The sequence below is a fragment of the Micropruina sonneratiae genome, assembly GCF_025972045.1.
Taxonomy (GTDB): Bacteria; Actinomycetota; Actinomycetes; order Propionibacteriales; family Propionibacteriaceae; genus Micropruina; species Micropruina sonneratiae.
Genome location: NZ_JAPDHX010000001.1, coordinates 367,833 through 480,562 on the forward strand (window position 1 = coordinate 367,833; position 112,730 = coordinate 480,562).

At 70.5% G+C, this 112,730-nt stretch carries 108 protein-coding genes, 1 other RNA gene and 2 pseudogenes (2 of these 111 cut by a window edge); 57 read left to right on the plus strand and 54 right to left on the minus strand.

Annotated elements, in window-relative coordinates; genetic code table 11:
• Positions 1-124 carry the beginning of a hypothetical protein gene (locus OIE40_RS16885; protein WP_319805187.1) on the minus strand. It extends 719 nt beyond the left edge of the window, so 124 of the gene's 843 nt are visible here — the first part of the coding sequence; its start codon is at positions 122-124; its stop codon lies off the left edge, out of view.
• Positions 124-1,053 carry a 2,3,4,5-tetrahydropyridine-2,6-dicarboxylate N-succinyltransferase gene (gene dapD / locus OIE40_RS01780; RefSeq protein ID WP_264699359.1) on the minus strand — a complete coding sequence of 310 codons (930 nt, stop codon included), beginning with the start codon at positions 1,051-1,053 and terminating at the stop codon, positions 124-126. The genes OIE40_RS16885 and dapD overlap by 1 nt, the downstream gene beginning before the upstream one ends.
• Positions 1,054-1,111: 58 nt before the next feature.
• Here dapD and dapE point away from each other — a divergent pair, with 58 nt between their 5' ends.
• The 5 genes from dapE (at position 1,112) to OIE40_RS01805 (ending at position 4,723) form a co-directional block, all read left to right on the plus strand.
• Complete coding sequence (gene dapE, locus OIE40_RS01785) at positions 1,112-2,167, plus strand: succinyl-diaminopimelate desuccinylase (RefSeq protein WP_264699361.1); 1,056 nt, start codon at positions 1,112-1,114, stop codon at positions 2,165-2,167.
• Positions 2,168-2,422: 255 nt separating this feature from the next.
• Positions 2,423-3,286, plus strand: a complete 864-nt coding sequence (locus OIE40_RS01790) for an LCP family protein (protein WP_264699362.1) — start codon at positions 2,423-2,425, stop codon at positions 3,284-3,286.
• A gap of 33 nt (positions 3,287-3,319) precedes the next feature.
• Positions 3,320-4,060, plus strand: a complete 741-nt coding sequence (locus tag OIE40_RS01795; protein WP_264699363.1) for an LOG family protein — start codon at positions 3,320-3,322, stop codon at positions 4,058-4,060.
• 12 nt (positions 4,061-4,072) lie between these two features.
• On the plus strand, positions 4,073-4,546 hold the full coding sequence (locus OIE40_RS01800; RefSeq protein ID WP_264699364.1) for a DivIVA domain-containing protein: 474 nt from the start codon (positions 4,073-4,075) through the stop codon (positions 4,544-4,546).
• 3 nt (positions 4,547-4,549) lie between these two features.
• A complete protein-coding gene (locus OIE40_RS01805; RefSeq protein ID WP_264699365.1) occupies positions 4,550-4,723 on the plus strand; it encodes a DUF3117 domain-containing protein in 174 nt (57 codons plus the stop codon).
• A gap of 73 nt (positions 4,724-4,796) precedes the next feature.
• Here OIE40_RS01805 and glgA read toward each other — a convergent pair whose 3' ends face one another.
• Positions 4,797-5,978, minus strand: a complete 1,182-nt coding sequence (gene glgA, locus OIE40_RS01810; protein ID WP_264700656.1) for a glycogen synthase — start codon at positions 5,976-5,978, stop codon at positions 4,797-4,799.
• Positions 5,979-6,136: 158 nt separating this feature from the next.
• Here glgA and glgC point away from each other — a divergent pair, with 158 nt between their 5' ends.
• Complete coding sequence (glgC, locus tag OIE40_RS01815) at positions 6,137-7,354, plus strand: glucose-1-phosphate adenylyltransferase (RefSeq protein WP_264699366.1); 1,218 nt, start codon at positions 6,137-6,139, stop codon at positions 7,352-7,354.
• A gap of 294 nt (positions 7,355-7,648) precedes the next feature.
• On the opposite strand, the gene OIE40_RS01820 is transcribed toward glgC, so the two are convergent.
• Positions 7,649-8,308 (minus strand): O-methyltransferase, encoded by a 660-nt coding sequence (locus OIE40_RS01820; protein WP_264699368.1) that lies wholly within the window; start codon positions 8,306-8,308, stop codon positions 7,649-7,651.
• A 78-nt stretch (positions 8,309-8,386) separates the two neighbouring features.
• Between OIE40_RS01820 and dapA the strand changes: the two genes are divergently transcribed.
• From dapA to OIE40_RS01845, 5 genes are all read left to right on the plus strand, one after another.
• Entirely contained in the window at positions 8,387-9,268 is an 882-nt protein-coding gene (gene dapA / locus OIE40_RS01825; RefSeq protein WP_264699370.1) for a 4-hydroxy-tetrahydrodipicolinate synthase, read from the plus strand.
• A 38-nt stretch (positions 9,269-9,306) separates the two neighbouring features.
• Entirely contained in the window at positions 9,307-9,717 is a 411-nt protein-coding gene (locus OIE40_RS01830; protein WP_264699371.1) for a sec-independent translocase, read from the plus strand.
• A gap of 53 nt (positions 9,718-9,770) precedes the next feature.
• The gene (locus tag OIE40_RS01835) at positions 9,771-11,042 is read left to right on the plus strand and encodes a magnesium transporter MgtE N-terminal domain-containing protein (RefSeq protein WP_413774447.1); all 1,272 of its coding nucleotides are present in this window, start codon (positions 9,771-9,773) and stop codon (positions 11,040-11,042) included.
• Positions 11,043-11,085: 43 nt separating this feature from the next.
• Positions 11,086-11,532, plus strand: a complete 447-nt coding sequence (locus OIE40_RS01840; protein ID WP_264700659.1) for a DUF1003 domain-containing protein — start codon at positions 11,086-11,088, stop codon at positions 11,530-11,532.
• Positions 11,533-11,676: 144 nt separating this feature from the next.
• Positions 11,677-12,831 carry an Mrp/NBP35 family ATP-binding protein gene (locus OIE40_RS01845; RefSeq protein WP_264699372.1) on the plus strand — a complete coding sequence of 385 codons (1,155 nt, stop codon included), beginning with the start codon at positions 11,677-11,679 and terminating at the stop codon, positions 12,829-12,831.
• 65 nt (positions 12,832-12,896) lie between these two features.
• On the opposite strand, the gene OIE40_RS01850 is transcribed toward OIE40_RS01845, so the two are convergent.
• The 3 genes from OIE40_RS01850 to OIE40_RS01860 are packed head-to-tail and all read right to left on the minus strand — an operon-like array spanning position 12,897 to position 15,265.
• Complete coding sequence (locus tag OIE40_RS01850) at positions 12,897-13,409, minus strand: universal stress protein (protein ID WP_264699375.1); 513 nt, start codon at positions 13,407-13,409, stop codon at positions 12,897-12,899.
• A gap of 15 nt (positions 13,410-13,424) precedes the next feature.
• A complete protein-coding gene (locus tag OIE40_RS01855) occupies positions 13,425-14,795 on the minus strand; it encodes an MFS transporter (RefSeq protein ID WP_264699377.1) in 1,371 nt (456 codons plus the stop codon).
• Positions 14,792-15,265 (minus strand): SRPBCC family protein, encoded by a 474-nt coding sequence (locus OIE40_RS01860; protein ID WP_264699378.1) that lies wholly within the window; start codon positions 15,263-15,265, stop codon positions 14,792-14,794. Before OIE40_RS01860 ends, OIE40_RS01855 begins: the two co-directional genes overlap by 4 nt.
• Positions 15,266-15,602: 337 nt before the next feature.
• Between OIE40_RS01860 and OIE40_RS01865 the strand changes: the two genes are divergently transcribed.
• Positions 15,603-16,625: a LacI family DNA-binding transcriptional regulator gene (locus tag OIE40_RS01865; RefSeq protein ID WP_264699380.1), complete on the plus strand. Its 1,023-nt coding sequence runs from the start codon at positions 15,603-15,605 to the stop codon at positions 16,623-16,625.
• Between the two features lie 148 nt (positions 16,626-16,773).
• A pseudogene (locus OIE40_RS01870) lies at positions 16,774-17,274 on the plus strand (YflT domain-containing protein); the annotation flags it as partial.
• A 532-nt stretch (positions 17,275-17,806) separates the two neighbouring features.
• Here OIE40_RS01870 and OIE40_RS01875 read toward each other — a convergent pair.
• A complete protein-coding gene (locus OIE40_RS01875; RefSeq protein ID WP_264699382.1) occupies positions 17,807-18,895 on the minus strand; it encodes an RDD family protein in 1,089 nt (362 codons plus the stop codon).
• 98 nt (positions 18,896-18,993) lie between these two features.
• Here OIE40_RS01875 and OIE40_RS01880 point away from each other — a divergent pair, with 98 nt between their 5' ends.
• A complete protein-coding gene (locus tag OIE40_RS01880; protein ID WP_264699384.1) occupies positions 18,994-19,398 on the plus strand; it encodes a DUF2752 domain-containing protein in 405 nt (134 codons plus the stop codon).
• 99 nt (positions 19,399-19,497) lie between these two features.
• Here the strand turns inward: OIE40_RS01880 and OIE40_RS01885 are convergent, their stop codons facing one another.
• Positions 19,498-20,814, minus strand: coding sequence for a TrpB-like pyridoxal phosphate-dependent enzyme (locus OIE40_RS01885; protein WP_264699387.1), 1,317 nt, complete (start codon positions 20,812-20,814; stop codon positions 19,498-19,500).
• A 75-nt stretch (positions 20,815-20,889) separates the two neighbouring features.
• Between OIE40_RS01885 and OIE40_RS01890 the strand changes: the two genes are divergently transcribed.
• Complete coding sequence (locus OIE40_RS01890; RefSeq protein ID WP_264699389.1) at positions 20,890-21,579, plus strand: hypothetical protein; 690 nt, start codon at positions 20,890-20,892, stop codon at positions 21,577-21,579.
• A gap of 99 nt (positions 21,580-21,678) precedes the next feature.
• Here OIE40_RS01890 and OIE40_RS01895 read toward each other — a convergent pair whose 3' ends face one another.
• The 4 genes from OIE40_RS01895 to OIE40_RS01910 all read right to left on the minus strand — a co-directional run bounded on the left by OIE40_RS01895 (position 21,679) and on the right by OIE40_RS01910 (position 27,559).
• A complete protein-coding gene (locus OIE40_RS01895) occupies positions 21,679-24,213 on the minus strand; it encodes a hypothetical protein (RefSeq protein WP_264699391.1) in 2,535 nt (844 codons plus the stop codon).
• Between the two features lie 124 nt (positions 24,214-24,337).
• Positions 24,338-25,390, minus strand: a complete 1,053-nt coding sequence (locus tag OIE40_RS01900) for a magnesium and cobalt transport protein CorA (protein WP_264699393.1) — start codon at positions 25,388-25,390, stop codon at positions 24,338-24,340.
• A gap of 66 nt (positions 25,391-25,456) precedes the next feature.
• Positions 25,457-26,992 carry an aminopeptidase P family protein gene (locus tag OIE40_RS01905; RefSeq protein WP_264699395.1) on the minus strand — a complete coding sequence of 512 codons (1,536 nt, stop codon included), beginning with the start codon at positions 26,990-26,992 and terminating at the stop codon, positions 25,457-25,459.
• A 3-nt stretch (positions 26,993-26,995) separates the two neighbouring features.
• On the minus strand, positions 26,996-27,559 hold the full coding sequence (locus tag OIE40_RS01910) for a histidine phosphatase family protein (protein WP_264699397.1): 564 nt from the start codon (positions 27,557-27,559) through the stop codon (positions 26,996-26,998).
• A gap of 94 nt (positions 27,560-27,653) precedes the next feature.
• On the opposite strand from OIE40_RS01910, the gene OIE40_RS01915 reads away from it, so the two are divergent.
• Positions 27,654-28,397 carry a zinc ribbon domain-containing protein gene (locus tag OIE40_RS01915; protein ID WP_264699399.1) on the plus strand — a complete coding sequence of 248 codons (744 nt, stop codon included), beginning with the start codon at positions 27,654-27,656 and terminating at the stop codon, positions 28,395-28,397.
• A 199-nt stretch (positions 28,398-28,596) separates the two neighbouring features.
• Positions 28,597-30,330, plus strand: a complete 1,734-nt coding sequence (locus tag OIE40_RS01920; protein ID WP_264699401.1) for a phospholipase D-like domain-containing protein — start codon at positions 28,597-28,599, stop codon at positions 30,328-30,330.
• A 235-nt stretch (positions 30,331-30,565) separates the two neighbouring features.
• Here the strand turns inward: OIE40_RS01920 and OIE40_RS01925 are convergent, their stop codons facing one another.
• The gene (locus OIE40_RS01925) at positions 30,566-30,877 is read right to left on the minus strand and encodes a hypothetical protein (protein ID WP_264699403.1); all 312 of its coding nucleotides are present in this window, start codon (positions 30,875-30,877) and stop codon (positions 30,566-30,568) included.
• 89 nt (positions 30,878-30,966) lie between these two features.
• On the opposite strand from OIE40_RS01925, the gene OIE40_RS01930 reads away from it, so the two are divergent.
• Together OIE40_RS01930 and OIE40_RS01935 are read left to right on the plus strand one after the other, a co-directional pair.
• The gene (locus OIE40_RS01930; protein ID WP_264699405.1) at positions 30,967-32,757 is read left to right on the plus strand and encodes an alpha/beta hydrolase; all 1,791 of its coding nucleotides are present in this window, start codon (positions 30,967-30,969) and stop codon (positions 32,755-32,757) included.
• A gap of 51 nt (positions 32,758-32,808) precedes the next feature.
• Positions 32,809-34,239: an RNB domain-containing ribonuclease gene (locus OIE40_RS01935; protein ID WP_264699407.1), complete on the plus strand. Its 1,431-nt coding sequence runs from the start codon at positions 32,809-32,811 to the stop codon at positions 34,237-34,239.
• A 69-nt stretch (positions 34,240-34,308) separates the two neighbouring features.
• Here OIE40_RS01935 and OIE40_RS01940 read toward each other — a convergent pair whose 3' ends face one another.
• Both OIE40_RS01940 and OIE40_RS01945 read right to left on the minus strand, forming a co-directional pair.
• On the minus strand, positions 34,309-34,914 hold the full coding sequence (locus OIE40_RS01940; RefSeq protein ID WP_264699409.1) for a calcium-binding protein: 606 nt from the start codon (positions 34,912-34,914) through the stop codon (positions 34,309-34,311).
• A gap of 101 nt (positions 34,915-35,015) precedes the next feature.
• Complete coding sequence (locus tag OIE40_RS01945) at positions 35,016-35,696, minus strand: winged helix-turn-helix transcriptional regulator (protein WP_264699410.1); 681 nt, start codon at positions 35,694-35,696, stop codon at positions 35,016-35,018.
• A gap of 65 nt (positions 35,697-35,761) precedes the next feature.
• Between OIE40_RS01945 and OIE40_RS01950 the strand changes: the two genes are divergently transcribed.
• Together OIE40_RS01950 and rnpB are read left to right on the plus strand one after the other, a co-directional pair.
• Positions 35,762-36,538, plus strand: coding sequence for a VOC family protein (locus OIE40_RS01950; protein WP_264699412.1), 777 nt, complete (start codon positions 35,762-35,764; stop codon positions 36,536-36,538).
• Between the two features lie 45 nt (positions 36,539-36,583).
• An RNA gene (gene rnpB, locus OIE40_RS01955) (RNase P RNA component class A) lies at positions 36,584-36,975 on the plus strand.
• Between the two features lie 94 nt (positions 36,976-37,069).
• On the opposite strand, the gene OIE40_RS01960 is transcribed toward rnpB, so the two are convergent.
• Entirely contained in the window at positions 37,070-37,999 is a 930-nt protein-coding gene (locus tag OIE40_RS01960; protein WP_264699413.1) for a TetR/AcrR family transcriptional regulator, read from the minus strand.
• 213 nt (positions 38,000-38,212) lie between these two features.
• Here OIE40_RS01960 and OIE40_RS01965 point away from each other — a divergent pair, with 213 nt between their 5' ends.
• Both OIE40_RS01965 and OIE40_RS01970 read left to right on the plus strand, forming a co-directional pair.
• Positions 38,213-38,416 carry a type II toxin -antitoxin system TacA 1-like antitoxin gene (locus OIE40_RS01965; protein ID WP_264699414.1) on the plus strand — a complete coding sequence of 68 codons (204 nt, stop codon included), beginning with the start codon at positions 38,213-38,215 and terminating at the stop codon, positions 38,414-38,416.
• Entirely contained in the window at positions 38,413-38,775 is a 363-nt protein-coding gene (locus tag OIE40_RS01970) for a type II toxin-antitoxin system death-on-curing family toxin (protein ID WP_264699415.1), read from the plus strand. Before OIE40_RS01965 ends, OIE40_RS01970 begins: the two co-directional genes overlap by 4 nt.
• A 14-nt stretch (positions 38,776-38,789) precedes the next feature.
• Here the strand turns inward: OIE40_RS01970 and OIE40_RS01975 are convergent, their stop codons facing one another.
• Positions 38,790-39,182, minus strand: coding sequence for a type II toxin-antitoxin system VapC family toxin (locus tag OIE40_RS01975; RefSeq protein ID WP_264699416.1), 393 nt, complete (start codon positions 39,180-39,182; stop codon positions 38,790-38,792).
• Positions 39,179-39,406, minus strand: coding sequence for a FitA-like ribbon-helix-helix domain-containing protein (locus OIE40_RS16890; RefSeq protein WP_319805188.1), 228 nt, complete (start codon positions 39,404-39,406; stop codon positions 39,179-39,181). Before OIE40_RS16890 ends, OIE40_RS01975 begins: the two co-directional genes overlap by 4 nt.
• Positions 39,407-39,572: 166 nt before the next feature.
• Between OIE40_RS16890 and OIE40_RS16895 the strand changes: the two genes are divergently transcribed.
• The 3 genes from OIE40_RS16895 (at position 39,573) to OIE40_RS01995 (ending at position 42,131) form a co-directional block, all read left to right on the plus strand.
• Positions 39,573-39,806, plus strand: coding sequence for a ribbon-helix-helix domain-containing protein (locus OIE40_RS16895; protein WP_319805189.1), 234 nt, complete (start codon positions 39,573-39,575; stop codon positions 39,804-39,806).
• Between the two features lies 1 nt (position 39,807).
• Positions 39,808-40,125, plus strand: coding sequence for a type II toxin-antitoxin system PemK/MazF family toxin (locus tag OIE40_RS01990; RefSeq protein ID WP_264699418.1), 318 nt, complete (start codon positions 39,808-39,810; stop codon positions 40,123-40,125).
• A gap of 206 nt (positions 40,126-40,331) precedes the next feature.
• On the plus strand, positions 40,332-42,131 hold the full coding sequence (locus OIE40_RS01995) for a C1 family peptidase (RefSeq protein ID WP_264699420.1): 1,800 nt from the start codon (positions 40,332-40,334) through the stop codon (positions 42,129-42,131).
• Between the two features lie 89 nt (positions 42,132-42,220).
• Here OIE40_RS01995 and OIE40_RS02000 read toward each other — a convergent pair whose 3' ends face one another.
• Positions 42,221-43,090, minus strand: a complete 870-nt coding sequence (locus tag OIE40_RS02000) for a DUF2510 domain-containing protein (RefSeq protein WP_264699423.1) — start codon at positions 43,088-43,090, stop codon at positions 42,221-42,223.
• Between the two features lie 51 nt (positions 43,091-43,141).
• Entirely contained in the window at positions 43,142-43,990 is an 849-nt protein-coding gene (gene map / locus OIE40_RS02005) for a type I methionyl aminopeptidase (RefSeq protein WP_264699425.1), read from the minus strand.
• Between the two features lie 45 nt (positions 43,991-44,035).
• Between map and OIE40_RS02010 the strand changes: the two genes are divergently transcribed.
• Together OIE40_RS02010 and OIE40_RS02015 are read left to right on the plus strand one after the other, a co-directional pair.
• The gene (locus tag OIE40_RS02010) at positions 44,036-44,245 is read left to right on the plus strand and encodes a hypothetical protein (RefSeq protein ID WP_264699427.1); all 210 of its coding nucleotides are present in this window, start codon (positions 44,036-44,038) and stop codon (positions 44,243-44,245) included.
• A 71-nt stretch (positions 44,246-44,316) separates the two neighbouring features.
• Entirely contained in the window at positions 44,317-45,654 is a 1,338-nt protein-coding gene (locus OIE40_RS02015; RefSeq protein ID WP_264699429.1) for a glutamine synthetase family protein, read from the plus strand.
• A 1-nt stretch (position 45,655) separates the two neighbouring features.
• On the opposite strand, the gene OIE40_RS02020 is transcribed toward OIE40_RS02015, so the two are convergent.
• Entirely contained in the window at positions 45,656-46,033 is a 378-nt protein-coding gene (locus OIE40_RS02020) for a sterol carrier family protein (protein WP_264699431.1), read from the minus strand.
• 39 nt (positions 46,034-46,072) lie between these two features.
• On the opposite strand from OIE40_RS02020, the gene OIE40_RS02025 reads away from it, so the two are divergent.
• The gene (locus tag OIE40_RS02025) at positions 46,073-49,033 is read left to right on the plus strand and encodes a bifunctional [glutamine synthetase] adenylyltransferase/[glutamine synthetase]-adenylyl-L-tyrosine phosphorylase (RefSeq protein ID WP_264699433.1); all 2,961 of its coding nucleotides are present in this window, start codon (positions 46,073-46,075) and stop codon (positions 49,031-49,033) included.
• 331 nt (positions 49,034-49,364) lie between these two features.
• Here the strand turns inward: OIE40_RS02025 and OIE40_RS02030 are convergent, their stop codons facing one another.
• A complete protein-coding gene (locus OIE40_RS02030) occupies positions 49,365-50,228 on the minus strand; it encodes a type IV toxin-antitoxin system AbiEi family antitoxin domain-containing protein (protein ID WP_264699435.1) in 864 nt (287 codons plus the stop codon).
• 446 nt (positions 50,229-50,674) lie between these two features.
• The gene (locus OIE40_RS02035; protein WP_264699437.1) at positions 50,675-51,469 is read right to left on the minus strand and encodes an MBL fold metallo-hydrolase; all 795 of its coding nucleotides are present in this window, start codon (positions 51,467-51,469) and stop codon (positions 50,675-50,677) included.
• 53 nt (positions 51,470-51,522) lie between these two features.
• Here OIE40_RS02035 and OIE40_RS02040 point away from each other — a divergent pair, with 53 nt between their 5' ends.
• The 3 genes from OIE40_RS02040 to dprE2 all read left to right on the plus strand — a co-directional run bounded on the left by OIE40_RS02040 (position 51,523) and on the right by dprE2 (position 55,552).
• Entirely contained in the window at positions 51,523-53,211 is a 1,689-nt protein-coding gene (locus tag OIE40_RS02040) for an arabinofuranosyltransferase AftB family protein (protein ID WP_264699439.1), read from the plus strand.
• Between the two features lie 120 nt (positions 53,212-53,331).
• Positions 53,332-54,762: a decaprenylphosphoryl-beta-D-ribose oxidase gene (gene dprE1, locus OIE40_RS02045; protein ID WP_264699441.1), complete on the plus strand. Its 1,431-nt coding sequence runs from the start codon at positions 53,332-53,334 to the stop codon at positions 54,760-54,762.
• A gap of 28 nt (positions 54,763-54,790) precedes the next feature.
• Positions 54,791-55,552, plus strand: coding sequence for a decaprenylphospho-beta-D-erythro-pentofuranosid-2-ulose 2-reductase (dprE2, locus tag OIE40_RS02050; protein ID WP_264699442.1), 762 nt, complete (start codon positions 54,791-54,793; stop codon positions 55,550-55,552).
• Positions 55,553-55,616: 64 nt separating this feature from the next.
• Here dprE2 and OIE40_RS02055 read toward each other — a convergent pair whose 3' ends face one another.
• The 6 genes from OIE40_RS02055 to OIE40_RS02080 form a co-directional block, all read right to left on the minus strand.
• Complete coding sequence (locus OIE40_RS02055; protein WP_264699444.1) at positions 55,617-55,976, minus strand: hypothetical protein; 360 nt, start codon at positions 55,974-55,976, stop codon at positions 55,617-55,619.
• A 34-nt stretch (positions 55,977-56,010) separates the two neighbouring features.
• Entirely contained in the window at positions 56,011-56,802 is a 792-nt protein-coding gene (locus tag OIE40_RS02060; RefSeq protein ID WP_264699446.1) for a PIG-L family deacetylase, read from the minus strand.
• Between the two features lie 49 nt (positions 56,803-56,851).
• Positions 56,852-58,147 carry a glycoside hydrolase family 32 protein gene (locus tag OIE40_RS02065; RefSeq protein ID WP_264699448.1) on the minus strand — a complete coding sequence of 432 codons (1,296 nt, stop codon included), beginning with the start codon at positions 58,145-58,147 and terminating at the stop codon, positions 56,852-56,854.
• Positions 58,144-58,338: an alpha/beta hydrolase family protein gene (locus OIE40_RS02070; RefSeq protein WP_264699449.1), complete on the minus strand. Its 195-nt coding sequence runs from the start codon at positions 58,336-58,338 to the stop codon at positions 58,144-58,146. The genes OIE40_RS02065 and OIE40_RS02070 overlap by 4 nt, the downstream gene beginning before the upstream one ends.
• Before the next feature lie 139 nt (positions 58,339-58,477).
• Positions 58,478-59,320: an N-acetylmuramoyl-L-alanine amidase gene (locus OIE40_RS02075; protein WP_264699450.1), complete on the minus strand. Its 843-nt coding sequence runs from the start codon at positions 59,318-59,320 to the stop codon at positions 58,478-58,480.
• Between the two features lie 11 nt (positions 59,321-59,331).
• Entirely contained in the window at positions 59,332-60,558 is a 1,227-nt protein-coding gene (locus OIE40_RS02080; RefSeq protein ID WP_264699452.1) for a CynX/NimT family MFS transporter, read from the minus strand.
• 81 nt (positions 60,559-60,639) lie between these two features.
• Between OIE40_RS02080 and OIE40_RS02085 the strand changes: the two genes are divergently transcribed.
• From OIE40_RS02085 to OIE40_RS02095, 3 genes are all read left to right on the plus strand, one after another.
• Positions 60,640-61,521: a VOC family protein gene (locus OIE40_RS02085; protein ID WP_264699453.1), complete on the plus strand. Its 882-nt coding sequence runs from the start codon at positions 60,640-60,642 to the stop codon at positions 61,519-61,521.
• Between the two features lie 97 nt (positions 61,522-61,618).
• Positions 61,619-61,960 (plus strand): ArsR/SmtB family transcription factor, encoded by a 342-nt coding sequence (locus tag OIE40_RS02090; protein WP_264699455.1) that lies wholly within the window; start codon positions 61,619-61,621, stop codon positions 61,958-61,960.
• Complete coding sequence (locus OIE40_RS02095) at positions 61,950-62,459, plus strand: SRPBCC family protein (protein WP_264699456.1); 510 nt, start codon at positions 61,950-61,952, stop codon at positions 62,457-62,459. Before OIE40_RS02090 ends, OIE40_RS02095 begins: the two co-directional genes overlap by 11 nt.
• 1 nt (position 62,460) lies before the next feature.
• On the opposite strand, the gene OIE40_RS16900 is transcribed toward OIE40_RS02095, so the two are convergent.
• The 5 genes and pseudogenes from OIE40_RS16900 to glnA all read right to left on the minus strand — a co-directional run bounded on the left by OIE40_RS16900 (position 62,461) and on the right by glnA (position 65,662).
• Positions 62,461-63,231, minus strand: a complete 771-nt coding sequence (locus tag OIE40_RS16900) for an aminoglycoside 3'-phosphotransferase (RefSeq protein ID WP_319805190.1) — start codon at positions 63,229-63,231, stop codon at positions 62,461-62,463.
• A complete protein-coding gene (locus OIE40_RS02105; RefSeq protein ID WP_264699458.1) occupies positions 63,228-63,617 on the minus strand; it encodes an MmcQ/YjbR family DNA-binding protein in 390 nt (129 codons plus the stop codon). Before OIE40_RS02105 ends, OIE40_RS16900 begins: the two co-directional genes overlap by 4 nt.
• Before the next feature lie 91 nt (positions 63,618-63,708).
• Positions 63,709-63,855, minus strand: a complete 147-nt coding sequence (locus OIE40_RS02110) for a DUF4383 domain-containing protein (protein ID WP_264700662.1) — start codon at positions 63,853-63,855, stop codon at positions 63,709-63,711.
• A 28-nt stretch (positions 63,856-63,883) separates the two neighbouring features.
• Positions 63,884-64,158: pseudogene (locus OIE40_RS16975) on the minus strand (DUF4383 domain-containing protein).
• Between the two features lie 73 nt (positions 64,159-64,231).
• Entirely contained in the window at positions 64,232-65,662 is a 1,431-nt protein-coding gene (gene glnA / locus OIE40_RS02125) for a type I glutamate--ammonia ligase (protein ID WP_264699460.1), read from the minus strand.
• 172 nt (positions 65,663-65,834) lie between these two features.
• On the opposite strand from glnA, the gene OIE40_RS02130 reads away from it, so the two are divergent.
• From OIE40_RS02130 to OIE40_RS02155, 6 genes are all read left to right on the plus strand, one after another.
• Positions 65,835-66,272, plus strand: coding sequence for an RDD family protein (locus OIE40_RS02130; protein ID WP_264699462.1), 438 nt, complete (start codon positions 65,835-65,837; stop codon positions 66,270-66,272).
• A gap of 227 nt (positions 66,273-66,499) precedes the next feature.
• Positions 66,500-68,305, plus strand: coding sequence for an ABC transporter family substrate-binding protein (locus OIE40_RS02135; protein WP_264699464.1), 1,806 nt, complete (start codon positions 66,500-66,502; stop codon positions 68,303-68,305).
• Positions 68,306-68,472: 167 nt separating this feature from the next.
• The gene (locus OIE40_RS02140) at positions 68,473-69,999 is read left to right on the plus strand and encodes an ABC transporter permease (RefSeq protein WP_264699466.1); all 1,527 of its coding nucleotides are present in this window, start codon (positions 68,473-68,475) and stop codon (positions 69,997-69,999) included.
• Entirely contained in the window at positions 69,996-71,195 is a 1,200-nt protein-coding gene (locus tag OIE40_RS02145) for an ABC transporter permease (RefSeq protein WP_264699468.1), read from the plus strand. The genes OIE40_RS02140 and OIE40_RS02145 overlap by 4 nt, the downstream gene beginning before the upstream one ends.
• Entirely contained in the window at positions 71,192-73,030 is a 1,839-nt protein-coding gene (locus OIE40_RS02150) for an ABC transporter ATP-binding protein (RefSeq protein WP_264699470.1), read from the plus strand. Before OIE40_RS02145 ends, OIE40_RS02150 begins: the two co-directional genes overlap by 4 nt.
• A 113-nt stretch (positions 73,031-73,143) precedes the next feature.
• Positions 73,144-75,378 carry a 6-phosphofructokinase gene (locus OIE40_RS02155; RefSeq protein WP_264699472.1) on the plus strand — a complete coding sequence of 745 codons (2,235 nt, stop codon included), beginning with the start codon at positions 73,144-73,146 and terminating at the stop codon, positions 75,376-75,378.
• A gap of 206 nt (positions 75,379-75,584) precedes the next feature.
• On the opposite strand, the gene treZ is transcribed toward OIE40_RS02155, so the two are convergent.
• Positions 75,585-77,366, minus strand: a complete 1,782-nt coding sequence (gene treZ, locus OIE40_RS02160) for a malto-oligosyltrehalose trehalohydrolase (protein ID WP_264699475.1) — start codon at positions 77,364-77,366, stop codon at positions 75,585-75,587.
• Positions 77,366-79,741 carry a malto-oligosyltrehalose synthase gene (gene treY, locus OIE40_RS02165; protein WP_264699477.1) on the minus strand — a complete coding sequence of 792 codons (2,376 nt, stop codon included), beginning with the start codon at positions 79,739-79,741 and terminating at the stop codon, positions 77,366-77,368. Before treY ends, treZ begins: the two co-directional genes overlap by 1 nt.
• 100 nt (positions 79,742-79,841) lie before the next feature.
• On the opposite strand from treY, the gene OIE40_RS02170 reads away from it, so the two are divergent.
• From OIE40_RS02170 to OIE40_RS02180, 3 genes are all read left to right on the plus strand, one after another.
• Entirely contained in the window at positions 79,842-81,620 is a 1,779-nt protein-coding gene (locus tag OIE40_RS02170) for an ABC-F family ATP-binding cassette domain-containing protein (RefSeq protein ID WP_264699479.1), read from the plus strand.
• 106 nt (positions 81,621-81,726) lie between these two features.
• Positions 81,727-82,962 carry an Nramp family divalent metal transporter gene (locus OIE40_RS02175; RefSeq protein WP_264699480.1) on the plus strand — a complete coding sequence of 412 codons (1,236 nt, stop codon included), beginning with the start codon at positions 81,727-81,729 and terminating at the stop codon, positions 82,960-82,962.
• Positions 82,959-83,591: a metal-dependent transcriptional regulator gene (locus tag OIE40_RS02180; protein WP_264699482.1), complete on the plus strand. Its 633-nt coding sequence runs from the start codon at positions 82,959-82,961 to the stop codon at positions 83,589-83,591. Before OIE40_RS02175 ends, OIE40_RS02180 begins: the two co-directional genes overlap by 4 nt.
• On the opposite strand, the gene OIE40_RS02185 is transcribed toward OIE40_RS02180, so the two are convergent.
• From OIE40_RS02185 to sucB, 5 genes are all read right to left on the minus strand, one after another.
• On the minus strand, positions 83,566-84,327 hold the full coding sequence (locus tag OIE40_RS02185) for a DUF4191 domain-containing protein (RefSeq protein WP_264699484.1): 762 nt from the start codon (positions 84,325-84,327) through the stop codon (positions 83,566-83,568). The two genes, OIE40_RS02180 and OIE40_RS02185, sit on opposite strands and share 26 nt — an antisense overlap.
• Positions 84,317-85,378: a lipoyl synthase gene (gene lipA, locus OIE40_RS02190; protein ID WP_264699486.1), complete on the minus strand. Its 1,062-nt coding sequence runs from the start codon at positions 85,376-85,378 to the stop codon at positions 84,317-84,319. Before lipA ends, OIE40_RS02185 begins: the two co-directional genes overlap by 11 nt.
• Positions 85,379-85,423: 45 nt before the next feature.
• Positions 85,424-86,137, minus strand: coding sequence for a lipoyl(octanoyl) transferase LipB (lipB, locus tag OIE40_RS02195; RefSeq protein ID WP_264699488.1), 714 nt, complete (start codon positions 86,135-86,137; stop codon positions 85,424-85,426).
• Positions 86,138-86,156: 19 nt separating this feature from the next.
• On the minus strand, positions 86,157-86,351 hold the full coding sequence (locus OIE40_RS02200) for a hypothetical protein (protein ID WP_264699490.1): 195 nt from the start codon (positions 86,349-86,351) through the stop codon (positions 86,157-86,159).
• 490 nt (positions 86,352-86,841) lie between these two features.
• Positions 86,842-88,707: a 2-oxoglutarate dehydrogenase, E2 component, dihydrolipoamide succinyltransferase gene (gene sucB, locus OIE40_RS02205; protein ID WP_264699492.1), complete on the minus strand. Its 1,866-nt coding sequence runs from the start codon at positions 88,705-88,707 to the stop codon at positions 86,842-86,844.
• A gap of 125 nt (positions 88,708-88,832) precedes the next feature.
• Here sucB and OIE40_RS02210 point away from each other — a divergent pair, with 125 nt between their 5' ends.
• Entirely contained in the window at positions 88,833-89,156 is a 324-nt protein-coding gene (locus OIE40_RS02210) for a hypothetical protein (RefSeq protein ID WP_264699494.1), read from the plus strand.
• Between the two features lie 22 nt (positions 89,157-89,178).
• On the opposite strand, the gene OIE40_RS02215 is transcribed toward OIE40_RS02210, so the two are convergent.
• Together OIE40_RS02215 and OIE40_RS02220 are read right to left on the minus strand one after the other, a co-directional pair.
• Positions 89,179-90,765 carry an FAD-dependent oxidoreductase gene (locus OIE40_RS02215; protein ID WP_264699496.1) on the minus strand — a complete coding sequence of 529 codons (1,587 nt, stop codon included), beginning with the start codon at positions 90,763-90,765 and terminating at the stop codon, positions 89,179-89,181.
• 2 nt (positions 90,766-90,767) lie between these two features.
• Entirely contained in the window at positions 90,768-92,270 is a 1,503-nt protein-coding gene (locus OIE40_RS02220) for a leucyl aminopeptidase (RefSeq protein ID WP_264699498.1), read from the minus strand.
• A 121-nt stretch (positions 92,271-92,391) separates the two neighbouring features.
• On the opposite strand from OIE40_RS02220, the gene OIE40_RS02225 reads away from it, so the two are divergent.
• Genes OIE40_RS02225 through OIE40_RS02235 form a run of 3 tightly spaced genes read left to right on the plus strand, consistent with a single transcriptional unit; the run spans position 92,392 to position 94,950 of the window.
• Positions 92,392-93,537, plus strand: coding sequence for an iron-containing alcohol dehydrogenase (locus tag OIE40_RS02225; RefSeq protein ID WP_264699500.1), 1,146 nt, complete (start codon positions 92,392-92,394; stop codon positions 93,535-93,537).
• A gap of 28 nt (positions 93,538-93,565) precedes the next feature.
• Entirely contained in the window at positions 93,566-94,660 is a 1,095-nt protein-coding gene (gene gcvT / locus OIE40_RS02230; protein ID WP_264699502.1) for a glycine cleavage system aminomethyltransferase GcvT, read from the plus strand.
• Positions 94,657-94,950, plus strand: coding sequence for a hypothetical protein (locus OIE40_RS02235; RefSeq protein WP_264699503.1), 294 nt, complete (start codon positions 94,657-94,659; stop codon positions 94,948-94,950). The genes gcvT and OIE40_RS02235 overlap by 4 nt, the downstream gene beginning before the upstream one ends.
• Before the next feature lie 88 nt (positions 94,951-95,038).
• Here the strand turns inward: OIE40_RS02235 and OIE40_RS02240 are convergent, their stop codons facing one another.
• Positions 95,039-95,248 (minus strand): hypothetical protein, encoded by a 210-nt coding sequence (locus tag OIE40_RS02240; RefSeq protein ID WP_264699505.1) that lies wholly within the window; start codon positions 95,246-95,248, stop codon positions 95,039-95,041.
• Positions 95,248-95,832, minus strand: coding sequence for a DUF3043 domain-containing protein (locus OIE40_RS02245; RefSeq protein WP_264699506.1), 585 nt, complete (start codon positions 95,830-95,832; stop codon positions 95,248-95,250). Before OIE40_RS02245 ends, OIE40_RS02240 begins: the two co-directional genes overlap by 1 nt.
• Before the next feature lie 322 nt (positions 95,833-96,154).
• On the opposite strand from OIE40_RS02245, the gene OIE40_RS02250 reads away from it, so the two are divergent.
• The 7 genes from OIE40_RS02250 (at position 96,155) to OIE40_RS02280 (ending at position 102,594) form a co-directional block, all read left to right on the plus strand.
• Positions 96,155-96,982: a PspA/IM30 family protein gene (locus tag OIE40_RS02250; protein WP_319805191.1), complete on the plus strand. Its 828-nt coding sequence runs from the start codon at positions 96,155-96,157 to the stop codon at positions 96,980-96,982.
• A 27-nt stretch (positions 96,983-97,009) separates the two neighbouring features.
• A complete protein-coding gene (locus OIE40_RS02255) occupies positions 97,010-98,056 on the plus strand; it encodes a glycerate kinase (protein ID WP_264699508.1) in 1,047 nt (348 codons plus the stop codon).
• A gap of 100 nt (positions 98,057-98,156) precedes the next feature.
• A complete protein-coding gene (locus OIE40_RS02260) occupies positions 98,157-98,507 on the plus strand; it encodes a HesB/IscA family protein (protein WP_264699510.1) in 351 nt (116 codons plus the stop codon).
• A gap of 180 nt (positions 98,508-98,687) precedes the next feature.
• On the plus strand, positions 98,688-99,548 hold the full coding sequence (ctaC, locus tag OIE40_RS02265; RefSeq protein WP_483403789.1) for an aa3-type cytochrome oxidase subunit II: 861 nt from the start codon (positions 98,688-98,690) through the stop codon (positions 99,546-99,548).
• Between the two features lie 71 nt (positions 99,549-99,619).
• Positions 99,620-101,284: an aa3-type cytochrome oxidase subunit I gene (gene ctaD, locus OIE40_RS02270; RefSeq protein WP_413774458.1), complete on the plus strand. Its 1,665-nt coding sequence runs from the start codon at positions 99,620-99,622 to the stop codon at positions 101,282-101,284.
• 4 nt (positions 101,285-101,288) lie between these two features.
• Positions 101,289-101,684 (plus strand): cytochrome c oxidase subunit 4, encoded by a 396-nt coding sequence (locus OIE40_RS02275; RefSeq protein ID WP_264699514.1) that lies wholly within the window; start codon positions 101,289-101,291, stop codon positions 101,682-101,684.
• 301 nt (positions 101,685-101,985) lie between these two features.
• Positions 101,986-102,594 carry a pyrroline-5-carboxylate reductase dimerization domain-containing protein gene (locus OIE40_RS02280; protein WP_264699516.1) on the plus strand — a complete coding sequence of 203 codons (609 nt, stop codon included), beginning with the start codon at positions 101,986-101,988 and terminating at the stop codon, positions 102,592-102,594.
• Positions 102,595-102,619: 25 nt separating this feature from the next.
• Here OIE40_RS02280 and OIE40_RS02285 read toward each other — a convergent pair whose 3' ends face one another.
• The 5 genes from OIE40_RS02285 to ctaE are packed head-to-tail and all read right to left on the minus strand — an operon-like array spanning position 102,620 to position 108,478.
• Positions 102,620-104,089, minus strand: coding sequence for a GuaB1 family IMP dehydrogenase-related protein (locus OIE40_RS02285; protein WP_264699518.1), 1,470 nt, complete (start codon positions 104,087-104,089; stop codon positions 102,620-102,622).
• A gap of 54 nt (positions 104,090-104,143) precedes the next feature.
• Positions 104,144-105,883 carry a cytochrome bc1 complex cytochrome b subunit gene (gene qcrB, locus OIE40_RS02290; protein ID WP_264699520.1) on the minus strand — a complete coding sequence of 580 codons (1,740 nt, stop codon included), beginning with the start codon at positions 105,881-105,883 and terminating at the stop codon, positions 104,144-104,146.
• On the minus strand, positions 105,883-106,980 hold the full coding sequence (gene qcrA / locus OIE40_RS02295) for a cytochrome bc1 complex Rieske iron-sulfur subunit (RefSeq protein ID WP_413774459.1): 1,098 nt from the start codon (positions 106,978-106,980) through the stop codon (positions 105,883-105,885). The genes qcrB and qcrA overlap by 1 nt, the downstream gene beginning before the upstream one ends.
• Positions 106,947-107,747 (minus strand): cytochrome bc1 complex diheme cytochrome c subunit, encoded by an 801-nt coding sequence (gene qcrC, locus OIE40_RS02300; RefSeq protein WP_264699524.1) that lies wholly within the window; start codon positions 107,745-107,747, stop codon positions 106,947-106,949. The genes qcrA and qcrC overlap by 34 nt, the downstream gene beginning before the upstream one ends.
• Before the next feature lie 26 nt (positions 107,748-107,773).
• Positions 107,774-108,478 carry an aa3-type cytochrome oxidase subunit III gene (gene ctaE, locus OIE40_RS02305; RefSeq protein WP_483403790.1) on the minus strand — a complete coding sequence of 235 codons (705 nt, stop codon included), beginning with the start codon at positions 108,476-108,478 and terminating at the stop codon, positions 107,774-107,776.
• Between the two features lie 236 nt (positions 108,479-108,714).
• On the opposite strand from ctaE, the gene OIE40_RS02310 reads away from it, so the two are divergent.
• The gene (locus OIE40_RS02310) at positions 108,715-109,119 is read left to right on the plus strand and encodes a DNA-binding transcriptional response regulator (RefSeq protein WP_264699526.1); all 405 of its coding nucleotides are present in this window, start codon (positions 108,715-108,717) and stop codon (positions 109,117-109,119) included.
• Positions 109,120-109,123: 4 nt separating this feature from the next.
• Positions 109,124-110,173, plus strand: a complete 1,050-nt coding sequence (gene trpD / locus OIE40_RS02315) for an anthranilate phosphoribosyltransferase (protein ID WP_264699528.1) — start codon at positions 109,124-109,126, stop codon at positions 110,171-110,173.
• A 23-nt stretch (positions 110,174-110,196) separates the two neighbouring features.
• Here trpD and OIE40_RS02320 read toward each other — a convergent pair whose 3' ends face one another.
• From OIE40_RS02320 to OIE40_RS02330, 3 genes are all read right to left on the minus strand, one after another.
• Complete coding sequence (locus OIE40_RS02320) at positions 110,197-110,865, minus strand: prepilin peptidase (protein ID WP_264699529.1); 669 nt, start codon at positions 110,863-110,865, stop codon at positions 110,197-110,199.
• A 10-nt stretch (positions 110,866-110,875) separates the two neighbouring features.
• Positions 110,876-111,352 (minus strand): hypothetical protein, encoded by a 477-nt coding sequence (locus tag OIE40_RS02325; protein WP_264699530.1) that lies wholly within the window; start codon positions 111,350-111,352, stop codon positions 110,876-110,878.
• Between the two features lie 129 nt (positions 111,353-111,481).
• Positions 111,482-112,730, minus strand: partial view of a sunset domain-containing protein gene (locus OIE40_RS02330; RefSeq protein WP_264699532.1) — the 3' portion only. 125 nt of this gene lie beyond the right edge of the window; only the last 1,249 of its 1,374 coding nucleotides appear in the window; its start codon lies beyond the right edge, outside the window — the gene reads right to left on this strand; the stop codon is at positions 111,482-111,484.

Consider the following 112,730-nt stretch of genomic DNA (forward strand, 5'->3'; position numbering starts at 1 on the left):
GGTCGTCCAACGGCAGCGGCTGCCGGGTGACACCGGACCAGACCACAGCCGCGGCCCAGACCAGGCCACCCAGCACCGCCACCACAGCCAGGACGAGGGCGATCCGCCCCCAGTTGGGACGCATCAGTTCGCGTGCAGCGCGGCGTTCAGTTCGAAAGAGCCACCCGTCGTGGGCCGCACCTGGACGGCGCCGGTCACCGAGTTGCGCAGGTACAGCAGGCCCGAGCGCCCGGACAGTTCGACCGCCTTGACCACCGAGCCGTCGGGCAGGGTCACCTTGGTGCCGGCCGTCACGTAGAGGCCCGCCTCGATCGTGCAGTCGTCGCCCAGCGAGATGCCGAGGCCCGATTCGGCGCCGAGCAGGCAGCGTTCGCCGATGGTCACCTGTTCCTTGCCGCCACCGGACAGGGTGCCCATGATCGAGGCTCCGCCGCCGATGTCGCTGCCGTCGCCGACCACCACCCCGGCCGAGATCCGGCCCTCCACCATCGAGGTGCCGAGGGTGCCGGCGTTGTAGTTGACGAAGCCTTCGTGCATCACCGTCGTGCCGGACGCCAGGTGCGCGCCCAGCCGGACGCGGTCGGCGTCCGCCACCCGCACCCCCGAGGGCACCACGTAGTCGACCATCCTCGGGAACTTGTCGACCCCGAAGACGGTGACGTGCCCGCGGCTCACCTTGAGCGCGATCCGGACCTGTTCGAAGCCCTCCACGGCGCACGGGCCGGCCGACGTCCACACCACGTTCGGCAGGACGCCGAAGATGCCGTCGAGGTTCACCTCGCGGGGGCGCACCAGGCGATGGCTCAGCAGGTGTAGCCGCAGGTAGGCGTCCGAGGTCTTCGCGGGCGGCTCGTCCAGCTCGATCTCGACCTGCACCGCCTCGGTCCGGACGCCCCGCAGGTCGTCCTCGAACTGGGCTGCGACGAGGGGCTTGGGCGGGGTGTCGGCGGACGCCGGGCCGAGTTGCGGGTCGGGGAACCAGGTGTCCAGCACCTGTCCGGAGGCATGAATGCTGGCCAGGCCCCAGCCCCAGGCTGAGCGGGTGTCGGTCATGCCGCCAGCCTACCGGCCGGCTCCGGACCCTCCCGGGGGCAGGCGCTAGGTTGAATCCATGAAGCTGGACCCCCGCGGCGACCTGGTCACGCTGCTCACCGACATCGTCGACATCGAGTCGGTCAGTGGCAACGAGCGCGAACTGGCGGACGCCGTCGAGGCGGCCCTGGCCCCGCTGCCGCATCTGGCGGTGCTGCGCGACGGCGACACGGTCGTCGCCCGGACCGACCTGGGTCGCGCCGAGCGGGTGGTGATCGCCGGTCACCTCGACACCGTTCCCGTTGCGGGCAACCTGCCCGCCCGGATCAGCGACGGGCTGGTGTACGGGCGGGGGAGTTGCGACATGAAGGGCGGGGTCGCGGTGATGCTGGCGGTCGCGACCCAGCTGACCGCTCCCAACCGCGACCTCACCTGGATCTTCTACGACCACGAGGAGGTCGAGTCGGCGGCGAACTCGCTGACCCGGATCGCCGCACAACGGCCCGACCTGTTGGCGGGCGACTTCGCGGTGCTGATGGAGCCGTCGAACGCCCGGGTCGAGGGCGGCTGCCAGGGCACCCTGCGGTTCACCGTCACCACCACCGGCACCGCCGCCCACTCGGCCCGGTCCTGGAAGGGACACAACGCCATCCACGACATCGGCCCGGTGCTGGACCGGCTGCGCGATCACGTCGCCGAGCAGCCGGTGGTCGACGGGCTGCGTTTCCACGAGGGTCTCAACGCGGTCGCCATCAGCGGCGGCATCGCCGGCAACGTGATCCCCGACCGGGCCACCGTCACGATCAACTACCGCTTCGCCCCGCACCGCAGCGTCGAGCAGGCCAAGGCCTACGTCCGCGAGGTGCTGGCCGGCTTCGACCTCGAGGTGACCGACGCCGCCGCAGGCGCCCGGCCGGGACTCGACCGCCCGGCGGCCGCCGCCTTCGTCGAGGCGGTCGGCGGTGAGCCCTCCGCCAAGTTCGGCTGGACCGACGTCGCGCGCTTCTCCGCGCTCGGCGTCCCGGCGGTCAACTTCGGGCCGGGCAATCCCGAGAAGGCGCATGCCGACGACGAGTTCTGCCCGGTGGCGGACCTGTTCCGCTGCCGCGACGCGTTGCTGCGCTGGCTCGGCTGACCCCCGGCAGCGTGCGGTCGGCCCAGCGCGACAGCACACCCGAGCGGGCCGGTGGGCGTCGTGGGAGACCCGGCCGTGTACGCTTGCGTCGCCGCCGGTCCTTCGGGAGGGGACCGGGGCGACCTTGAGCCGACCCGGGGGGATCGGATTAGCGAGTTCCTGACCTATTCCGGCGCGCGGCCGCATCGGCCCCGCCTCCGGAGGTACCGGCGTGCGGGCGCGGGGTTGCTCGCCGTACTGCTGGCTGTTGCCATTGTGGCGGTCGCGGCTGTCGGATCGCTGTGGCTGGCCGTGGCCGGCATCCGCCGCGACCCGTCGCTGCTGCCGGGGCGCACCGACCCGGTGGCCCGGGCCGGGGTGGACGGCGCCCTGAACCTGATGCTGATCGGCACCGACGCGTCGTCGTCCGGTGCCGCCGAGGTGCTGCTGATGGTGCACGTGGACGCCGACCGCGACCAGGTGCACGTGCTGTCGGTGCCGCGCGAACTGCTGGTGCCGTTGAGCGGCGGCGGGCAGGAGCCGATCGGTGCAGCGTTCGCACGGGTCGGATCGGCCGGTGTGGTGACCGCGCTGGAGGACCTGCTGCAGGTCCGGGTCGACCATGTGGCGGTCACCAGGCTGGAGGCGATGGCGCGGCTGATCGACCTGCTCGACGGAATCACCGTGAACAACCCGCTCGCCTCGAGCGCCGACGGGCACGTGTTCACCCGCGGCCCGATCATCCTGCACGGCCAGGAGGCGCTCGCGTTCGTCCGGCAGGGCGACGGCCGGCCCGGCGACCTCGACCGGGCCGAGTCGCAGCGTCTGGTGCTGCAGGGCATCGTGGAACGCCTGCTGACCAGCAAGGCACTGCTCAACCCGGGCACCGTCAAGGCGGTGCTGAACCAACTGGCCGGCGACCTCGTCGTCGACTCGGGGCTCGACACCGCCGCGATGGTCCGGTTGTTCATCGACCTGCGGGTGAGCGTCAGCCACCGCGCGTTGCGCACCATCGAACTGCCCACCGCCGGCCGCGGCACCACGGCGTCCGGGGCGCCCTATCTGCGGCCGGACGCCGAGCGCATCCGGCGGCTCGGCGATGCGCTGACCACCGACCGGCTGGACGGCTGGGTGCGCTGAACCGGCGCCCGGCGTCCCACTAGTCTGAACGACGTGAGCAAGCGCACGCGCACCCAGGGCCCGGTCATCCGCCGCCAGGGACAGGTTCAGGCCACCACCACCGACCAGCGGCTGCTCGCCGGCCGCGGCGACGCGGGCTGGGTGCACACCGACCCGTGGCGGATCATGCGCATCCAGGCCGAGTTCGTTGAGGGCTTCGGCACGCTGGCCGAACTGGGCCCCGCCATCGGCGTCTTCGGCTCGGCCCGGACGCCGAAGAACAGCCCGGTCTGGCAGGCCGGGGTCGAGATCGGCCGCGGGCTGGCCGAGGCGGGCTTCGCTGCGATCACCGGCGGCGGGCCCGGCATCATGGAGGCGGTCAACAAGGGGGCCGCGCAGGCCGGCGGGGTGTCGGTCGGGCTCGGCATCGAACTGCCCTTCGAGCAGTCGCTCAACAAGCACGTGACGCTCGGCATCAACTTCCGCTACTTCTTCGCCCGCAAGGTGATGTTCCTGAAGTACTCCAAAGGCTTCGTGGTGATGCCGGGCGGGTTCGGCACCTTCGACGAGCTGTTCGAGGCCCTGACCCTGGTGCAGACCCGCAAGGTGACCTCGTTCCCGATCGTGCTCTACGGCACCAGCTTCTGGGGGCCGCTGCTCGACTGGGTGCGCGACCAGGTGCTGGGCGGTGGCTACGTCTCCGAGGTCGATCTCGACCTCGTCACCGTCACCGACAATGTCGAGGACGTGATCCGCGCGGTGACCGCGCCACGGCCCGCCGGCAGCGGGACGTGAGAGGATCGCCGCATGCAGTGGGTGTTGTGGATGATCGCCGTCGGCGTGCTGGGGTTGGCCGCCGTGGCGGCGTCCGGACGACTGGGTGAGCTGCCGGGGACGGTGACCGACACCCCGCGTCCGCACATACCGACCGGACCGATCGCGGGCGACGACCTGCGGGGGCTGCGGTTCGCGGTGGTGCCGCGCGGATACTCGATGGATCAGGTGGACGAGCTGCTGGACCGGCTGGCCAGGCAACTCGACCGCCACCGCACGCCGGGGGCCCCTCGCATCCAGGTCGTCGAACACCCCGCCGACGGCCCGGCGGACGGTCCCATCGAGGAGGAGGGGAGCGGGTGGGCCGCCGAGGCGTCCGGACCGACGGAGGGCTCGCCCGTCGATCCCCCCGACCCGGCCGCACAGGGCGACGACAGGAGCTCCGGGCACGGGACACAGCCGTCTGGAATAATGGACGACGGAAGTCCCCAACCAGAACGAGGGTGAGCAATGGCAGCAATGAAGCCGCGGACCGGCGACGGGCCGATCGAGGTGGCCAAGGAAGGGCGCGTGATCGCCATGCGGATCCCTGCCGAGGGCGGCGGCCGCCTGGTCATCGAAATGAATGCGGCCGAGGCGGCAGAGCTTCATCAGGCCCTGAACGGCATCGTCAATCCCGCCTGAACGCGGTCGCCGACAACACACACACGACGAGGCCCCCGGTGTGAACCGGGGGCCTTTGTGCTTCCGGGGCCGGTCAGCCGTGCGCGGCGATCGCCCGCTCGTACACGTCGACGGTCTCCTGGGCGATCTTCTCCCAGCTGAACTCGTCGATGCAGCGCTGCCGGCCGGCCAGGCCCATCTGGCGTGCCCGGTCGCGGTCGCGGGTGAGGCTGTTGACCCGCTCGGCGAACGTCGCCTCGAAGTTCTCGATGAACGCCGGATCGCCGGCCTGTTCGGGGTCGTAGGGCACCAGCAGCCCGGTCTCGCCGTCGACCACCACCTCGGGAATGCCGCCGACGGCCGATGCGACCACGGGGGTCTCGCAGGCCATCGCCTCCAGGTTGACGATGCCCAACGGTTCGTAGATCGACGGGCAGGCGAACAGCGTCGAATGGGTCAGCACCTGTCGCACCGAGGCGCGGGGCAGCATCTCCTGCACCCACTTCACGCCGCTGCGGGACTTGTCCAGTTCGGCGAAGGCGGCATTGAACTCGGCCGCGATCTCCGGGGTGTCCGGCGCGCCGGCCAGCAGCAGCACCTGGGTGTCGGGGTCGAACTGCTGGGCGGCCCGGACGAGGTGGATCAGCCCCTTCTGCCGGGTGATCCGGCCGACGAAGGTGACGATCGGCCGGTCACGGTCGACGCCGAGGGAGTCGATCACATCGGTGTTGGTGTCGGGTTTGAACTCTTCGGGGTCGATCCCGTTCTTCACCACGTGGATCTTGTCGTCGTCGACGAACGGGTAGGCGTTCTTGATGTTCGCGATCATCGCCGCCGACACCGCGATGATGGCGTCCGCCTCGGCGTAGGCGGTCTTCTCGATCCACGAACTGACCCGGTAGCCGCCGCCCAGCTGCTCGACCTTCCAGGGCCGGTCGGGCTCCAGCGAGTGGGCGGTGACCACGGTAGGGACGTCCTGGAACCTGCCGGCCACGATGCCGGCGAACTGGGCGTACCAGGTGTGGGAGTGGATGACGTCGACCTCTGGGATCGCCGCCGCCATCGACATATCGGCGCCCAGGGTGCGCAGCGCGGCGTTGGCTCCCGGCGGGTAGTCCTCGGGGTGCGCCGTCGCTCCCTCGCGCGGCTCGCCCATGCACTGCACGTCGACCAGGTCGCAGAACTTGCGCAGCTGCGGAACCAGCTGACCGACGTGGACGCCGGCGCCGCCGTAGATGTGCGGAGGGTACTCACGGGTGAGGATGGATACACGCAATGCCATGCACGGATCGTGGCACACCGCGGCGGGCCTGGGGAGGGGTTGGCGCGGGACTTGGGCCGAATCGGCGGCATCCGCCCAAGCCAGTGCCGAACCGGCGGACAATTTCATCGTTAGGACTGTCCCCCGCGTCCGGGTGGCCCTATGTTCGGAGCATGACTGTTCCGAACGTCCTGGCCATCGTTCTCGCCGGGGGCGAAGGCAAGCGGTTGATGCCACTGACGGCCGACCGCGCCAAGCCGGCCGTACCCTTCGGTGGCACCTACCGACTGATCGACTTCGTGCTGTCCAACCTGGTGAACTCCGACCTGCGCAAGATCTGCGTGCTCACCCAGTACAAGTCGCATTCGCTCGACCGGCACATCTCGGTGACCTGGCGGATGTCGACGCTGCTCGGTGCGTACATCACCTCGGTCCCGGCGCAGCAGCGCACCGGAAAGCAGTGGTACCAGGGCAGCGCCGACGCCATCTTCCAGTCGATGAACCTGATCAACGACGAGGATCCCGACTACGTGGTGGTCTTCGGCGCGGACAACATCTACCGCATGGACGTGGGGCAGATGCTCGACCAGCACATCGAGTCGGGCTTCGGTTGCACCGTGGCCGGCATCCGGGTGCCGCGGGCGGAGGCGACCGCCTTCGGGGTGATCGACGCCGACGAGAACGCCAAGATCAAGACGTTCCTGGAGAAGCCGGCCGACCCGCCGGGGCTGCCGGACAGCCCCGAGGAGTCGTTCGCCTCGATGGGCAACTACATCTTCACCCGCAAGGCGTTCGTCGAGGCGTTGAACGACGACGCGTCGCGCGACACCAAACACGACATGGGTGGCAACATCGTCCCCGATTTCGTCAATGCCGGCGACGCCGGCGTGTACGACTTCACGCTGAACGCCGTGCCCGGCGTGACCGAACGCGACAAGAACTACTGGCGCGACGTGGGCACCCTGCAGGCCTACCACAACGCCCACATGGACCTGATCTCGGTCGATCCCGACTTCAACCTGTACAACCGCAAGTGGCCGATCTTCACCGACCAGGCGCAACTGCCCGGGGCGAAGTTCACCCTGCGCGGCAACGCCGAGGATTCCATCGTCAGCGCCGGCTGCATCATCTCCGGCGGTGACGTGGACCGGTCGGTGCTGTCGCCGAACGTGGTGGTCGACAAGTGGGCGAAGGTCGAGGAGTCGATCATCTTCCCCGGCTCCCGGATCGGCCGCAACGCGGTGGTGCGCCGGGCCATCCTGGACAAGAACGTGCACATCCCCGACGGTGTCGAGGTCGGCGTCGACCCCGAGCACGACCGGGCCCGCGGGTTCTACGTCGAGGACGGCCTGACCGTGGTGCCGAAGAACTTCCCGGTACCCAGCCCGTAGGTTCTGCCCATCCGCGGACGCCGGCGTGCCGGCGTCCGCTTGGTGGGGTGCCCCGATTCGGGTCTGGGGGCGTGGCCGGGCGTCCGCTCGGTGGGGTGCACCGACTCGGGTCAGGAGTTACCGCCCCGGCGTCCGCACCGCGGGGGCCGCGGTTCTCAGCAACGCCCACTGTTCTCGCATAGCCCGGCTGTTCTCGTGTTGTGACGCGAAAGTAGGCGCGCGACCCGAAAGTAGTCAGCGTTGATGAGAACGCACTCCCGCCGGTGACGGCTTGCCCGATCCCCGGGCAGGCCCTCAGGCCTTGACGGCCACCAGCAGCCCGTCACCGATCGGCAGCAGGGTGGCGGTGAAGTCCTCGATCTCCTGCACCGCCTCGAGGGCCTCCCGGATGATCAGGGTCTCATCGTCCTCGTTGGCCTCGTCGGCCACGTGGCCCTTCCACAGGGCGTGGTTGAGCACCAGCACACCTCCGCTGCGGAGCAATCGCTGTGCCTGGGCCACGTACTCGACGAACTCAAGCGGGTCGCCGTCCACCACGACCATGTCGTAGGCGCCATCGCTGAGCTTGGGCAGCACGCTGAGCGCGGCGCCGGCGATCAGCCGGGCCCGCCGGTTCGGGACGCCCTCGGCCGCGAACACCTGCCGGGCGGCGACCTGATGCTCGTTCTCCAGATCGATGCTGGTCAGGATGCCCTCGGGCACCATGCCGCGCAGCAACGCCAGCCCGGACACCCCGGCGCCGGTGCCGATCTCGACCACGGCGCGGGCCTTGAGCAGGGTGGCCAGCAGGGTCAGCGCCGACGTGACGCCCTGGCTGGCGCCGCTCAGGCCGAGCTGGCGGCTGGCCGCCCGGGCCAGCCGCATGGTGTCGTCGTCGGCAACGAACGACTCGGAGAACCCCCAGGACGGGGACGGGGTGGCAGCCTTGGCCGCCGAGCGCGATGCAGGACTCACAGGCCTCACCCTACCGAAGCCGTGCGGCCCGGCGCCGCCTCGCCCACCACGCAGGGGGGCCCCGTTACACTGCCCACCATGTCCCAGCCTGTCTTCGGCCGTGTGCTCACCGCGATGGTCACCCCGTTCACCGCTGACGGGGCGGTCGACCTGGCGCAGGCACGAAAGCTCGCGGCGTACCTGGTCGACGAGCAGGCCAATGATTCGCTCGTCATCAACGGCACCACCGGCGAGTCGCCGACCACCTCGGACGCAGAGAAGGCCGAGCTGCTGGCCGTGGTGAAGGACACCATCGGCGACCGGGCCAAGGTCGTCGCCGGGGTGGGCACCAACGACACCGCGCACACCCTCGAGCTCGCGTCCCAGGCAGCGGCCGCCGGAGCCGACGGCCTGCTGGTCGTGACCCCCTACTACTCCAAGCCGCCGCAGGACGCCCTGGCCGCGCACTTCACCGCCGTCGCCGACGCGACCGACCTGCCGGTGTTGCTGTACGACATCCCGCACCGGGCAGGGGTGCCGATCGAGACGCCGACCCTGATCGCGCTGGCCGAGCACCCCAACATCGTCGGGGTCAAGGACGCCAAGGGCAACGCGGTCGCCTCCGCCCAGGTGATCGCCGCCACCTCACTGGCCTTCTACTCCGGCGACGACGCGTTCACGCTGCCGCTGCTCAGCGTGGGCGGGGTCGGTGTGGTCGGCACATCCACGCACTTCACCGGTGCGCGGATGAAGGCCCTGATCGAGCAGTTCCTGGCCGGCGACGTGGCCGGTGCGGCCGGCGCGAACGCGGCGCTGCTGCCGGTGTTCACCGGAGTGTTCGCCACCCAGGGCTGCATGCTGGTCAAGGCCGGGCTGGCCGCCCGCGGTTTCGCGCCAGCGGTGCTGCGGCGTCCGTTGCTGCCGGCCTCACCCGAGCAGTCGGACGCCTTCGTGGCACTGCTGGACGCCGCGGGCCTGTGACACAGCCGGTTCCCAGCCGGCCGCACTAGGCTCTCGCCATGGATTTCAACGCGAGCGAGGTCATCCTCCTGCTCGTGTTGGCCATCGTGCTGTTCGGGCCGGAGAAGTTGCCCGAGCTGGCCCGCAAGGCGGCCAGAGTCCTGCACTATGTGCGCCGGATCGCCAACGATGCCCAGGGCAGGCTGCGCGAGGAGCTCGGCCCCGAGTACGCCGACCTGAACCTGGCCGACCTGAACCCGAAGGCGTTCGTCGCCAAGCACCTGGGCCCCGACGCCACCGCCGAGCTCGACGACGTGGCCGCCGAGTTGAAGGGCGCCCGCACCAGCCTGGACGCCGCCGTGGCCGGCTCGGGCGACGAGGAGACAGAGCGCCCGGCGTCCGCCGATGCGATGGCGGCCGCGACGCCATCGGCCCGTCCGGCGACCCCGTTCGATCCGGAGGCCACCTGACCGGTGCGCGTCCGCTCCTGACCGGGGCGGGCCGGACGCGATACCCTCCACCCGTGCCCTCCACCTCGTCGATCTTCGTCTCCCGCATCAAGGGGCTGCCGATGCTGGACGCCACCGGCGACCAGGTCGGCAAGGTGCGCGACGTCGTGTTGCAGAACCGCCCCGGCAAGCGTGCGCCACGGGTGAAAGGCCTCGTCGTGGAGCTGTTCGCGCTGCGGCGGATCTTCTTCCCGATGGAGCGGGTGCATTCCGTCGACCCCAACCAGGTGATCATCTCCGGGGTGGTGAACACCCGGCGCTTCGAGCCCCGTGAGGGCGAGAGCCTGGCCATCGAGGACCTGTTCGACCGGACGGTGTTCCGACGCGCCAGCCCCGAGCCGTACACGATCTACGACCTGGCCATCCGGCAGGCGCGGCCGCGCGACTGGGAGCTGTCCGACGTGGCCCTGCGCGACCAGGCGCGGCGGCGGCCCTTCAGCAAGCCGCACATCACCATCGTCGCCTGGGACGAGGTACCCAGCTTCACGCTGATTCCCGGCCGAGGCTCCGAGCAGGTGCTCGCCGAGTTGTCCGAGATGAAGCCGGCCGACGTGGCCCGCGAGTTGCACGACATGGATCCGCGGCGCCGAGCCGAGGTGGTCAAGGCGATGGACGACGAGTTACTCGCCGAGGCCCTGGAGGAACTGCCCGAGGACGAACAGGTCGAGGTGATCCAGTCGCTGGAGGCCGAGCGGGCCGCCGACGTGCTGGAGGAGATGGATCCCGACGACGCCGCCGACCTGATCGCCGAGCTGGCGCCCGAGGTCGCCGAGGACATCCTGGAGCGGATGGAGCCCGAGGAGGCCGAAGACGTCCGCTCGCTGCTCACCTACGACGCCTCGACCGCGGGCGGCCTGATGACGCCCGAGCCGGTGATCCTGGCGCCGGACGCCACGGTGGCCGACGCCCTGGCGATGATGCGCAACGAGGAACTGCCGCCGGCGCTGGCCTGCCTCGCCTTCGTCTGCCGGACGCCGCTGGACACCCCGACCGGGCGGTTCCTGGGGGCGGTGCACATTCAGCGGTTGCTGCGCGAGCCTCCCTCGGTGCTGGCGGCGTCCCTGGTCGACAAGGGGATAACGCCGTTGACCCCGGCCTCGAACATCGCCCTGGTGGCGCGCTACTTCGCCACCTACGACCTGGTCTGCGCGCCGGTGGTCGACGAGGACAATCGGCTGCTCGGCGCGGTCACCGTCGACGACGTGCTCGACCACATCCTGCCCAACGACTGGCGCGGCGTGCAGCTCGACCAGCTGAACGAGGGGGTCGCCGGTGTCCAGCGCTGACCGGCTCAACACCCCTGGCCGGGAGCGGCGCTGGCTGCCCCGGATGCGGATGGACGCAGAGGTGTTCGGCAGCTTCGCCGAGGGTTTCGCCCGGTTCATGGGCACCGCCAGTTTCCTGATCTGGATGTCGGTGCTGATCGTCGCCTGGATCGCCTGGAACCTGCTGGCCCCTGCCGACTGGGTGGTCGACCCGTTCCCGTTCATCTTCCTCACCCTGCTGCTGTCGCTGCAGGCGTCCTACGCCGCCCCGCTGATCCTGCTGGCGCAGAACCGGCAGGAGGCGCGCGAGCGGGTCAGCCTCGAGCACGACCGCGAGGTGGCTGCCCAGGCCCGCGCCGACACCGACTTCCTGGCCCGCGAGATCGCCGCGCTGCGGATGCGGATCGGTGACCTGGCCACCCGAGACTTCATCCGTTCCGAACTGCGGGATCTGCTCGAGGAGCTCGACAAGGACCGGGAGGCCGACGGCAGGGACAAGCAGGCCCGCTGAGGGGCTGCCTGGACAGTGTGAGTCCGTCCATTGAGTTCAATGCTCAGACTCACGGTGTCATTGGGCGGACCCGCACGTCTCGCCGGCACCGCCCTCGACCGGAACGGCGAAGGTGGCTCCAACGTCCGGAGTAGGGTGAATCCCATGCCCGAGAACGAACTGCTGCATGCCGTCCAGGAGGCGCTGGCCGAGGTCATCGACCCCGAGATCAAGCGCCCGATCACGGAGCTCGGCATGGTCGAATCGCTGCGCGTCGACCACGACGATGTGGTGCACCTGACCGTGCTGCTGACCATCGCGGGCTGCCCGATGAAGAGCACCATCGAGCGTGACGTGACCGCCGCCGTGACCTCCGTCCCGGGGGTCTGCGGCATCGACCTCACCCTGGGCGCGATGACCGACGAGCAGCGCGCCGAGATGAAGAAGCAGCTGCGCGGCGGTGTCGCCGAACGGTCGATCCCATTCGCCGACCCGGGCAACCTGACCCAGGTCATCCTGGTCGCCTCCGGCAAGGGCGGCGTCGGCAAGTCGTCGGTCACGGTCAACCTGGCGCTGGCGTTGGCCGAGCAGGGCAAAAACGTCGGGGTCCTGGACGCCGACATCTACGGCCACTCGATCCCGCAGATGCTGGGGGTGGCTGAGGAGACCCCGACATCGCTGGACGGGATGATCCTGCCGGTGCCCACGCTTGGGCTGAAGGTGATCTCGATGGGCATGCTGAAGGCCAGTCGCGATCAGGTGATCGCGTGGCGCGGGCCGATCCTCGACCGGGCGCTGCACCAGTTGCTGTCCGACGTCTACTGGGGCGACCTGGACTTCCTGTTGCTCGACCTGCCGCCAGGCACCGGTGACGTCGCCCTGTCGCTGGGACAGAAGCTGCCCAACGCCGAGGTGCTGGTGGTGACCACCCCCCAGCAGGCGGCCGCCGAGGTCGCCGAGCGGGCCGGCACGATGGCGTCGATGATGGACCAGAAGGTGATCGGCGTGGTCGAGAACATGAGCTACCTCGACGTCGACTGCCCGCACTGCGGGCACAGCCACCGCGTCGACGTCTTCGGCTCCGGCGGCGGCGCCGAGGTGGCCAGCACGTTGACCACCCGGCTCGGCTACGACATCCGGCTGCTGGCCGAGATCCCGCTCGACCCCGCCGTCCGGGTCGGTGGCGACGAGGGCTTGCCTGTCGTGGTCGGCGAGGCGGGACGTCCGTCGGCGGTGGCACTCACCGAGTTGGCGACCATGCTGGCCCAGCGGCGCCGCTCGCTGGCCGGCCGGTCGCTCAATCTGACCCCGGTTGGTTAGGACGCCGTGCACGTCCACGGGGGCCCAGCCTGAGTACAGGCTGGGCCCCCGCTGTCGCACGTGGCTCAGAGTCCGGCAGCAGCGTCCTCGGGCACCTCGAGATCCTCGCCCGGATTGATCTCCGGCCGGACGATCAGCACATCGCAACCGGCCCGCTTGAGCACTTCCTCGGCGGTGGATCCGAGCAGCCGATCGACCAGCGTGCGGTCCTGCACCGAACCCAGCACGATCAAGTCGGCCCGCTGCTCGACGGCTGTGGCAACCAGGACCTCAGCCGGCTCGCCATCGATCAGCAGGGCGGCGGTCACCGTGGCGCCCTCGGCGCCGGCCACGATCATCGCCTCACTCAGCGCCTGGCTTGCCGCGTTCCGTCCGAGCACCTGTCCGATGCGGGTATCTCCGCCGAGGGTGGTGACGTTCTTGGCCTCGTCCCGGCGTGACAGCCTGGAGTAGGCGCAGGCGATCACCAGGTTGGCGTCGTCGTGCCTGGCCAGCCAGGCGGCGCGTCCGACGGTGGGTCCGGCCAGCGACGAGCCGTCGGTTCCCACCACAATTGTTCGATAGTCCTTCATGCTCATCGAGCTCACTCCTTGTCAGTGCCCGGCCATCGGCATGGCGGCCACGTCGTCGACGTCCCGGACGGCCCTGGGCTCCTTGATCCAGAGCATCACCACAGCTGCGATCGCCAGGAAGGCCGCCGCGAACAGCAGCGCATTGCCGGGGTTGTTGCCGAGCAGGGTGCTGTAGATCCAGCCGAAGCTGACCGACTCGATCAGCATCGGGATCACGATCATCATGTTGATGATGCCCATGTAGACGCCGAGCCGGGTGGAGGGGACCATCCGCACGGCCATGATGTAGGGCACGCCCATGATGGACGCCCAGGCGATGCCGAAGCCGATCATCGGAATGAAGATCAGGTACTGGTTGGTCAGGAACGGCACCGTGGCAAGGCCGGCTGCCGCCAGCAGCAGGCAGGCGCAGTGCACCAGCTTCGCGCCACGCTTGCGGGCGAAGGCGACCAGTCCGAACGCGACGCAGAACGTCACGATGTTGTACCAGCCGTTCACCAGGCCGGTCCAGGCGACCGCTTCCTCCTTGCCGTCGTCGGTCTGCGGGAACATGTTCTGCGCGACGGTGAGTGCGATGAACTGCCAATAAATGGACAGGCCGTACCACTGGAAGAAGTAGACCAAGGCCAGCTTGCGAAGCTCGACCGGCATGTCCCGGATGGCTTCTCCGATCTCGGACAATGCCGCGCCGAAGCCGCCCTTCTTGGCGCGCAGCGCAGCCAGTTCCTCGGGGCTGGGCGGGATCTCGGGCGTGCGCAGGATGGAGATCAGCACCGATCCGATCGAGCAGACCGCGCCGAGCATGAACGAACCCAGCACCCAGTAGGGGATGCCTGCCGCGGTCCCGCCCTCGATGAACTTCTGAAAGACGAACAGCGAGACATTGGCCAAGGTGATGCCGAGGCCGGTGAAGAACGACTGGGCGAGGAAGCCCTTACCCAACTGTGAGGGTGGCAACTTGTCGGCGATGAACGCGCGGTAGGGCTCCATCGCGGTGTTGTTGCTGGCGTCCAGCAGCCACAGCAGCAGCACGGCCATCCACACCGCCGTGACGAACGGGAACAGGAACAGGCAGAGGCTGCAGCCGATAGCGCCGATCAGGAAGAACGGCTTGCGGCGTCCCCAGCGCGGGCTCCAGGTCCGGTCCGACAGTGCCCCGATCAGCGGCTGGATCAGCAGGCCGGTGATCGGTCCGGCCAGATTGAGGATCGGCAGGTCCTCCGGGTTGGCGCCGAGGAACTCGTAGACCGGGTTCACCGCGGTCTGCTGCATACCGAAGCTGTACTGGATACCGAAGAAGCCGAAGTTCATCACCAGGATCTGCGGCATTGTCATCAGCGGCTTGGTCCGCACGATGCTGGCGTTCTGGACGTTTGCTGCATCCGTGCTCATTGGGCACCTCCCCCGGTGCGAGCCAGGTAGTCGGCCAATCTGGTCATTTCCTTCTCCCAGCCCTCGCCGTGCCAACCGGCCACGTCGGGTTCGTAGGGGCCCTGGATGATGCGCACCAGGGTGTTGTCACGTCCCATCCGGGTGAACTCGACGCGCAACTCGAGCGGGACGGTGGGGTCGATGCCGGGGTCGCCGGTGATGGTCTCGCGCGAGACGAACACGTCCGGCTCGAAGTACTCGGTGTAGACCCCGTCGGTGCCGACCCGTGTGGTCGGGTCGGCGTCCCGCACCTTCACGTGGAAGTGCCGGCCACCCAGAGCCAGTTCGCCTCGCACGCTCTCGGCCTCGACATGCCAGCCGGGCGAACCCCGCCACTGGGCCAACTCCTCCGGTCTGGTCCACGCCTGGAAGACCCGCGCGCGGGGGGCGTTGAACTCCCGCTCGACGGTCACGATAACATTCGCTGTCACACGCCACCTCTTTGTGCGTTGGAGCTGCAACGGCGTGTGCATTTGCGCAGGCTCGTCCAGCCAGAGTGAAACTTTGCAGTGAGAGTGTGGCACGGAGGGGCACTCCTGCGCGATAGTCTGCGCAAAATTGCGGGGCCCTTCTTGCCCACTCGGCTACCTGAGGGCATCATGTGAGGCTGGCGAGCGGCATCAGGTCCGCAGGTCCCGGCCCTGGTGCGGGCAGGCTGACGAATAGGCTGGCAGGGTGATTGACGACGGCGTGGGCGCAGGGCCCGGTTCGGGCACGATGCCCCCCGGGCCGTCCGGGTCCCGCCTCCGACGCGCCAGCTTGGCCGACGTGGCGTTGCAGGCCGGTGTCTCGGTGGCCACCGCGTCTCGCTCGCTGCGGGGGGTCGATCGCGTCGCGACGGCGACCCGCGACCGGGTGCTGGATGCGGCGAACGAGCTCAACTACCAGCAGGTGACCCGCGCGCTGCCGGAGCCCGATCGCCCGCACACGCGCACGGTCGCCGTGATCGTGCCATTCTTCGCGCGCTGGTTCTTCTCCACCGTGACCGACGCGGCGCTCTCCCACCTGCGCGCACACGACTGCGACGTGCTGCTCTATCACCTGGGCAGTGCCGATGTGCGCGACGACTTCCTCACCAGGATCCCGTTGAGCGGGCGGGTCGACGGCATCCTGTCGCTGTCGATGCCGCTCACCGAGCAGCACACGTTGACGCTGCGGGCGCTGGGGCTGCCGCTGGTCAGCGTGGGCTCCCAGGTCGCGGGCTGCCCCTCGGTGGGCATCGACGATGTGGCTACCGCGGCCACCGCGGTCGATCACCTGCTCAATCTGGGCCACCAGCGGATCGGCTGGATTTCCGGCAGGGCCGACGATCCCCGATTCGAGTTCAGCAGCTCGTTGGAGCGCCGCCTCGGTTACGAGCAGGCGCTCGGCCGGGCGGGTCTCGAGTTCGACCCGCAGCTGGTGGTCGAGGGCTGCCACGGCATCAAGGGAGGCGTCGCCGCCATGGAAGAGTTGCTGGGACGCCCCGGCCTGCCGACCGCCGTGGTGGCGGAGTTCGACGAGTTGGCGATCGGTGCCCTGTGGACACTGGGACGGGCAGGGCTCCGGGTTCCCCACGACGTCTCGGTCATGGGTATCGACGACATGGACATGGCCCAGTACGTCAACCTCACCACCGTCGCGCAGGACGTGGCGGCCCAGGGACGTCATGCCGCCGCCGAACTCCTGCGGATGATGTCGGGAGAAGCCAATCCGGAGGGGGGTGCTCGGCACACGCTGCAGGCCACCCGGCTGGTGCTGCGCGACAGCACGGCACCGCCTCGATCCGACCGGCGCTCCGGCGCATCCTGAGCCCCGGCGGCCGTCGTTGCGATGCACAGCGGTCTCACAGCCGTGCGGGGGAATGACTTCAAGGTCGGCTGTGCTGACAATGGTGAGGCGTCCGGACGGTCCGGGCGCACGTCCGGCCCCCGTTTGGCCGGTCAACGAAAGGCCCGTGATGACCCAGCCCAACCCACGGCTCAGTTCACTGTTCGAGTTGGAGTATCCGCAGTCGGTGGGTGTCTACGACAGCTACCCGCAGGCCCAGGCGGCGGTTGATTTTCTCGCCGACGCGAAGTTCGCGGTGCAGAACCTCGCCATCGTCGGGACCGATCTCAAGTCGGTCGAGCGGGTGACCGGACGCCGAAACTGGGGCACGGTGCTGGTCACCGGGCTGCAGAGCGGCGTCTCCACCGGCCTGATGGTGGCGCTGATCCTGTGGTTCCTGCAGCCCAGCACCAACCCGCTGGCCCTGCTTCCCGGTGCGTTGTTGATCGGCATCCTGATCGGCATGGCGTTCGCTGCCATCGGCTATGCCGCGTCGCGCGGCAAGCGTGACTTCAACTCGATCAGCCAGACGGTGGCCAACAAGTACGAGGTGTTGTGCGAACACAAGGTGGCCGGCCAGGCCCGCGAGATCCTGGCCACGTCGCCCGGCGCCCGGGCGGCCGCCTTCGACCCGCGCAACGCCCAGCAGCAGCCGTGGCAGCAGGGCGCGGCCGGCCAGGGCGCGGCTGGTGCCGGCTGGGGACAGCAGCCGGGGCCCTACGCTGCCCAGCAGCCCGAGCAGTACGGCAGTCAGCAGTCGGGGCAGCCCTACGGTCAGCAGTCCTACGGTGAGCAGCAGCCGTCCGGCCAGCCCTACGGCCAGCAGCCGTCCGGCCAGCCCTACGGCCAGCAGCCCTACGGGCAGGTCTATGACCTGCAGGGCTACGACCAGCAGGGCTACGGCGCCGGGTACTCCGGCCAGCCGCCGGAGAGCCGGCAACCCGACGCGTCCCGGCCCGAGAACGTGAACCCGGCGGAGGCCGGCGCGAACCCGCCTGAGCCCGACGAGCATCAGCCGGAGGTGTCCGAGCCGGAGCAGTCCGGCGATGCGCCGGCGTCCGGGTCGGAATCGCCCGAGGGGGAGCGCCCGCGCGACGAGCGCTGATCGGCCCGACGAGCGGCCCGTCGGCGTTGCGGAGTGCCTGACTAGCGGGGCACCGGAATCAGAACTGCTGCTGCGGCGGCTGCTGGTTCTGCTCGTCGATGACGACGGTCTTGGCGATCTTGTCGGCGAACGTCTGCTTCTTGGCGTCCCACAGCGGGAACAGGAAGCCGATGAGGCAGATCGAGTCGAGGAAGTGCGCCACCGCCCGCAGGATGGCGGTGTTCTGCGGCGGGGTCTGACCGGTGTCCTCCATGACCACCCGGACCTTGGCGATCTTGTGGCCGAAGGAGTAGCCGGTCGTGGCCACCCGGTAGCCGGTGTTGTAGGCCAACCAGCCGACGGAAAGCAGTGTCGAGATCAGGTTGGCGCCGTACTCACCGTTGGGCATCAGCACGTTGATCAACAGGCCGATGACGATCGCGGGGCCGACGAAGTCGACCAGGGCGCCGAGCGCGCGCCGTCCCCAGGTCGCCAGCACGGGACCGCCGCCGTAGGGGTTGGGCTGGTAGCCGCCGCCCTGGGCGCCGTACGGGCTGGGGGCGCCGTAGGGACCAGGAGTGCCGAACTGACCCGGAGCCCCGTACTGGCCGCCGGCGTTCGGGTCGTAGCCCGGCTGCTGGCCGTAGCCGGGCTGCTGGCCGTAGCCGGGCTGCTGGCCGTAGGCGTCCTGGGTGGGTGCACCGTAGGACGGGGTTTGGCCGAACGACTGGTCGGGCGTGCTGGGCGCCTGGCCGTAGCCGGGTTGCTGGCCGTAGCCGCCGACGGGGTCATTGCCGGAGGGGGCGGAGTAGCCCTGCTGCTGGCCGTAGCCGCCGGCGGGGTCACTGCCGGAGGGGGCGGAGTAGCCCTGCTGCTGGCCGTAACCGCCGGCGGGGTCGGCACCCGAGGAGCCGGATGGTGCGGCCGGCTGGCCACCGTCCCACGAGGGCGGGTTGTACCCGGTCCCCTGACCCGGCGCCGAATAGCCGGGCGGGTTGTAGCCGCCGCCGGCCGGGGCGTCCGAGCCGCTGGCACCCGATGGCGCGGGCTGTCCGGAGTCGTTGCCGGGCGGGGTGTAGCCGGGAGGCGTGTAACCGGGCGTCGAAGCACCCTGGTCGGAGCCGGAATCCTCGGGCTTGGGATCGTTGTTCCACGTCTGGTTGCTCACGTGTCTCTCCTGGGTTGAGATCAGGTGCAGCCGATCCTATGGCTGGGAAGGCCACTGGAGCCCAGTCTCGGAGCGCGACACCGAGGAATAATGGCGCCATGACCGCCGCGGAATCCGTCCCGGACGCCTTCAGCGCCGCCCGGGCGCTGCGGTCGCTGTCCAGTTTCGGCGCCGTCGGTGCCGGGCTGAGCGTGCTGGCCGCGACCACCGGGGTCGGGCTGCCCTGCCCGTGGCGGGCCATGACCGGCACATTGTGCCCGCTGTGCGGCGGCACCCATGTCGGGGTGGCCCTGCTGCACGGCGACCTGGCTGCGGCCTGGGCGGCCAACCCGTTCGTGCTGGCCGGTCTCGGCGTCCTGCTGGTGCTGGGCGTGCTGTGGCTGGTCGAGGCGCTCGGCGGGCCAGCCGTCCGGCCGCCGCGGGCGCTGCGGGGCCGGCCGGGGCTGTGGTGGGCCGTGATCGGGCTGGCCGGCCTGGTTTTCGCCGTGTGGCGCAACCTGTGACCCTGAAAACCGTGCACTCGTCGGCGCCTGCCGGCCCGGCCTAGCCGTGAGTTCGGACCGACGGGGTTGACGAGTGCACGGTTTTCAGGGTGACGCCGGTCAGCTGTCGGCCATGTCCCCGGCCAGGAACTCCGAGTAGGCGGGCAGGTCGAGCTGGCCCGACCCGGACACACCGATCACGATCACCGGTGAGGTGCCGTCGGCCGCCGCCTGCTTCGCCTCACGCAGGGCGCCGGCGATCGCGTGGTTCGACTCCGACGCCGGCACGATGCCTTCGGTGCGGGCGAACAGGACGCCGGCGGCGAACGCCTCGCGCTGCTTGACGCTGATCGCGTCCATCATGCCCAGGTGCTTGACGAAGCTGAGCAGCGGCGCCATGCCGTGGTACCGCAGCCCGCCGGCGTGCACCGGGTCGGGCACGAAGTCGGGGCCCAGGGTGTACATCTTCAGCAGCGGGGTCATGCCTGCGGTGTCGCCGAAGTCGTAGCGGTACTCGCCCTCGGTGAGCGACGGTGCCGCCTTGGGCTCGCACGCCACCAGCCGGGTGGACGTCCGGCCGTCCAGGTTCTCGCGCAGGAACGGCAGCGCCAGCCCGCCCAGGTTCGAACCGCCGCCGGCGCAGCCGTACACGACGTCCGCCGCACTCTCGCCGAACTCGGCCAGCTGGACCAACGCCTCCTGGCCGATCACCGTCTGGTGCAGCAGCACGTGGTTGAGCACCGAGCCCAGCGAGTAGGACGCGTTCGGATCGCCGGCGGCCACCTCGATGGCTTCCGAGATCGCCATGCCCAGCGACCCGGTGGTGTCGGGGAAACGCTCCTGGAACGACCGTCCGGCCTGGGTCAGGTCCGAGGGTGAGGAGTGCACGGTGGCGCCGAAGGTCTCCATCAGCACGTGCCGGTACGGCTTGCCCTCGTAGGAGGAGCGGACCTGCCAGATCTCGCAGTCCAGTCCGAACACGTCGCAGGCGAAGGCCAGCGCCGAACCCCACTGGCCGGCACCGGTCTCGGTGGTGAGCTTTGTCCGGCCCGCCTGCTTGTTGAAGAACGCCTGCGCGACGGCCGAGTTGGTCTTGTGCGAACCGACCGGCGAGGCGCCCTCGTACTTGTAGTAGATGCGGGCGGTGGTGCCCAGCTCCTGCTCGAGTCGCCACGCCCGGATCATCGGCGAGGGACGCCACAGGCGGTAGATGTCACGGATCTCCTGCGGGATCTCGATCCAGCGCTCGGTGCTGGCCTCCTGGGCGATCAGCCCCATCGGGAACAGCGGCTCCAGGTCGGGCGGCGTCAGCGGCTCGCGGGTCCCCGGATGCAGCGGCGGCGGCGGTGCCTCCGGCAGGTCGGCGACGATGTTGTACCAATGGGTCGGGATCTGGGATTCGTCCAGGACGACCTTCGTCTTCGTAGGTGCGCTCACCCGCGCGAGGGTAGCGAAGAACCGAGCCCGCCCGGTGCATGGCCCAGGGTGCGGGCCACCCCCTACGCTGAGCCGGTGAGCGAGTTGACGATCGTCGACCTGACCGCCCCGGACGAGCGCCCCGAATTGGTGGAGCAGACCTACCGGGCGGTGCTGCGGCCGTCGTTCAACACCGACGAGTTGTCCGGCGTCGAGGCGGTGCGTCCCCACCCGGGCCGGTTGCTCTCCGTGGCGTTGGACGCCGCCGGGGTGCCGGTGGCCGCCGCGGTCACCGAACTTGAGCCGGGCGGGATCAGCCTGCTGGGTTACCTGGCCGCGTCCCCCGCCGCTCGGGGCCTGGGCGCCGGCGGTCGGCTGATGGCGCATCTGGTGGAGTTCTGGACGGCCGGTGACTACCCGCTGGTGCTGGCCGAGGTGCACGACCCGCGGGGTCACGACGAGGCAGAGGACGAGCACCCCGAGGCTCGGCTGCGGTTCTACGGACGCGCCGGTGCGGCCGTGCTGGACGTGCCGTGGGTGCAGCCGGCGCTCTCGGCGGACGGCGCCCGGGTGCCCGACATGCTGCTGCTGGCCCTGCATGACTCCGGCCCGGTCGACTCGGCGGCCCTGGTGGCCTGGGCGCGGGACTACTTCACCGGCGCCGAAGGGGCGGGCTTCGAGGACGCCCAGGCCGCCGCCCTGCTGGCGCGGATGGCGCAGCGCGAGCAGATCCCGGTGCTGCCGCTGCAGCACTGGCGCCAGGTCGAACCGCTGGCCCGCGACTGACCCGCGCACCCCCTTGACCGCTCGTCCAATTACCGAGCGCGGGGGCCGGAAGGTTGGTGGGTGCCGCACTGGCGGACGCCGCGGCCGAGTACGGGGCGGTCAGTCCGGGGGTGCCTTGGCGACCCGCCAGGCACGCAGTCCCAGCCACCACAGCAGCGCGGCCGCCCCGAGGAGCACCAGGGTTTCGCCGATCCACACCGCGCGGTCCCCGGACAGTCCCCAGCCGTCGTTCACCCAGGTCAGGACGTCGATGACGCCGACCACGGCCAACACCGCCAGCAGGATCTCCAGTGGCCGCTGCCGGACACGCTGGGCCAGCTCCTCGGCGTCGGCGCGGGCGTGCTCGAGCCGCTCGGCCAGCGCGCGCTGGGTGCTCTGGGCCGCCTCCACCGTGGCGTCCAGGGAACGGCGCAGGTCGGCGACGCCGTTCAGCCCCATCAGGTGCTGCAGCACCTCACGGCCCTGCTGGTCCTTGGACAGGGTGTGCTCGTTGGCCCGGTCGACCAGCAGTTGGACGTGCCGGACGGCCCCGCTGAGCCGGTTGGCCAGTTCGGTGAGCTGCTCGGCGTCCAGCGTGGCTGGTTCGGCGTCCAGCGCGGCGCCCACCTCGTCCAGCACCCGGCGCAGCCATTGCTGGCGCCGCCAGTACACCCCGATCAGGCTGGACGCGTACTCGACCTGGGCCTGGGTGGCCACCGTGCGCCAGTGCGGCGCGGTCGGGACGAACAGGGCGGTCAGGTCGCCGGCGCACCAGACCAGCTCGCGCTGGATCCGCCCGGCCAGCGTGCGGCGCTGCCGCAACGCCGGATCGACGGCCGGGTGGGCGACCCAGCCCAACGCGCTCTGGGCCAGCGACCGCTGCGCGGTGAGCGCGGTCTGGACGCCCAGCACGCCCTCCAGCCCAGCCTCGTCGACCAGGGCCCGCCGGACGCCCCCGGGACCGATCGCCTCCGCCGTCGACACGGTGACCAGCACCTGGCAGTAGCGCGCCAGGAACCCCTCGGCCACCTCCAGATCGCGGCCCAGTTCCTCGTCCGGGCTGTGCTCGTGGGCGTGCGCCGCCCGGGCCAGGTCGGCGACGATCCGGGTGGCCACGCCGAGCAGCGAGGTGAACTCCGCGCCGTCGTCGACGCCGGGCGTCCGGGCCCGCAGCCAGACCCGCTCTGCCCCGGCGAACTGCCCGCCGCGACGGATGGCCTGCTCGAGTTCGTGCGGCGTCCAGGGCGCCGGGTCGTCGGACGCCACCGGCGCCACCACCCGGGTGTCGGTGCCCAGCCGCAGCTTGACGTAGTGGTTGCCCATGCCGCTGAGCCGGACGTCGACGTCGAGGCCCGCGTAGGTCACCCCGTCTGCTGTGGTCAGCATCAGCTCGTGGTCGGGGAACACGGCGCGGAACGCCCGGTAGTCCTGCTCCTGGACCGAGGACGAGGCCAGCCAGCCGTCCGAACGCGGCGCGTCGTCGATCACCACCCGCGCATCGGCGAGCAGGCTGACCGGCGACCAGGCGTCGTCGCCGGCCCGTTCCAGCGCGGCCATCAGCTCGGGCAGCACGTCGGTGCCGGTGGCCGCCACCGGCAGCCCGAACGGGTACAGGTAGGTCACCTCGGCCGAGGTCAGTTCGAGGGTCTCGGTGCCCGACTCCAGCGCGGCCGCGGCAGCCTCCAGCGGGATGCGCTGCGCCCGGATCTCGGTTCCGAACACCGACCACCGGCCCGCCGGACCGTCCTCGAACCGCCGGCAGCGCCGGGCCGCCTCGCGCAGCTCCGCCGCGACGGCGGCGTCGTCGTCGCGCCGCTCCAGGTTGGCCAGGAAGGCCGAGCCGGCCGGGATCACCGCCCCGGCGAGCAGGTCGAAGTACGGTGTCGTGCCGTCGAGGTCGTCCAGGACGAGGGCCAGCAGCGCGTCCAGCTGTCCCGCCAGGGCGTCCTCGAGCACACCCCCGTCGCGCTCGGCCGCCACCCGCCGGCGCAGGGACGAACCCCGCCGCTGGGCCTCGTCGAGGGCCGCGGCGGCCCGCTGCGAACGGACGCCGACCGCGCGCATAGCGCTTGCCGTCATCGCACCCTCGACCGCCAGCTCGGCCTCCACGCAGCCGAGCAACTCGGCAGCCAGACGCACCAGCTCGCGGCACCGCTCGGCGGCCACCGTGTCGCCCGTGATGCCGCCGCGGGCGAGGTCCTGCAGGGCCAGGCGCATCGCCGCGACCTCGGCCGCCACCACTGCGTACTCCCAGAACACGATCGTCTCGGCGTAGACGAAGACGGCGAAGGTGGCCCGGCAGCGGGCGCCCAGGTCGGTGTCGGCCGGCGGGAAGGCGTCGGTCATCGTGGCGAAGCTGTGGCTCACCACCGTGTCCCAGTCGATGGCGGCGCCGGGCGGGGTGGGTGCCAGGCCCAGTTCCAGCGACAACTCGTCGGCCTGCTCGTCGTAGACGGCCTGGCAGTACCGGGCCCAGAACCTGAGCAGGCCGCTCACGTCGACCGGGGTGCCGTCCGGGCCGTCCAGGTGGTCGAGCTCGCGGCCCAGCATCATCCGCAGCGCGGTGGCGTCCCGCCGGCGCAGATCGCGCCGGATCGGTGACCAGGCCTCTGAGTCGAGCGGATCGGGCAACGCCGCGGCGGACTCGGTCGGCATCTGCACACCCCCTCCACGTGCGGCACGACTGCGCGCGACACTAGCGGAACGCCCGCGTGCGGGGCAGCCAACTATCAACCGGGGCTTGCGACCCGGCCAGGGCAACGCGGTGCAGGGGCAGCCCTCACAGCCACTTGAATCGTCGGAACAGCAGGTAGAGCGTCAGCATCATCACGACGCTGACGCCCAGCACCACGAAGTAGCCGTAGCGCCAGTGCAGCTCGGGCATGTCGTCGAAGTTCATCCCGTAGATCGCGCCGAGCGTGGTCGGCACCGCCAGGATCGCCACGGCGGCCGAGATCTTGCGCATGTCACGGTTGTCGGCGAAACTCGCCCGGGCCAGCGCCGCCTGGAGGATGTTGGTCAGCTGATCCTCCAGCGCACCGATCGTCTCGCGGACCGCCTGGACGCGTTCGGCGAGTTCGCGGAAGTAGGGCCGGGCCTCCTCGGGTACGCAGGCGAACTCACGGCTCGCCAGCGCGTTGAGCGGCGCCCCGAGCGGCCCGACGCAGCGCCGGAACTCGATCAGCTCGCGCTTGATCTCGTACGGCAGCTCCACGTCGGCTCCGGCGGTCTCGCCGAAGGTGAGCTGCTCGCAGTCCTCGACGTCCTCCTCCATCTGGGCGGCCACCCGCTCGAAGTCGTCGATGGCAACCGACAGGCAGGCGTACAGCACCCGGGAAGGACCCAGCGGCATGTCGTCGGATTCCTGCTCGACCTCTGCCCGCACCTCCGGCATCCGGGACGGACCGCTGTGCCGCGACGTCATCACGAACCATTCGCCGAGGAAGATCATCAGCTCGCCGGTCGTCACGATCTCGCCGGCCTCGTCCTCGCCGCGGTCCTCGTAGGCGACGGTGGACACCACGACGAACAGGTTGTCGTCGAAGCGCTCCAGCTTCGAGCGCCGGTGCCCGTGCACGGCGTCCTCGATGGCGAGCTCGTGCAGGCCCAACTGGCCGCCGAGGGTCTCCATGGTGTGCTCCGACGGCTTGTGCAGACCGATCCAGACGTAGCCGTTACCGGCTCTGGCCGCCTCGACGGCGGCGGTGATGTTGACCGACGGGCACGGCCGGCCGCCCTTGTAGCGCATCCAGACCAGTTCGGCAGGGTGCCGCTCGCCCCGCGCCCCGGCGGTGGAGTGCGGAGCGTCCCAGTTGTTGGCGTTGACCGTCATGGCGACCTCCTCACCTGGAATCGGCCCGGACGCGACGTCCGGACCGCACCCGATCGTAGGCCGGGTTCAGCCGTTGTCGAGGATGCGGGCCATCCAGGCTTCGACGTCGTCGGCGCTGCGGGGCAGCCGCGCCGATAGCACCTCGCAGCCGTCCTGCGTGATCAGCACGTCGTCCTCGATCCGGACGCCGATGCCGCGCAACTCCTCGGGCACCAGCAGGTCGGTGGACCTGAAGTACAGCCCGGGTTCGACGGTGATCACCATGCCGGGGGCCAGGGTGCCCTCGCGGTAGTGCGAGTTGCGGGCCTGGGCGCAGTCGTGCACGTCGATGCCGAGGTGGTGCGAGGTGCCGTGCACCATCCAGCGCCGGTGGTGACCGCCGTTGTCTGGGTCGAGTGTCTGCTCGACGCTCACCGGCAGCAGCCCCCACTCGTGCAGGTGTTCGGCGATCACGCGGATCGCGGCGTCGTGCACGTCGGAGAAGGTCGCACCCGGCCGGGCGGCGGCGATGCCGGCGGTCTGGGCGGCCAGCACGGCGTCGTAGACCCGGCGCTGCGCCGGTGAGAACGTCCCCGTCACCGGCAGGGTGCGGGTGATGTCGGCGGTGTAGAGGCTGTCGCGTTCGACGCCGGCGTCCAGCAGCAGCAGGTCGCCGGGGCGCAGATCGCCGTCGTTGTCGATCCAGTGCAGGGTGTTGGCGTGGTCGCCGGCGGCGGCGATCGTGTCGTAGCCGACCGCGTTGCCGGCGTGCCGGGCGTACAGCCCGAACACGCCCTCGACCCAGCGTTCGCCGCGGCCCCGCCGGACGGCCTCGGGCAGCGAGGCGACCACGGCCTCGAAACCGTCGGCAGTGGCGTCGCAGGCGGCCCGCATCTCGTCGGCCTCGAAGGCGTCCTTGACCAGGCGCAGCTCGCTGAGCGCCACGGCCAGTTGTTCGTCGGCGTCGGCGTCGGAGCTGGCGCCGATGCTCGCGCGTTGTGCGGTCAGCGACGCGGTCAACTCGGCGTCCGCGTCGGCGACGACCAGCACCCTGGTGGCACCGGCGTTCTTGGACAGGGCGTCCGGCAACTGGCTGAGCGGTGCGCAGGCGAGACCGGTCAGCGCCTCCATCTCGGGCAGGGACTCGCGCTGGCCCACCCACATCTCGCCGTAGCGGGCGTCGGCGTAGAACTCGGGGTCGGTGCGCGGGGCCCGGGGCTTGAAGTACAACGTCGCGTCGTGGCCCTGGTCGGTGGGTTCGAGGACGAGCACCGCGCCCGGTTCGCGGTCGGTGCCCAGCCCGGTCAGGTGCGCGAACGCGGAATGCGGGCGGTAGCGGTAGTCGGTGTCGTTGGAGCGCACCTTCAACTCACCGGCCGGGATGACCAGCCGGTCGCCGGGGAACTGGGCGCTGATCGCCTGTCGGCGGGCCGCGGTGAAACAGGTCGCCGGCAGCGGCTGGGGCGGTTGGTCGGAGTAGGGCGCCCACCCGGTCGGGATGAACTCCTTGAACGGTTCCGAGAAGCGGGTCTGCCGATTGGGCAGCTGCTGGTCCTCACCGCTCTCCGGTGGCGCGATGGAGGTCGGGTCGGGGGTGGACGCCGGGGTCGTCTGGTCGGTCATGGCTCAGCTGTTCCACCGCAGCATCGCCCAGGACTCCTTCTCGCGGCCCAGGATGGAGATGCTCGCCACCTCGACGGGGAAGGCCTGGCCGAAGATCAGCGGGAAGTCCATCCAGCACAGGGCCAGCACTCGCGAGGCGTGTCCGTGGCCGAAGCAGATCGCCTTGTCGACGCCCGAGGCGCGGACCCGGTGCACGACCCGGGTGAGTCGTTCGCGGACCTGGTCGGCGGTCTCTCCGTTGGGGACGCCGTTGAACCACAGCCGCCAGCCCGGGTGGTGGTTGGTGCGGATGTCCTCCGACGTCTTGCCCTCGTAGTCGCCGTAGTTCCATTCCTGCAGGTCGTCGGTGACCTCGGGCTCGGTGAAGCCGGCCAGTTCTGCCGTGCGGCGCGCCCGCAGCCGGGGACTCGCCAGCACCAGCCCGAACTCGCTCGGGTCGAGACGGGTGCGCAGCGCCCTGGCCTGCTCCTCGCCCTGCTCGGTCAGGTCGAGGTCGGTGTAGGAGGTGTGCTGGCCGGACTTGCTCCATTCGGTCTGGCCGTGACGGACGAGGTACAGCAGAGTCATGGGTTCATCTAACCCCCTCCGGGCCGGGTGCGCAGCCCGGTCGGCGTCCGGGGCGACCCGCTAGAGTCGGAGGCCACAACTCCAGGAGGTCGGAATGCAGGCTGCTGCCACCGCTCAATCGAAGCTGCTGGACGTGCAGTCGGTCGACACCGCGATCGCGCAACTGGAGCACCGCCGCCGGTCGCTGCCCGAGTTGGCCCTGATCGCCGAGAAGCAGCAGGAGCGGCGCCGGCAGGGTGAGGAGCTGATCGCCGCCAACACCGCCGTCAGCGACCTGGAACTCGAACTCGACAAGGCAGAGTCCGACCTCGAGCCGGTGCGGCAGCGGCTCGAGCGCGACCAGCAGCGGGTGGACTCCGGCAGCGTCACCGACCCCAAGCAGCTCAACGCGCTGCTGGACGAGATCGCCCACCTGAAGCGCCGGATCAGCGACCTCGAGGACGTCCAGCTCGAGGTGATGGAACGGCACGAGCAGGCCACCGCCGTGCGGGACGGGATCACCGCCGCCCGGGCCGCGGGTGAGGGCGAGCTGCGGGCCCTGCTGGCGGCGCGTGACGAGCAGTTGGGCGAACTGGACGCCGAACTGGCCCAGCACCGCGGCGTCCGTGAGGCGGCGGCGGCGCAACTTCCCGCCGAGCTGCTGGACCTTTACGATCGGATCCGCGCCAGGAGCGGCGGCATCGGGGCGGCGGCGCTGGTGCGCCGGCGCTGCTCGGGCTGCCAACTGGAGGCCAACTCGTCCGATCTGGCCCGCTACCGGGCGGCGGCGGCCGACGAGGTGCTGCGCTGCGAGGAGTGCAACCGCATCCTGGTCAGGACGGCGGACTCCGGCCTGTAGGCCGGGCCGGTACCAGTCGCCCGGGGCCGCTCCGCCGCGGCGTCCGTTCTCAGCAACGCCGACCACTGGCAGGAACCGTGGCTACTTTCGTGTTGTGACGCGAAAGTAGTCACCGTTCCCGAGAACACTGGGCGTTGCAGAGAACCACCCACCCCCGGCGACCAGGTATCAACCAGCCGCCGCGGCATTACCTTGAGACATGCGGTTCCGGTCACGCTCGGTTCGGGGCATCCGGGCCTACGCCGTCTGCGGCGTGAACACCGTCTCGTTCGCGTTCACCGCGACAGACTTCGCCCGCAAGGGCCTGCTGGGCTTCTGCGTCGAACGCGCCGCCGAGGGCGGGCCCTTTCTGTGGTTGCGCGGCTTCAAGGTGTTCCGCTCGCTGGTGCCCGACCCGAAGCCCGAGGACGACGTGTCCACCTACACCCACCCGATCCAGGCGCTGGTCTGGGACGACTTCACGCTGCGCCCCGGCACCACCTACACCTATCGCTTCCACCCGATGCGCGGGACGCCGGCCAAACCTCGCCGGAACCTGCCGATCGTGATCACCGTGCGCAGCGAACCGCTGCTCGGCGGCGTCCACGACGTCATGTTCAACCGCGGGGTCGCCTCCAGCCAGGCGTACATGCGGCAGTTCGCCGGCAAGCCGCCGGACGAGCAGCCCACCCCGGAGCGACGCCAGGCCGCCCTCGACTGGCTGAGCCGCGACCTGGACGAGGTGCTGCTCGGGGTGATCGGTGCCGCCGGACCCGGTGACGCCCTGCACGGCGCGTTCTACGAGTTCACCTACGCTCCCGTCCTGGACGCCCTCGTCGCGGCCGCCGGACGCGGTGCCGAGGTCAGGCTGGTCGTCGATTTCAAGGATGTCGGCGGCGGTCCCCGTGCCGCCAGCGTCGCCGCGATCGCTGCGGCGGGCTTCCCCGAGGGAACCATCATTCCCCGCGAGGCTCGGGTCTCCGCGATCGCCCACAACAAGTTCCTGGTGGTCAGCCGGGAGGGTCTGCCCACCGCTGTGTGGACGGGCTCCACCAACCTGACGATGGGCGGGGTGCACGGCCAGTCCAACGTCGGTCACCTGGTCAACGACGCCGCCGTGGCCGCCAGGTACCACGAGTACTGGGCCCTGTTGGCCACCGATCCCGGCGGACGCCGCGAGGACGCCGCCGCGGCGAAGCGGGCCGCCAACGCCGCCTACCTGGCCGCCGTCACCGCACTCAGCCCGGCGCCGGCCGACCGGGCCGGGGTGGCGTCCGGGACGACGCCGGTCTTCAGCCCGCGCACCGACCTGGGCGCGCTCGAGCTGTACGCCAGGCTGATCGGCGCCGACGCGACGTCACTGGTGTGCGCCACCTTCGCCTTCGGCATCGCCCAGCAGATCCAGGACGCCGCCGCGGCCGGCACCCCCGACGGACCGCTGCGGTTCTTCCTGCTGGAGGCGCGCGGGACGGCGACGGTGCGGCTGGACGCCAGCCGGAACGTCTACCAGGCCTGGGGCTCGGAACTGAACCACCCGCTCGGCCGCTGGGTGGCCGAGACGACCACCCGTGAGCTCGGCCTGAACCGGCACGTGGCCTACATCCACGACAAGTTCCTGCTCTGCGACCCGCTCGGGCCCGACCCCGTCGTCGTCACCGGCTCGGCCAACTTCTCCCGCGCCTCGACGCTCGACAACGACGAGAACATGATCATCGTCCGCGGCGACCGGCGCGTGGCCGACATCTACTTCACCGAGTTCAACCGCCTGTTCTTCCACTACTACTTCCGCTCGGTGGTGTCCCGGGTGACGTCGGGCGACGACGCCCCGGCGTCCGACCAGCACGCGATGAACCTGGTCGAGGACGACACCTGGACGGCCAAGTACGCGCCGGGCACGCTGCGCGCGAAGCGGGTGGCGAAACTGGCCGAGATGGCGGGCCCGGAGCAGGGCTGAGCGGGCGTGTTGAACCACTTTGTGGTTGATTGGGGAGCGCTTGCAGGCCTCGCCCGTCGCTGAGAACCGCTTTATGGTTGATATCAATACCCACCGGGGGTATCCATATCCACCACAAAACGGTTCCAGTGCTCAGGGGTGCCGATCAACGTGCTGATATCAACCACAAAGTGGTTCGAGGCCGAGCTGTCGTAACAGCCCGGCTTCGGGGTGCGCCGGATTGGCGGGCGCAGGCTCAGCGCCCGGCGTCCGACACCAGGTGCGCGGTGCCGGCGGTGACCGCGGTGACGGCCAGCACCGAGGGCCAGGCGCCGATCTTCTTCGCCAGCGGGTGCGAGGCCCCGAACGCCGTCACGTACAGCGCCGCCAGTCCAAGCGCGCCCGGCCAGCTGTGCCGGGCCAGCCAGGTGCGCCCGGCCCAGGCGCCGGCGAGCCCCAGCAGCACGCCGCCCAGCGGTCGCACGCCGGTCTCGCGGGCGGTCAGCCACCCGCCGATCAGGCCGACGGTGGTGACGGCGGCGGTGTTCACGTCCCTGGCAGCTTTCATGCCCCCAGCCTAGGGGCCCCGGTCGGGCCCAGCGGGGCGCCGCGGGCGGCGCGTACTAGGGTGAGCGCAGGTGGAGTCAGGGGGTCTGGATGGGCGCCTTCTCGGGTGTCGGGCTGGTGCTGGGCCTGGTCATGTTCCTGATCTCGTTCGCTCCGAGCCTGCTGCCGCGGCAGTGGCTGTGGCAGGGCCTGGTGGGCGGCTTCAGCGCCGCGGTGGGCTACCTGATCGGCACCGTGGCCGAACTGACCGCGGACGCCCTGTTGCGGCTGGTGGGCCTGGAGGTCCAAGTCCACTGGAGGCCGCCGGGCGGCTTCCTCATCCTGGGTGCTCTCGGCATCGCGCTGCTCATGCTGGCCTGGTGGTGGTCGGTCCGCGAGCACCGGGTCACGGCTCGCCTGGTCGACATGCCGCAGCGCCCGATGTGGCACGACATCGCCGCCACTGTGGTGGCCCTGGTCGTGTTGGCCGTCCTGATGGGGCTGATCGCGCTGGTGCTGCTGCTGGCCACCTGGATCAGCCGCGGCCTCGACCTGTTCCTGCCCTCGCTGCTGTCGGCGCTCGCCGCCATCGTGGTGGCGTTCCTGGTCGTCCGGATGGTGAACCGGATGGTCGTCCACCGGGCGCTGGCCCGGGTGTCGCGCCAGGCCGACCGGCTCAACCGGCGGCGTCCGCAGGGCCTGACCGCCCCCGAGTTGCCGACCCGTAGCGGTTCGCCCGACTCGGCCCAGCAGTGGGACGCTCTCGGCCGGCGCGGCCAGATCTTCACCGCCTGCGGCCCGCTGGCGGCCGACATCGCGGCCGTCACCGGTGCACCCGCGGTCGAGCCGATCCGCGTCTACACCGCGCTCGGAGACGTGCCGGCCCGGCCCGACGCCCACGACAACGCCGTCGAGGAAGCGGTCGAGACCGCGATGGCGGAGGTACGCCGCACCGGAGCGCTGCAGCGGGGCACCCTCGTCGTCGACACCCCGGCAGGCCGCGGCTGGGTGGACGAGTTCTCGGTGCAGGCGGTCGAGTACCTGACCGGCGGCGACTGCGCCACGATCTCGGTCCAGTATTCGAAGCTGGCCAGCGCCTTCGTCTTCATCGCCGACCGGGAAACCCCGCGGAACTGCGCCCGGGCCCTGCTCCGCGCGCTCGAGGAGGCCATCGCCGAGCTGCCCGCCGACCGGCGTCCGCGGGTGTACGCCAGCGGCGAGTCGCTGGGCTCCTACGGGGGCCACGGGGCCTTCATCGACGCCGCGGACATGCTGGCCCGGCTGGACGGCGCCGTCTGGGTCGGGACGCCTGGCTTCACCCAGATCCACCGCGACCTGACCCGGTCCCGGATGCGCGGCTCGCCCGAGATCACCCCGGTGATCGACAACGGCCGGCACTTCCGCTTCGTCACCAAGCCCACCGAGCTGGTTGCGGACGCCTACGGCCGGGCGCTGGGCCCGTGGGAGAGCCCGCGGATCGTCTACGCCCAGCATGCGTCGGACCCGATGTGCCGGTTCACCGGCGACCTCGCCTGGCGCGAGCCCGACTGGATGCGCGAACGGGCCGGCAGCGACGTCAACCCGTCGCTGCGCTGGTGGCCGCTGGTCACCTGGTTCCAGACCTGCACCGACATGCTGACCAGCCTGGACACCCCGGCCGGACACGGGCACATCTACGAGGACGAACTGGTGCCGCTGTGGGCGGCGGTGCTGCGGCGCACCGACGCCCCGCTCACCGCGATCGTCGAGGCGATCAAGGTTTCGGTCTCCCGGTTGCGCCGGCCGAACCGGCTGGCCGGCGGCGGGTCGTCGGGCTCGACCACGGCGTCCGGCCTCGATCCTGGGCCGCAACTGCGCGGCGCCGAACCGGCCGGCTCGGGCTACGACGTGCTCGCCGGCTGACAACGGCCCCCACACCACTAGGGTGAACGCGAACCTGAACGGAGGTCACCGATGCCCAGCCGTCTCGTCGCCTTCCTCGAGGAGGTGCCCGCCCCGCTGCGTGAGGGGCTCGCCCAGCTCCGCTCCGAACTCGGCGTGCCCGACGGTTTCGACCCCGAGGTGATCGAGGCCGCCCAGCGGGCCGCCGACGGCGTCCGGCTGCCCGACGCCGACCTCACCGGGGTGCCGTTCGTCACCATCGATCCCGAGGGTTCGATGGACCTCGACCAGGCCCTGCACATCGAACCCGAGGGCGAAGGCTTCCTGGTGCGCTACGCGATCGCCGACGTCGCTGCGTTCGTCGAGCCCGGCGGCGTGATCGACGACGAGTGCCACCAGCGCGTCGAGACGCTGTACGCACCGAGCCGGCGAACCCCGCTGCATCCCGAGATGCTCAGCGAGAACGCCGCCAGCCTGCTGCCCGACCAGCTGCGCCCGGCCCTGGTCTGGGAGTTGCACCTTGACGCTGCGGGCGCCCCCACCCGCACGTCGGTGGCGAGGGCCAGGGTGCGCAGCCGCCGCCGCTACTCCTACGCCGAAGTGCAGCAACTGCTCGACTCGGGGCAGGCCGACGAGGTGCTGCAGCTGCTCGAGAGGGTGGGCCGGCTGCGCGAGCGGGCAGAGGTCGAGCGCGGCGGCGTCAGCCTCAACGTGCCCGAGCAGGAGGTGAGCGTCGAGGGCGGCACCTGGACGTTGCAGTTCCGCAGCAGCCTGCCGTGCGAGGGCTGGAACGCGCAGATCTCGCTGCTGACCGGCATGGAGGCCGCGCGGATGATGCTGGCGGGCCGGGTGGGCATCCTGCGTACCCTTCCACCCGCCGAGGACCACGCCGTCAACCGATTGCGGCGCACCGCACAGGGTCTCGGCATCTCGTGGCCGCAGCGGCAGTCCTACCCCGACTTCGTCCGCGGTCTCGACCCGGGCGTCCCGCGCGAGGCGGCGATGCTGAACTCCTGTACCACGCTGTTCCGGGGCGCCGGTTACGACGCCTTCGACGGCACCGCGCCGCGGGGGATCGAGCACGCCGCCATCGCCGCGCCGTACGCGCACGTCACCGCGCCGCTACGCCGGCTCGCCGATCGCTACGCAGGGGAGATCTGCGTCGCGCTGTGTGCCGGCGAGCCGGTGCCGCAATGGGTGCTGGACGCCCTCGACGACCTGCCCAACGAGATGGAGGACTCCGCGCGCCGGTCGAGCCGCTACGAACGGGGCATCGTCGACCTGGTCGAGGCGATGGTGCTGGCGTCCCGGATCGGGCAGGAGTTCGCCGGGCTGCTCATCGACGTCGACCCCGACCGTAAGGCCGGACGCCTGCAGTTGCCCGAGCCGGCCGTGGAGGCCCGGGTGAAGGGCGCCCGGCTGCGGCTGGGCCAGGAGGTGCGGGCGATCCTGGTCGCCGCCGACCTGATCAGGGGAAAGGTGGATTTCCGCGTCTTCGGCTGAATGGGCGTCCGAGGTGTGGGGACATGCAACGACCCCGGAGGCGTCCATCTCCGGGGCCGTGCGGAACGCTCAGTCGCGACCGTAGCGGTCCTCCCAACGGTCCTCTTCGCGCTCGGTGGCGTAGCGCTGCTTCACGGTGTCGGTGCCCGAGCCGCCGTAGAGCCGGTCGCTGCCCGGGCCGCCCTCGATCAGGTCGTGGCCGGATTTGCCGAACAGGGCGTCGTTGCCGCCCTCACCCTCGATGTGGTCGTTGCCGGTGCTGCCGTTGATCCGGTCGGAGCCCGAGCCGCCCTCGAGTTCGTCGTGGCCCGAGCCGCCGTGGATGTAGTCGTCGCCGCTCTCGCCGTCGATCTCGTCGTGGCCGGAGCCGCCGAAGAGCCGGTCGTTGCCGGAACCGCCCTCGATCTCGTCGTCGCCGGAGTCGCCGCAGATGATGTCGTTGCCGCCCTTGCCGTCGATCTCGTCGTCACCGCCGAGGCCGACGATGACGTCGCGGCCGCTGGTGCCGTTGATCTCGTCGTCGCCGTTGGTGCCGACGATGGTGGCCCGGTGGCCGTCGCAGTAGTAGGTCGCCGCCTCGGCGGTGGTGGCGCCGAACGCACTCAGGCCGAGGCCCAGGCCGACGGCGACGGGCAGCACGGCCCAGCGGCCGAGTCGGGTGATGGTGGGGGACATGGTGACTCCTTGGCGTCATTGGCCGGGCGCTCTGCCCGCTTGCCGAGTACTCAACCAACGGCGAATGAAACGCCGGTGACGTCCCGATGAGGAACCCCTCATCAACCCCGTGCGGCGGGCACCGGTCCGAGTGGGGAGCGGAAGACCGCCAGGAAGTCGGCGACGGCGTCGACATCGCCGTGCACCTCGAGGAGCCCGGAGCGTTCGGCGTCCGCCGGGTCGAGGCCGTGCCACAACACCCGGGTCAGGACGGCGGGGGTGGTGACGATCCTGGCCGTGGGCGTCCGCTCGCCGCTCGCCGGGCCGGGGTCACGGCTCACGTCCAGGCGCTCATCGGTGATCACCACGGCGAACTCCTCACCGGACAGCTCGAGTACCACCCGCAGGTCGACCCCCGGGGCGCGCTCGGGGCGGAACACGGTGAGCAGAGCCACCGCGGTGGCGTCCGGGCTGAGGGCGGGCGGGTGCTCCGGCAGCGGCAGCCGGCTGCCGAACCTGCCCAGGGCCACCAGCACCGGCTGCAGCTCGCGGCCATGGTCGGTGAGCCGGTACACGCGCGGACGTCCCGGGCCGGTCAGCTGCGCACGCTCGGCGAGCCCGGCCGCCTCCAGGTCGCGCAGTCGCTGGGACAGCATGTCGGGGGCGACCCTGCGCAGTGCGTGTTGCAGGTCGGTGTAGCGCTTCGGGCCCAGCAGCAGCTCGCGGACGATCAGCAGCGTCCACCGGTCGCCGACGGTGTCGAGGGCCCGGGCGATCCCGCAAGAGTCGTCATAGCTGCGCACACCAGCATTGTACAATCCAAGCAATTACTTGGAAAAACCTAGCTTAGAGTCCTAGAGTGCCGGGCATGAGCGAACGCGACGGATACCCCCACGGCGTGCCCTGCTGGGTCACCTGCCTCTCCCCGGACGTCGAGACGTCCATGGCCTTCTACGGGCGGCTCTTCGGTTGGTCCTTCGATTCCAGTTCCGGGGGGTACGCGGTGGCGCTGCTGCGCGGGCGCGAGGTGGCCGGCATCGGGCCGATCGAGCAGGCCGGCGAGGACGCCACCGCCGCCTGGATCACCGAGGTCCGGGTCGACGACGCCGACCGAGCCGCGCAGGCGGCGGTCGAATCCGGCGGCCGGGTGCTGGACGGGCCGATGGATCTGTCGCCGGCGTCCATTCTCGTGGTGCTCGCCGACCCCGCCGGGGCGGTGCTGTGCGCGTCGCAGGACGCCGGCCGCAGCGGCGCGCAACTCGTCAACGAGCCCGGCGCCTGGTCGATGAGCAGCCTCACCGTGCCCGACCTGGCCGCGGTCGAGGGCTTCTACCAGGGGGTGTTCGGCTGGCAGCGGCAGCAGAGCGGGCCGGCGTGCCTGTGGCGGCTGCCCGGCTACGTCGGCGGCGAGCCGATGCAGCCGGTGTCCCGCGACGTGATCGCGGTGGGCGGCGAAGGTGCCGAGGGGCCCGGCTGGGGCATCGACTTCTGGACCGGCGACGTGGACGCTGCGGCCGACGCGGCGTCCGACGCCGGCGGTGCGGTGCTCGAGGAGCCCGCAGACGTGCCGGGCCTGCCGTTCCGCTCGGCGCGGCTGGCAGACCCGTTCGGGGCGTCGTTCACGGTGAGCCAGCTGATGCTCTGAGCCCGCGATTCCGCGCGCCGAGCCGAGGCCGTAGGCTGGTCGGGACGAGTCGGCCGGGTGATCGCGGCAGCAATGCCGAGGAAAGTCCGGACTCCACAGGGCAGGGTGGTGGGTAACACCCACCCGGGGTGACCCGCGGGAAAGTGCCACAGAGAACAGACCGCCGCCGGCGACGGCGGTAAGGGTGAAACGGCGGTGTAAGAGACCACCAGCACCCCGGGTGACCGGGGTGGCTAGGCAAACCCCACCCGGAGCAAGACCAAGAAGGGTGTCGTGCCTTCGGGCCAGGCATCCGCGGACGCCGTCCGAGCGCTGCCCGCGCGAGGCGTCCGGGTAGGTCGCACGCCCTCGGGCGAAGGCGGTTGGCAACAGCCGTCGCAGATGGATGATCACCGGCCCTCGGGCCACAGAATCCGGCTTACAGGCCGGCTCGTCACTCAATGCGGCTCTGACTAGGGGGAATGCCGGAGGTATGGTTCGGAGTCGGCAGGGAGTCCGTGGAACCGAGGGCTACCCTCGCACATCGGGGCCCTAGAGGCATCGGGCCCAGCGAACGGTGGCGATGAGTTGGCCTTCGAGCCATGCTTCGTAGTCGTCGGGCGTCCACGCGTGCACTCGGGTCAGTTGCGCGTATGTCTGGTACATGGTCAGCGCGTCGATCGTTGCGGTTGTCCGCGGGACATCGATCCGACGGTCGAGGTCGTCGGCGAGTGCGTGGACGAATGCCTTGATTCCGGCTTGGCGGCGGTCCTCGGCGGGTTGGATCTCGGATCTGAGGGAGGGATCGGTCCGGGCGGCGTCCTGGTTGACCTGCACGATGTCGCCGGCCAGTTCCCAACGCCGTCGGATCGAGTGCGCGAACCGGCTCAGGCGGTCCTCGGGAGTGGGTGCGTGCATGGCCTCGAGCCGGGCGGAATCGGCCTCGGGAAGGTCGACAACTATCCAGTGAAGCTCGGTGAGGATGGCCTGCTTGCTTCCGAATACGGCATAGCCCGTCTGGATCGCCACTTCTGCCTCGACGGCAATCGACTTCAGCGTGGTGGCGGCGTAGCCGTCGCGAAAGAAGAGGCCTCGAGCGGCGTCAAGGATGCGGGAGCGGGTCAGGGCTGCCTGTTGCTGCCGGAGCGCCGAGCGGTCCGCCGGATCGTTGAGGAGGGCATCGGTGCCGGCGACGAGTCGGTGTTGGACAGCCTTCGTGGCCCCTGACGTGCTCGAGCACCAACGCGGCAACAACGCTGGGCTCCAGGGGGCGAAGGGTGTTGCCAGGGTGCTGCATCGCTGGATGAGCGACTTCTCGTTGACCGTCGAGGATCTGGTCGTCTCCGGCGACACCATCCGGACGCGGAACCGGCACGCGGCGTCAACACCGGTTCTGTCATGGGCCTCGCACCCACCGATCGGCCGGTCGAGGTCGACGTCTTCGATGTGGGGCGCTTCGACAACGATCTCATGGTCGAACACTGGGGTGCGCCGACCAGATGGGACTGCTCATGCAGGTCGGCTTCGATCCCCGCAGCCCCGTTGGCCGTACCGCGTGAGCCCGCAACGATGGCGAAGCCCCGGCCAGATCCGCGCCAGTCCGGTTTACCCGCCGCACTGCGCTCAGCTCTCCAGCAATATCAACCACGCCGCCAGCGGCAAGGGCGTGCGATACCGGACTGGTATCATTCAGCCATGGCGATGACCTTGCGATTGACGCCCGAGGACGAGCAGGCGCTCACCCGGTTGGCTGAGGCTGAGGGTGTGAGCAAGCAGGAGGCGACTGTGCGGGCGATCCATGAGGCGGCATCCCGACGGGTGCGTCGGGACCAGGTCACCGCGCTTTCGGCGGCGGCCCGGGACCGGTACGCCGACCTGCTCGACCGACTCGGCAAGTGATCGAGTACCTCAGTTTGGAGGATGTGCTCGCCCTGATCGGCGACCTGCAGGTCGGCCCGATCCGGGACATCGGGTTGCTCGACTCGGCAGTGCACCGGCCGCAGGTCAGCGTGTTCGGTGCCGATGCTTACCCCGACATCGACGACAAGGCCGCGGTCCTGCTGGAATCCCTGGTCCGCAACCACGCCCTTGTTGATGGCAACAAGCGGATCGGCTGGCTGGCGACCGTCGTCTTCTACGGAGTCAACGGCATCACCCTCGAAGCGCCCGACGACGACGCCTACGACCTAGTCATTGCGATCGCCAGCAGCACCACCGCCCACCAGCAGGCGGCCGCTCTCCTTACCCATTGGCACTAGCTGACAGCGGCAGATCAGTGCGTTCGCGGCACGAGGCGGATTTCGGCGCTGTGGCCGCGGGTCGCGAGTTTTGCATCGCAGGTGACCAAGGGCACCCTGAGGGCTTCGGCGAGGGCGAGGTAGCTGGCATCGTAGGCGGTGAACTGGTGACGCAGTTGCCAAATTCGCCCGGCCAGCGGTTCGGCCTCGTGCCTGGTGATGGTGAACGCGAAGAAGTCATGCCGGGCGCGCACCGCGTCGACCTGATCGAACTTGTCGCCCAGGACGAGTTCACGCAGCACCGACAACACCTCGACATCCAACAGGTGCGGTGCATCGATGTCGCCGGCCAGCGCGGCAAGCAAGTCGTCATCGGCGTCGCGCCCCACGAGCGCCTCAACCATGGCCGAGGCGTCGACGACTATCACCGGCGGCCGGCCTCGACCGCGGCCACGATCTCGTTGGTGCTCGGCCCCGTCGAACGGTCCCTGGCCCGCAATCGCGCCGCGACCTCCTCATTCGTCGGCCGGGCGGCGATCCTGGCCAACTCTGCCCCGACATAGGCCGACAACGACTTGCCCTGCGCAGCGGCACGCTCTTTGAGAGTCTGCGCCACCGACTCGGGCACCTCACGGATGTACAGGGTCGTCATACACCGATGCTAGCACTCTGCAAGCGAGGTCCGACGTGCTGCACGCGCGCCGTCCGCGGCGATTGAGGGCGGTCGTGCTAGGGAGGCCGAAGCCGAAGGCTACCCTCGCACACCGCAGCATGACAGTGAATCCCATATCGGGATGCACGGCTGGTACCGTTGTGTCATGAGCACCCAGATTGCAGTCCGACTACCTGACGAGATGGTGGCTTTCCTCGACCACGCCGTGGCCCAAGGCAAGGCCGCCAGCCGCGCACAGCTGGTCAGTGCCGCACTGGAGCGTGAGATGCGACGCCAGGCCGCCGAGGCCGACGCTGTGACCCTTCTCCAGCATGGTGCCGCCGATGATCTGGACCCACTGGTGAAGTGGACGGTCGGCCACCTCGACATCTCCGGCTAGCGTGCGCGAGATCTGCCTGGCCCGGTTGGACAAGAACCGTCCAGTGGTCGTACTGACCCGTGAGGCTGCCCGTGCCGCCATGACGAAGGTGACCGTCGCCCCGATCACCTCGACCATCAAGGGTCTCAATAGCGAAGTCCCAGTCGGGCCGGACAACGGTCTCGAACAGCTGAGCGTGATCTCCCTTGACAACGTTGTGACCATCCCCGCCAACCTGCTCGGACGAACCATCGGCTTCCTGACCTCCGACCAGGAAATGCTGCTAGCCAAGGCCATCGTCCTCGCCTACAACCTCGACATCGCCCTCCTCGACACCTGACGCCTCCGCCCCGCTCGCGGCATAGGAAGTTGTAGCCGTCCGGGGCTGGCGCTGGGAACGTCCTCCTGATGCGCTGTAGGGCCACGTCCCCGGTGGCGTTCGGCTGCTCCGTGCTGCGGTCTTCGCCGTTCCGACGCCGTCGGCACCCACGAGGTGGCATTCCTGCTCCCTTGCCAGCCGTGTCCCACGCCGAGGATCGTGTGCGCATGGCAGCTGACCTGACCCGGCTACGCGAGGCCGAACGCGGCTCGGAACTCACCTGGGCACCCGGCATCACAGTCCACGACGGACTGTCCGACCTGGCCGCGCGTGCCCGGCTCGGCGCCCGCCCGCCGGGTGGCACCGACGCGCTGCTGCAGCGCGAGGCCGTCGCCGCGGCGCGGCTTGGCGCCGGCGGCGGCCACCTGCGGACGGCGTCCGCGGTGAGCGTGCCTGCCAGGTTCGACTGGCGCACGGCGTCCGGGGGCGACTACGTCTCGGCGGTCCGCGACCAAGCGGGGTGCGGGTCGTGCGTGGCGTTCGGCTCGGTCGCGGTGCTGGAGACGATGGTTCGGCTCGCTGCGGCGTCGCCCGGCCTGGACGTCGACCTGTCGGAGGCGTTCGTGTTCTTCTGCCTCGGTCCGGACGCCGGCGCGGGTGCCTGCCCCGACGGGGGCTGGTGGCCGCAGGAGGCGCTGTCGGCGATGAAGGCCACAGGCGTCGTCGACGAGGCCAACTACCGCTACACCGACGCCGACCAGTCCTGCCGTCGCGGCAGCGACTGGAGTTCGCGACTGACCCGATTCGCCGGCGTGACCCGCAAGACCTCTCCGACCTCGATGAAGAAACACCTCGCCACGGTGGGGCCGCTGGTCGCCTGCTTCACGGTCTACGAGGACTTCTTCTACTACTACACCGGCGGCATCTGGCGGTACCGCAGGTCGACCGCCGGCGACATCGTCGGCGGGCACTGCGTGATGATCGTGGGCTACGACGACGCCAAGACGTGCTGGATCGCGAAGAACAGCTGGGGCACGGGTTGGGGCGAGAGCGGCTACTTCCGGATCGGCTACGGCAGCGCCGGCATCGACGCCGAGATGTGGGGCATCACCGGCGCGGTGTCGTCGCCGCTGATCCGGACGACGTTGCGCCTCGTCGGGGCGGGAGCCGGCCAGGTCTGGCACACCCGGCGGACCGGGGCGCCGGCCTGGCGGCAGCCTCCCGAACGGCTGGACGCCGGGCGTCCGGGCGACCCCGGTGACGTCACCACCGTGACGGCCGCCGCGAGCATCAACAGGCTGCACGTGCTCGGTCTGGTCGAAGGCCAGCCCTGGTACACCCGGCAGCGCGAAGGGGCCGGCTGGGCGGTGTGGACGCAACCCACCTCGACTCGCCCCGCCGGGGTGACCGGTTGGACGGACCTGTGCGCCACCGCCGTCGGTGACGTTGTGCACGTTGTCGGGCTGGCCGGCGGTGGGCTGTGGCACACGTTGCGCTCCGCCGACGGCGCCTGGCAGGGCACCTGGAAGCGGGTCAGCCCGGCGACCGGAGGCCCGGGGCCCGTCGACACGGTCAGCTGCGTGGCGGTGGGGAGCCGGGTGACGGTGACCTGCCTGGTGGCCGGTCAGGTGTGGCTGTGCAGCCGCAACGCCGACGGCGGCTGGACCAAGCTCAAGCCGATCACGGCGTCCGGTGCGCCCGCCGTGCTGAGCGCGCTGAGCAGCGCCTGCGTCGACGGCCGGCTCGAACTGGTCGCACTGGCGTCCGGACGCCCCTGGCAGGTGCGGCGCGAGCTCGACAAGAGCTGGGGTTCCTGGCTGGAGCTCGGCTCGGCCGCGGCCTTGCCGGCCGGCTTCGAGGCGATCGCCTGCGCCGACGTTGGGTCGACGCTGCACGTGGTGGCGCTCGCGGGCGGTGTGCCCTGGTACACCAGCCGCGACTCCGCAGGCGCGTGGCGGACGTCGTTCGCCGACCTCAGCGGCAAGCTGCCCGGCGTCCCGCCCCTCGACCGGATCGACCTCGCCTGACCGTGCGGCAGGGGACCGTGGGGACGGTTCTGCCGGTCCAATGTGGACGGTGGGGACGGTTCTGCCGGTCGAGCCGGACGCCGGCGCGACTACCGCTTCTCGACCGTGACGTTCGCGCGGGACCGGTCGACCAGCCGCTTGGTCTGGTTGTCGCCGATGGTGGCGAAGGTCAACAGCGCGCTGCGCGACCCGTCGCTGTGCTGCACCACGAGGACGTCGACGTCGTCGCCGGGAATGTCGGGCAGGTAGTTGATCTGGACCTGGAACGTCATCTCCCAGGCGTCCAGGCCGTCGACGGTGGTCGACTTGCTGGTGCCGGCCACGAAGCGGCCCTCGCCCCCGTTGTAGAAGCGGCCGACGGAGTCGTCGGCGATCGCCTCGGCCTGTTGTTCGAGGCTGCCCACCATCGAGCGCGGCTGGATGCCCGCGAGGATGACCTCGCTCACCCACGACGAGGTGATCGTCCGCTGCAGGCCGGTCGCGCAGATGCCCCACGGGATCGTCCGGACGGGGTTGACGTCCCAGCGCGAGTCGTCGATCACCGGGACGCTCAGACCGCCCCCGTACAGGCGTCCGTTCACCACCGCCTCGTCGTACTTCGGGCACGGCAGGCTGGTCTCCGGCGGGCTCGGCGTTGGTGTCGGGGTCGGCGTGGGCGTCGGGGTGGGGCGACTGGTCTCGTCCCAGGCCGACACCGTGGGCGAGGCGTAGCTGGTCCGGGTGGTCGGCGTCGGCGAACCGCCGAATAGTTGCGGCACCACGATGAAGGCGATCAGTGCCAGCACGACGGCGGCGACGGCCACCATCCACAGCAGGGGATTGCGCCGCCCACCGCCGCCTCCGCTGGGGGTGGGGCCCGGGTTGGCCGAGAGCTGATCGCTCCAGGACGCACCGTCCCAGTAGCGGTACATGCCCGGCTGCCCGCCCGGATCAGGGAACCATCCCGGTTGTGCGGCCATCACTCGCCCCCCGTTCGTCCGCCGGTCATCCTGCCCCGTCCCCGGTTCAGCTCACGGCACGGTGAGCAGTTCGGCACCGTCGTCGGTGACCACCAACGAGTGCTCGAACTGGGCGCAGCGGCTGCCGTCGTTGGTGACCACCGTCCAGCCGTCGTCCCAGACGTGCGAGCGGTAGTCGCCCAGGGTCAGCATGGGTTCGATCGTGAATGTCATGCCAGACTCGATAACGGTGGTCAGCGACGGCTCGTCGTAGTGCGGAACGATCAGCCCCGAATGGAACGTGGTGTGCACCCCGTGCCCGGTGTAGTCCCTGACCACCCCGTAATTGAAGCGCTTGGCGTAGGCCTCGATCACCCGGCCGATCACGTTCACCCGGCGCCCAGGCCGGACGGCCTTGACGGCCCGGTTGAGCGCCTCGCGGGTGCGGTCGGTCAAGTCCTTGGACGCCTGGTCGACCTCGCCGCAGTAGAACGTGCCGCAGTTGTCGCCGTGCACCCCGTCGACGAACGCGGTCACGTCGATCTTGACCAGGTCGCCGTTTTCGAGCGGGCGGGTGTCGGGGATGCCGTGGCAGATGACCTCGTTGACCGAGGTGCAGATCGACTTCGGGAAGCCCCGGTAGCCCAGCGCCGACGGGTAGCCGCCGTGGTCGCAGATGAACTCGTGGGCGACGGCGTCCAGCTGGTCGGTGGTGACGCCGGGGGCGATCGCGTCGGCGGCGGCGTACATGGCCTGCGCGGCGATCCGGCCCGCGACCCGCATCCGTTCGATCACGTCGGCGCTCTGCACGTCCGGCCCGGTGTAGCGGTCGGGCGCGGGGCGTCCGACGTAGTGGGGACGGCCGATGCCGGCCGGAACGCGGCGCCGCGGCGTCTGCGGGTAGGGCTTGATCGGGGTCACGGGCGCGATCATAGTTGGGGGATCTGAGCGACGAGGGGGTCGGGCGTGGCCGACGACGAGTGGTACTGGTGCCTCAAGCATCAGGCGGTGGAGCCGCTGGAGGGCTGCAAGGCCGAGGATCGGCTGGGCCCGTATGCGACCCGCGACGAGGCGTCGCAGGCGCTGGCCACGGTTCGCGAGCGCAACGAGCGCTGGGACCGTGAGGACGAGGAGTACGAGGGGGACGCCGACTCGCCTTCCGTGCTGGGCGGCTGACCCCTGTCGAGCTGCCCACCGGGCCTGGGATGTAACGCAACTGAAACACGTCGCCGGGCAGACTAGCCGGCATGGATAAGCAGACAGAGTTCGTCCTGCGTGCCATGGAGGAGCGCGACGTCCGCTTCGTCCGCCTCTGGTTCACCGATGTGCTGGGCTTCCTGAAGTCGGTGGCCATCGCACCGGCCGAACTCGAGGGCGCCTTCGCCGAGGGCATCGGCTTCGACGGCTCGGCGATCCAGGGCTTCGCCCGGGTCTACGAGGCCGACATGGTCGCGCACCCGGACCCGGCCACCTTCCAGTTGCTGCCGTGGCGCGGCACCACCCAGGGCACCGGCCGGATGTTCTGCGACATCAGACTGCCCGACGGTGCGCCCAGCTTCGCCGACCCGCGCTATGTGCTGAAGCGCGCCCTGCGCAAGGCCGCCGACATGGGGTTCACCTTCTACACCCACCCCGAGGTGGAGTTCTACCTGTTCAAACAACCGGTGCAGCCCGGCCAGCCGCCGGTGCCGATCGACCAGGGCGGCTACTTCGACCACACCACCGCCAACGCGGGGGCCGACTTCCGCCGGCACGCGATCACCCTGCTCGAACAGATGGGCATCTCGGTGGAGTTCAGCCACCACGAGGGAGGTCCCGGCCAGCAGGAGATCGACCTGCGCTACGCCGACGCGCTGACCACCGCCGACAACATCATGACCTTCCGGGTGGTGATCAAGGAGGTCGCCGCGATGAAGGACATGTTCGCCTCGTTCATGCCCAAGCCGCTGGAGAACCACCCCGGCTCGGGCATGCACACCCACCTGTCGTTGTTCGAGGGGGACAGCAACGCGTTCTACGACGCCACCTCCGAGTACCACCTGTCGAAGATCGGCCGGCAGTTCATCGCCGGGCTGCTGCGGCACGCCGCCGAGATCGCCGCGGTGACCAACCAGTGGGTGAACTCCTACAAGCGGCTGGTCGGCGGTTCCGAGGCCCCGCGGTACATCTGTTGGGGGCAGAACAACCGCTCCGCGCTGGTCCGGGTGCCGATGTACAAGCCCAGCAAGGGCGCCTCGGCCCGGGTCGAGCTGCGGTCGATCGACTCCGCCGCCAACCCCTACCTCGCCTACGCGCTGGTGCTCAGCGCCGGGCTCGCCGGCATCGAGAACGACTACGAGCTGCCCGAGGGCGCCGAGGACGACGTGTGGACGCTGACCGAGCGGCAGCGCCAGGCGCTCGGCATCAAGCCGTTGCCGCGCTCGCTCGACACCGCGATCGGCCTGATGGAGAACTCCGAACTGGCTGCCGAGACCCTTGGCGAGCACGTCTTCGACTTCGTGCTGCGCAACAAGCGGGCCGAGTACGAGGAGTACCGCGCCCAGGTCACGCCCTGGGAGCTGCGCACCTCACTGCCCGCGCTCTGACCTAACCGGCGACCACCAGCGGAAACGCCGCGGACAGGTCGCTGCGGATGCCCGAGGCCCGGACGTCGTGGCGGGCCACGCCGTCGGCCCACGACAGCCGGCCGGCCGCCAGCGCGACCAGCGTCTCGGGGGTGCACTCCACCACGTTGGGCGGGGTGCCGCGGCGATGGCGTCCGGCTTCGTCGAGCGCTAGCTGCACTGCGGCGTACGGGGGGACCCGCAACTCGATCGCACCCCCCGGATACCGCTGGGCCAACGCACCGCAGATCGCCCGGACGAGGCCGGCCAGCTCGGGCCGGGACAGCGTGCCACCGGCCTCCAGGGCCGCCGCCGCCGAGGCGAGGGCGGCGGGGTCGACGGCTGCGGGCTTGCGGGGCATGACCCCGACGCTACCGGCCAGGATCGGTAGCATGCCCGCATGGACCGGACGACGACGACGGCTGGCACGCTCGCGCGGCTGGGCTTCGGTGATCCGCACCGTGCCGCCGACACGTTGGACGGATGGTTCGTCCAGCACGGCGACGGGTGCGGGCAGCTGGTCGACCAGATCATCGCCTCGGCCGACCCCGACCTGACGCTCAACGGGCTGACCCGGATCGCGGCCGCACGCCCCGACTGGCTGCCCCGGCTGGTCGCCGACCCGGACTGGACGGCGCGGTTGTGCCGGGTGCTCGGGGCCAGCGTGGCGCTGAACCAGCACCTCGGCGCCCACCCCGACGACGCCGACGTGCTGCGCGGCGACGTCGCGCGGCGTCCAGCAGCCGACCTGCGGGCGACGCTGCTGCGGGCGATCGATGCAGACCCGGACGCCGCCCAGCCGGTCGCCGAACCCACGGCGTCCGACCGGTTGAGGCTGGCGTACCGCCGCGAACTGCTGCGGATCGCGGCCCGCGACCTGAGCGCCGAGGACCCGCTGACCGAACTGCCGGTGGTGGCGGCCGAGCTGGCCGACCTGGCCGATGGCACCGTCGAGGCCGCGCTGGCGCTGGCCCGCGGCGAAGTGCCGGGCTGGGAGGAGGTCCGGCTCGGCATCATCGCCCTGGGCAAGACCGGCGGCCAGGAACTCAACTACGTCAGCGACGTGGACGTGCTCTACGTGGCCGAGCCGGCCGTCGGGGACGACGGCGAGCCGGTCTGCGGCACGGCGCAGGCGGTGAACGTCGCCACCCGGCTGGTCGGGGCGCTGACCAGGGTCTGCTCCGCGCACACCGCCGCCGGCACCATCTGGCAGATCGACGCGGCGCTGCGACCCGAGGGCAAGGCGGGTCCGCTGGTCCGCACCCTGTCGTCGCACCGCACCTACTACGAGAAGTGGGCCAAGAACTGGGAGTTCCAGGCCATGCTCAAGGCCCGGCCGATGGCCGGCGACCTCGACCTGGCCCGCGAGTTCGTCGACCTGGTCACGCCGATGGTGTGGCGGGTGGCCGAGAACGACCAGTTCGTCAGCGAGACCCAGGCGATGCGTCGCCGGGTGATCGCGTTGCTGCCGGCCAGGGAGGCCGATCGCGAGATCAAGCTGGGAGCGGGCGGGCTGCGCGACGTCGAGTTCAGCGTCCAGCTGATCCAGTTGGTGCACGGCCGGGCCGACGAACGCGTCCGGCAGAAGGGCACCCTGGCCGCTCTCGCCCGGCTGATCGAGTTCGGCTACGTCGGCCGCTCCGACGGCAAGGACCTGGACGCCGCCTACCGGCTGATGCGGTTGCTGGAGCACCGCATCCAGCTAGGCAAGCTGCGGCGCACCCACCTGATGCCCGAGGACGAGTTGGGGCAGCGCAGGCTCGCCCGCAGCGTCGGCCTCGCGGACGCCGAGGAGTTGCGGACCCGGTGGCGGGACTCGACCCGGCGGGTGCTCAGCCTCCACCAGCGGGTGTTCTACTCGCCGCTGCTGGAGGCGGTGGCGCGGATCCCGTCCGAGGCGGTGCGGCTGACCTCGTACGGCGCTGAGGTTCGGCTGCGGGCACTCGGGTACGCCGACCCGAAGGCGGCGCTGCGGCACATCGAGGCCCTGTCCCAGGGGTTGACCCGGCAGGCCGAGATCCAGCGGCAGCTGCTGCCCGCGATGCTGGGCTGGTTCACCGCCGGCCCCAACCCGGACCATGCGCTGCTCGCGTTCTGTCAGGTGTCGGAGGCGATGGGACGGACGCACTGGTACCTCCGGGCGCTGCGTGACGGCGACTTCATGGCGGAGCGGCTGGCCAGGATCCTCTCCTCGAGCCGGTACACCGTCGAGTTGATGATGCGGGCACCGCAATCGGTGGGCATGCTGATCGACGATTCGTCGCTGCGCGCCCGCGACCGGGCCGAGATCCTCGCCGAGATGCGGGCCTCGTCCCGGCGGCACGAAGAGCGCGAGGTCGCCGTCCAGCACATCCGGGCCGTGCGGCGCCGCGAGCTGCTACGGCTGGCGATGGCCGACCTGCTCGGCCTGATCGACCTGACCACGGTCGGCGTGGGGCTGTCCGAGCTGGTCGGCGCCACCATCGACGCCACCCTCGAGGTGGTCCGGCGCGAATACGAATGGTCGCCGCGGATCGCGGTGGTGGCGCTGGGTCGCTGGGGCGGCTGCGAAATGTCCTACGCCTCGGACGCCGACGCCATGTTCGTCGTCGAGGACAGCGACAACCCGGACGCGACGAAGGTCGCCACCCAGGTGGTCTCCGACCTGCGTTCGGCTCTGGCCAAGGCCGGCCCCGACCCGGCGCTGGAGATCGATGTCAACCTGCGGCCCGAGGGCAAGGGCGGCCCGATGGTGCGCTCGCTGAGCTCGACCACGGCCTACTACGAACGCTGGTCGTCGACCTGGGAGGCGCAGGCGCTGCTGCGTGCGTCGCACGGGGCGGGCGATGCGGAGCTGTCGGCGGCGTTGCTGGAGTCCGTCGCGTCGCTGCGCTACCCCGAGGGTGGGCTGGCGCGGCAGCAGGTGCACGAGATCCGCAAGCTGAAGGCCCGGATCGAGGTGGAGCGCATCCCCCGGGGCAGCGACCCGCTGCGCAACACCAAGCTCGGCCCGGGCGGCCTCTCCGACGTCGAGTGGGGGGTGCAACTGCTGCAACTCGAACACGCCGGCCACGTGCCCGGGCTGCGCACGACCTCGACCCTGCCGGCCCTGGACGCCGCGGTCGAGGCCGACCTGGTCTCGCTCGACGACGCGGCGGCCATGCGGGACGCCTGGACGATGGCCAGCCGCATCCGCAACACGGTGCTGCTGCTGCGCGGGCGGGCGTCCGACTCGATCCCGAACGACCCCCGGGAGGCCGCCGCCGTGGCCCTGCTGATGGGCTACGACAAGGGCGAATCGAGCCTCTTCCTGGACGAGTACCGGCGCCGGACCCGCCGTGCCCGGCAGGTGATGGACCACATCTTCTGGGGCATGGAGTAGCCAGATCTTACGGATTTCTGGGGGCCGGAGTAGCCAGATCTTCCGGATCTTGTGGGGGGCCTGGGTAGTCAGAGCTTCCGGGTGCCTCGGCTGCGGGGCTGATCTCCATCTCCGGGCTTCGCTTGGCCGGACTTGGGTGTCGCCGTCCTGGGGCTGGCCGTTCTCTGCAACGCCTACTGCTTTCGGGAACGGTGACTACTTTCATGTCGCAACACGAAAGTAGTGGGGCTTACTGCCAGTAGTCGGCGTTGCGGAGAACGGTCATCCAACACGCATGCGGCTCGCTCGGCGCGCATGGGACGCCTGGCGCCCGGTGCAGCTCGGGTGCCCGTCACCCCCAGTTGCGCTCTGCGCGGGCAATGGCGTCCCGGACCCGGTGGGCCAACGTCACCCGCTCATCCAGCAGGTCGGTCGTGACCCGGACGACCTCCCACTCAAGTGCCCGGATGTCGTCCTCGCGCACCTTCTCGCGTGCGGCAGCGCCGTCCTCGTCGTACTTGGCGAGGCCGTCACACTCCACCAGGACGCGGGTTCCCCTGATTCGCCCGTCCGCCCGATAGTTGGTGCCCGGTACGTCGAACTGCGGCTCGATCGACTTTCCCCAGCAGTCGAACACGTAGGCGGTGCGTGACTCCAGCGGCGACTCACGCCGTCCGTCCGCGAGTTTGCGGACCATCCGCAGGCGCCCCCGACCCGCATGGTTCCCGAGCAGGGCGCACCACCGGTCGAAGTCGGCCAACGTGGTCAGCTCCTGGCGCAACGCGTGGTCCAACGCCATCAGTCCCGACACGGGACAGAACAGGGCGGTCTGGGCTGCCACGAGCGCAGCGTCAATGACGCCACAGTCGCCGACCCGCTCGTGGATGATCACGCCGGCCCGGTTCTGCGCCTTTCCACCGTCGGTGCGCATGAGGTGAATGCGGCTCCAGTCGGGTCGGTGAACCGGCAACCCCAGCACCGCTGCGCCGGTGTGGTGGCTGGCGACGGTGTCCGGATGATCCTTGAGTTCCACGAGTGCACGTAGCCGGTGCCACTGTGCTGCGGGCGTGCTGGCATGTGCTGTGTACCAGCCGCGCTTGAGTCGGTTCAAAGCGCCCTTGGACACGGCGCGCCGGACGTCCTCCTGCTCGACGCCGCGCGCCCGCAGTTCCGCGGTGGTGAAGATGGTGACCTGGCTCAACTCTGGAGGCAGCATGCCTTCAGGGTGCGACCGAGGTGCAGCAAAGTGTCCACACTCAAGGAGCCTTGTGGATAACGCTGTCGCCGAAAGCCGTCGGTTCGGGCTCTCCCGGGGGCCTGCCGTTCTCAGCAACGCCCACTACTGGCATGAACGGTGGCTACTTTCATGTCACAACACGAAAGTAGTCGCGGTTCCCGAGAGCAGTGGGCGTTGGTGAGAACGGCCGACCCCGGGCTGTCACGGTTCTCGAGAGCAGTGGGCGTTGGTGAGAACGGCCGTCCCCGGGCTGTCCCGGTTCTCGAGAGCAGTGGGCGTTGGTGAGAACGGCCGTCCCCAGGCTGTCACGGTTCTCGAGAGCAGTGGGCGTTGGTGAGAACGGCCGTCCCCGGGCTGTCGCGGTTCCCGAGAGCAGTGGGCGTTGGTGAGAACGGCCGACCCCCCCAACCGCCGAACCGGACCCCTCACACGCGCAGCAGCGTCAGATCCGGGTGCACCTCGGCTCCCAGCTCGGCCAGCCGCCGGACCAGCTCGTCATGGGTGGGGTTGTTGTGGCCGACATGGACGGCGACCACCCTCGTCCGGTCGTCCACGGCCCCGATGCTGCGCAGGTCGTCCACGGCCGCGGCGAACGTGGTGAAGCAGTGGTGGACGCCGTTGGGGGGCTCCGCGTCGCCGAACGTCTCCTCGAGCAACACCAGGTCGAACCGGGTCCCGGTCACTGCAGTGAGCAGGGCCGAACGCCACGGCCCGGTGTCGGTGGCGTACAGCAGGTGGCGTCCGTCCGGAGCCTCGATCGCGTACAGCACCGCCTCGCCCAGCGCGTGGTGGGTGGCCGGCAGCACCCGCGCCCGGTAGCCGTCCAGCATCAGCTCGTCCCCGGCGGTCACCGTGGTGAAGGTCACCACCGACTGGTCTGGCGCCAGCCAATCGGTGCAGCGGGCGATCGCGGGCGCCGGCCCCACCACCTGCAGCGGCACCTCGCTGACCCAGCCGCGATGCATCAGGAAGGCCGGGTCGAGGTGATCGTCGTGGGCGTGCCCGATCAGCACGGTGCGCACCCCGCTGAGCTCGAGCCCGGCGCGTTGCGCCTGCCGGGGCGCCTCGGGGCCGCAGTCGATCAGCAGCCGGCCGTCGATCAGGGCGGAGTTGTTCGTCCTGATCGAGCCGGACGCCCTAGCCTCAGCGCAGGTGGCGCAGCCGCACCAGGCGTTGGGGACGCCGTCGGAGGCGCCGGTACCGAGCAGCAGTACGTCCACGGGGCCACGGTAGCGATTGCTGCCATGATGGACGCCGACCGGAAGGGGAATCCGTGGCTGCAGCGTCCAGCACCCGGCGCGTCTGGGTGGCGCTGTCGATCCTGCTACCCGCCGCCGTAGTGGGCGTGATGACGTGGCTGCGGCGTTGGGTCTCCGACGACGGGTTCATCAACGTGCGGGTCATTCTGCAACTGGTCGCCGGCAACGGCCCCACCTACAACCTCAACGAACGGGTCGAGGTCGGCACCTCCACCCTATGGCTTGGCCTCGTCACGCTCGGCAAGCTGATCGCGCCCGCCGCCGAGGTCGGACAGGTGATGGTGGTGCTGGGTACCGGCCTGATCACCCTGGCCATGCTGCTGCTGGGCCTGGCCGGGCTGCACCTGCTGCCGGCGCGCGCCCGGGTCGTCCTGCCGCTCGGCACCGCCGCGCTCGCCGGGCTGTCGCCGTTGTGGGATTTCGGCACCTCGGGGCTGGAGACCTCGCTCACCTTCTGCTGGATCGCCGCCTGCTTCTGGGCGCTGGCCCGGCGCTGGGCGAACCGGCCCCGGTCGCCCCTGCCCGCGTGGCGTCCGTTCCCCGTCGCGGTGCTGATCGGGCTGGGCGTCCTGATCCGGCCCGACCTTGCCCTGGTCAGCCTGATCTTCGGGGTGATGCTGCTGTGCCAGTCCGAGCGCCGGATCGGCGGCTGGCTGGGTGCGGCCGGGCTGGCCCTGGCGATCCCGGTCGGCTACGAGATCTTCCGAATGGGCTACTACGCCTCGCTGGTGCCCAACACGGCGCTGGCCAAGGCCAACGCGTCGCCCGAGCAGGGCTTGTTCTATCTGCGCGACTTCGTGCTCACCTATCACCTGTACCTGCCGGTGGCGATCGCGCTGGCGTGCTACGTCGTCGCCCTGGTCGCCGGCGTCCGGGATCGGGACCCCGGACTTGTCGCGCTGTGGCTGGGCCCGCTGGTAGCGGCCGGCGTGCACGCCGCCTTCGTGGTTTCGGTCGGCGGTGACTTCATGCACGCCCGCTTCCTGCTGCCCGCCACCGTGCTGCTGTTCGCACCGGCCGCGCTCGTCGCCGGCGCTACCTGGACGCGGGTGCTGGCGGTGCTGACGATGATCTGGGCGCTCGTTGCCGGGCTCGTCCTGCGTCCGGCGTTGTGGAACGGCATGATCGTCGACGAGCGCAGCTACTACGCCGCCTTCGTGCCGGACGAGCCGGGCGCCATGGTGATTGCCGAGAACTGGTCGGCCGACGTCGGCTACCAGCTCACTCGCCGCGCCGCCCAGGACCTGGCCGAGGGCCGCTCCTACTTCGTCGACATCACCAAACCCGACGACGAGTTGCCCACCCATGACGGTAACGGCGTCTACGTGGTGATCAACTCCCTCGGCATCGCCGGAGTGGGCGCCGGGCTTGTGGTGACGATGGTCGATCCACCCTCGCTCGGCGACCCGATCGGCTCGCGACTCGTGCTGCCGCCGGACGCTCAGTACCGGGTCGGGCACGCCTACAAGCCGGTGGTGTGGGCGATGGCCCGCTACACCGCCGCCGATGTCCACCCCGACGACCAGGCGCTCAACGACGCCCGGGCCACCCTGGCCTGCGGCGACATCCCCACTCTGCTCGCCGCCATCTCGGAACCGCTCACCGTGCAACGCTTCCTGACCAACCTGGCGCTGGCGCCGAAACTGACCATGCTGCGCATCCCCGTCGACCCGGCGCAGGCCAGGGCCGAGCTCTGCGGCTGAAGTGGTCTCGACAGGCTCGACCAGCGGGGTCTTACCGTCCGGTGAGACAGCGCGTCCCTCTCCCCGGACGTCTCTCCCGGCAGGCTCCGCCGCGGCGCCCCGGCGATAGACTCGGCGACGATGTCCAGTTCAGTCACCGACCTGCCCACCTCGCTTGAAGCTCTCGCCGGCTGGGGGCGGACGTCGCCGGGCCTGGCCCACGTGCTGCGGCCCACCTCCGCCGAGCAGGTGCAGGCCGCCGTCGCGGCCGTGGCCGATCACAACGCCGACCGCCCTTCGCACCTTCGTCGCGGCATCGTGGCCCGCGGCCTGGGCCGCTCCTACGGCGACGTCGCGCAGAACACCGGCGGCGTCGTGATCGACATGAACGGCCTCGACACCATCCACTCCATCGACGCCGAGTCGGCGACGGTCGACGTGGACGCCGGGGTCAGCCTGGACACGCTGATGCGAGCCGCGCTGCCCTACGGGCTGTGGATCCCCGTGCTGCCGGGCACCCGACAGGTCACCATCGGCGGCGCTATCGGTTGCGACGTGCACGGCAAGAACCACCATTCGGCCGGCTCGTTCGGAGACCACGTCGCCTCGCTGCAACTGCTGGTCGCCGACGGGCGCGTGCTCACCCTCACCCCGGACGGCTCGGCCGACGACCCCGACGGAAGCCTGTTCTGGGCCACGATCGGCGGCATCGGCCTGACCGGGGTCATCCTGCGCGTGACGCTGAACATGACCCGCACCGAGACGGCCTACTTCCTCGCCGACGGTGTCGTCACCCACAGCCTCGACGAGACGATCGCCGTCCATTCCGACGGCTCGGAGGCCAACTACGACTATTCCTCGGCCTGGTTCGACGCCATCTCGGCGCCGCCGAAGCTGGGCCGGGCGGCGCTGTCCCGTGGCAGTCTGGCCACGCTGGCGCAGCTGCAGGAGTTCGCACCCAAGCTCGCCGCCGACCCGCTCGCGTTCAGCGCCAAGCCGCTGTTCGAGCTGCCCGACGTGTTCCCCAACGGCCTGGCCAACAAGCTCAGCTTCTCCGCGCTCGGCACGCTGTGGTACGCCAAGTCGGGCACCTACACCAACAAGATCCAGACCCTCACCGGCTTCTACCATCCGCTCGACATGTTCAGCGAGTGGAACCGTGCCTACGGCCCGGCCGGCTTCCTGCAGTACCAGTTCGTCGTCCCGCCGGCCGCCGTGGAGGAGTTCAAGCAGATCATCGGCGACATCCAGCGGTCCGGGCACTACTCGTTCCTGAACGTGTTCAAGCTGTTCGGCGAGGGTAACAAGGCCCCACTGAGCTACCCGATGGCGGGCTGGAACGTGTGTGTCGACTTCCCGATCAAGGCCGGGCTGAACGAGTTCCTCAACGGTCTGGACGCCCGCATCCTGCAGTTCGGCGGCCGGCTCTACACCGCCAAGGATTCCCGCACCAGCGCGACCACCTTCCACGCCATGTACCCCGAGATCGACGCCTGGATCGCCACTAGGCGCGGCATCGACCCCGACGGCGTCTTCGTCTCCGACATGGCCCGCCGGCTCGAGCTGGTCTGACCCCACCCCCCGCAGAAAGCGAGTACCCATGTTCGACGCCGTCGGCAACCCGCAGTCGATACTGCTGCTGGGCGGCACGTCCGAGATCGGCCTGGCCGTGTGCAGCGAGTACCTGCGCCGCCAGCCGGTGCGGATCGTGCTCGCCTGCCAACCCGGTGACCCGGCGACCGCCGCCGCGGTCGAGTCGCTGCAGGTGCAGGGTGCCACCGCCGTCGAGGTCGTCGATTTCGACGCCACCGACTTCGGCTCGCATCCGGCCGTCATCGAGCAGGCGTTCGCCGGGGGCGACATCGACCTGGCCATCGTCGCCTTCGGGCTGCTCGGCGACGCCGAGGAGCTGTGGCAGAACCAGGCCAAGGCGGTGCAGATCGCCCAGGTCAACTACACCGGCGCGGTGAGTGTCGGCGTCCTGCTCGGCGAGCGGTTCAAGGCTCAGGGGCACGGCCAGATCGTCGCGATGAGCACCGTCGCCGGCGAGCGCGTCCGGCGTTCCAACTTCGTCTACGGCTCGACCAAGGCCGGCCTGGACGGCTTCTACCTCAACCTCGGCGAGGCACTGGAGGGGCTCGGCCCGAAGGTGCTGGTGGTCCGCCCCGGCCAGGTCCGCACCCGGATGTCGGCTGGTGTCAAAGAGGCGCCACTGACGGTGAACAAGGAGGACGCCGCCCGTCAGATCGTCGCCGCCGTCGCCGACGGCAAGGAGCTGATCTGGGTGCCGCCGGCCTTCCGGTTCGTGATGATGGCGCTGCGGCACGTGCCGCGTCCGATCTTCCGCAAGCTACCGCTCTGACCGACCCCGGGCAGCGGCGCCCGAGGGTCGGCCTGAGCCGGCTCAGCCGAACCGGGCCCTGCGGTCACCGTGCCGTCAGGTAGCCCAGCGGCTCGGCGACCAGGGTGCGGTAGGAGAAGGTCTGGGTCGCGCCCTCGATGATCGTCAGGTACTCGTCGGGCGAGACGCGGTAGACCGACCGACGCTGCTCGCTCATCGGATGCCGCGGCCTGAACACCCATGCGCAACGTTCCGCCTCGCGGCGGGCCCGGTCGCGGGCCCGCCAGGTCTGCTGGGTGACCGGTTCGGCCAGCCAGCGCATCGTGTTCCCCGACCCGACCAGTTGCTCCACCAGCAGGGTGTACTCGACGTTGGCGGGTTCGCGCGGGTCGCGTTCCTGCTCGTCGGACGGCATCGGCAGGGTCGGCCACTGGGCTTCGGTCATGGGCCGATTGTTCCGCACCCGGTGGTCACGGCGGTCAGAAGAACCAGCCGCGCCGCATCGGGTCCTGGCTGCCCACCTCGATGTAGTGCTCGAAGATGAACATCATCGCGAACGCCTCCGCAGGCATCGCCAGCATGCCCTGCACGTCGGCCTGGCTGGCGTGGCATTCCATCATCGCCCGCCGGGTGGCGAGTTCGGCGGACACGTCGACCTGCAGGCTGAGGTCCGCCTCGGGCGTGCCGATCGGGTTGCCGTCCGCCATCGGGGCGTCCGGGTCGAAGTCCTCGGCGTCCGCCACACCGGCCTCGCGGGCGAGCCGGAACTGTTCACGGGCCAGGTCGCGGTTCATGGTCGCCTCGAACAGCCGCACCCTCTCCCCGGACGCCTGATGCGCCCGGCGCACGACCTGATGCACCCGGACGTGGTCGGGGTGGCCGTAGTTGCCGTGCCAGTCGTAACCGACCAGCACGTCGGGCCGTTCGGCCTCGATCAGCGCGCTGAGCCGTCCGGACGCCTCGTCGAGATCGGCGCGCGCGAACGCGGCCGGGTCGTTGTTCTGTTCCCAGCCGTACATCCCCGAGTCGCTGTAGCCCAGCCAGTGCACCCGCGCCACCCCGGCGATCTCGGCCGCCCGCGCCGCCTCGGCCATCCGGTGCGCTGCCAGCGTGGTGCCCTCGACGAGGTTGTCGGGCAGGGAGCCGTGCTCGCCGTGGGTGGCGAACACCACCACCACGGTGTGGCCCTCCCTGGCCGCCCGGATCATCGAACCCGCGGTCAGCGTGCCCTCGTCGTCGGGGTGGGCATGGACGAACATGATCGTTGCCATGGCCGCCAGTATGCCTGCGCTGGCGAACCTCCCGTGACCCGCGGAACGGTCAGAAGAAGACGAGGTCGCTGATCGTCACCAGCCCGGCTGCGGCGAACACCTCGATCGAGCAGGTGTCGATGAGAACCTCGACCGTGACGCTGCTGGGCCGTTCGGGGATCTCGGCCCACTGCCGCGTGCCGAAGCCCTCGTGGAAGTCGCCCCTGCCCACCCCGCGGCGGTCGAGGCTGAGCACTCCGTTGTGGTACTCCAGCGCGACGCCGTGCAGGGGGACGTGGTCGCCATCGGCCAGGGTGTGGTGCAGCAGGGCGGAGGCGGGCAGTTCGCGCACCGGCCGCTGCCGCAGCAGATACCTGTCGGCCAGCCGGACCAGTCCCAGCTCCCTCGGAACGGTCATCATGCTGCGGCCGCCGGTCAGCGGGATGTGGTGGGCGTAGTCCCAGTTGTTCATCCAGCCCAGCACGATGCGGCGTTGGTCGGGGACGTCGGCGAAGCTGGTGACCGCGTAGCAGTCCCGACCGAAATCGAACCAGTCGTAGGCGCGCAGCAGCGGGTCGTCCAGGCCGAGCGAGCGGTCGGTGGAGACGCCGACGACGGCGTCCGGGGTGAAGGTGACACCGTCGAAGTCGCCGACGAAATACTGGCAGCCGCTGCCACCGGCGACCGCGCCCGGGTTCAGGTTGACCAGCAGCACCCACTTGGAGCCCTCGTCGTTGTCGACCGGCAGTTCGAACAGGTCGGGGCACTCCCAGGCCCCGGCTGCGGCGTGGGCCGGCCCGAAGCTGGAGCGGTACCGCCAGTGCACCAGGTCGGGGGAGGTGTGAATGAGCACCTGCTGGTCCTCCGCCTCGACCGCGACCATCACCCACTCGTCGCCGTGCCGGAACACCTTGGGGTCGCGGAAGTTGGCCGACCCCCGGTCGAGCACCGGGTTGCCGGGGTACGGCGTCCAGTGGCTGCCGCCGTCCAGGCTGTAGGCGAGCCACTGGGCCTCGGTGCCCTGGCGTGCAGAGCCGGGCAGGTAGTGCGCGGTGTAGATGGCCACCAGGGGCGGCCAGTCGGTGCTGCCCAGGCCCGAGGAGTTGGTGGCGTCGAAGACGCAGCTGCCGGAGTAGACCTGTTCGGTGGCGGTGTGCCACAACGCGACGGGGTGCTCCGTCCAGTGCAGCAGGTCGGGTGAGGTGGCGTGGCCCCACGACATGTTGCCCCACACCGTCTCGGAGGGGTTGCACTGGTAGAACGCGTGCCAGGTGCCGGCGTAGTGGATCAGCCCATTGGGGTCGTTCATCCAGCTGCTGCGGGGGGCATAGTGCCAGCGGGGGCGGGAATGCTGCCGGTCGCTCATGACGGACAGTTTCCCGTGGTGGCTGTGCCGGCGAGTCGGGCGGCGGTCCACGCCACCAGGTCGTCGGACAGCTGCGAGCCCACCTCGAGGACGCTCATGTGCGTGCCGCCCGGGTAGCCGATGGTCTCGACGTTCACACCCGCGGCGCACAACCGCACCACGTAGTCGCGGGTGGACGCGTAGGGGATCACTTCGTCCGTCTCGCCCTGACCGATGAAGACCGGGGCGTCGAAGGGCCCGGTGGTGACGTTTTCGCGAAGCCGGACGCCGCCCGGGACTCGGCCACCGGCACGCTCATTCGGGCACCTTTTCACGTCCGGCGGGCGGGTGTCAGGCCAGCGCCCCGGTCAGGCCGGCCACGATCGCACGGGCCACCTTCGCCCGGAAGGACGCCGAACGTTGGAGCGCCAGGTCGGCCTCGTCGCGCATGTTGCCCAGCTCGAGCATCACCCCGGGGACGCGAACGAGATTGAGCCCGGCGATGTCGCTGCGAGAGTGGATCGCGGTGCCGCCGCCGATGTAGGTGGAGCGTGGCAGGCCGGTGTCGTCGAGTTCGGTCCGCAGGGCGCGGGCCAGCGCCACCGACGCGCGCTCGACGGCCGCGCCGCCGACCATCGTCGACGAGACGATGATGTGGTAGCCGCGGGCGCCGGGTGCGGTGTTGCCGTCGGCGTGCAGCGACACCAGCGCGTCGGCGCGGGCGCGGTTGGTGATGGCGGCCCGGACGTTGACGCACGGGCCGCTGCCGGTGTCGTTGGGCCTGGTCAGCACGACGGTGGCGCCCTGTGCGCGCAGCTGTCGCACCAGAACGGTGGCCAGTTGCCAGGCGAACGCGTGCTCGGCGTAGTCGCCGCCGGCGGTGCCCGAGGTGTTGCACGCCTTGGTGAAGCCGTTGCCCGCCGGCACCTGCCGGTTGAGCGCCGTCGTCCACAGGCCGTTGTGGCCAGGGTCGACCACGATCCGGCGTCCGGCCAGGGGTTTCACCAGGGTCCTCGCCGTGATCGCCGGGGTGGGCGCAGGCGTCCAGGACGGACTCGCGGTGGGCGTGCGCGTGGGCGTGGCACTGGTGGTGGCGGCCGCCGTCGACAACCCGGCGGTCGGCCCGGGCACGGGCGCCGCCGTGCAGCCGGCCAGCAGGACGGCGCCCAGGGCGAGCGTGACGAAGCAGCGCACAGGTGAGCCCTTCAGTCCGCGGCGGCCCGGCTGGTGGCGCCGGCCAACTCGTCCTCGATCGGGCCGGAACGGCAGGCGATGATGCCGCTCACGATCAGGGGCGCCAGCAACCCGATCAGCACCAGCACCGGGACGGTCCACCCGTCGGTCAGGTCGTGCAACAACCCGATCGCGAACGGCCCGGTCGCACTGATCAGGTAGCCGACCGACTGGGTGAAGCCCGACAGCGCGGCGGTGCCGGCCGCCGTGGTGGCGCGCAGCCCGATCAGGGTCAGGATCAGTGGGAAGGTGCATGTGCCGATGCCGACGAGCACGGCCCACAGCCAGCCGACCCGGGCGGGGGCGACGAGCAGGCCGACGTAGCCCACGAGGTAACAGCCGGTCAGCGCGACGAGCAGCGGAACCTGCGCGCCGCTGCGCGTGCTGAGGGTGGGGATGACGAAGGACAGCGGAATGCCGATGCCGGTGATGACGCCGAGCAGCAGGCCGGCGTCCGTGGCCGAGTAGCCGGCGTCGGAGAACAGCGAGGCGAACCAGCCGAACACCACGTACGCCTGCAACGACTGCATGCCGAAGAACACCGCCATCGCCCACGCCAGCCGGGTTCGGGCCAACTGACCGAACCGGAACGAGGCTCCGGACGCGGGGGCGGCGTCCGGCCGGTCGTGGGCGGTCAGCGCCAACCAGGGCCCGATCGCCAGCAACGCGAACACGGCCCAGGCGGCGATGCCGAACCGCCAGCTTCCGGTGGCCTGGGCGATCGGCACGGTGAACGCGCTCGCGGCGGTGAGGCTGGTTGCCATGGCCGTGGTGTAGACGGCGGTCAGCAGGCCGATCTGCTGCGGGAAGTGGCGCTTGACCAGCGACGGCATCAGGACGTTCACCGTCGCCATGCCGGCCAGCGCGAAAAGCGACAGCAGCAGGAACAGCCACGGCTCGCCGACCAGGCTGCGGCCGACCATGCCCGCCAGGGCGATCACCAGGGCCAGCACGGTGAGCCGGTGCGGTCCGACCCGCTGGGCGACACGCGGGGTGAGCGCCCCGAACAGGGCGAACGACAGCACCGGCAACGAGGTGAGCAGCCCGGCCTCGACCCCGGTCAGCCGCAGGTCGGCGACGATGTCGGCGAGGACGGGTCCGATCGAGACGGCGGCGGGGCGCATGTTGGACGCCAGCAGCACGATGCCGACCACCACCAGTGCACCTCCGCGGGAGCCGTCGGGGTCGGGGGAGGTCACCGGCGCAGTCTAGGCGGCGCCCGGCGGTGCGGAACAAGCCGCCCGCGGATATTGTTGATAGGTCAGCGAAATGGAGGAATCGTGACCGAACTGTTGCCGGAACAGACCCGGATGGGGCGAGTGAGCCTCGATGTCGGCGACCTGGATGCGCTGACAGCCTTTTACCGCGACGTGCTGCTGCTGGACGTCGTGGCCGAACGGCCCGCCGAGGTCGACCTGGGCCGAGGCGCCGAGACGTTGGTCACCCTGCGTCACCGGCCGGACCTGCCGAAGGGCGAAAGGCGTAGTGCGGGCCTGTTCCACACAGCGATCCTGCATCCCGACCAGGCGTCGTTGGCGACCACTCTGGCGTCCGTCGCGATCAACAGCCCGCAGTTGTACACCGGCGCGGGCGACCATCTGGTGTCCCAGGCGTTCTACCTGGACGATCCCGAGGGCAACGGCGTCGAGTTGTACTGGGACCGGCCGCGCTCGCAGTGGCGCTGGCAGGACGGCCGGGTGGTGATGGACACTCTGCACCTGGACCCGAACGCCTTCATCGGCGAGCATCTCACCGATGCCGCGCGCAACCATCTCTCCACGGCGGCGGGCGACCGCGGTGCGTTGGCCGGGCTGGCCGGGACGGTCGGCCACGTGCACCTGAAGGTGGGGGACGCCGATCTGGCCAAGCGGTTCTACGTCGACCTGCTCGGGTTCGAGGTGACCGCACAGTGGCACGGAGCGGTGTTCGTGTCGGCCGGTGGCTACCACCACCACATGGCCATGAACACTTGGAGCAGCGAGGGCGTGGGGCTGCGCGCTCCCGCCCTGGGACTTGGCCGGGTCGACATCGCATTGCCCACGCAGGCAGAGGTGGCCCGTGCCGCCGAGCGACTCAAGGGCTTCGGCGCCCAGCTGAGGCAGACCGCGGCCGGTGTCGAGTTGGACGACCCCTGGGGCAACCTGGTCCGGCTGTCTGCCTGACCCGTCGACGCGCAGCCGGGGACCGGTTCGTCGCCGCTGCCCGAGGAGTGGCGCGACAGCCTAATGCGTAAGTGATAACTTACGCATTGTGCAGTCCGTGACCCGCGATCCCTGGCAGGCCCTGGCCGACCCCACCCGACGGGCCGTCCTTGCCCGGGTCGCGCGGGGTCCGTGCTCGGTCACCGAGATCGCCGGCGAACTGCCGGTCAGCCGTCCGGCGGTGTCCCAGCACCTCAAGGTGCTCCTCGACGCACGGCTGATCGACGTCCGCCGGCAGGGACGCCTGCAGGTCTACCGGCCGCGGGCCGAGGGACTGGACGTTCTGCGCCGCGAACTGGACACGTTCTGGCGATCGGCGCTGCTCACCTTCAAGGACCTGGCCGAAGCCACCTACGACGCATCATCGCCCGCCAACGAAGAGATCTCCGATGACCAGTGAAGCCACCGCAGGCCCGACCGAACTGCGCTTCAGCATCGATGTCGCCTGCCCCGCCCAGCACGCCTTTCAGGTGTTCACCCAGCGCTTCGATGCCATCAAGCCGCGCGACCACAACCTGATGGCCAACCCGATCGTCGAGACCGTGCTCGACCCGTTCGTCGGCGGCACCATCCGCGACATCGCCGAGGACGGGACGGTGTGCGTGTGGGCCCGCATCCTCGTCTTCGAACCGCCGCAGCGGCTGGCGTTCAGCTGGGACATCGGGCCGACCTGGGAGGTCGAGACCGATCCCGCGCACACCAGCGAGGTGACCGTCACCTTCGAGCCGACCGGCACCGACAGCAGCCGGGTGGTGCTCGAGCACACCCACCTCGAGCGCCATCTGGGCCCGTTGGAGGGCTTCCGCGGCCTTTCCGGCGGGCGCGGTTGGCCGCTCTACCTGGACCGTTTCCGCGCTCTGGTCTCGGGTCTGGGGGACGACGCCACTCCGGGTCGGTGAGCTAGCCGGTGCCCACCGCGCCGGTGCGGCCGAGGTTGTCGCCGACCCCGTCCCACAGGGCGCTGTAGTAGACGCGCTTGGCCGGGTCGTCGGGGACGCCGTACGCGGCCAGGAACGTCGGCTCCCAGCCGGGGCCGTAGTTCCAGCCCAGGCTCATCAGCGCCGGCGCCAGGTCGGCCCAGCGGTCGGCGACGCCGAGCCCGCCGAGGTCGACATAACCGGTCACCCGGCCGTCGTCGTCGAGCAGGAAGTTCGGGTTGCAGGCGTCGCCGTGACAGACCACGACGTCCAACGGCGGCACGCGGGCGAGAAAGACCGGGTCGAGCCCGAATCGGTCCACCCGCTCACGAACCGACCAGCTGAACGGGCAGTCGACGACCGGCACCGCGTCGTGGAAGCGGCGCAACCCGCGGCCGAGGGCGGGGATCGCGATCTCGGGTCGGGCCAGCCACGCCGGGTCCACCGCCGACCGGCCCGGCAGGCCGGTGGTGAGCACCCAGTGCAGCTCGCCGTGGACGCCGTGGCGCAGCACCCGCGGGGCCGGCACGAACCCACCCACCCAGTCGAGCCGGACGCGTTCGGCGTCCGGCTGCCAGTCGAGGCCGGGTCGCTGCGCCTTCAGGAAGCGGATTCCGTCGCCGAACCGGAAGGTGAGACCGCCGTCCTCGTTGCGCCACACCGGCCGCACCGGGCCATCCCCGGCCAGCTCACGGACCCAGTCGGGGACGGCCACGCCGTCCAGCCGGGTCTGGCCCGCCAGCGGGGAGCTCACGGCAGTAGCTTCACCAGTCGAGCCGGGGCGGTGTTGCGGTAGGACTCCTCGACCAACTCGGCCACCTCGTCCCAATCGACCTCTGCGGCCCGGAAGTCGAGTCCGATCCAGCCGTACGGCCCGTAGTAGGCGGGTACGAAGAACCGCTCGTCGGCCAGCGCTTGCTCGCGCCGCAGCAGGGTGGGGAGCACCAGCACCGACTGTGACCAGCGGTCGTCGTCGTGGGCTCCCTTGACGACACCGCCGAAGATCGCGAACACCTTCAGGGTGTAGAAGTTCGGATGCCCGTGCGACTCCTTCTCGGCGGCTTCCGGCAGGGCGAGGCAGATCGAGCGGAGCCTCGCCAGGAACGCGTCACCCGGCTCGTAGCGTCGTGGATGGGTCACCGCTGCTCCCTTCGCGTTCGCGAGCGTGCGGCACCAGCCTGCCACGGCTGCCGGACGATTCGGCGGCCAGGAGTAGCGCCGCCCGGGCGGCTCAGCCGACCCGGAAGGCCCTGCGGCCGAACACCACGCCGAGGCCCGTCATCCCGACGGCCAGCAGCAGGTGCAGCCAGTTGTCGGCGCTGTTGAGCGGGACGAAGTTGGCGGCGCTGTCGTGAGGCACCACCAGGCCGTAGACCACAGCACAAAATAGATCGCGCCGCCGACGATCAGGAACGCGCGGCTGCCGGCCGCGGACCGGCGAGCGCGATCCCGGCGACGCCGAACAGCAGATGGACGACGTTGTGCAGCACCGAGACCTGGAACAGGCCGACCAGCATCGCCTCGGAGTGGGGCCGGCCATCATCAGGTCGCCGGAGTTGGTGGTGATCGCGGGCACGAAGCCGAGAATGCCCACCAGCAGGAACACGGCGCCCACGATGGCGCCGGCGAGTTGCACGGGCGTGAAGGTGAGGCGGTTCCTGGTGGTAGCGGAGGCGGTCATGGTGGTCCTCTCGGACACAACCGCGGCCCCCGGTTTCCCGGGGGCCGCTGCGTCGACAGGTGCCACGCAGTCGTCACATGTCGAAATACATCTCGAACTCGTGCGGGTGCGGACGCAGCCGCAGCGCGTCGATGTCGGCCCGCTTCATCTCGATCCAGGTCTCGATCAGGTCCGGGGTGAACACGTCGCCGGCGAGCAGGAAGTCGTGGTCGGCCTCCAGCTTGTCCAGCACCTCGCTCAGGGTGCCGGGCACCTGGTTGATGCTGGCGTGCTCCTCGGGCGGCAGCTCGTACAGGTCCTTGTCGACCGGTGCGGGCGGCTCGATCTTGTTCTGGATGCCGTCGATGCCGGCCAGCAGACAGGCGGCGAACGCCAGGTACGGGTTGGCCGACGGGTCGGGGCAACGGAACTCGATGCGCTTGGCCTTCGGGTTCGAGCCGGTGATCGGGATGCGGATGCAGGCCGACCGGTTACGGGCCGAGTAGACCAGGTTGACCGGGGCCTCGAAGCCGGGCACCAGACGGTGGTAGCTGTTCGCGGTCGGGTTGGTGAACGCGAGCAGCGACGGGGCGTGGTGCAGCAGCCCGCCGATGTAGTACCGCGCCATGTCGGAGAGCTGACCGTAGCCGTTCTCGTCGTAGAACAGCGGGGTGCCCTCGTTCCAGATCGACTGGTGCATGTGCATGCCCGAGCCGTTGTCGCCGAAGATCGGCTTCGGCATGAAGGTGACGGTCTTGCCGGCCTCCCAGGCGGTGTTCTTGATGATGTACTTGAACTTCATCACCTCGTCGGCCGCGGCCAGCATGGTGTTGAAGCGGTAGTTGATCTCGGCCTGCCCGGCGGTGCCCACCTCGTGGTGCGCCCGCTCGACCTCGAGCCCGACGTTGGTCAGGTTGCGGACCATGTCGTCGCGCAGGTCGGCGAAGTGGTCGACCGGGGGAACCGGGAAGTAGCCGCCCTTGTACTTGACCTTGTAGCCACGGTTCGGACGCCCGTCGCCGTCGTTCTCGACGCCGCTGTTCCAGGCGCCGGCCTCGGAGTCGATGTAGTAGTAGCCGGCGTTCTGACGGGTGTCGAAGCGCACCGAGTCGAAGATGTAGAACTCGGCCTCGGGTGCGAAGAAGGCGGTGTCGCCGATACCGGTCGACTTCAGGTAGGCCTCAGCCTTGCGAGCGATGTTGCGCGGGTCGCGGCTGTAGGGCTCCTTGGTCAGCGGGTCGTGCACGAAGAAGCTGATCGCCAGCGTCTTCGACTTGCGGAACGGGTCGACGAACGCCGTGGTCGGATCGGGCAGCAGGGCCATGTCCGACTCGTGGATCTTCTGGAACCCTCGGATGGACGAGCCGTCGAAGGCGAGGCCGTCCTCGAAGACCTCCGGGCCGAACGAGGCTGCCGGAACGGTGAAGTGCTGCATGACGCCGGGAAGATCGCAGAACCGGATGTCGATGGTCTCGACGCCTTCGTCCTTCACATAGGCCAACAGGTCGTCAGCGCTTTGGAACATCTTTCCTCCGAGTGGATAAGGGGATCGGAACGACGCCACCCTAGGGAGGCCTGATTTCCACCCGGTTGCACGTCTGTTTCAGCGGTGTTACGCACCCTGTGTCACCCTGTGAAGTCCCTAGCAGGCGGAGGTATGCCCGCTCCGGGAAGGGTGCTCGATAGGGTGGGCGGCGATGGCTGATACGACGACCGACGCCGCCGAGGAGTCCTATCCCGGCGAGAGCCTCGGGTTGCCCGAGACCGGACGCGGTGCGCTGGCGAGCTGGCGTGCCCGATTCGCGGCGCTGCTCATCGACTGGGCGGCCTCGATGGCGCTGGCGGTGGTGCTGTTCGGGGTCGGCGTGCTGCGTGAGCCCGGCTGGCGGGCCTGGATGATCCTGGCGGTGTTCTTCGTCGAGTCGGCGCTCCTCACGGCCCTGGCCGGCGGCAGCTTCGGCCAGATCCTGGCCAGGATCGGGGTGGCCCGGCTGGATCGGCAGCCGATCGGCGTGCTGCGGGCGATCGCGCGTCAGGCCATGATCTGCCTCGTGCTGCCGACCATCGTGATCGGCGCGGAACGGCGCGCACTCAACGATCTCGTGCTGGGAACGGTCGTCATCTACCGGCGCTGACCGGCTCGAATACCACATCGTCGCGCGTCCTGTGGGGTTTTCGGCGTCCCGCAGCTGCGCGGCGTCGCCTCGATTGCGCTTCCGTAACGATCCGGCCACGCCTTCGGCCTGAGATTGCGACCCCCGATCCCACCGATTAGCTTGGTCGGAGCTCACCCATCGGACGAGGTCTGCGTAGCGGCATCCACAAGAGCCGGCAAGCCCGCCGATCGATCAATGGAGGAACATTGGGCACCAAGAAATGGCTAGCCGGCGCAGCTGTCGTGGTCTCCGGCGCGCTCGCGCTGTCCGCCTGCACGCCGACTCCGGCCGCGACCCAGTCGGGCGCCCCGCAGGCGTCCGTGGCCACTGTGGCCTGGAACCAGGCGTTCTACTCGGCCAACAGCGCCACGACGTTCGGCAACGCCACGGCGAACAACAACATCCTGTACATGGCGAACGACTCGTTCAACTACTACGACAAGGATCTCAAGCTGGTGCAGAACACCAGCTTCGGTGCCTACGAGAAGACGTCGGACGACCCGCTCACGGTCAAGCAGACGATCGCCGACACCGCGATGTGGAGCGACGGCGTGCCCGTCTCGCCGGCCGACCTGATCCTGTCCTACGCGGCGCAGAGCGGCCTGTGGAACACCTACACCGCCGAGTCCGACGACGAGGGCAACGTCGATGAGAACAAGGGCAGCAAGGTCTTCTTCAACTCCAGTTCGATCGGCTACGCGCTGATCAAGAAGTTCCCCACCGTCGAGGGCAACACGGTCACCTACGAGTACTCCAAGCCGTACGTCGACTGGGAAGTCAACCTCATGAACCCGGGCGTTCCGGCGCACGTCGTCGGCAAGCGCGCGCTGGGCATCGACGACCCGACCGAGGCCGCCAACGCGGTGCTGAAGGCCTTCCAGGACAAGGACAACGCCTCGCTGACGAAGATCTCCAACGTCTGGAACCTCGACTTCAACTTCAAGAACATGCCGGCCGACAAGGAACTCGTCCTCGGCACCGGTCCGTACACCATCACGGACCTGAAGGAGGAGCAGTACGTCACGCTCACCAAGAACCCGAACTACAAGGGTGAGCACGTGCCGAGCATCGACACCATCACCGTCCGGATCATCCCCGATCCCCAGGCGTCGGTGCAGGCGCTGCAGAACGGCGAGGTGCTCGCCACCCAGCCGCAGGCCACCGCCGACATCCTGCAGCAGATGCAGGCCCTGCAGGGCGTGACCGTGCTGAACGGTGTGGGTGCGACCTTCGAGCACGTCGACATGGCGCAGAACAACAAGGGCCCGTTCGATCCCGCCAGCTACGGCGGCGACGCGGACAAGGCGCTCAAGGTGCGGCAGGCCTTCCTGCACACCGTTCCGCGGCAGCAGATCATCGACAACATCATCAAGCCGCTGAACCCGGACGCGGCCATCCGCAACTCGCTGACCGTCGTTCCCGGTGCGCCCGACTATGACGCGGTCGTCGCGGCCAACGGCATGGAGTCCACCTACGGCGCCGGGCCGGACATCGACACGGCCAAGAAGCTGCTCTCCGAAGCCGGTGTCAGCAGCCCGAAGGTCCGGTTCCTCTACGCCAGCAACAACACCCGGCGGCAGCAGGAGTTCCAGCTGATCAAGGAGTCCGCCGAGAAGGCCGGCTTCGTGATCGAGGACGTCGGCAACGAGAACTGGGGCGCCATGCTGAGTGACACCAGCAAGTACGACGCGTCTTTGTTCGGTTGGCAGTCCACCAACACCGGCGTCACGAACTCCGATGCCAACTTCCGCACCAAGGCCACCAACAACTTCTACGGCTACAGCTCGAAGACCGTTGACGGCATCCTGGATCAGCTGGCGGTCGAGCTCGACACCGCCAAGCAGACCCAGCTCGTGGGCGACCTCGAGAAGCAGCTCGTGGACGATGCGTTCAGCCTGAGCATCTTCCAGTTCCCGGAGCCGACCGCGGTCAGCAACCGGCTGCAGAACCTGAGCTCGATTCAGCTCGCGCCCACCATGTTCTGGAACTTCTGGGAGTGGAAGCTGTCCTGATCCTGAGGCATAGCCTCCGGGTCGGAGACTGAAACACCCGACGATGGGGCGCCAGGGACACCTCTGGCGCCCCATCACTGTCTCAACTACGGCTTCATTAGGGGTTGTAAAGCCGCGGGGTCTGACTCCTAGACTGACGCAACCGTTCATACATGCAAAGGCACACGATGCTCCGCTTCATAGCACGCCGATTGGCGATCGCAGTTGGCCTGTTGCTCGTCCTCTCGGTCCTGATGTACTGGTTGCTCGACATCGCCATGGATCCGCTGGACGACCTGCGTACCTCGCCCGCGCTCAACCGCGATCAGCTGATCGAGCTGCGGGTCCTGCAACTCAATCTGGACCAGCCCTGGTACGTGCGGTACTGGCACTGGCTGACCAACTGTTTCCAGGGCAACTTCGGAACCGCCTGGCGCACGGGGCAGAGCGTCAACAGCCTGCTCGGTGGCGCCGCCCTCACCTCGATCCAACTGGTCTTCGCCGCTACCGTGATCGCGCTGTTGCTGGGCGTCACCATCGGCCTGCTCAGCGCACTGCGGCAGTACACCACCTTTGATTACGCGATCACTTTCGTCAGCTTCGTGCTGTACGCGCTGCCGATCTTCTGGGTGGCCGTGCTGCTCAAGCAGTACCTCGCCATCGGCGTCAACGACTACCTGAACAACCCGGTGATGAACTGGCCGGTGGTGCTCGGCATCTCGGTGATCGCGGGCCTGTTCTGGGCCGGGGCGCTCGGTACTGACCTGAAACGGCAGCTGATCGTCTTCGGTGGAGCGTTCGCCATCACCCTGGGCACGCTGTGTTACATCCTGCTCAGCGGCTGGATCCTGCGCCCGCAGATCGGCATCGTCGGCATCGCGATCATCGGCGCCGCTGCCGCCTACGCCGTGACGCTGATCTTCTCCGGCATCAACAACAAGCGGGCCCTGTACTCGGCGCTGACCACCGCGGTGGTCGGCGTCGGAACCTATGTGGGCGTGCAGTGGCTGTTCTACTACGTGCCGATGAATGAGCTGTGGCTGATCGGGCTGCTGCTGGTGGCCATCGCCATCGCGCTGCTGATCGGCTGGCTGTGGGGCGGACCCGACCGGGCGGTATCGATGCGTGGCGCGGCCGTGGTCGCCGTGATCATGTCGGTCTTCGTCTACGTCGACCGGGTGCTGCAGGGTTGGCAGACGTACATGAACATGAGCGCCATCAACCGGCGTCCGATCGCGACGATCGGCTCCCAGACGCCCAACCTCGGCGGCGACTTCTGGATCGCCCAGCTCGACAAGTGGACCCACCTGCTGCTGCCGACGATCGCCCTGGTGCTGATCTCGTTCGCCGGCTACACCCGCTACCAGCGCGGCTCGATGCTCGAGGTGATGAATCAGGACTACATCCGCACCGCACGGGCCAAGGGCCTGTCCGAGCGGATCGTCATCGTCCGGCACGCGCTGCGCAACGCGCTGCTGCCGCTGGCGTCCATCGTGCCGGTCGACTTCATCACCATGATCGGCGGCGCCGTGATCACCGAGACGATCTTCAACTGGGCCGGCATGGGGCGCATGTTCGTCACCTCGCTGGCCCAGAGCGAGCCTGATCCGGTGATGATCTACATCATCATCACCGGCGGCCTGGCGATGATCGCCAACCTCGTGGCCGACTTCCTGTACGGCATTCTCGACCCAAGGATCAGGGTGAACGCATGAGCACGGACGACAAGCCGGAACGCACGCCGGCCGAGGAACCCGAGTTCGGCAGTCAGCTCGGCGGCCAGCCCGACGACGCCATCGACGTCGATCCACTCGCCACCCCGCCCGGGGAGGCGGCCGACGAGGCGGCCTTCGGCCGCGGCGAGGGGGTCGGCGACAGCAAGGAGGTCGAGGGCCTGTCCCAGGGCCAGATCGTCTGGAGCCGGTTCATCCGGCACAAGGGCGCGATGGGGGGCATGATCGTCCTCGGCCTGGTCGCCTTGCTCTCGCTGACCTCGATGGGCGCCTTCGGCATTCCCGGCTGGTGGCGGATCCAGAACTTCAATTCCAGCGGCAACGTGATCAACGGCGCCGCACCCACGTTGAAGCTGTGGCCATTCACCCTCGGCGAGCACCCGTTCGGTCAGGACGACATCGGCCGCGACAACTTCGCCCTGGTGATGAAGGGCATTCAGACCTCGCTGTTGGTGATGGTCGTGCTGGGCATCATCGCGCTGCTGATCGGCGTTGCCGTCGGGGCCCTGTCCGGCTACTACCGCGGCAAGATCGACACCGCGCTGATGCGGTTCACCGACCTCGTCATCACCCTTCCGGTGATCGTGATGGGGGCGGTGCTCGGCAAGCTGATCAACACGCTGCCCGACAAGATGGGCTGGTCCTACGACGTCACCCAGGCCATCCGCGACAACCTGCCGCTGCTGTTGGCGATCATGCTGGGCCTGGTGCTGTGGACCGGCCTGGCCAGGCTGGTGCGCAGTGAGTTCCTCACCCTGCGCGAGCGCGAGTTCGTGGACGCCGCCCGTGTCGCGGGCGCCAGCGACTGGCGGATCATCAGCAAGCACATCCTGCCCAACGCCGTCGGCGTGATCATCGTCAACACCACGCTGATGATGGCGGCCGCGGTGACCCTCGAGGCGGCGCTGAGCTTCCTCGGCTTCGGCGTGAAGGCGCCGAACGTGTCGCTGGGCATGTTGATCTCGCAGTACCAGGGCGCGTTCGCCACCCGGCCGTGGCTGTTCTGGTGGCCCGGCCTGTTCATCATCCTGATCGCGCTGAGCATCAACTTCATCGGCGACGGACTGCGGGACGCCTTCGACCCGCGGACCAAGCGCATCCCGTCCCAGCGGCAGATGAACAAGGCGATGGCCCAGATCCTCAACGACAACACCGAGAAGGCGGGGGCTGCGAAGTGACCAGCGAAGCCACGAACAACGGCAAGCCCGACAAGGCCAAGAGCAACGAGGGCGGCAGCCCGGATCTGACCACCGCCGTGCGGCTGTCCAAGACCCTCGGGGGCGAGGTCAACCGGGGGGACGTGATCCTGAAGGTGCGCGACCTGAGCGTCAACTTCTGGGTCAACAACGGCTGGTTCACCGCGGCCGACAAGCTCAGCTACGACCTGAAAGCCGGCGAGGTGCTGGCGATCGTGGGCGAGTCCGGCTCGGGCAAGACCCAGTCGGCGATGAGCCTGATCGGCCTGCTGCCCAAGAACGGCCGCGCCTCGGGCTCGGCCAAGCTCAAGGACACCGAACTGATCGGCATGTCGATCAACCAGTTGCAGCACATCCGCGGCAACGAGATCTCGGTGATCTTCCAGGAGCCGATGACGGCGCTCAACCCGGTCTACACGGTCGGCTTCCAGATCGTCGAGACCCTGCGCACCCACTTCGTGATGGCGCCGTCGCAGGCGAAGAAGCGGGCGATCGAGCTGATGACCCTGGTCGAGATCCCCGACCCGATCGACAGCTTCGACAAGTTCCCGCACCAGCTCTCGGGTGGCCAGCGGCAGCGCATCATGATCGCCCAGGCGCTGGCCTGTGACCCGAAGCTGCTGATCGCCGACGAGCCGACCACCGCGCTCGACGTCACCGTGCAGGGCGAGATCCTCAAGCTGATGCGCGAGCTGCGCGAGCGGGTCACGGCGGCGATCATCCTGATCACCCACGACATGGGTGTGGTGGCCGACATGGCCGACCGCATCGTGGTGATGAAGGACGGCCAGGTCGTCGAGCACGGCACCTCGGACGAGATCTTCAACCGGCCCGAGCACCCCTACACCCGGCAGTTGCTCGACTCGGTGCCGCACCTGGGGTCGGTCACCGCCGAGGAGGAGTTGCCGGCGGCGCGGCTGACCCTGGTCTCCGAGGGTGAGCAGGCCGGCGTCCCGCTGGAGGCGGGCGACCCGTCCGTCACCCCGGCGATGCTGATGGAGGACGTCGCCATCGAGTACCCCAAGCAGGGACGCCGGCCGGCGTTCCGCGCCGCGCACCACATCAACCTACGGGTCGACCCGGGCGACGTGGTCGGCCTGGTCGGTGAGTCGGGTTCGGGCAAGACCACGATCGGGCGGGCCGCGGTGGCACTGCTGCCGGTCGCGGAAGGCAAGCTGACCATCAACGGCCGCGACGTCACCAGCGCCAAGCCGTCCGAGCTCAAGCCCTTCCGCAAGGAGGTCGGCATCGTGTTCCAGGATCCCGGGTCGTCGCTCAACCCGCGGCTCCCGGTCGGCGAGTCGATCGGCGAGCCGATCCTGCTGCACCTGGGCTTGGGCGGTTCGGAGCTGTCCAAGCGGGTCGAGAACCTGCTCGAGAGCGTCCAGTTGCCGCGCGCCATGCGCAACCGGTACCCGCACGAGCTCTCCGGCGGCCAGCGGCAGCGGATCGGCATCGCCCGGGCCCTGGCGCTGCAGCCCAAGCTGCTGATCGCCGACGAGCCCACCTCGGCGCTGGACGTCTCGGTGCAGGCCCGGGTGCTGAAGCTGTTCCAGGACCTGCAGGCCGAGTACGGCTTCGCCTGCGTGTTCATCAGCCACGACCTGGCGGTGGTCGAGATGCTCAGCCAACGGATCGCGGTCATGCGGCACGGCTACCTGGTCGAGGTGGGCCCGACGAAGGAGATCGTCTCCGATCCGCAGCACCCGTACACCCAGCGGCTGCTGTCGGCGGTCCCGGTGCCCGACCCGGCAGAGCAGAAACGCCGCCGCGAACTGCGCGACGCCATCATCGAGGAGCAGCACATCGTCTCCTGACCCACGGTGGGGGCGGCGATCCCGCTTCGCCGGGACGACGTGATGAACCCGCGGTGTTTCGCGGCGGCGTCCGAGGGTCGCCGCCCCCGCGTCCGTGCTGCAAGGATGAACCCATGGTCGATCAGCTCGGTGCGGGCAAGAGGGTGGGCATTCTCACCAGCGGAGGCGACGCCCAGGGGATGAACGCGGCGGTGCGGGCGGTGGCCCGCACCGCGCTCGGCATGGGCGCCGAAACGTACGCGATCTACGAGGGCTACCAGGGCATGGTCGACGGCGGCCCGGGCATCCGAAGGCTTGGCTGGGACGACGTGGGCAACGTCCTGCACCGGGGCGGCACCCTGATCGGCACGTTCCGCAGCCGCGATTTCCGCGAACGCGACGGACGCCGCAGGGCGGCAGCCAATCTGGTGGCGGTCGGGATCGACCGGTTGGTGGTGATCGGTGGCGACGGCAGCCTGACCGGGCTCGACGTCTTCCGCGCCGAATGGCCCGACCTGCTGGACGAACTGGTCGCGTCCGGCGAACTGGACGCCGCGACGGCGGCCGAGCATCCGGCGCTGATGATCGCCGGCCTGGTCGGTTCGATCGACAACGACCTGGTCGGCACCGACATGACGATCGGCGCCGACTCGGCCCTGCACCGGATCGTCGCCGCCATCGACGACCTGGCCAGCACCGCCGCAAGCCATCAGCGCAGCTTCGTGGTCGAGGTGATGGGCAGGCACTGCGGCTACCTGGCCCTGATGGCGGCGGTGGCCGGCGGTTGCGACTACGTGCTGCTGCCGGAGCGTCCGCCGGAGCCCGGTTGGGAGGAGCGGATGTGTGCCGAGCTGGCCCGCGGTCGGGCAGCCGGGCGCCGCGACTCGATCGTGCTGGTCGCCGAGGGGGCCGTCGACCCGGACGGAAACCGGATCACCTCCGAGCGGGTCCGGCAGATCATCGAGGGGCAGCTCGGTGAGGACACCCGGGTCACCATCCTCGGCCACGTGCAGCGCGGCGGCGCACCCAGCGCGTTCGACCGCTGGTGCTCGACCTGGCTCGGCTACGAGGCGGCCCGCGCCGTGCTGGCCGCCGATCCGGGCTCACCCGGCCAGGTGTTCGGCTTCCGCGGCAATCGAGTGGCAGCCATCGACCTGGTCGAGGCGGTGGCGCGGACCCGCGAGGTGGCGGGGCTGATCTCCGCCGGCGACTACCCGGCGGCGATGGCCCGGCGCGGCGACTCGTTCGTCACCATGGCGGGCCTGTTCACCGAACTGTCCGAGCCGTCCCGGCTGGCGGCCGAGCCGGGGGGACGCCGGATCGGCGTCATCCACGCCGGCGGCCTCGCGCCGGGGATGAACACCGCCGCGCGGGCGGCGGTGCGGTTGGGGATCAGCCGCGGGTACACCATGCTCGGCATCCATGACGGCTTCCCGGGCCTGCGCGACGGCCGGGTCACCGAGCTGACCTGGGGCGATGTGGAGGCCTGGACGGCCGACGGCGGCGCCAACCTCGGGCTGCGCCGCTCCGTCCCCACCGTCGAGGAGCTGTACGCGATCAGCCGCTCGCTGGAGAGGCACGAACTCGACGCGCTGCTGGTGATCGGCGGCTGGAACGCCTACCGCTCGGCGCACCTGCTGCATGCCGAGCGGGACCGGTATCCGGCTTTCCGCATCCCGATCATGTGCGTGCCGGCCTCGATCGACAACAACCTGCCCGGCACCGAACTCGCCATCGGCGCGGACACCGCACTGAATGTGATCGCCGAGGCGATCGACCGGATCAAGCAGTCCGCGGCAGCGACCCGGCGCTGCTTCGTGGTCGAGACCATGGGCCGCTGGTGCGGGTATCTCGCGCTGATGGGCGGCCTCGCCGGGGGAGCGGAGCGCATCTACCTGCACGAGGAGGGCGTCTCCCTCGACCGGCTGAACGACGACGTGCAATGGCTGCACCGCTCGTTCGCGGCCGGACGGACACTGTTCCTGGCCGTCCGCAACGAGCGAGCCAACGAGAACTACACCACCGACGTGATCGCCTCGATCCTCGAGGAGGAGGGCCGCGGGCTGTACGACGTCCGGCGTGCGGTGATCGGCCACCAGCAGCAGGGCGGCACGCCCAGCCCCTTCGACAGGCTGCTCGCCACCCGCCTGGTCGGCCACGGCCTGGACCGGATCGCCGAACAGCTCGACGCCGGCAGTGACGGCAGCTACCTGGTGGGCCTGACCGAGTCGCGGGTCACCGACGTGCCGCTGGCGGCGATGATGGACCTGATGGACGCCGAGTTCCGGCGTCCGAAGCAGCAGTGGTGGCTGCGGCTGCGCGAGGTGACCCGGGCTGTCGCCGAGCAGCCCGAGGCCGTGCTGAGCTGATCCGAAATCCCGGACCGGGGCCCGGGATGACGGGTGTTCGTCATCCGGCGGACGCCGGGTGTCCCGGCAGACCGGGTGGACCGAGGGTGGGCCGTTCTCATCAACGCCGCCTACTCGCACCTACGGTGACTGTTTTCGTGTTGCAACACGAGAACAGTCACGGTTGCCGAAAGCAGTGGGCGTTGATGAGAACGCCCACCCCCGGCTCAGTCGGTGATCCGGGGCAGCTCTCCGGTGATCTCGGGCAGCGGGGCACGCAGCAGGCCGACACTGTGCGGGCCCAGCTCGACCGTCGACCCGGTCAGCCCCACCTGCCCGTAGCCGACCAACAGTTCCGAGCCGTCCGGGACGGTCAACCGGCCCGGCTCGGCGCCCAGGTTGGCCAGCACCTCGAGCAGCCCGCGGCGGACCAGCAGCAGGTCACCCTCACGGGCCACCGCGCCCTCGCCGAGCTCGGCGTCACGGATGGGGCCGATCAGTTTGCGCAGCCGCAGCAGCGTCCGGTACCAGTCGAAGAGTTCGCGCCGCCCCGGATCGTCGAGGTCTGCCCAGTTCAGCGTCGAGGTTTCGACCGTGCCCGGATCCTGCGGGTCGGGCACGTTGCCCGACCAGCCGTGCTCGGCGAACTCGGCCTGGCGTCCCTCGCGGATCGACTCGGCGAGCCACTCCTCGGAATGGTCGGTGAAGTACTGCCACGGGGTGGAGGCGTCGAACTCCTCACCCATGAACAGCATCGGCGTGTACGGCGAGGTGAGCAGCAGCGCGGCGCCGATCGCGGCCCGGCCGCGGCCGGCCAGCTGACCCACCCGCTCACCGGTCGCCCGGTTGCCGATCTGGTCGTGGGTCTGCAGCGAGGCGACGAACCGCCAGCCGGGGGTGACGTGCGGCTCGACCGGACGCCCGTGCCGGCGCTCGCGGAACGTCGAGAACGTGCCGTCGTGGAAGAAGGGGCTGTGCGTCAACGTCTTGGGCAGCGCCTGCGGGTCCGCGAAGTCGGCGTAGTAGCCCTGGGTCTCGCCGGTCAGCAGCACGTGCAGCATGTGGTGGACGTCGTCCGCCCACTGCCCGTCGAGGCCCTGCCCGCCGGCCCCGCCTACCCCACGCGGGGCCACCGTCCGGGGGTCGTTGCGGTCGGACTCGGCGACCAGCACCCGGGGTATGCCGGTGGCCTCGCCGATGTCCTCGGCCAGCTTCGCCAACTCTTCGAGCAGGTGGGTCGCGGACTCGTCATGCAGGGCGTGCACGGCGTCCAGCCGCAGCCCGTCGAGGTGGTAGTCGAGGAACCACTGCCGCACGTTGTCGGTGAAGTAGGCGCGCACCTCGTCGCTGCCCGGCCCGTCGAGGTTGACCGCCACGCCCCACGGCGTCTGGTGCCGGTCGGTGAAGTACGGGCCGAACTGGGGAAGGTAGTTGCCGACCGGGCCGAGGTGGTTGTAGACCACGTCGAGCCAGACGGCCAGCCCGCGGGCGTGGGCGGCGTCCACGAACCGGTTCAGACCGTCGGGTCCGCCGTAGGGCTCGTGCACCGAGAACAGCGAGACGCCGTCGTAGCCCCACCCGTTGCGGCCGGGGAAGGAGGCCACCGGCATCAGCTCGACGACATCGACGCCGAGCTCGACGAGATGGTCCAGGCGTTCGATGGCCCCGTCGAAGGTCCGGGCCTCGGTGAACGTGCCGACATGGAGTTCGTAGATCACCGAACCCCGTAGTGAGCGGCCCTTCCAATCGCCATCGGTCCAGACGAACCGGGCCGGGTCGACCAGGGCGCTGGCGGCGTGGACGCCGTCGGGCAGCCGGCGGCCGCGCGGATCCGGCCTGGGGTCGCCGCCGTCCAGGCTGAACGCGTAGCGCCCGTCGCCCGGCTCGACGTCGAGCGCCCACCAGCCGTTGCCGTCGGGCGACATCGGCTCGATCCGACTCGCATCGGCGCCGAGGTGCACGTCGACGCGTTCGGCCTCCGGGGCCCAGACCGAGTAGCGATGCAGCATCAGGCTCCCTTCGCGAGCAACGCGACCGGCAGAGTGTCGAACAACGTGCCGGTGCTGCCCGAGTGCGCGGTGGCGGTGAGCAGATCCTGCCAGTCGCCCGGCGGCAGGGCGACAGCGTCCGGACGGGACGCGTGCGCCAACCTGCGGACCACCACCAGCAGCTGCTCGCCGCGGCGGAAGGCGAGCAGCTCCGGGCCGAGGTCGACGGGTGCGTAGCCGGTGGCGAAGGCGTCCGGCCTGGCCCTCCGTACCCGCAGCACGCGCGACGTGACGAGCAGGATCTCGTCGGCCAGGTCGCGCGGTTCGGCCCCGGCGTCCAGGGCGGCGAGCCGTTCGGCACTCGCGGCGACGTCGACGTCGGAGCGGTTGTCCGGGTCGACCAGGGTGAGGTTGAGCAGCTCGGCGCCCTGATAGGTGTCGGGGACGCCGGGCAGGGTCAGCTGCACCAGCTTCTGGGCCAGGGTGACGGTGCGGATCGGCTCGGCGGCGGCCTCGACGGCCTCGGCGATGGCGGTGGCCAGCTCCGAGCCGGCGAGCGCCTCAGCCCCCAATGCCTGAACGCGTTGCTCGTAGTCGTCGTCGGGTTGCAGCCAACTGGTGCGCTGCTTACCCTCGCGCAGCGCCTTGGTCAGGTAGGCCTGCAGGCGTTCGGTGGTCAACGGGGTGGCGCCGGCGACGGTCTGCCAGACCAGGTGGCCGGTGGCGGCGTCCACCCCGTGCCGCGCGGACGCCTCACGGCCCAGAGCGGACAGCCGGCGCCACGCAGTCTCGTCGCCGGCCAGCGCCAGCAGCCTCGCCCGGACGTCCTCGCTGCGTTTGGTGTCATGGGTCGAGAGCGTGGTCAGGCCCAGCGGCCAGTGCGCGGCCTGGTGCGTCGCCCACGCGTGCAGCTCGGCCACGCCGGGATGCTCACCGGTGGCCGGGTCGGCGCCCACCTCGTTCAGCGCCACCAGCCGGTGCCAGCGGTAGAAGGTGGTGTCCTCTATGCCCTTGGCCATCACCGGTCCGGTGGTTTGCTGGAAGCGCACGCACAGGTCGGACGCCGCCGCCGCGTCGCCGGTGGCGGTCTCGGGCCGTTCCAGCACCCTGGCCAGCGCGGTCGCGGTCTCGGCCAGGTCGGGCCGGGTGGCAACCGCCCGGCGTAGCGCGGCCCGCAGCGGTTCGACCAGGTCGGCGTCCGGCTCGACCCCGGGGGTGACGTAGGCACGGTACACGTGGAGTTGCACGAGCAGTTCGGCCAGGGCGGCCCGCAGCAGGGTGGCGTCCAGGTCGGGCAGCGCGGACACGGCGGCCCGGTGCAGCCGGTTCAGCTCGGGTTGCAGCAGCTGGGCCAGCACCTGGCGCTTGGACGCCTCGGTGACGACCTCGAGCGACGGTTCGCCGCCGGTCGCCGCCCACGCCTCGCTCACGGCCGGGACCGTGCCCGGGTCGACCAGGGCGGTGCCGAGCACGGCCGCGGCGTCGTAGCCGGTGGTGCCGTGGCACGCCCAGGCGGGCAGCCGCTCGTCGCCCTCGAGGATCTTCTCCACCCAGATCGGGGTGCCCGGCCGGCAGCCGGCCGCGAGCCTGGCCAGGTAGCCCTCGGGGTCGGCGAGGCCGTCTGGATGGTCGACCCGGAACGCGTCGATCACCCCCGCGTGGTGCAGGTCGAGCAGCAGGGCGTGGGTGGCGTCGAACACGTCCGGCTCCTCGACCCGGACGGCGACCAGCTGGTCCACCTCGAAGAAGCGCCGGTAGTTGAGCACCTGCGCGGCCTCGGTGTGCGACGCCAGCAGCCAGTGCTGGGCGGCCAGCAGCTCGGCCAGGTCGTCGGTGTCCGGACCGTCCGGCCGCAACGGCAGCACGTGGTCGTAGTAGCGCAGCACCGGCTGCCCGGACGCCGGGCCTTCGTCGGGGCGTCCGACCTCCACGGTGAGGCTGCCGGCGGCCAACTCGTCGGCCAGCGAGCCGCCCAGCAGCGGCAGCCCGAAGCGGCCGTCCAGGTGGTCCCAGTCGACGTCGAACCAGTGCGCATGGGCGGCGTTTCGGCCGTGGGTGAGCACGTCCCACAGCGGGGCGTTGCGCCACTGGGGATCGACCAGCGCCATGTGGTTGGGCACGATGTCGACGGCGATGCCCAGACCGGCCCGGTGCGCCCGCTCGGCGAGTCGCTCGAGCGCCTCACGACCACCCAGTTCGGGGTTGATCGCGGTGTGGTCGAGCACGTCGTAGCCGTGCAACGAGCCCGGCACGGCGGTCAGGATCGGGGCCAGGTACAGGTGGCTGACGCCGAGGTCGGCGAGGTACGGCACGGCGGCCGCGGCGTCGTCGAGGGTGAAGCCGCGATGCAGCTGCAGTCGGTAGGTGGCGGTGAACGGGGTGGCTGTGGCAGTCACCCGGGTCATTCTGGCAAGGATCCGAGCCGCCTGGCCACCGGTACCGCCCACGGTCACCCTTGGGGAGGGGGCGCAGCCGCCGGAGCCCTAGGCTGGGCGGGTGGCTTTCCTGCTCGGCGCCGAGGATGTGCACCTCGAATACCCGACCCGGGTCGTGCTCGACTCGATCACGCTCGGGGTGAACGAGGGCGACCGGATCGGCGTGGTCGGGCGCAACGGTGACGGCAAGTCCACCCTGCTGCGGTTGCTCGCCGGTGACCTCGAACCCGACGCCGGCCGGATCACCCGGCGCGGCGGCGTCCGGGTCGGCATGCTGAACCAGGCCGACACCCTGCCCGCCGGCGCCACGGTGCGCTCGGCGGTCGTGGGCGCGGCGGCCGAGCACGTCTGGGCGTCCGACCCGAGGATCAGGGACGTGCTGGCCGGGCTGGTCGGCGACCTGGAGTTCGACGCGGTCGTCGACACGCTCAGCGGCGGGCAGCGGCGCCGGGTCGCCCTGGCCGCGCTGCTGGCGGGCGACTGGGACGTGCTGGCCCTCGACGAGCCGACCAACCACCTCGACGTGGAGGGCATCAACTGGCTGGCCGGTCACCTGAAGGGGCGTTGGGCCGGCAACGCGGGCGGCCTGCTGCTGGTCACCCACGACCGGTGGTTCCTCGACGAGGTGGCGACCGCCACCTGGGAGGTGCACGACCGGATCGTCGAGCCGTTCGAGGGCGGCTACGCCGCCTACGTGCTGCAGCGGGTCGAGCGCGACCGCCAGGCCGCCGCCGTCGAAGCCAAGCGGCAGAACCTGATGCGCAAGGAGCTGGCCTGGCTGCGCCGGGGGGCCCCGGCCCGCACCGCCAAGCCCAAGTTCCGCATCGACGCCGCCAACGTGCTGATCGAGGACGTGCCGCCGCCCCGGGACCGGCTCGAACTCAACCGGCTGGCCACCGCCCGGCTGGGAAAGGACGTGGTCGATCTGCTCGACGCGGGCGTCACGTTCGGCGAGCACGAGGTGCTGCGCGACGTCGAGTGGCGGATCGCGCCCGGCGAGCGGACCGCGATCCTGGGCGCCAACGGCGCCGGCAAGTCGACGCTGCTCGGGCTCGTCGCCGGCACCGTGCAACCCACTGCGGGCCGGGTCAAGCGGGGCAGGACGGTCAAGCTCGGCGTCCTCGACCAACAGTTCCAACAGCTCGCGGCGATCGCCGGCGACCGCGTCCGCGAGGTGCTGGCCCGCACCCGGACCAGTTATGTGGTCGAGGGTCGTGAGCTGACCCCGGCGCAGCTGCTGGAGCGGCTCGGCTTCGCCCGCGAGCACCTGTCGGCGCGGGTGGGCGAGCTGTCCGGCGGACAGAAGCGCCGCCTGCAGTTGCTGCTGGTGCTGCTCGACGAGCCCAACGTGCTGATCCTCGACGAGCCGTCGAACGACGTCGACACCGACATGTTGACCGCGCTGGAGGATCTGCTCGACTCGTGGCCGGGCACGCTGCTGGTGGTGTCGCACGACCGCTACCTGATCGAGCGGGTCACCGATCAGCAGTACGCCATCCTGGACGGACGCCTGCGGCACCTGCCCGGTGGGGTGGACGAGTACCTGCGGCTGCGGGCCGACGCCGGATCGGCCCGACGCGCCAGCGCCGCCCCCACGCCGGCGGCGACCGCCGAACTCTCCGGTGCCGAGTTGCGGGCCGCGCAGAAGGAACTGGCGTCGGTGGAGCGGCGAATCGCGCGACTGAGCGACGAGATCGTCCGGGCCGAACACGCCCTGGCCGATCACGATCACTCCGACTACGTGGGCCTGTCGGAGGCCATGGCACGGATCGGTGATCGGCGCAGCCGATTGGCCGACCTCGAGGAGCGTTGGCTGGAGCTGTCCGAGTTTGTCGACTGAGCCCGTGCCGACGGCCTTCGCGTCGCCCTGGACGTGCCCCACCGAGGGTGCGAACCCAGTGTCGAAACGCACGGAGACGGGCCAAAGTTCAGGTACCTTAACTTTTATGAGTGTCGGGCCCCTGGTGTCGCGGGCCCGCGCCCACCGGCCGTTGCACTGGCTGCTGGGACCGGCGTTCGTCGCGGCCATCGCCTACGTGGATCCCGGCAACGTGGCCGCCAACCTCACCGCCGGGGCGCAGTACGGCTACCTGCTGGTGTGGGTGCTGGTCGCCGCGAACGGAATGGCGGTGCTGATCCAATACCTGTCGGCCAAGCTCGGCCTGGTGACCGGGCGCAGCCTGCCGGAGTTGCTCGGCGCCCGACTGGGCCGGACGCCGCGGCTGCTGTTCTGGGGCCAGGCGGAGATCGTCGCCGCCGCCACGGACCTGGCCGAAGTCATCGGCGGCGCGCTCGCCCTGTACATCCTGTTCGGGGTGCCGCTGCCGCTGGGCGGGCTGATCGTCGGGGCCTTGTCGATGGCGCTGCTGGCCGTGCAGTCCCGCCGCGGGCAGCGTCCGTTCGAGTTCGTCGTGATCGGGCTGCTGGCCGTGATCACCGTCGGCTTCGGCTCGGGGCTGCTCTTCAGTCCCGTCGACTGGGGCGCCGCGGCGGCCGGCCTGGTGCCGCGCTTCGCCGGCGTCGAGACGGTGCTGCTGGCCGCCGGCATGCTGGGCGCCACGGTGATGCCGCACGCCATCTACCTGCATTCGTCGCTGGCCGTCGACCGGCACGGGGCCACCGGCGCCGAGTGGGTGCCACGACTGCTGCGGGCCACCCGGTGGGACGTCGTGCTGTCGCTGCTGGTGGCGGGCACGGTCAACATCGCGATGCTGCTGCTGGCGGCGTCGGCGTTGCAGGGCGTGTCCGGCACCGACTCGATCATCGGGGCGCACGCCGCGATCAGCAACGCACTGGGTCCGGCCGTCGGGATCATCTTCGGCATCGGACTGCTCGCCTCGGGGCTGGCCTCGACATCGGTGGGCAGCTACGCCGGCGCCTCGATCATGGCGGGGCTGCTCAGGGTCAAGGTGCCGTTGCTGGTGCGCCGGGCGATCACCCTGATCCCCGCACTCATCGTGCTCAGCATCGGCGTCGAGCCGACCTGGGCGCTGGTGTTCAGCCAGGTGCTGCTCAGCGTCGGCATCCCGTTCGCGGTCGTTCCGCTGCTGCGGCTGACCAACGACGCCGAACTGATGGGTGAGTTCGCCAACGGCACCCTCACCCGGATCGTGGCCTGGCTGGTGGTGGGGCTGATCGTGGCGCTGAACGTGGCACTGCTGGCCCTCACGGTGGCCGGATGACCGGCGTCGACGACCTCACGCCGGTGGCCCAGGACTACCTGAAGGTCATCTGGTCGGCGACCGAGTGGGGCGACCCGCCGATCACCTCCAAGGGGCTCGCCGCGCGGTTGCACACGTCGGCGGCCGGGGTGACCGACATGGTGAAGCGGCTGGCGGGTCAGGGGCTGGTCGACTACGAGTCGTACCGACCGGTGCGGCTCACCCCGGCCGGCGAGCGGCTCGCGGTGGCGATGGTGCGCCGGCACCGGCTGATCGAGACGTTCCTGGTCCGGATGCTCGGCTACGACTGGGCCGAGGTGCACGACGAGGCCGAGGCGCTCGAGCACGCGGCGTCCGAGCAACTGATCGAGCGGATCGATGCGCTGCTGGGCCATCCGGCGGCCGACCCGCACGGCGACCCGATCCCGGGCGCCGACGGCACCCTGCGCAGGCCGGACGCGATGCGGCCGGGCGAGGCGCAGGGGCCGTGCACGGTGGTGCGGGTCTCGGACGCCGACCCGGCGATCCTGGCCCGCTGCCGCGACCTGGGCATCGTGCCGGGGGCCACGGTGCTGGCGGCCGAGGTGCCCGCCGAGCTGGCGTCCGCAGTGTGGGTCGAGCCGGTCAGCGGCCGCGCATCGCCCTGTTGACGCCCTTCATGGTGGGCATCGGCCCGCGCGGCACCGGCATCTTGGGACGCATGGCGTCCAGTGCCCGCAGCCGCTGCTTCACCTCGGTGAGCTGCTGCGGCTGCATCGCCTTGGGCAGCTTCTCCAGGTGCTTCTGCAGGTGGTCGAGCGGCACCTGGCCCTGGTCCTTGCCGACCATCACCTGGGTCACCGGGACGCCGTAGGCGACCTGCTCGTGCTTCTTCGCCTCGGTGCCGAGCAACGCCCGGGCACGGGCGGGAGTGCCCTCGGCGATCAGCACCACCCCGGGCGGGCCGACCACCCGGTGCACGACGTCCATCTGCCGGGTCGCGGCGATGCCGAGCTCGTAGGTCCACTTGCGTTTGTTGAGCAGTTGCAGGGCGACCTCGGACGAGCCCGCCTGCCCCTCGTAGCGCTTGTAGTTGGCCTTCTTCACCCGCCAGGTGAGCACGTACAGCGCGCCGACCAGGGCGAACATGAGGCCGGTGATCAGCCACAGCCACCACGGCTGCAGCCACAACCCGAGCAGCACGCACAGCAGGACCGGCCCGGCGGTGGCGGCCAGAGTCCACCACTTCAGCTCGGGGTCGATCTCGTTGGTGCGCTTGTACGCCTCGATGATCTGCCGCACCCTGCCCCAGTCACGGGGGTCGTCGGAGTTCTTCTTCCGCAGCTTCTCGGCCCGGCGTTCGGCCTTCTGCTTGGCGGCGAGCTCCTTCGCCTTGTCACTGGCCATGCGAACTCCCGTCGATCGTGGCGGTGATGCGGACGCCGGCGGCGCCGTTCGCGCCCGCGGAGCCGTTGGTCCTGGTGGCGTCCCGGTCGCGACGGCGGCGCGACTCCAGCGCCGTGCGGTAGAGGCGTCCGGCCCGGTACGAGGAGCGGACGAGCGGCCCGGACAGCACGCCCGGGTAGCCGATCTCGGTGGCCTCCGCCTCGAGTTCGGCGAACTCCTCGGGGGTCACCCAGCGGTCGATCGGGTGGTGCCGCACCGAGGGGCGCAGGTACTGGGTGATGGTGATCAGCTCTGTGCCCGCGTCGTACAGGTCGCGCAGCGCCTGGGAGATCTCCTCGCGAGTCTCACCCATGCCGAGGATCAGGTTCGACTTGGTGACCAGGCCCTCCTCGCGCGACCAACGCAGCACCTCGAGCGAACGGTCGTAGCTGAAGCCTGGCCGGATCCGCCGGAAGATCCGCGGCACCGTCTCGACGTTGTGCGCGAACACCTCGGGACGGGTGTCGAACAGCTGCTGCAGCAGGTGCCGGTGACCGGAGAAGTCGGGGGCGAGCATCTCGACCCCGACGCCGGGGTTGACCTGGTGGATCTGCCGGATCGTCTCGGAGTACAGCCAGGCGCCCTCGTCCTCGAGGTCGTCACGGCACACCCCGGTGACCGTGGCGTAGCGCAGCCCCATCTTCTGCACGCTCTCGGCGACCCGCAGCGGCTCGCCCCGGTCGTAGCCCGACGGCTTGCGGGATTCGATCTGGCAGAAGTCGCAGCGCCGGGTGCAGGAGTCGCCGCCGATCAGGAAGGTGGCCTCCTTGTCCTCCCAGCACTCGTAGATGTTGGGGCAGCCGGCCTCCTGGCAGACGGTGTGCAGCTCCTCGTCGTTGACCAGTTTCATCAGGCCGCGGTACTCGGGACCCATCCGCGCGGTGGTGCGGATCCACGGCGGCTTGCGCTCGATCGGGGTCTGGGAGTTGCGCACCTCGAGCCGCAGCAACCGTCGCCCGGCGGGCGGCGTGGTCGGCGGCCTGGGGGTGACGGCGTCGTCTGCAAGGGTCACCCGGCCATCCTATCCCGACTGCCCCGGACGGCTCGGGGCCGGTTCTCAGCCGGTGGCGAACTCGGGTGCCCGGTGGTAGGCACGCAGCGCGAGCAGCTCGCTCAGGTGTGGCTCGAGCGCCTGCGCCACCTCGACCAGGGTGGGGACGGGGGTGCTGAGCTCGGCGGCCATCGACGTGACGCCGGCGTCGGCGATGCCGCACGGCACGATGTTGTCGAAGCCGCCCAGCTGGCTGGTCACGTTCAGCGCGAAGCCGTGCATGGTGGTCTGCTTCGAAACCCTGATGCCGATGGCGGCGATCTTGCGCTCGGGGCGTCCGGACGCTCCGGGCAACCACACCCCGGTGCGGCCCTCCACCCGGCCGGTGTCCAGCCCGTAGTCGGCCAACACCCGGATCAGCGCCTCCTCGACCCGGCGGACGTAGTCGACGACCCCGACCCCCCGGGGGAGGAACACGATCGGGTAGCCGACCAACTGGCCGGGGCCGTGCCAGGTGATCTTGCCGCCCCGGTCGACGTCGACCACCGGGGTGCCGTCGAAGGGGCGTTCGTGCGGCTCGGTGCGGCGTCCGGCGGTGTAGACCGGTTCGTGCTCGACGTAGAGCACCTGCGGCGGCAGTTCGCCGGAGGCGACCCGGGCGTGGATCTGCCGCTGGTACTCCCAGGTGGGCAGGTACGGGCTGAGCCGTGGCGGTTCGTCGGTCAGGCCCAGGTACTGGAACTGGGTCGCTCTGGCATCCGCTTCGCGGGGTTCGGGCACGCGGCGAGTCTATGCCCGCTCACGGGTGCGCCGGCATCGGCGTCAGGCCGGGGCGGGCCGGGCCCGACGCCTCCTCGAGCGGCAGCAGGGCGACCTGGGCGTCGGCGGCCAGCGCGAGCAGGTCGTCGTCGTGGCTGATCAGCAGCACGACGGCCCCGGCGGCGGCGATGGCTCGGAGTTGATCGGCGATCGAGAGCAGGTGCCGCCGGTCCACCCCCAAATGTGCTGCGACTGGGCGACCCTCGCCGCGAGTCGGTCCCTGGAATTCAGGACGGCACTGACGTTCGACGCCTGGCAACTGCCGCTGGAACCCCAGTTCGAGGTGCCCGGCACCGGCTACCGGCGGACGGCCGGATCGTCGGCACCCGGGTACTGGTCGAGGCGGACGGGCGTGGCAGGTACGAACTGCGGCGCCGGGCTGGAAGATCGTGCGGGTGACTCACGAGCTGCTCGACCGGCCAGCGCTCCTGCTGGCCCGCAGCCGCCGCAGCCTTGAGTTGGCACGTCGGGCCGCGACCTGACGCACCCCCGGCTGGAACCGTGACGCCGACTGCCGGTTACCGGCGCCGATGCCGCTCTGCAGACCGCCACCGCTGCGCTGTCCCGGCAATGGCGTCCGACCACGTGATCCGGCGCACCCCGGACGCCGCGACGCCCGCCACCCCGGGGGTGACGGGCGTCGGGTCAGCGTGCGCTGCGCAGGCTCAGAGCCCCAGCTCGCCGCCGAAGTCGCCTGCCTCCAGGCGGGCCTTCACCACCGACAGGAAGCGGGCGGCGTCCGCGCCGTCGACCAGCCGATGGTCGTAGCTGAGCGACAGGTACATCATGTCGCGCACCGCGATCACCTCGCCGAGCACCGGATCGGAGACCACCATCGGACGCTTCACCAGCGCGCCGGTGCCGAGGATCGCCGCCTGCGGCTGGTTGATGATCGGAGTGTCGAACAGGGTGCCGGCCGAGCCGTAGTTGGTGATCGTGAAGGTGCCGCCGCTGAGCTCGTCGGGGCCGATCTTGTTGGTGCGCGAGCGGGCCGCCACATCGCCGATCTTCTTGGCCAGGCCGGCCAGCGAGAGGTCGCCGGCGTCGCGGATGACCGGCACCAGCAGGCCACGCTCGGTGTCCACCGCGATGCCCAGATGCTCGGCGTCGTGGTAGGTGATGGTGCCCGCCTCGATGTCCATCGTGGCGTTGACCTTGTCGAACTGCTTCAGCGCCTCGGTGACCGCCTTGCAGATGAACGGCAGGTACGACAGCGACGCGCCCTCGCGCTTCTTGAAGTCGTCCTTGGCCCGGGCTCGCAGCCGGCTGATGTTGGTCAGGTCGACCTCGACCGTGCCGGTCAGCTGCGCCGCGACCTGCAGCGACTCGACCATGCGCTTGGCGATCACCGAACGCATCCGGCTGATCTTCTCGGTGGTGCCGCGCTTGCTGCCCTCCGGAGGTGCCGCGGCGGGGGCGGGTGCGGACGCCGCGGGTGCGGCGGCCGGAGCCGGGGCGGCCGCGGGCTTGGGCGCCTCGGCGGCCTTCTTGGCCTCGTCGGCGGCGGCCAGGACGTCCTGCTTGCGGATGCGGCCACCCACGCCGGTGCCCTTGACGCTGGCCAGCGACACGCCGTGCTGCGCGGCGAGCTTGCGCACCAGCGGCGTCACGTAACCGACGTCCTCGGACTCGGCGGGCTTCGCCGGGGGCTTCGGCGCCGGTGCGGGCGGCTTGGGTGCCTCGGCGGCGGGCTTGGGCTCCGGCTTCGGCTCGGGCCGGGCTTGCGGCTCGGCCTTCGCCCCGGCGTCCTTGGCGACCTCGGCGTTGCCCTGCTCGGCCTCTTCGCTGACGCCGTCGCCGCGGGGCTCCTCGGGAGTCTCGTCGGCCACCTCGGGCTGATCGGACGCCGGCTCGCCGCCGGAGCCCTCCGAACCCGGTTCGCCGATCACGGCGATCACCGCGCCGACCGCGGCGGTTTCGTCCTCGCCGACCCGGATCTCGAGCAGGACGCCACCGGTCGGTGCCGGGATCTCGGTGTCGACCTTGTCGGTGGAGACCTCGACGATGGGCTCGTCGGCCTCGACGGTGTCGCCGACCTGCTTGAGCCAGCGCGAGATGGTGCCCTCGGTGACCGACTCGCCCAACTGGGGCAGCGTCACCTCGGTTCCGGCCCCGCCGCCACCGCCGGACGCCTTCGGCTCCGGCGCCTCGGTCGAGGGGGCTTCGGCCACCTCGGGGGCGTCGGGCTCCTCGGCGTCGGCCTCTTCGGCGGGGACGTCCTCGGCGGGCGCCGGTGCGGCTGCCTCGTCGTCGTCGCCGGAGCTCCCCGAGTCGCCGCCGCCCTCGGCCTCACTGGCGTCGCCGATCACGGCCAGCACGGCGCCGACCTCGGCGGTCTCGTCCTCACCGACCTTGATCTCCAGGATGACGCCGGCAGCCGGAGAAGGGATTTCGGTGTCGACCTTGTCGGTGGACACCTCCACGATGGGTTCGTCCACCTCGACGGTGTCGCCGACCTGCTTGAGCCAGCGCGAAACCGTACCCTCGGTGACGCTTTCACCCAGGGCGGGCAAAGGAACGGGCGTTGACATGAGTGGGTCTCCTTCGACGGGACTGCCAGAACCAGACTTCACCCTATCCGGTCGCCACCAGGTTGAGCAGGTGCAGCCGGAGCGTGCTTCGCGGCCCGTCCCAGCCCGCAGTGCACAATGGCTGGGTGGCATTGCGATGGGACTTCTGGCGCGGTCGGGACCGGGGTGTCCGGGTCGACTCGGCGACCCAGGGGCACCTGGAGGAGTTCGTGGCGACCCGCCGCGGGGTCGAGGCCTTCCTCGAGCCGCAGACCACGATGGCCCGGCCGAGCATGCTGCTGGTCGCGGCCGACGGCGAGTGGACCCGGCGCTCGATCGAGTCGCCGGCCTGGGGACGCCGCTTCGCCGGCCGGCACGCGCTGCCCCTCTACGACGCCGGGGTGGTCGGGTATCCGCAGCGGATGCGCGACTACAACGCGCGGCTCAAGGGCCGCGGCCACACCGCCTGAGCCCCCGGGGCTGAACGAGGGATCAGCCCAGCGCCTCGTCGATCCGGTCCAACTGGTTCGACATCTCGACCACGGCCCGGTACGCCTCGACCAGGGCCGCCGCCAGCGACGCACCCGAGCCGGGCTGGACGCCCTCGAAGACCGACCACGCAGCACCGCCGCACGCCCACAGGCCCGGGACCGGCTCGCCGTCCTTCCTGACCACCCGCGAGCGATCGTCGATCACCAGCCCGCCGGCCGTGCCCTCGTCGCCCGGATGGACCCGCACTCCCCAGAAGGGCCCCTTGTCGACGCCGCCCAGGCAGGGGTTGCGGCGCAGCAGCGGGTCGCCGAGGAGCCGGTCCCAGGCGCTGTCCCCGCGCTGGAAGTCGGTGTCCTTGCCGCGCTTGGCGAGGGCGTTGAAGGCGACCACGCTGCCGAGCAGCCCCGCCCGGTCGACTCCCAGGGCGCCGGCCAGTTCGTCCAGCGTGCCGCCGCGCACCAACTCGCCGGCTTCGAGAGCAGACTTGGGTGAGCCGCCGGCCGGCCACGGTCCGAGCGCGTGCGCCTTGCGATGCCGGTTGTCCAGCACCAGGAAGGACGGCACGGAGCGCTGCCCGCGATTGTGCTCGTACATCCGGCGCCCGACGGTGCCGCCGGGCTCGGCCTCGTCGACGAAGCGGTCGCCCGCGGCGTCCACCATCAGCCCGTGCGGCGCGACCCGGGCGGCGTCCAGCCGGTGCGGGCGGCCCTCGGCCAGCAGCACCGGCGTCCACCAGGCCCGGTCAAGTCCGGCGGTCGCCGCGCCGACCTGCCCGGCCACCCGCAGCGCGGCGCCGTCGTTGTCGCCGCCCACCGACCAGTCCACCGAGGTCGGGGCCGGCAGATGCTTCTCGCGCAGCGTCTGGTCGGCCTCGAAGCCGCCGCACGCCAGCAGCACCCCGCGGCCCGCCTCGAGCGTCACCTCGGCGCCGTCGAGATCGACCAGCACTCCGTGCACGGCGTCGTTGCGCACCAGCAGCGACGTCATGGGCGCGTTCAGCCAGAACTGGACGCCGCTGGTCAGCGCCCTGCGCAGCAACTCGATGACCAGCGCCTGGCCGCCGGGCGTCTCGGCCCGGCCGAACGGACGCCGCAGTCGCGCCCACAGGCCACCGGTGTCCTCGGCGTCCTGCGCCGGCCGGACGCGCTGCGCCCAGTCGTCGTCCAGGGCGGCCGCCGAACCGCGGGCGCGCAACGTGCGGCCCTGCGGCCTGCCGCCCTCGGCCTCAGCGCGGCAGTCCGGGACGCCCTTCACCGCCTCCAGCGCGATCCGGGAGGACACCAGCCACCGAGCCACGACCGCAGCCGTCCGGGTGAAGGCCGCCAGTCTCGCCCGCTGCGCCTCGTCTCGCGGGCCGACCAGACCGGCCAGGTAGGTGAGCGCGTCCTGTACCGAGTCGGCCGGCAGCCCGCCGTGCCCGGCCAGGTCGTTGGCAGGCATCCACAGGTGGCCGTCGCCGGCGGCGGTCGCCCCGCCCAGTTGCCGGCTGCGCTCCAGCACCACCACGGAGTGGCCGAGCCGGCGGGCGGCCACGGCGGCCAGCAGGCCGGCGGCGCCGCCCCCGACGATCACCACATCGGTGCGCACGGTCAGCTCTGCAGGGACTGGGCCAGGGCCACCAGGGTCCTCACGGCCATCCCGGTGCCGCCGGTCGGCACGTAGTCGTAGGGGCCCTCGTCGTTGAACGCGGGGCCGGCCACGTCGAGGTGCGCCCACGGCACATCGTCGGGGACGAAGCTGTGCAGGAAGGCCGCCGCGGTCAGGGCGCCGCCGGCGCGGTTGCCGCCCGAGCGAAGGTCGGCCACCTTCGACTCCAGCTTGGTCCGGGTGCCGTCGGGGATGGGCAGCTGCCAGAACGCCTCACCGGCGCTCTCGGCGGCGTCGAGCACCGCGTCGGCGGCGGTGTCGTCGCTGGCCATCAACCCGGCGACCCGCTCGCCGAGGGCGACCACGCAGGCACCGGTGAGGGTCGCCACGTCGATGATCAGGTCGGGGGAGTCCTCACCGGCCCGTACCAGGGCATCAGCCATCACCAGCCTGCCCTCGGCGTCCGAGTTCACGTTCTCGACGGTGGTGCCGCCGTACATGGTGAGCACGTCCGAGGGACGGTAGGCGGTGCCGGAGGGCATGTTCTCGGCCATCGACGCGTAGGCGGTGACCCGGACCTTCAGGCCCAGCCGGGCGATCGCCCTGGTCGCGGCCAGCACCGCCGCGGCGCCGGCCATGTCGCTCTTCATCGTGTACATGCCGTCGGCCGGCTTGAGGTTGAGCCCTCCGGTGTCGAAGGTGATGCCCTTGCCGACCAGGGCCAGGTGCGCCTTCGCCCCGCGCGGGGCGTAACTGAAGCGGACCAGCCGGGGGGCGCGGGACGAGCCGCCGCCGACTGCGAGGATGCCGCCGAAGCCGCCCTTCTCGAGAGCCTTGTCGTCGAGCACCTCGACGTCGATCCTGGTGCCCTTGGCGGCGGTCCGGGCCGCCTCGGCGAAGGTCTCCGGGTACAGCACGTTGGCCGGGGTGTTCACCCAGTCGCGGGCCAGGCACACCGCCTCGGCGACGGTGCGGGCGGCGTCCACCGCGTCGCGGGCCTCGGTGCGGCCCGAGTTGCTGACCACGGTGATCGAGGCGATGGCCGGCTTGGGCTGCGTGCCGCTCACCTTGACGAAGCTGTACGAGCCGAGCAGTGCACCCTCGGCGGCGCCCTTGACCACCTCGGGCTCGACGGCGTCCAGGCTGACGGCGACCCGCAGCGGCCGGTCGCCGGCCAGTGCCGCGGCGGCGCGGACGCCGTTGCCGGCGGCCCGGCGGACCTGTTCGGGGGTGACGTCGATCTCGCCCAGCCCGACCGTGACGAGCCTGCTCCCCGCCACCCCCGGCAGGGCCACCGCGGTTCCCGGTTTCGAGGCGGCGCCCAGTTCGCGGGCCACCTCGAGCAGCGGCCGGCCGAACTGGTCGGCGACCCGGGCCTCGACGGAGTCCGGAACGCCGACCAGGACGGCTGTGCCGGCGCTTTCGGCGAGCCCGACCACCAGCACGTCGGCGTCACCGGGGGCGCTGGTCGCGAGAGTGAGGGGAGGGAGGCTGAACGAGGTCACGGGGGCAGTCCAATCACACGGCGGTACAGGAGCGGATCACCCGTCACCATAGTCCGCGGGCCGGACGCCGGGCAGGCCGTGCCCGGCGATGCGGACGCCCCGACCGTGGGATCCTTGGCCGGTGACCAGCTTCAGCTTCGCCACCGCCACCCGGATCGTCTTCGGCGCCGGCAGCAGCGCCGACCTGCCGGCCCTGCTCGCCGGTATCGGCGGCCGTCCGTTCGTCTGCACCGGGGCGCACCCGGACCGGTTCGCGGCCGTGCTGGCCGGGGTGTCCGACCCGGCGACCTGGCCGGTGGCCGGCGAGCCGACCGTCGACGACATCAGGGCCGGGGTCGCCGCGGCCCGCGAGCACGGTGCGGACGTCGTGGTCGGCCTGGGCGGGGGAGCGGTGCTGGACGCCGCCAAGCTCATCGCCGCCCTGGTGCCCAACACCGGCGATGTCCTGGACTACCTGGAGGTGATCGGCGCCGGCCGGCCGCTGGCCGAGCAGCCGTTGCCGTTCGTGGCCGTGCCGACCACCGCCGGCACCGGCTCCGAGGTGACCATGAACGGCGTGGTGACCTCGACCGAGCACGGTGTCAAGGTGAGCATGCGGTCCCCGTCGATGCTGGCCCGGCTGGCGCTGATCGACCCCGAACTGACCCTTGGCTGCCCGCCGTCGGTGACCGCGTCGTCCGGGCTGGACGCGCTCACCCAGTGCCTGGAACCGTTCGTCTCGCCGTTCGCCAATCCGCTCACCGACGGCTTCTGCGTCGAGGGCCTGCAGCGCGCCGGCCGCAGCCTGCGCCGGGCCTACCACGACGGCGCCGACCAGGCCGCCCGTACCGACATGGCGCTGTGCTCGCTGCTGGGCGGGCTGGCGCTGGCCAACGCCAAGCTGGGCGCCGTACACGGGCTGGCCGGGGTGATCGGCGGACTGACCGGCGCCCCGCACGGGCTGACCTGCGCCACCCTGCTGGTGCCGGCCAGCGCCGGCACCGTCGCCGCCCTGCGGGCCACCGACCCCGACCATCCGGCGCTGGCCCGGTATGCCCGGGCCGGCGAGCTGTTGTCCGGTACCGCCGGGGTGGATGCCCTGCTCGACTGGCTGGCCGAGACCGTGCGGCAGCTGCAGGTGCCGGGCATCGCCGGCCTCGGCATCACCCCCGAGCAGTACCCGGCGATCGCCGAGCAGGCGGCGAAGGCGTCCTCGACCAAGGGCAACCCGGTCGCGCTCGACGTCGACCAGCTGGTCGCGATCCTCACCGAGGCGGCCCGGCACTAGGCTCGTCTCGCAGACCAGAGGAGCACGCATGTCAGAGCTGAAGACGTCCCCCTTGCACGACCGGCACCAGGCGCTGGGGGCCAGGTTCGCCGAGTTCGGCGGCTGGTCGATGCCGCTGCAGTACGGCGGCATCGTCGCCGAACACAAGGCGGTGCGTGAGGCGGTCGGCATCTTCGACGTCAGCCACCTCGGCAAGGCGCGCATCCGGGGCGCCGGCGCGGCCGAGTTCCTCAACGCCTGCATCAGCAACGACGTCCACAAGATCGGCATCGGGCAGGCTCAGTACACGCTGCTGTGCAACGAGGCCGGCGGGGTGATCGACGACCTGATCTGGTACTGGCTGGCCGACGATGAGATCTTCCTCATCCCCAACGCCGCCAACACCGCCGAGGTGGTCGAGAGGCTGGCCGCCGCCGCGCCCGAAGGCCTCACCGTGACCAACGAGCACGACGACTATGCGGTGCTGGCCGTGCAGGGTCCGCTGTCCGACGAGACGCTGGCCGCGATCGGGTTGCCGGTCGGCCACGACTACATGCGCTTCGACACCGGAGAGCTCGGTGGGGTCACGCTCACCGTGTGCCGCACCGGCTACACCGGGGAGCGCGGCTACGAGCTCGTCGTGCCCGCCGCGGACGCCGGCGCGGTCTGGGACGCCGTGCTCGCCGCCGGCGAGCAGTACGGCATCGCGGCCGCCGGCCTGGGCGCCCGGGACACGCTGCGCACCGAGATGGGGTACCCGCTGCACGGCCAGGACCTGCGGCCCGACATCTCCGCCGGCCAGTGCGGGGTCGGCTGGGCGATCGGCTGGAAGAAGGACGACTTCTGGGGCGCTGCGGCGTTGCGGGCCGAGAAGGCCGCGGGGGTGCCGCGCCGGCTGACCGGACTGGTGTCGCTGGGACGCGGCATCCCGCGTCCGCACATGGAGGTGATGGCCGACGGTGAGGTGGTCGGCGAGGTCACCTCGGGCACGTTCTCGCCGACCCTGGGCAAGGGCGTGGCGTTGGCTCTGCTGCCGCCCGCGCTGACCCCCGGCACCCCCGTGTCGGTGCGGGTGCGCAACCGCGAGGAGCCGTTCGAGGTCACCAAGCCGCCGTTCGTCACCCCGGGAGTGCGCGAGTCGTGAGAGCGGGCGGCTGGCGCCAGTGGGCGCACCTCGCGCTGGCCGCGGTCGGGGTGGCCGCGGTGCTGTGGGCGCTGGTGCTGGGCGCGCACCCGACCATCTGGTGCCGCGATCAGGTGATGCAGCCCGGGCAGACCTGCAGCAACGCCCAGGGCACCAAGGTGCAGACCTACGAGGAACGGTTCAGTGCGGCGCAGTGGGCGCGTCCGGTGGTGGGTGGCGTCGGCCTCGCCGTCACCGGCTTCGCCCTGGCGCTGTACCGGGGCGGACGCCGCACCCGGGTGCCGGCCTGACCCGCTTGTTGCGGGCGGCGGGGATGGCCGGGTCGCGGCGAGGACTGACCGGGTGACCGCGGTGGGTGACTCGCCCGCTGCAAAGGGCTCAGTCGACCTCGAGGCTCATCGGCCCGTAGACCAGCCGGTCCTCCTCGTAGAGGGACACCGCGCTCACGCCCTGCTCGGCCAGATCGGCGTAGCCGGCGGTGATCCAGGCCTCCGCCTCGGCCTGCGAACCGAACGGCGCCTCGAAACCCAGCGCGGCCAGGGCGTCCGGGTCGGCCGGGCCGCCCTCGGCTCGCCAGTACCAGGCCATCAGATCTTCTCCCCGCGGGCCACCACCGGCTTGGGGATGCGGATGCGGCGCAGCGACAGCGAGCGGTTGAAGCCGTAGTAGAGCAGCCCCTTCAGCGGTTCGTTCGGGATGCGCTCGGCCGCCAGCCGCTTGAACCCGCGCCACATCATCACGATGTCGATGACGATCAGCAGCATGAACGACCAGGTGGCGTAGGTGGAGGGTTCGACGATGGCCGGGTAGGCCGGGCTGACCACCAGCACCAGCACCAGCAGCAGCATCAGGATCGGCATCGACCACTCGGCCAGGTTGAAGCGGGCGTCCACCCAGTTGCGCATCAGCTGCTTGCCGGGGGTGTTGTCCAGTGCGCTGGCCTGCTTGCGACGCTCGGCGGTGGCCTGTTGCCGTGCCCGCTTGCGGGCCTCCTTGGGCGACAGGGTGGGATTCAACCGCTCGCGACGGGCCGCCTCGGCGTCCTTGCGCCGCGGCGTCGGGGCGGCCTTGCCCTTCGGCTGGGCCGGCGTCGGCACCTGGGTGGGGGCGGCCTGCTGGGCCGGCTCGGACCCGGTGGCTCCGGAGCCCTTGGAGGGGGAGAACAGTCCCACGGCGAACCTCGCTGTCGGTGGATCGGTGACCCTTGATGCTACCCCGGCCGGACGCCGTGGCCGTCCCCGCGGCCCGTGGCTGAACGGCTTCGGGTCGTGCCCGGGGGCGTCCGTTCTCAGCAACGCCGACTGTTCTCGGGTCAGATGGCTGTTTTCGTGTCGTGACACGAAAACAGCCGGCGTAGGTGCCAGTACCAGGCGTTGCTGAGAACGACCGAGCCGTCGCAGGGCGCCGGCCCGGACGTGCGGGGAGGCCCGGGCTGGGCGCCGCCGGATAGGCTGGGCGGGAAGCACGCGAACCCTACGGAAGGCGAGACCCCCCATGGCAGGGCTGTTCCAACGGATCAAGGCCATTTTCTCGGCCAAGGCCGACAAGGCCCTCGACAAGCTCGAGGATCCCCGCGAGACCCTGGACTACTCCTACACCAAGCAGCTGGAGCTGCTGCAGCAGGTGCGCCGCGGGGTGGCCGAGGTGGCCACCAGCCGCAAGCGGGTCGAACTGCAGGCGGGTCAGCTCAACCAGCAGATCGACAAGCTGAACACGGCCGCCAAACGGGCGCTGGAATCCAATCGCGAAGACCTCGCACGTGAGGCGTTGACCCGCAAGTCCGGGCTGCAGCAGCAGCTGGCCGAGCTGCAGGAGCAGCATTCCGCGCTGCAGTCCGAAGAGGAGCGCTTGGTTCGGGCGAGCCAGCAACTGCAATCCCGGGTGGACGCCTTCCGCACCCGCAAGGAGACGATCAAGGCCAGCTACACCGCCGCCGAGGCGCAGAACAAAATCTCCGAGGCGTTCAGCGGCCTCGGCAAGGAGATGGGCGACGTCGGGCAGGCGATCCAACGGGCCGAGGACAAGACCACGCAGCTCAAGGCGCGCTCCGCCGCCGTCGACGAGTTGCTGGCCAGCGGCGCCCTGGACGACCCGACCGGGATGGCCAAGGACGACATCACCCGCGAGCTGGACGCCCTGGCGTCCGGTGCCCAGGTGGACGACGAGCTGGCGGCGTTGAAGGCCTCGCTCGGTCAGCCGGCCGGCGAGCTCGCCGGCGCGGGCGCCGACGCCGAGCAGGGCCGGCTGCCGGCCGGCGGCAACTACGAGCAGCCGCCCGCCCCGGGGGCCACCCAGCCCGAGTCGTCGGAGGACCTGCGCTGAACCGCCCGGCCGAGCCCGCCGGCGCCGATGGCTGATCGGCGCCCGCGGGTCCTGCTGGCCACGGGCCCGGTCGGCGATCTCGCCCCCAGAACCGTCGCCGTCGCGCTGGCCAGGGGTTTCGCCGACGCGGCCGATGTGGCCGTGATCGGTCTCGCCGAGGGCGGCCCGGCACTGGGCCGCGCGCTGGCCGGCCCGGACGGCGAGTTCGAGTCGCTCAGCACGGGCTGGCTCGCGCACGGCGCCGGCCTGGTCGCCGTCGGGGGCATCGCGTCCCAGCCCTCGGACGCCCCGCTGGCCGGTAGCAGTTCCGCACTCGGTCGGCTGGCCGGCTACGCGGCGTCCAGGACCCCGACCGGCACCCTGGTGGTCGACCTGACCGGATCGGCTCCGGCCTGCCACGACGCGGGCGCGGGCCTGCTGGGGGCGCTGGGCGCCGTCGCCGACGTGCCACTCGATGCCGGGCCGGACGCCCTGGCCCGGCTCACCGAACTCGACCTCCACCCGGTGCGCGAGCTGCTGGCCGATCGCCCGCTGGTCGGCGTCGTGCCACCCGGCGAGGAGACGGACCTGCTGCTCGGACTGCGGGGCATCACCTCGCGCCGGGGGCGGGCCGCCCTGGTGGCGGCTCCCCGGATGCTCGCCGTCGACGACGCGCTGGAGCGCTTCGCCCGGGCCGCTGCCCCCGAACTGGCCGCCGCCCCCGGCGCGGGCGCGGCTGGCGGGCTGGGCTTCGCAGTGCTGGCCCTGGGCGGCCGGCTGGCCACCGGAGCGGCGCTCGCCGCCGAGGTCTGGGGGCTGCCCCGGGCCCTGGCGGGGGCAGACCTGGTCGTCACCGCGTGCGACTCGTTCGACTTCGGCAGCCGCGGTGGCGGGGTCGTCACCGAACTGGCCCGCCGCTGCGACGAGGCCGAGACCCCGCTGGTGGTGGTCGCCTCGGCGCTGGGCATGTCCGGCCGCGAGATGCGGGTGATGGGAGTGGAGTCGGCGCACCCGATCGAGCCGGCGTCCGACCTCGAGCCGGCTCTCACCGAGACCGGCCGCCGGCTGGCCGCGGGCTGGCTCGCGAGATGGTGACTGACCGGCCGGCGCGGAACCGATTACACTGAAACCGGAATACCCGCTCCCCGCGTGGGCGTTGCCCCTGGCGAGTATCCCCGAACCTTACGGAGTTGACATGTCCATCGACCAGCAGCTCGGCACCGACGGCATCACCCTCACCGAGGCTGCCGCGACCAAGGTCAAGGACCTGGTCTCGCAGCAGGAGGAGGAGGGCCTGGTCCTGCGCATCTCAGTGGCCCCCGGTGGCTGCTCCGGCCTGCGCTACCAGCTCTCCCTCGACGAGCGTGAACTCGAGGGCGACGTGGTGAAGGAATGGTTCGGCGTACCGGTCGTCACCGACCGGATGTCCGCCCCCTACCTGAGCGGCGCGACCATCGACTTCGTCGACACCATCGAGGCTCAGGGCTTCACCATCGACAACCCCAACGCGCAGGGCTCGTGCGCCTGCGGCGACAGCTTCCACTGATCGGCTCGCTACCGCTCACTACGGGTAACAATCCGGAAAAGGCCACAAAACGGGACGCCCCGAGGGGGCGTCCCGTTGTGCTTTTGGGTTAGGGTGAGCGCCTAGGAATCTGACGATCCGGATGGTCCGTGGCGCCCCGTCGGGGGCGTCGAGGCATTCGTCGTGGGAAGGCGGAACCCCGTGCAGAAGAACGGCACACAGCCCAGGCGGCTGCTGGCATTGGGCGGCGGCGCCCTGGCGGCGCTGGCCCTGGCCGGGTGCAGCCAGGAGACGATCGACCAGTGGGGCCGCTGGGGCATGCCGGTGGCTGCCAGCGAGCAGGCGCCCTGGATCGGTCAGCTGTGGGACGGCGCCTGGGTCGCCTCGCTGATCATCGGCGTCTTCGTCTGGGGGCTCATCTTCTGGTGCATGTTCCGCTACCGGCGGCGCAGCGACACCGAGGTGCCGCGGCAGACCCGTTACAACCTGCCGATGGAGATCCTGTACACGCTTGTGCCCTTCCTGATCATCGGCGTGCTGTTCTTCTTCACCGTGCGCGCGCAGGACAACGTGCTGGCCAAGCAGACTGGCGGCAACCTGCACACGATCAATGTGATCGGGCAGAAGTGGTCGTGGACCTTCAACTACATGGAGGCTCAGAATCCGGCCGTCGGCACCATCGTGCACGAAGCCGGCACCGTCGAACGGCTTCCCGACCTCTACCTGCCGGTCAACGAGCCGGTGCGGTTCAACCTGAAGTCCGCGGACGTGATCCACTCCTTCTGGATCCCCGAGTTCTACTTCAAGCAGGACGTGATCCCCGGGCACCCGAACTCGTTCGACGTGGTGCCGAACCGTGAGGGCACGTTCCTCGGCAAGTGCGCTGAACTCTGCGGCACCTACCACGCGGCGATGCTGTTCAACGTGCACGTGGTGAGCGTCGACGAGTACAACGCCTACCTGAAGGGTCTGGCCGACAAGGGCCAGACGGGGGAGTTGACCGCCCCCGATTGGCCGAACACTGTTCCCTCCGCCCCCTCCAACGAGGAGCACGACCGATGAGCGTCGCACGCGTCACCCTGGACTCGGCCGAGCGCCGGGCGGCCCGCCGCTCGAACTGGGGCGCCCGGGCGATGACCCTGCTCACCTCGACCGACCACAAGGTCATCGCGAACATGTACTTCGTCACCGCCTTCGCCTTCTTCGGCTTCGGCGGCCTGTTGGCGTTGGCGATCCGTGCCGAACTAGCCTGGCCGGGCCTGCAGTACCTGCACTACGAGACCTTCAACCAGTTCTTCACGATGCACGGCACGATCATGCTGCTGATGTTCGCGACGCCGATGTTCGCGGCGTTCGCGAACGCGGTGATGCCGCTGCAGATCGGCGCCCCCGACGTCGCCTTCCCGCGGATGAACATGTTCAGCTACTGGTTGTACCTGTTCGGCTCGGTGACCGCCTGCTCCGGCTTCCTGTCGCCCGAGGGCGCGGCGGCGTTCGGCTGGTTCGCCTACGCCCCGCTGTCGGACGCCATCAACTCGCCCGGCGTCGGCGGCGACCTGTGGATCATGGGGCTGTACGTGATGGGCCTGTCAACCATTCTGGGCGCGGTCAACTTCGTCACCACCATCCTGTGCATGCGGGCGCCCGGCCTGACCATGTTCCGGATGCCGATCTTCACCTGGAACATCTTCGTCACCTCGCTGCTGGTGCTGCTGGTGTTCCCGGTGCTCGCCGCCGGCCTGCTGGTGCTCGAGGCGGACCGACGCCTCGGAACGCACATCCTCGACCCGGCCGTCGGTGGAGCCGTGCTGTGGCAGCACCTGTTCTGGTTCTTCGGCCACCCCGAGGTCTACATCATCGCCCTGCCGTTCTTCGGCATCATCACCGAGGTGCTGCCGGTGTTCAGCCGCAAGCCCATCTTCGGCTACGTGGGGCTGGTCGCCGCCACCCTCGCCATCGGCGGGCTCAGCATCGCCGTGTGGGCGCACCACATGTTCGTCACCGGTGCGGTGAACCTGCCGTTCTTCTCGTTCATGACGTTCCTGATCGCGGTACCGACCGGGGTGAAGTTCTTCAACTGGATCGGCACCATGTGGGGCGGGTCCATCAGTTTCGACACGCCGATGATCTGGGCGATCGGCTTCCTGACCACCTTCCTGTTCGGTGGCCTGACCGGTGTCATCCTTGCCAGTCCGCCCCTGGACTTCCACGTCTCCGACACCTACTTCGTGGTGGCGCACTTCCACTACGTGGTGTTCGGCACCGTCGTGTTCGCCATGTTCGCCGGCTTCTACTTCTGGTGGCCGAAACTGACCGGCCGGATGCTCGACGAGCGCTGGGGCAAGGTCCACTTCTGGACGCTGTTCTTCGGCTTCCACCTCACCTTCCTGGTGCAGCACTGGCTCGGCATCGAGGGCATGCAGCGCCGGATCGCCGACTACCTGCCCCAGGAGGGGTTCCAGTTCCTCAACCAGGTCTCCACCGCCGGCGCGTTCCTGCTCGGGGTGTCGATGCTGCCGTTCTTCTGGAACATCTGGATCTCGCGCAACGCCCCCCTGGTCAAGACCGACGACCCGTGGGGTTGGGGCCGCTCGCTGGAGTGGGCCACGTCGTGCCCGCCGCCGCGACACAACTTCACCTCGCTGCCGCGGATCCGGTCCGAAGCGCCGGCCTTCGACCTGCACCATCCTGAGATCCACAGCGTCGACCGGGCCGAAGAGCTGGACGCCCTGATCACCGGCAGCGCCGGCACGCGAACGGGCGAGCCGTCGTCCATCGAGAATTCCAAGGGGGAGTGAACCGATGAAGGTCGAGGGCTGGATGTTCACCGCGATCGCGATCTTCCTCGCGATCGTGTCGCCGATCTACTGGTTCATGTCGCACGAGATCATCGGTACGGTCGCGCTCGTCATGTCGTTCCTGCTGTTCGGCATGGTCGGTGTCTATCTGTTCGTGCTCGCCCGCAAGATGGACGAGCGGGTCGAGGACCGCAAGGACGCCGAGATCGTCGAGGGTGCGGGTGCGATGGGCTTCTTCCCGCCCAAGAGCATCTGGCCGTTCTGGGTGGCGATCACCGTGCAGTTGCTGACGCTCGGGCCGGTCTTCGGCTGGTGGATCAGCATCCTGGCCGTCTGCCTGGGCATCTGGGCGCTCAGCGGCTGGGTGTTCGAGTTCTACCGCGGCGACTACCAACACTGAGCGGTACGCGTACTTGTGCGGATCCCGCCCGGGCCCCGCACGGGACATGCTGATTACTGAGCGGCAGGGAGCCGCGCGACCGTCCGCCGGGAGCGTCCATGTCTCATCGCCTGCGCATCGTATGTGGTGGGCAGCTCCGGTTTCTCGGGCCAAGGCGGTACCTCCGCCGGCTGCGGCATCCCGGCCACGGCGGTGGCGGTGCAACTGTCCACCCTGGTGGTGAGCCCGTCGAGGGCGGGCGGTCTGAAGGTGTGGCCGGCCGGCGGGGCTGAGCCGGTGGCGAAGTTCTTCCAGTACCCTCATGCGACCTCCTCGGGCCGACAACCAGGAGGCCGTGACGGACGCCGACGTGGTGCTGCTGTGCCTGCGGGCCGCCGACGCCCCCGAGGTGCTGAAGGGGCTGACGTTCAGGCCCCGGCAGCGGGTGATCGGTGTGATGCCGTCGCTGAGCGTCGCCGAGTTGCGGGACATGGTAGGCCCGGTGGCCGAGATCTCGCGGGCCATCCCGGCGGTCTCGGTCGCCGAGCGCGCCGGGCTCACCCCGGTCTACCCGGCCGGCAGCGCCGCCGAGGCCACCTTCGCCGAGCTCGGATCGACCGTCCCGCTCGGCACCGAGGCCCAGCTGGAGGCGGCCTCCGCGGCCAGCGCCACCGTGGCCGCCCACTTCGCCTACCTGACCACGATCGTCGAGTGGCTGGCCGGACGCGGGGTCGACGCCGGGCAGGCGCGGCGACTGGTCGGGGCGGTGTTCACCGGCGCGGCGGCCGACCTGGCCACGGCGTCCGCCTTCGACGAGCTGGCCGGGCAGCACGCCACCCCGGGCGGACAGAACGAGCAACTGCTCGCCGGCCTGCGCCGAGCCGGGGTGTACGAGGCGGTCGGCCAAGGCCTGGACGACCTGCTGGGCTAGTGCTGCCCCGCACCCGGAAACAGCCTCACCAGCTGACGTGCAGCGGACGTCCCTCGTTGAAGCCGGACGCCGACTGGATGCCGACGGTGGCGTTCTCGGCGAACTCGTGCAGGGTGCGCGCTCCCGCGTAGGTGCACGACGAGCGCACCCCGGAGGTGATGAAGTCGATCAGGTCCTCCACCCCCGGCCGTTCCGGGTCGAGGTACATCCGCGACTGCGAGATGCCCTCTTCGAAAAGGGCGGCCCGGGCTCGCTCGTAGCGGGACTGCTGCGCGGTGCGGGCCCGCACCGCCCGTGCGGACGCCATCCCGAACGACTCCTTGTAGGGGCGCCCGTCATGATCGGTGACCAGGTCGCCGGCCGACTCGTGCGTACCCGCGAACCACGACCCGATCATCACCGCGCCGGCGCCCGCAGCCAACGCCAGGGCCACGTCACGGGGGTGCCGGACGCCGCCGTCGGCCCAGATCGCCCGGCCCGATTCCCGGGCCTCGGCGGCGCACTCCAGCACCGCGGAGAACTGCGGACGCCCCACCCCGGTCTGCATCCGGGTGGTGCACATCGCGCCGGGGCCGACCCCGACCTTCACCACGTCGGCGCCGGCCTCGATCAGGTCCGCGGTGCCCTCGGCGGTGACCACGTTGCCGGCCACGATCGGAACCTCGCTGCCCCGGTCGTCGAGCATCGCCCGGACCCGCGCCAACCCTTCGATCATCCGTTCCTGGTGGCCGTGGGCGGTGTCCATCACCAGCACGTCGGCGCCGGCGTCCAGCAACTCGCAGGCGCGGCGCTCGACGTCCTTGGAGATGCCGACCGCCGCCCCGACCTTGAGCCGCCCCCCGGCGTCCAGGGCGGGGGTGTACAGCGTGGCCCGCAGCGCACCCTTGGGAGTCATCAGGCCCACCAGTCGGCCGGCGTCCACGGCCAGCGCCACCCGGTGCCGGTTGCCGCTCAGCAGCTCGAACACCTCGGCGGGGGAAGTGTCCGGCGACACGATGGTGAGGTCGGTCGACATCGCCTCGTGTACCTGCACGAAGCGGTCCAGGCCGGACGCCTCCGACGGCCCGAGCAGGCCGACCGGCGCGCCGTCGTCGTCGACCACGACGACGAGCTTGTGCGCTCGCTTCGGCAGCAGGTTCAGCGCCTCGCCGACGGTGGTGCTGGGCGAGACGTGCACCGCGGTGTCGAACGCGGGGTGCGCCGCCTTCACCTTCGCGATGGTCTCGGCGACGATGCCGGTCGGCAGGTCCTGCGGAATGATCGCCGCCCCGCCTCGCCGGGCCACCGTCTCGGCCATCCGGCGTCCGGAGATGGCGGTCATGTTGGCCACCACCAGGGGCAGCGGCAGCCGCAGCGCATCGGTGCTGGTCAGGTCGACGTCGAGCCGCGACGTCACCGACGAGCGGCGCGGCGTCATGAACACGTCGTCGTAGGTGAGGTCGTAGGAGGGTTTGGGATTCAGGAAACGCACGCCGGAATGGTACAGGCCGGACATGACGAGTGCCGCCGGGTCTTCCCGGCGGCACTCGTCAGTGGTGACTCGGCGAACTCAGTGGGTGACCTCGCGCCCTGCGGGATCGGCCGGCACGTCGCCGTCGTCGTGCCGGTGCCCCTCCTCGAGTTCGTGACCGTTGGCGTGGTGGTCGGCCTCGACGATCTCTTCGGCGGTGGGCTTGGTGATGACGCCGGCGAGGTACCACCGTGACAGCAGTGCCCGCAGCCGCCCGACACCCGCGCCCTGCTCGGCGACGCCGTGGCTGTCGGTGGCGGGAGCACTGGTGAGCTCCTTGAGCTGCTTGTGCTGGGTCAGGGTGAACTTCTCGTCGATGCTGATCGGCTTGTGCGGCTCGGAGTAGCCGCCATCGGGAGCCCGTTCGATGATTCCGGTCTCGCTGCCGTGCAGGACGCGTTCGGTGTCCGCCCGCTGCAGCGAGATGCAGATCCGCTTGGTGACGATGAAGGCGATCACCGGGGCGACGAACACGGCCACCCGCATGAACTCGGTGACCGCGTTCAGCGACAACTTGAACTGGGTGGCGAGGATGTCGTTGCCGCCGGACAGCCAGAACATCGCGTAGCAGGTCATCCCGGCCACGCCCAGCGCGGTGCGGGTCGGGGCGTTGCGGGGCCGGTCGAGCACGTGATGCTCGGACTTGTCGCCGGTGATCCACGCTTCGACGAACGGGTAGAGGCCGAGCAGGACGAACAGCGCCGTCATCAGCCCGACGCCTGGCAGGAAGACGTTCCACGACCAGGTGGTCGACCCCAGGTGCCACTCCCAGTTCGGCATGATCCGGATGGCGCCCTCGACCCAGCCCATGTACCAGTCCGGCTGCGAGCCGGCGGTGACCTGGGCCGGGTTGTACGGACCGAAGTTCCACACCGGGTTGATCTGCATCGTGGCGCCCATCAGGATCGACACCCCGAACACCACGAAGAAGAAGCCACCGGCCTTGGCCGTGTACACCGGGAACAGCGGGTACCCCACCACGTTGCCGTCCTTGCGGCCCGGGCCCGGGTAGTGGGTGTGCTTGTGATACACGACCAGGGCCAGGTGCGCCGCGATCAGGCCGAGCAGCAGCCCGGGGACCAGCAGGATGTGCACCATGTATAGCCGTGGAATGATCAGCTCGCCCGGGAACTCGCCGCCGAAGGCGAAGAACTCCACCCAGGTGCCGACCAGCGGGATCGAGCGGATCAGGCCGTCGACGAACCGCAGGCCGGTTCCGGACAGCAGGTCGTCGGGCAGCGAGTAGCCGGCGAAGCCCTCGATCAGCGAAATCGAGAACAGCCCGACGCCGATCAGCCAGTTCAGCTCGCGCGGCTTGCGGAACGCACCGGTGAAGAAGATGCGCAGCATGTGCACGGTCATCGCCGCGACGAACAGCATCGCCGCCCAGTGGTGGATCTGCCGCACCAACAGGCCGCCGCGGATGTCGAACGACAGTGCCAGGGTCGAGGCGAAAGCCTCCGACATCGGCAGGCCGCGCATCAGCTGGTAGCTGCCCTGGTACTCGATCTCGGCCATCGACGGCTTGAACCAGATGGTCAGGAAGACGCCGGTCAGCAGCAGGACGATGAAGGAGTACAGCGCGATCTCACCGAGCAGGAAGGACCAGTGGTCGGGGAAGACCTTGCGCAGGTTCTTCTTCAGCAGCGAAGCCAGGCCGAGCCGATCGTCGGCCCAGGTGGCCAGCCCCGTGACGCCCTTGGGCAGGGACGCCTGCTGCGGCGGCCGTTCGGTTTCGAGCACCGGTGATTCGGTGGAGACTTCGGCGGGCTTGGCCATCACCGATCACCTTCCTTGAAGTCGCCGTTGGAGTCGCGCTCGAAGAAGCTCGGCCCCACCGGAACGGTGAAGTCGCTGCGGGCGATCAGGTAGCCGTCGGCGTCGGTGGTGATCGGCAGCTGGGGCAGTGCCCGGGCAGCGGGACCGAACACGACCAGGCCGGAATCGCCCAGATCGAAGGTGGACTGGTGGCAGGGGCACAGCAGATGGTGGGTCTGCTGCTCCCACAGGCTGATCGGGCAGCCGACGTGGGTGCAGATCTTCGAATAGCACAGGATGCCGCCCACCTGCCAGTCCTGCCGCGACTCCGGGATCTTGATCCGCGACGGGTCCATCCGGACGATGATGATCGACGACTTCGCCTTCTCGACCTGGAAGTCGGCCCCGTGGTGCTCCCACAGGTTCTCCGGCTGGGCGTTGACCAGCTGGCCGATCTCCATCTCGGAGGCCCGGATCGGCCGTCGGGTGATGTCGTTGACGAGCTTGACGCCCTCGGCCCAGATCGTCCGTTCGATGGTCTCCTTGCGGACGGCGGACGTCGGCCACGGGCCCATGTCGGCCAGCAGCACCACGGCGGGGACGGCGATGACGCCGAGCGCTCCGCCCAGCGCGCCGCCGATCAGCTTGCGGCGGCCAAGACCCGACTGCTCGGCACCCTTGGCGAACTCGGCGGCGAACACCTCGCGGGCCTCGGGCGGGGACGCCGCCGCGTGCCGGTCCTCGGCGATCTCCTCGTCGCCCATGATCGTCTTGGCCCAGTGGATGCACGCGATGCCGATCAGCAGCGTGGCGAGCCCACCGGTCAGGCCGAGCAGGAAGGTGGTGGCGTCGAACTCCATGCCGAAGATGTCGACGAAGGAGTTGCGGGGCAGCGCGAAGTACAGCACGACGAACACGATGGCCAGCACCGGAACGGCGCCCAGCATCATCAGCACCTGACGGTAGGCCCGGTTGCCGGCGTCGGCGTCCGCGTCGGTCCAGCGCTCGATGTGCTCCTCGATGCCCGGATCGGGAACCGGGAACCGCTCGAGGTCGGTGCCCTCGGGCTTGTGGGTTTCGATGCTCATCGTGCGCGAGCTCCCTTCGCTGCGATCCAGACGGCGATCAGGCACAGCCCGCCGATGCCGATGATCCAGGCGAACAGGCCCTCGGCCACCGGCCCAAGCGCGCCGAAGGTCAGGCCGCCGCTCGGCTGGGCGTGCAGGGTCTCCAGGTAGCCGACGATCGCGCGGACGTCGTCGTCGACCACCACACCGGAGCTGAACACCGGCATCTGCTGCGGCCCGGTGCGCATCGCTTCCCAGATGTGCTTGCCGCTGACGCCGACCAGGCTGGGGGCGTACTTGCCGTTGGGCAGGGCGCCGCCGGCGCCCTCGAAGTTGTGGCAGGCCGAGCAGTTGGTGCGGAACAGTTCGCCGCCCTTGGCGAGTTGCTCGGCACTGAGGCCCTCGCCGCTGTACTGCTCCTCGGTGGGTATCGCCGGGCCGGGGGCCAGCGTCGCCACGAAGGCCGCGAGCGCCGCTATCTCCTCGTCGGTGTAGGTGTTCTGCTTGCGCGGGGCCTGGGCTCCGGGGTTCGCCATCGGCATCCGGCCGGTGCTGACCTGGAAGTCGACCGCGGCGGCGCCGACGCCGACCAGGGACGGGCCCTGGCCCGTCCCCTCGCCGTTCATTCCATGGCAGGACGAACAGGTGACCTGGAACAGCGCCTTGCCCTCGGCGACCTGCTGGCTGTTGCCGGTGTCGGCCGACACTCGGGCGGCCGGTGCGACGGCGGCGTACAGCGCGCCCATCAACAACAGGGCCGTAACCAGCAGCGCGGGCCTCACGGCCCGTCCTCGCCGCTTGGCGGTCAGGAAACGCACGGGGGTTCCTCCTCGGTCGTGGTTGCTCAGCGCAGGATGTAGATGACGCCGAACAGGATGATCCAGATCGCGTCGACGAAGTGCCAGTAGTAGGACGTCACGACCGCGTGCACGGCCTGCTCATGGGTGAAGGTGCGGGTCATGTAGGTGCGGCCCAGCATGAACAGGAAGGCGATCAGCCCGCCGGTCACGTGCAGACCGTGGAAGCCCGTGGCCAGGAAGAAGGCCGAGGTGTAGGCGTTGGTCGAGATGGTGAAGCCCTCCGACGCCAGGGTGGCGTACTCGGTGGCCTGGCCACCGATGAAGATGGCGCCCATCACGAAGGTCAGGATGTACCACTCGCGCAGCCCCCACTGACCCACCTGAAGCAGCGAGCCGGTGCGACCGACCTGGCCGCGCTCGGCCTTCCACACGCCCATCTGGCAGGTCACCGACGACAGGATCAGGATCAGCGTGTTGGCCACGGCGAACGGCATGTTGAAGTGGGCGGTGCCCCATTCCCACAGCGACTGGGTATTCGCTTCGGCCGCGGCGGCGTTGGTGATCGAGCGCAGGTTGAAGTAGGCCGCGAACAACGCCGCGAAGAACATCAGGTCGGAGGCGAGCCAGATCCAGGTGCCGATGGCGACCATGTCGGGCCTGCCCTTGGCGGGGTGCAGTCGGGACGGTGCGATGGGATGCACCGCACCGTGCGGCATCGCCGCCGTCGCGCTCGAGTGAGAGTGGGTCACCCGGTCATTATGCTTGGTAGAACCCGTTTGGTCACCCTTTGACAAGGGTTGATTCGCGTGCCGTCACATAGTTGTGACCAGCCCGGCCGTCGGCCGCGACCGCCGCGCAGGGGTCGACGCCGCGACCCCGGCCGGTCGCCGCCCTCGCATCCCGGCAGGGCGCCCGGGCTGCGGCGACGGCGCGGTAGCATGCAGACGAAAAGCCCGTACCCCGGGTCCGCAGACGAGGAATGCGCATGAGCCACGACACCGCCAGGATCCTGCTCTACTCCGACGACCGGACGGTCCGTGAGCAGGTGCGGCTGGTGCTCGGCCGCAGCGTGGCGTCCGACCTGCCGCCGATCGAGGTCTATGAGGCCGCCACCCAGCCCGCCGTGCTGGCCGCCGTGGACGCCGGAGACCTCGACCTGCTCATCCTCGATGGTGAGGCCACGCCGTCGGGCGGGATGGGCCTGTGCAAGCAGCTGAAGGATGAGGTGCCCGAGTGCCCGCCCGCGCTGGTGCTGATCATCCGGGTCGCGGACTCGTGGTTGGCCACCTGGTCGCGGGCCGACGCGGTGTCGTCGTACCCCGTCGATCCCGTTCGGCTGCCCGCCGCCGTCGCCGAGTTGCTCCGCGCTCGGCTGAGTCAGGCGGTCTGACAGCGTGCCGCACACCTGGCCCGATGTGCTCACCGGGCTGATCGCCGGCGAGGACCTGAGCGCCGGCACGGCGGCCTGGGCGATGGACGAGGTCCTGGCCGGCAATGCCACCCCCGTGCAACTCGCCGGCTTCCTGGTCGCGTTGCGGGCCAAGGGCGAGACCGTCGACGAGATCACCGGGCTGGCCGCGTCGATGCTCGATCGCGCCACGTCGATCAGGGTCGAGACCGAGGCCGTCGACGTGGTCGGTTCCGGGGGCGACCGGGCCAACACGGTCAACGTGTCCACCATGGCGGCGATCGTGGCCGCCGGTGCCGGCGCCCGGGTGGTCAAGCACGGCAACCGGGCCGCGTCGTCGGCCTGTGGTACCGCGGACTGCCTCGAGGCGCTCGGTGTAGCGCTGACCGTGGCGCCCGAACACCAGCCGGCCGTGCTCGCCGAGGCCGGCATCGTGTTCCTGTTCGCGCCGCTGTACCACCCGTCGCTGCGGTTCGCGGCGACGGCCCGGCGCGAGCTCGGCATCCAGACGCCGTTCAACTTCCTCGGCCCGCTGGCGAACCCGGCGCGGCCGAGCGCCCAGGCGGTGGGCATCGCCGACGCCCGGATGGCGGGGTTGGTCGCGGGGGTGTTGGCCGGACGCGGCACCCGCGGGCTGGTCTTCCACGGCGACGACGGGCTCGACGAGCTGACCACCACCACGACGTCCGACGTCTGGCTGATCCGGGACGGTCGGATCGTCACCACACGCCTCGACCCGGGCAGGCTCGGGCTGGCTCGGGCCGGCCGCGACGATCTCGTCGGTGGGGACGCCGCGCACAACGCCGCGGTGGTGCGCCGCACGCTGGCCGGCCAGGCCGGCCCCGTGCGCGACATCGTGGTGCTCAACGCGGCCGCTGCGCTGCTGGCCTACCACGGCCCTGACCTGGAGGCCGGGCTCACCGATCAACTGGCCGAGCAGGTGGCCGCGGCGCAGCAGGCGATCGACTCGGGCGCGGCAGCGGCCACGCTGGACACCTGGGTGGACGCCAGCAGCCGGCACGCGCCGGCGTCCTGACCCTTCCCGTCGCACCGGCGGCGTCAATACATGGCACGGGCGATCAGAGCGAGGAACGGGCCGGCCACGAGCGCCGGTCCGTACGGGAACGACCGGCCGCGACCGGTGGCCCGCCAGGCCAGCCCCCAGGCGACGCCGAGCAGGCCGCCCAGGAACAGGGCCACGGCCAGCGTCGTCCAGCTGACGGCGGCCGAGGCGGCCCCGATCACCGGCGCCAGCCTGACGTCGCCGAAACCGAAGCCGCCGCCCCAGCGCCAGAACGCCCAGAACAGCGCGGTAGTGGCTGCGGCGCCGGCGACGGCGGGCAGCAGCGGCCCAGGGCCGGCCAGCGGCAGGCAGGCGAGTAGCCCGGCCGCGGTCAGCGCCCACGCTGCCCGGGCGAGCATCCGGGGCAGGTAGCCGGTGCGGGCATCGATCGCCGCCGAGAGCACCCCGAGCGTGGCCAGCCCGGCGAAGGCCGGCGACACGGTGGGTGCCAGGGTGACCGCGAGGGCGCCTGCGCCGGCGACCCCGACGCCCACGGCGAGCGCGAACCGGCCGGTGGCGAGCGGGCGGTATGGTCCCGCCTCGCCGACCGGGCCGGTCTGCTCGGCCGGGTCGGCGTGCGGTGGCGGCAACGCCCGCAGCAACGCCGGCGTGCCGAGCGCGACGGCGACGGCGGCCAGCGCCGCCGCCGGCAGGGCCCAGTCCATGGCCGGCAGCCTAGGCCGCAAACCGATGCATCGGCTCGGCGCCGTCACACACGCGCCGGTGGGCGGCCCGGGCCAGCGCCTCGGTGAGCCGGGAGCACGCTGTCGCCTCGCCGTCGACGAGCAGGGCGAGTTCGGTGGGCGTCAACCGGCACCAGCGGGCCAGTCGCAGCGGTTCGACACCCGCGACCAGAGCCTCGCGGAGCAACTCGCTGGTGTCGTGGGCGCCGACCCTGAGCGTGCTGAGCGCCTGCAGGTGGGTGCCGCTGACCCGGAGCAGCCGGGTCGCCAGCCGCGGCTCGATCCGCGGCAGGGGGCGTCCCGAGCGTCCGAACAGCAGGCTGCGGACGGCCGGCAGCGGCACCCCGCTGACGACCGCGAGCACCTGCCAGGGCACGTCGGCGACGGAGACGGCGTGCCGAACGTGGGCACGGAAAGGGGCGGCGTCGACCCACTGGTCGCGCCTGTTCAGGGAGGAAAGGGCTCTCACGCCCTAGAAAGCACTTTTCGAGGGGTGTTTTGTGAGTGGCGACCCGAAATTTCTTGAAACATTCAGCCCCGGACACAGTTCGGGGGTGGCCGCCGGACTGGCGGCCACCCCCGAAAGTGGCTGAAGGGGTCAGCGTTGCGCGCGCACGAACCCTGCGGCCTCGGCGGCCTCGGTGGAGCTGAACCACACGTCGGTGATCGTCCGCTCGTACCCGCCGGAGCCCCGCAGGTGGTACTTCATCGAGCGCTCATTGCCCTTGATGTCATAGCCCTCGGGCGGCTCGGCCCCCACGTACGAACCCTCGCCGTAGGGGCTTTCAGCTAAAGGGGCGGCATCACCCTTGTCGTCCTTCGTGGCGGCGTCGGTGGCCTTGTCGACCGCATCGGACGCCTTGTCGGCGGCGTCGGCGGCCGTGTCCTTGGCGTCGTCGACCGCGTCGGCGGCGTCGCCGGCAACCTCGGAGGCGGTCTCCTGGACGTCCTCGGCGGCCGCGGCCGCGGCCTTCTTGGCGTCGTCGATCGCGTCCTCGGACTTCTCCAGCGCCTCAGCGCCGGCGTCCTGCACGTCGTCGGCCACCTTCGCGGCGCCCTCGGACAGGTCCTCGGCCTTGTCGGTCACGGCGTCCTTCACCTCCTCGGCCTTGTCGGCCACGGCCTCACCGGCGGCGGCTGCCGCCTTCTTGGCGTTGTCCACGGCGTCGGAGGCTTCGTCCTTGACCTTGTTGACCACATCGGCGACGGGGTCGGCCACGTAGGGCCGCGACGGCTCATGCGTCTCCCAGCCGGCGTCGGGGGAGCCCAGCAGCCGGCGCACCGCGTACACCACGCCCGCCAGGACGGCGCCCGCCAGGGCGATCAGGCTGATCGTCTTGGCTACGCTGCGCTTCTTCTTCGGCTCAGGCAACTCGTCCTTGACCAGGTCGGCCGCCTTGTACAGGGCGGCGCCCAGCCAGGGCAGGAAGTCGTTCTGCACCTTGTCGCGGGCGACGTCGACGGTCGGAGCCACCCGCTCGAGGGTGTCGTCGACCACTGGGCGGACCTTCTTGATCGCGCTGTCGATCGCCGGAGTCACCTTGTCGAGGGCGTCGTCCAGCGCGGGGTGCACGCGGTCGAGAGTCTCGGCGGCGAGCTTCGCGCCCTGCTTGGTGGCCTTCTTCAGCGTCGGCTGGACGCGACCGAACGCATCGTTGGCGAACCGGCCCGCCTCCTTGAAGGACGGCTCGACGCGGTCGTAGGCGTCCCTGAGCGCCGGCTCGAGCCGCTCGTAGGTGTCCGTGGCGAAGTCGGTGCCGCGCTTGCGGGCCGTTTCGAGGGCCGGCTGGACCCGGTCGTAGGCATCGGCGGCGAACTCGACACCGCGCTTGCGCGCCTCGTCGACG

Excerpts from the sequence above, each read along its gene's own strand:
- glnA (WP_264699460.1), bottom strand. The coding sequence starts at position 65,662 with ATGTTCCAAAGCGCTGACGACCTGTTGGCCTATGTGAAGGACGAAGGC.
- dprE2 (WP_264699442.1), top strand. The coding sequence starts at position 54,791 with ATGTTCGACGCCGTCGGCAACCCGCAGTCGATACTGCTGCTGGGCGGC.
- OIE40_RS02140 (WP_264699466.1), top strand. The coding sequence starts at position 68,473 with ATGCTCCGCTTCATAGCACGCCGATTGGCGATCGCAGTTGGCCTGTTG.
- OIE40_RS01850 (WP_264699375.1), bottom strand. The coding sequence starts at position 13,409 with ATGAGCATGAAGGACTATCGAACAATTGTGGTGGGAACCGACGGCTCG.
- OIE40_RS02320 (WP_264699529.1), bottom strand. The coding sequence starts at position 110,865 with ATGGACTGGGCCCTGCCGGCGGCGGCGCTGGCCGCCGTCGCCGTCGCG.
- OIE40_RS01940 (WP_264699409.1), bottom strand. The coding sequence starts at position 34,914 with ATGTCCCCCACCATCACCCGACTCGGCCGCTGGGCCGTGCTGCCCGTC.
- OIE40_RS01895 (WP_264699391.1), bottom strand. The coding sequence starts at position 24,213 with ATGCCGACCGAGTCCGCCGCGGCGTTGCCCGATCCGCTCGACTCAGAG.
- OIE40_RS02065 (WP_264699448.1), bottom strand. The coding sequence starts at position 58,147 with ATGAGCGACCGGCAGCATTCCCGCCCCCGCTGGCACTATGCCCCCCGC.
- OIE40_RS02155 (WP_264699472.1), top strand. The coding sequence starts at position 73,144 with ATGGTCGATCAGCTCGGTGCGGGCAAGAGGGTGGGCATTCTCACCAGC.
- OIE40_RS02280 (WP_264699516.1), top strand. The coding sequence starts at position 101,986 with ATGCGACCTCCTCGGGCCGACAACCAGGAGGCCGTGACGGACGCCGAC.
- OIE40_RS01950 (WP_264699412.1), top strand. The coding sequence starts at position 35,762 with ATGAGCGAACGCGACGGATACCCCCACGGCGTGCCCTGCTGGGTCACC.
- gcvT (WP_264699502.1), top strand. The coding sequence starts at position 93,566 with ATGTCAGAGCTGAAGACGTCCCCCTTGCACGACCGGCACCAGGCGCTG.
- OIE40_RS02145 (WP_264699468.1), top strand. The coding sequence starts at position 69,996 with ATGAGCACGGACGACAAGCCGGAACGCACGCCGGCCGAGGAACCCGAG.
- OIE40_RS02000 (WP_264699423.1), bottom strand. The coding sequence starts at position 43,090 with ATGGCCGCACAACCGGGATGGTTCCCTGATCCGGGCGGGCAGCCGGGC.
- OIE40_RS01830 (WP_264699371.1), top strand. The coding sequence starts at position 9,307 with ATGGATTTCAACGCGAGCGAGGTCATCCTCCTGCTCGTGTTGGCCATC.
- OIE40_RS02175 (WP_264699480.1), top strand. The coding sequence starts at position 81,727 with ATGAGTGTCGGGCCCCTGGTGTCGCGGGCCCGCGCCCACCGGCCGTTG.
- OIE40_RS01840 (WP_264700659.1), top strand. The coding sequence starts at position 11,086 with ATGCGGATGGACGCAGAGGTGTTCGGCAGCTTCGCCGAGGGTTTCGCC.
- dapA (WP_264699370.1), top strand. The coding sequence starts at position 8,387 with ATGTCCCAGCCTGTCTTCGGCCGTGTGCTCACCGCGATGGTCACCCCG.
- OIE40_RS02255 (WP_264699508.1), top strand. The coding sequence starts at position 97,010 with ATGGCTGATCGGCGCCCGCGGGTCCTGCTGGCCACGGGCCCGGTCGGC.
- OIE40_RS01880 (WP_264699384.1), top strand. The coding sequence starts at position 18,994 with ATGACCGCCGCGGAATCCGTCCCGGACGCCTTCAGCGCCGCCCGGGCG.
- sucB (WP_264699492.1), bottom strand. The coding sequence starts at position 88,707 with ATGTCAACGCCCGTTCCTTTGCCCGCCCTGGGTGAAAGCGTCACCGAG.
- OIE40_RS02275 (WP_264699514.1), top strand. The coding sequence starts at position 101,289 with ATGAAGGTCGAGGGCTGGATGTTCACCGCGATCGCGATCTTCCTCGCG.
- OIE40_RS02060 (WP_264699446.1), bottom strand. The coding sequence starts at position 56,802 with ATGGCAACGATCATGTTCGTCCATGCCCACCCCGACGACGAGGGCACG.
- OIE40_RS02260 (WP_264699510.1), top strand. The coding sequence starts at position 98,157 with ATGTCCATCGACCAGCAGCTCGGCACCGACGGCATCACCCTCACCGAG.
- OIE40_RS01915 (WP_264699399.1), top strand. The coding sequence starts at position 27,654 with ATGCAGGCTGCTGCCACCGCTCAATCGAAGCTGCTGGACGTGCAGTCG.
- ctaD (WP_413774458.1), top strand. The coding sequence starts at position 99,620 with ATGACCCTGCTCACCTCGACCGACCACAAGGTCATCGCGAACATGTAC.
- OIE40_RS02285 (WP_264699518.1), bottom strand. The coding sequence starts at position 104,089 with ATGTCCGGCCTGTACCATTCCGGCGTGCGTTTCCTGAATCCCAAACCC.
- OIE40_RS01905 (WP_264699395.1), bottom strand. The coding sequence starts at position 26,992 with ATGACCGACCAGACGACCCCGGCGTCCACCCCCGACCCGACCTCCATC.
- OIE40_RS01965 (WP_264699414.1), top strand. The coding sequence starts at position 38,213 with ATGGCGATGACCTTGCGATTGACGCCCGAGGACGAGCAGGCGCTCACC.
- dprE1 (WP_264699441.1), top strand. The coding sequence starts at position 53,332 with ATGTCCAGTTCAGTCACCGACCTGCCCACCTCGCTTGAAGCTCTCGCC.
- OIE40_RS02025 (WP_264699433.1), top strand. The coding sequence starts at position 46,073 with ATGGACCGGACGACGACGACGGCTGGCACGCTCGCGCGGCTGGGCTTC.
- OIE40_RS02030 (WP_264699435.1), bottom strand. The coding sequence starts at position 50,228 with ATGCTGCCTCCAGAGTTGAGCCAGGTCACCATCTTCACCACCGCGGAA.
- OIE40_RS16890 (WP_319805188.1), bottom strand. The coding sequence starts at position 39,406 with ATGACGACCCTGTACATCCGTGAGGTGCCCGAGTCGGTGGCGCAGACT.
- OIE40_RS02015 (WP_264699429.1), top strand. The coding sequence starts at position 44,317 with ATGGATAAGCAGACAGAGTTCGTCCTGCGTGCCATGGAGGAGCGCGAC.
- OIE40_RS01925 (WP_264699403.1), bottom strand. The coding sequence starts at position 30,877 with ATGAAAGCTGCCAGGGACGTGAACACCGCCGCCGTCACCACCGTCGGC.
- OIE40_RS01930 (WP_264699405.1), top strand. The coding sequence starts at position 30,967 with ATGGGCGCCTTCTCGGGTGTCGGGCTGGTGCTGGGCCTGGTCATGTTC.
- OIE40_RS01845 (WP_264699372.1), top strand. The coding sequence starts at position 11,677 with ATGCCCGAGAACGAACTGCTGCATGCCGTCCAGGAGGCGCTGGCCGAG.
- OIE40_RS01805 (WP_264699365.1), top strand. The coding sequence starts at position 4,550 with ATGGCAGCAATGAAGCCGCGGACCGGCGACGGGCCGATCGAGGTGGCC.
- OIE40_RS01900 (WP_264699393.1), bottom strand. The coding sequence starts at position 25,390 with ATGACGGTCAACGCCAACAACTGGGACGCTCCGCACTCCACCGCCGGG.
- OIE40_RS02020 (WP_264699431.1), bottom strand. The coding sequence starts at position 46,033 with ATGCCCCGCAAGCCCGCAGCCGTCGACCCCGCCGCCCTCGCCTCGGCG.
- dapE (WP_264699361.1), top strand. The coding sequence starts at position 1,112 with ATGAAGCTGGACCCCCGCGGCGACCTGGTCACGCTGCTCACCGACATC.
- OIE40_RS01800 (WP_264699364.1), top strand. The coding sequence starts at position 4,073 with ATGCAGTGGGTGTTGTGGATGATCGCCGTCGGCGTGCTGGGGTTGGCC.
- OIE40_RS01910 (WP_264699397.1), bottom strand. The coding sequence starts at position 27,559 with ATGACTCTGCTGTACCTCGTCCGTCACGGCCAGACCGAATGGAGCAAG.
- treZ (WP_264699475.1), bottom strand. The coding sequence starts at position 77,366 with ATGCTGCATCGCTACTCGGTCTGGGCCCCGGAGGCCGAACGCGTCGAC.
- OIE40_RS02095 (WP_264699456.1), top strand. The coding sequence starts at position 61,950 with ATGACCAGTGAAGCCACCGCAGGCCCGACCGAACTGCGCTTCAGCATC.
- OIE40_RS02130 (WP_264699462.1), top strand. The coding sequence starts at position 65,835 with ATGGCTGATACGACGACCGACGCCGCCGAGGAGTCCTATCCCGGCGAG.
- OIE40_RS01855 (WP_264699377.1), bottom strand. The coding sequence starts at position 14,795 with ATGAGCACGGATGCAGCAAACGTCCAGAACGCCAGCATCGTGCGGACC.
- OIE40_RS02250 (WP_319805191.1), top strand. The coding sequence starts at position 96,155 with ATGGCAGGGCTGTTCCAACGGATCAAGGCCATTTTCTCGGCCAAGGCC.
- OIE40_RS02180 (WP_264699482.1), top strand. The coding sequence starts at position 82,959 with ATGACCGGCGTCGACGACCTCACGCCGGTGGCCCAGGACTACCTGAAG.
- dapD (WP_264699359.1), bottom strand. The coding sequence starts at position 1,053 with ATGACCGACACCCGCTCAGCCTGGGGCTGGGGCCTGGCCAGCATTCAT.
- glgC (WP_264699366.1), top strand. The coding sequence starts at position 6,137 with ATGACTGTTCCGAACGTCCTGGCCATCGTTCTCGCCGGGGGCGAAGGC.
- OIE40_RS01935 (WP_264699407.1), top strand. The coding sequence starts at position 32,809 with ATGCCCAGCCGTCTCGTCGCCTTCCTCGAGGAGGTGCCCGCCCCGCTG.
- OIE40_RS02055 (WP_264699444.1), bottom strand. The coding sequence starts at position 55,976 with ATGACCGAAGCCCAGTGGCCGACCCTGCCGATGCCGTCCGACGAGCAG.
- qcrB (WP_264699520.1), bottom strand. The coding sequence starts at position 105,883 with ATGGCCAAGCCCGCCGAAGTCTCCACCGAATCACCGGTGCTCGAAACC.
- OIE40_RS02310 (WP_264699526.1), top strand. The coding sequence starts at position 108,715 with ATGAGCCACGACACCGCCAGGATCCTGCTCTACTCCGACGACCGGACG.
- OIE40_RS01995 (WP_264699420.1), top strand. The coding sequence starts at position 40,332 with ATGGCAGCTGACCTGACCCGGCTACGCGAGGCCGAACGCGGCTCGGAA.
- OIE40_RS16895 (WP_319805189.1), top strand. The coding sequence starts at position 39,573 with ATGAGCACCCAGATTGCAGTCCGACTACCTGACGAGATGGTGGCTTTC.
- OIE40_RS02240 (WP_264699505.1), bottom strand. The coding sequence starts at position 95,248 with ATGGCCTGGTACTGGCGAGCCGAGGGCGGCCCGGCCGACCCGGACGCC.
- OIE40_RS02185 (WP_264699484.1), bottom strand. The coding sequence starts at position 84,327 with ATGGCCAGTGACAAGGCGAAGGAGCTCGCCGCCAAGCAGAAGGCCGAA.
- OIE40_RS01920 (WP_264699401.1), top strand. The coding sequence starts at position 28,597 with ATGCGGTTCCGGTCACGCTCGGTTCGGGGCATCCGGGCCTACGCCGTC.